The sequence below is a fragment of the Myxococcales bacterium genome, from assembly GCA_016712525.1.
Lineage (GTDB): Bacteria > Myxococcota_A > Polyangia > Polyangiales > Polyangiaceae > JAAFHV01.
Window position 1 is genome coordinate 1 of sequence record JADJQX010000008.1, and the last position, 115343, is coordinate 115343.

Sequence of the window (115343 nt, forward strand, 5' to 3'; positions counted from 1 at the left end):
AGCGTCTCGACGTAGGCGAGCGCGTCGGCGAAGCTGCTCCTCGGTGCGCGTCGTCACCTGCCGGACGCCGTGGCTGGCATCCAGAAGGTCAGCTTCACCTTCTTCGCCCACGGCCAGGGCGGCGCACCGCCACCTCGTAGAGGCTCATCTGCACGAGGTGTCGACCTCGTCGCGGGTGAAGAGCTGGTGGTTGGTCTTGTAGTCGATGACCTCGACGGTCTCGTCGTCGATCCAGTCGACGCGGTCGATGAAGCCCAGGACCTCCAAAGGGCCCGACCGGCAGCCGGAACTCCTTCTCGATGGCGAAGGACGTCGCGGTGGTCGACGACGCCCTGCTCGGCGATGAAGCGCCGGAGGATGGCGAGCCCTTCGGCGAAGACGTCCATGCCGGTGAGCTGCTCGGCGCCCCACGCCTCGCGGTAGAGCTCGATGGCACGCTCCTCGGAGAGCGGGCCCGTGCGCTCGTCGTCGACGACCTCCTTGATGAGGCGCTCGAGGACGGCGTGGATGGTCTTGCCGAAGCGGAGCGGCAGCCCTGGCTCGGCCTGCTGCTTATCGATGTAGTGCAGGCGGTACGAGAGCGGGCAGGTCTCGAACCTCGAGAGCCTGCTGTAACTGAGATGCTGGTTCTTGAATGGGGCGACGGTGGTCATGAGCGCTCCTCGAGGGGGCGCTCTCGGCGCTCAGGGTTGTTGGTCTTCGCGGTCTTCTCGAACGAGACGACGTGCGATCCGGGGAACACGCTCATGACGCGGGCGAGCGTCGCGGCGTGCTCGGGGGTGATCTCCTTGCGCTCGCGGCCCGTGTACGCGGGCACCAGCCACGTCCGCCAGGGTCTCCGAGTGCAGCAGCACCTCGACGCCGAAGCGCCTTGAAGCTCTCGATGTCCTCGGTGGTGAGCCACCGCAAGCTGATCGACGTCGACTGCGGGCTGCGCGTCGGCGTCGGGCTTCGGGCCGAGCGCCATCGGCGCAGGCGGCGTCGAGGCCTTCGCCGCGGGCTGCGCGACCTCGGGCAGCGGGTTGCCGAACAGGTCGCGCGCGACGGGCTTCGGTGCCGGCGCATGCTCGACGACGGGCGCAGCTGCGACGACGGGCAGCGTGCGCTTGTTCGGCCCGTTGTGCTTCTGCCACTCGGTGCAGACGAACTCGTCGGGCAAGGCGCACGTGCCGCCTTGCTGGAAGTGGATGCAGCGCTTGCCGTCCTCGCCCCGCGTGTACTTCTCGCAGGTGATGTTGGGCGGGCGCTCTGCGGCCGGTGTCGGCGGCGGCAGCTCCGGTCTGACGAGGTCCTTGATGGCCATGCGCTTCCTCGTCGGCGCCAAGGAGGGGCCGACAGGTGGGAAACGCGGTGCCGCTCAGCGAAACGGGACAGCCTTTTTGCGAGCACCGACGAATTCGCGCGCGCTGGGCTCGTGCAGGACGATGACGCGGCGGCGATCGTCGTCGGCGCCGAAGCGGGCGCGGCCGGAGCGAGAGACGAGGACGTCGCGGAAGTGCCGCCAGCCGAACGTGAGCAGGCTGCGCAGCTCGGCGGAAGACACCTCGAGCCGCTTGACCCGGTAGAGCGCGGGCCCGAGCGACGCGAGGTGCAGCGCAACGCGGTCGCCGTCCTGCCGCACGAAGTGCTGCCCTTCCTTCAGCGTGCCGTCGTCGAGGCTCAGGAGGACGTCGAGCACGAGCTGGGCGAGCTTGTTGCGGCGGTCCTCGGTGGTGCGCCGCTCGCGGTTCATCGAGCGCACAAGCCGCGACGAGGTGGTGGTCGAGATGAGCTGCGCCTGGACGAGGCGGGCGGCGAGGCGCTGGAACTCGAGGACCAGGGCCTCGCGCTCCTCGGGGCTCTGCAGCGGGCGCCACGCCTTCGCGTCATCGGGTATCGGCTGCTCGGTGCTCATGCCCGGGGAAAGCGGTCGCGCCCGACGAAAGCGGGACAGCTTTCGTGCAGAACGCCCCGGGACCGATGGACACGCCGAAGCTGTCCCAACGCGCGTCGCGAGGGGCATGTTTCTCCTGTGATGGCAGGCGGTTAGCCGCCCGCGGGACGGCGGACGGCGTCCGACGACAAGGTGCAACCTCGCCGCGCGAGATCTTCTGCGAAGGGCCGACCGCTCGAAGGCGCCCTCGAAGAAAAATCGAAGGCCGCAAAGGTAGACCTACCCCTCGGAGCGCTGTCCAGGAGAGAGAAGAGATACGTAAGTATTGAAGAAGAGAAGGGAAAGGACTGGACAGAACGGCGGGACGGGACCGTCCCCGTGCTGTCCATCAGTCCCGGCCTGAAGGGCTCGACCGCCGCAGACGCTAGCGACGCGCTGTGATGATCCGCCGGGAGGTGCGGAGGGGGGCCTCCGAGGTCGACCGAGCGCCACGCCGCCCGAGCGCCACGCCGCCCGAGCGCAGCGCCCGGGGGGATGGGGGGAGCCCATCCCGGAGTCGAGGCCCATTCCCACCCTCGATCCCCCCATCCCCTCGCCACCGATGGTCTCCCCGTGCTCGCGACCGAACCCGCGCGAGCCCGGGCAGAACAGCCCATGAAGACGACCCACCCTCACCAACGACTGCCGCTGCAAGGCCTGCGGCGCCCTGCTGGCCAAGCTCGATCGCGACGGCCTCACCATCCGGCGCGGCGACATGCAGGTCGTCGTCAGCGGCGACAGCACGGTCGCCGTCACCTGCTACCGCGATCGCTGCCGGACGCTGAACGTCCTGGCGTCGCGCAAGCCGACGCCGCCGACGCCCGCGAACGCGCGCTCTCGAGCGTGAGCGCCGCGTAGCCCGCGGCCTCGCCCTCACCACCAGTTCAACGGAGCGCATGACGCCCTAACCACGGCCCCAAGGAGCGCCTGACGCCCGCCGGAAAGGCGGCGCGTCATGCGCGCGAGCTGGGAGGCCCTGCACGCAGGCCTCGATCGTTCCGTTCGTACTCTTCAGGCAGAGCAGTCGTTCCAACAAGCCAAGGCCCAACACCCGGTGCTCGCCGGGTTCGACGACGCGGAGAAGGTCGTCGACCACCTCGTGAACGCGCGCGGCGACGGCGAAGCAAAGGATCGCCTCCTCGCCACGCTCGTCGCGATGGTGCAGCAGCGCGAGCACCACGACGTTGCGAGCGGGCTGCTGTGGCTCGGGCTGTGGCCCGGCCTCACCGGCGTCTACGGGCGTCGCGTTCGCCACTTCAACGGTGAGCCCGACGAGCTCGTCGCGGAGATCGCGCGCGCGTTCACCGAGCTGGTGGAACGCCTCGACCTCACGACGGTTCATCGCGTCGCGGCCACGCTGGTGCGCAGCACCGAGCGCGACGTGATGTACCGACGCAAGCGCACGTGGCTGCCGGCGAGCGATGGGCTGCGCGTCGATCACGAGGAGATGTCCACCTCGAACGACGCGGACGAGGACGACGGCATCGCGAGCTGGTTCGACAAGGCCTCGCTCAAGCGCTGGGCCGAGACCCAACACGGCTCCGCGCTCGGCCTCACGCCGGGACTCTCGTTCGACGAGGACGTCGCCGTGCTGCGCGCGTGGCTCGAGCCCGTGGTCGGCGAAGACGCGGAGCTGCTCATCGCCGTGCTGGTCCTGGACGAGTCGCGACGTGAGGTCGGTGAGCGCTTGGGGCTCGCCACCGACAGCGGGCGCAAGCGCGTCCAGCGCGCCGTAGCCCGCCTGAAGAAGCACCTCGCGAGATCGCTGTCCCGTTTCGCGCAAGCGGACCGCTTTTCCCACCCACAGGCCCCCTGAACCGCACGGAGGACGCACCGAGATGACCCGCGAACCGATCCCCATCCTCAACCTGCCCGGCGACGAGGACTTCATCCGCCTGCCGGGCCTCTTCCGACGCTGGGAACTGAACGACGTCGTCGAGCTCGGCGCGGACTTCCACCTCGAAGACGCCGGCGAGGCCGCCGACGGCACGCAGCTCATCGCCGTGTACCGGCGCGAGCGACGCAGCACCCGCAACACGACCACCGACAGCAGCAGCACCACCAACAACCCCAACAAGAAGGAGCAGTGACCAATGGCGAACAGCATGTGGCAGCAGACCGAAGAGATGGCGAAGAAGCACGACCAGGGCGGCTCGCTCTGGCTCAAGCTCGCGGGCGATGGCGACAAGGCCGTCGTCGTCTTCCTGGGTGAGCCGCACCCGCGCGAGGTGGCCTTCGTCGACGGCAAGTACGTCGAGGTCGACGAGAAGATGAAGGCCGCTGGCACGAAGGCCTCGCTGCGCGTCGCGCTGAACGTCGCCCTCTACGACTCGAAGGAGGTGAAGGTCCTCGAGCAGGGCGTGATGTTCTTCAAGGACCTCGTCCGCGTCCGCGAGAAGTACGGCCTCGAGAAGTGGGCCTTCGAGATCCAGCGCCACGGCGCCGCGAAGGACCCGAAGACCACGTACTCGATCCTCCCGGAGCACCAGCTCTCGGTCGAGCAGCAGAAGGCCTTCCAGGCGCTCCCGCAGCACGACCTCGCGAAGCTCTACTCCGGCGAGGGGGACAGCGGCGGCGCGAAGGGTGGCCAGTCGCTCGACAGCTACGACAAGAAGAGCGACGCGAAGGGCGACGGCACCGTGGCCCCCAACGTCGCGCAGGGGCTCGTCACTGCGCTCAAGGCGCTGCCGCGCGAGGCGACGGACAAGTTCCTCGCGAAGTTCGGCGTCCAGCGCATCAAGGACCTGCCGACGTCGCAGGTGGAGAAGGCGCGCGCGTTCGTCGAGCAGCTCCAGACGGAGAGCGCCGCGCCCGCCGCCGCCGAGACCGAGGTCGATCCCTTCGCCTGAGCGAGCCGCGAGGAGCCACCGATGAATGACTACCTCTCCGAGGTCTTCGGGGACGGCGGGCTCTTCGCCTCGCGGTTCCCCGGCTACGAGATGCGCGAGGGCCAGGTGGCGCTCGCCCGCATGGTCGACGAGGCCATGCGCGGCGGGCGTCACGCCCTCGGCGAAGGGCCGTGCGGAACCGGCAAGTCGGTCGCGTACGCGGTGCCGGCCGTTCACCACGCGCACCACGAGAAGAAGCGTGTCGTCATCGCGACCGCGAACATCGCGCTGCAGGAGCAGCTCGTCAGGAAGGACCTGCCGATGCTCGCGAGCGTGCTGCCGTGGCCGTTCACGTTCGCGCTCCTCAAGGGGCGCAACAACTACGTCTGTCTCGACCGCATGGCCGAGAGCGAAGCGCGCGGCGAGCTGCGTGGGCTCTACTTCGACGACCAGCAACGACAGGTCGACGAGGTGCTCGCGTGGGCCGAGGCGACGAAGACGGGTGACGTCTCCGAGCTGGCGTTCATCCCGCACGCTCAGGTCTGGTCGAAGTTCTCGGTCGGTTCCGAGGAGTGCAAGGGCGACGGCTGCCCGTTCCGGGACGACTGCTACGCCGAGCGCGCGAAGGCCACGGCGCAGGGCGCGGACATCGTCGTCACGAACTACCACATGCTCTTCGCGCACCTCGCCGTGCGCCAGGCGACCGGGCAAGACCTCGTGCTGCCCGCGTTCGACCTGCTCGTGCTCGACGAGGCGCACGAGGCAGCGGAGATCGCCCGCGAGTTCTTCGGCTTCACGCTGTCGGAGCACACCTTCGGGCGGCTCGCGTCGGCTGCGGCCGACCTCGGGAACAAACAGCTCGCCGGCGAGCTTCGCCAAGAGGCGCAGCGCCTGTTCGCGGCGCTCGCCGACTTCGCCCGCTCACCCCGGCACAAGAAGCGGCTCAAGGCGCCGGCCTTCGCCAACGACGCTGCCCTCCAGCGCGCCCTTGGCAAGCTCGTGGCGCTCGCTAAAGCCCGCGCCGAGGACGAGCTCGCGGACAAGAAGGAGCGCGCCACCGCGCGCAACCTGGCCAAGAACGCGACGACAGCCGCCGCGCGCCTCTCCGAGGGGCTCGCGCAATCGAACCCCGCCTGCGTGTACTGGCTCGACGTCGACAACAAGGGGCGCACCAAGCTCCGGTCGAAGCCCATCGACGTGAGCGATCTGTTGCGCGCGGAGCTGTTCGCTCGCTGCCCGTCGGTGTCGCTCGTGAGCGCGACGCTCACCACCTCGGGCACCTTCGACTTCGTCCGCCGCGAGCTCGGCGTGCCCGAGGGCGCGCTCGAGGTCGTCGCCGAGACGCCGTTCGACTTCGCGTCCCAGGCGCTCCTCGTCGTGCCCGAGCGGCTGCCCGATCCGCGCGACGCCGACTTCATCGACGAGGCCTCGCGCATCTTCCAGCACGTGGTCGACGCCTGCGACGGCCGCACGCTGGGCCTCTTCACGTCGTACCGGAACCTGAACGCCGTCTACGAGCGGCTCGATGGGCGGGAGCACCGCGTTCTGCGCCAGGGCGACCTTCCGCGCGCGGAGCTGACGCGCCTCTTCAAGGAGGACGTCGGCTCCATCCTCCTCGGGACCGAGAGCTTCTGGACCGGCATCGACGTCGCGGGCGAGGCGCTGACCGGGCTCGTTATCGACAAGCTGCCGTTCCCGCCGCCCGACGACCCGGTCATCGACGCCATCTGCGAGCGCGATCCGCGCGCGTTCGACAACTATCTGGTGCCGCTCGCCATCATCGCGCTGCGCCAGGGTGTGGGTCGCCTCATCCGCTGCAAGACGGACGTGGGCGTCGCCGTCATCCTCGACAAGCGCATCGCCGAGAAGGGCTACGGGAAGAAGTTCCTCAAGAGCCTGCCGCCGATGCTCACCACCCGGCGCGTCGAGAACATCACCCGCTTCCTCGAGGAGGCTGCCTATGCGCGCGCGAGTTGATGCGGCGCTGACGCTCGACGCCCGCGAGGTGCCGCCGAAGGTCGTCGAGCGCCTGTGCCGAATGCTGTCGTTCCCGAATCCCGCGTTCCTCGACCGCCTTCGCCTCGGGCTGAACCCCGGCGCCGAGCTCGAGACAGTGTGCTTCGTCGAGCAGCGCGCAGGCGAGCTGCGCCTCCCGCGCGGCGCCATCCACGTGCTCCGGCGCGCGGCCGCGCAGGACGGGCTCATCGTCGCCTGCGAGGACGCTCGCGTGCTGCCCGAAGCGACGCTCGACGTGCCCGCGCTCGGCCTCCGCGACTACCAGTCGGCGGCGGTCGAGAAGCTCGCGAAGGTCACGCAGGGCACGGTCGTCATCCCGTGCGGCGGCGGCAAGACGCGCGTGGGCATGGGGGCGATCGCCAAGCTGCGCACGCCGACGCTCATCCTCGTCCACACGCTGGACCTCGCCGAGCAGTGGCTCGGGGAGCTGAAGGACAAGCTCGGCCTCGAGGCCGGGCTGATCGGAGACGGAGAGGAGCACCCGGCGCCCGTGACCGTCGCGGTCATCCAGGCGTTGGTGCGCTGGGAGCCATCGAAGCTCGACGCCTTCCTCGGCGGCTTCGGCCTGCTCATCCTCGACGAGGCCCATCACGTTGCCGCGAGCACGTTCCACACGGTCGTCGATCGCTGCCCCGCGCGCTACCGCCTCGGGCTCACCGCGACGCCTGAGCGCGAAGATGGGCTGACCGCGCTGCTCGACCTGTTCATGGGCGCGCCGCTCGTCACCGTCACGCACGACGAGCTGGTCGCGGCGGGCGTCCTCACGGTGCCCGACATTCACAGCGTGGAGACGGACTTCACGTACCTCTACACCGGCGCCGAGGACTACGCGCCGATGCTCGCCGCCGTCGCGAGCGATCCCGCGCGCAACGCGCTCATCGTCGAGCACGTCGCTCGCGAAGCCCATGCCGGCCATGTCTGCCTCGTGCTCTCCGGCCGAATCGACCACTGCCACACGCTCGCCGAGGCCATCGAGGCCGAGGGCGTCTCGGCGGCGGTGCTCACCGGGGAGGTCAAGCGCGCGGTCCGCAAGGAGCTGCTCGATCGCGCCCGCGCCGGGGAGCTGGCGGTCATCGTCGCCACCAGCCTCGCCGACGAAGGCCTCGACCTGCCGCGCCTCTCCCGCGTGTTCCTCGCGTACCCCGGCCGCGCGCGCGGTCGCACCGTGCAGCGCCTCGGGCGCTTGATGCGCCCGCACGCTGAGAAGACCGACGCCGCCCTGTTCGACTTCGTCGACCGTAAGGTGCCGCTCCTGCGTCGCCACCACCTCGAGCGCCGGAAGCTCTACGCCGAGGTGCTGGGCGTGCCTGCGTCGAAGCTCGGCACGCGCAAGGGAGCCGCATGAGCGCGCTCGGCCCCGACGAGAGCACCATCCGAGCCACTTGGCGCTGGCTCGCCCACGGCGCACACGGCGTCTCGGAGGTGCGCGTCATCCGGCCCGCTGGCGGCATCATCGGCATCGGCTTCTTCGACGACGAGGAGGCCTTCGTTCGCGAGTGCGTGCGCACCAACGCCATCGGGAACGTCTACGTCGGCATCCAGCCGCGCCCACGCCGCCTCTTCGACGCCGCGCCGAACGTCGTACGCCCGCTCAAGACCGGCGCGGGCCGCAAGGACATCGAGGTCATCACCGCGACGGTCATCGATCTCGACCCGGTACGCCCCAAGGACACCGCCAGCACCGACGCCGAGCTGGCGCTGGCGATGGCCGCCGCGAACAACGCGATCGCATGGTGCGAGTCCGAGGGGCTCGTGCGCCCGCGCCTGATGATGAGTGGCAACGGCGCGCAGCTCTGGTTCGCGTTGCCGCCCACCGCGCTCGAAGGTGAGCGCCGCGAGCGGCTCCAGGCGGGGCTCAAGGCCTTCGAGACGAAGGTCCGCGAGCGCGCGCAGACCGACGCGGTCCACGTCGACTCCATCCACGACGTCGCCCGCATCATCAAGGTCATCGGCACGGTCAGCCACAAGGGCGACGGCCAAGGCGACCGCCCGCACCGCGTGAGCGCCGCGCTCTCCGGCTTCGACCGCGTCGAGGACGAGAGGCTCCTCGCGCGTCTCGACGTCGAACCCGAGCCCACGCTGCCCGTGGCGGCCCCGCGCGTGTCGCTGCCGGTCGTTGGCAACGTGCCCGCGCCGGGCACCATCAAGGCGAAGCGCACGCCCGAGGGCGAGTACGACTGGGAGCACCCGGTCGAGATGTGCGGTCCGGTGCAGCGCCTCTGGGACCACGGCGCGGAAGACCGCAGCGTCGCCATCTTCGACATGGTGCGCTTCTTCGCGCACAAGGGCCTCGGTCTCGACGAGCTCACCGAGCTGATCCTCGAGTGGGATCGCCGTGGCGAGAGGATGGGCAAGCTGCGCGGCCGCGACGGCGTGCGGTACATCGCGAAGGCCCACGAGAAGGTGCTCGCCACCGCGCGCGCCGACGGCTCCATCGCGCCGCCGTGCCACTCGCTCCAGAAGATCGGCTTCTGCAAGGTGAACGTCGAGCCCTCCGCTCGCTGCGACCTCTACGACGTCGTCTTCGACATCGAGAAGGCGATCGAAGCCGTGCCGGCCGACACGCCCGCGCGCGAGCTGGAGTACCGGCTCAAGCCCATCCTCGACGCCATCGCGCACCGCGACCCGTCGGTGCAGTCGAAGTACCTCGGCGCCGTCGAGAAGCGCTTCGGGCTCAAGGCCAAGGACCTCCGCAAGGCGGTCGCCAAAGCAGCCACCACGCCCGCGCGCGAGGACGGCGAGGGCACCGATCCCGAGAACAGCGACGAGGACATGGAGGGCGCGATCTTCGAGGACGCGTCCTGCTACTACTGCATGACCGCGCGCGGCGAGTCGAAGGTCATCTCGTCGTTCACCATCGAGCCGACGACGCGCGTGGAGACCGAGGAAGGAGAGCTCATCCTCGGCTACGCGAACACCGACCGGGGTGGGCGCGTCCCGAACCTGCGCTTCCCACTGTCGTCGTTCCACAGCAAGCGCGACCTCATTCGCCAGCTCCCGTCCGCCGACCTCCAGTGGACCGGCAGCGACAACAACGTCCAGGGACTCCTCCGTGTGCTCGCACGGCGGGACGTCCCTCGGCGCCCGGGTTCCAACATGCTCGGCGACTACAAGAAGGGCGAGCACCACGTCTGGCTCGGTCCCGCCGGCGCCATCGGGAAGGAAGGCTTCATGGAACCGGCACCCGTCCTGTACGTCCCGAGCGGTGGTTCGCTCGACAAGCGCATCTCGTACGTCGACTGCGACGAGGACACGTTCCTCGAGGTGGCCTCGACCGTCTTCAAGCATCTGCCGTTCGTGAACAAGCCCGAGGTCATCCTGCCCATCCTCGGCTGGTTCTTCGCGACGCCGGTGAAGCCGCGGTTCATGGAAAAGGTCGGAACGTTCCCGACGCTCTTCGTCTGGGGCACGCAGGGCTCGGGCAAGTCGAGCGTGTGCATCGACATCATGTGGCCGCTGTTCGGCGTTCGCGACGCGGAGCCCTACAGCGCGACCGAGACCGAGTTCGCGCTCCTGAAGCTGCTGTCGTCGTCGCGCTCGGTGCCGGTCTTCATTGACGAGTACAAGCCCTACGACATGCAGCGGCAGCGGCTCAACACGCTGCACCGCTACCTGCGCCGCCTCTACCGGGGCGAGGTCGAGGAGCGCGGTCGCCCCGATCTCAAGGTCGTGAGCTACCAGCTCCAGGCGCCGGTCTGCGTCGCGGGCGAGACGCGGCCTACGGAGTCTGCGCTGCTCGAGCGCATCATCACGTCGAACCCCGACAAGACGACGCTCGCCGAGAAGCCCGGAGCACGCCAGGCGTACCGCGAGCTGCGCTCGGTGGACCTTCTGCTGTTCGCGCCCCGGTACATCCAGTTCTGCCTCGGGCGGGACTTCGCCGCCGACCTCGAGGTGGCGCGCGCTGTGGCCAAGGCGCTGCTCGATGGGCGCAAGGTGCCGGTGCGCGTCGTCGAGAACCTCACCGCCATGCTGCTCGGCATCCACCTCTTCGAGGAGTTCGCCAAGCACTGCGGCTGCGAGCTGGCCGACGACCTCGGCGTGGAGGCGGCCGTCAACGCGGTGCTCGACGACGTGCTCGAGACCGATCACGGCGTGAAGAACGCCCTCGATCACTTCCTCGAGATGCTGGGCGTGATGGCCGTGCAGGGGGACCTCAAGCACAAGGTCCACTACGTCTTCGACGAGGGGCGCCTCGCGCTCCACCTCGAGAGCGCGTACGACGCGTTCCGCGCCCACTGCAAGCGCATCGACTACGACGGCGAGATGGTCGACCTGAAGCAGCTCCGGCGCCTGGTCGCCGAGAGCAAGAAGCAGGGCGGCTTCGTCATCGCCGAGAGCGAGCGCGTCACCTTCGACAGCGGGCGTCGGCGGGCAGTGGTGATCGACTTCGAGAAGACCAAGGTCGTCACCGCCGACGACTTCCCGACGCCCGAGCCAGGAAGCGGCGGCGGGTTCCGCGAGAACTTCAAGGGGCGCTACGGCCACGACGACTCGTAGCCGCCGGGGTCTTGGCGTCCTCGACCTCGCCAGGAGCGCCGAGGCGGCGGCAGTCGCGGAGCAGGGTGGCGGCATTCTGCAGCCCCTCCTCCTGCTTCTTCGTCGGCTTGGTCTTGGTGCCGTCCTTCTTCGTGGTGGTCGTCGTGGCCACGAACGTGAGCTCGGCGAGCGAGGCGTCGAGCGTGATGTTCTCGGGCGGCACGCCGAGCCGGATGAGGCCCGTCCCGCGCTGCACGCGGATGAGCGCCTTCCGCTCCTCCTCGCCGAGCCCGTAGAGGTCGTACTTGCCGAGGTCGGCGCGCAGATCGTTCAGCGCCGGGTCCTTGTCGCTGCCGTCGCGCAGGCGCGACTTGTCGAGCCAGCCGTCGTCCTTGCCGTTCTTCCGCGCCGCCGCGAGGAGCAAGAAGCGCAAGAACTTCAGGTCGCTCTTGCGAAAGCCGCCGAAGTCCTGGCCGTTGATCTCGACGACGTGGCGCTCGCCCGGGCGCGTCGCGAGGCGCAGGTGGACGTAGTCGAGGTCGAGCATCGGCTCATCGAGGACGCGCGTGCGGTAGTCGGGCGTCAGCTCCTCGATGGCGCGCGGCAGCCCGATGCGCCCCGCGGCGTCGAGGTCGAGCTCGAAGGGGACGATCTTGTCGGCGGCGGTGAGCGACGTCGGCGGCCGCGTCGCGACCAGCACGACGAGGCCGTCGACGCCGAGATCGGCGCGCAGGCCGCGGCAGGTCTGCTCGAACCCGAGCTTGGGCGCGCGCAGCCACACGACGCCGATGTTCATCCCGCGCCGGTGCGTCATTCCCACGCCGAGGAACGGCTTGGGCACGGGCTTCGGCAGCGGCTGCAGGCGGTGGGTCGCGGCGATCTTGGCGAAGACGTCTTTCGCGCGGCAGCGCAGGGCCTCGACCTCGGAGCGCGGCACCATCGTCCACCCCGGCCAGCACGGCGGCTCCTCCGGGCACGCGACCGCCACGAGCCCCTCGGCGGCGCCGAGGTCGTAGTTCACGTTCGGGAAGCAGCCGTGCATGCAGCCGGGCGGCTCGTAGTCGTCGGCCTTGCCGTACTCGAGGACGCGCTCGCGCACGACGAGCGGCTCCGGCTGCCAGCCGGTGCGGAGCACCTCGTCGTAGCTCACGCGCGAGTCGTCACTGCGCCGCAGCTTCGAGAGCAGCAGCTTCCACGGGAGAACGTCGTCCGCTGGCATCGATGCCCCACTCCTTCAGGTAGCGACGGATGACGCGATCGCGCTCCGTGTCGTTGAGGTTCGAGTTGTTCGGGTTGAACAGGCTGACGGTGCGGTACTTCGAGCGGCCCTTGCCCTCGAAGACGAACTGCAGCCGCACGCCGTGGATCGCGTCGCTCGCGAGGTCGACGCCGTGCTCCCCCAGGAGCCCGCGCACACCGAGCACGGTGAAGCCCGGCTTCATCTCGACGGTCACGCGCTTCACGTCGCGGCTCGCGGGCTTGGCCACGACGCGCACGATGGACACGTCCTCGATCTTGTCGAAGCCGCGCACGGGGAAGTCGAAGTCATCGTCACGCAGCGGATCGAACGAGAACTTCGGGCTCTTGTTCGTGTCCTCGAAGTAGCTCGGGTCGCCGACGAAGACCTGCGCGAAGAGGTCGCGCAGCTTCTCGCGCTCGGCCACGCGCGGCGCCTTCACCAGCAGCGTGGAGGTCTCGAACTGGAACACGGCCGCGAGCCGCACGACGGGGCGCTGCCAGTCCGGCTCGACGACGCCCCTGTCGTTGAAGCGATCGAACGGGGCGACCTCGTCCTCATGGAAGATGAACAGCGCGAACTTCTCGTCGTTGGCGAAGTCCTCGACCTGGCAGCGCGCGCCGAACGCGGTCTCGCGGAAGTGGCTCGCCATCGCCGCCTTCATCGCCGTCTTGGCCTCAGCGGTCGGCTTGAGCGTCACCGGGTAGCGCCCGTGGAACTCGGTCAGGTGCTCCATCATGTCGAGGGCGTGGGCCTGGTGCGCCTCCAGGAAGCGCGCCTCGTCAGCGACGAAGAGACGCACCGCGAGGTCCTGCGCCGACCAGGCGCGGCTGTCCTCGACGAGCTGCGCGTGCCCGTTGGTCCAGACCTGCTGCGCCAGCCGCTCGAGGTACGGGCGCGCGTGTGGCCCGCACAGGTCGTTCACCGGCAGGAGCTTCGTCTCGATAGCGACGCGCTCGGCCTCGGGGAGCGCCTTCCACCCGCGATAGACCTGCTCGCCCACCGGCCCCTCGCCGTCCAGCGCGAGCTCCACGGCGGCCCACTCGAGGAGCACGTCGAGGGCGTCGGGGGTGAGGTGTCGGAAGAAGGACTTCGGGTTCCATTCGCGGTTTGCCATGCGTTCTCCAGTCTGTTTACCGTTGCCAAAACAGGGGACATCGAGAGCGAACGAAACCGCTCCCCACACTTCAGAAGAGGCGTCCTTGGGCGCCGTCGACCACGAGCTTCAGCGCCTCCAGGCGGATCTGCATCGCCTGGTTCGACACGTTGGTGAAGCCGCCCTTCGCGATGACTTCGGCGGCGAAGTCGCGCAGCTCGGCGATGCGCTCGCCGGCCTTCTTGCGGGCGACGAAGTTGTCGATGGCGAGCGGCTCGCCGGTCACCAGCTTCACCGCCGCGCGCACGTCGCTCGCCGGCATGAGCAGCAGCGCCGCGAACTTGTCCGCCTGGATCTCAGCGGAATCGCGCTGCCCGTCGCGGCAGACGATGGCGGCCGTCGCCTTGGCGCCGGGCTCGCGCGAGAACAGCGGGAACGTGACCTTGTCCATCTCGCGGAGCGGGCGGTGAAGCTGCCAGTGGCCGACCTCGTGGCCGAGGGTGAAGCAGTAGCGGCCTTCGTTTCCCTCGAGCGACGAGTCGATGACGACCAGCGCGTCGTCGAGCCACGTCGCACCAAGCACATCGGGCTTGCCGAGCTTCTTGCGCAGGTCCCCCATCTCGAGCGTGAGCCCGAGGACGCTCTCGGCGATCGCGTCGACGGGGATCGGCGGTCGCGGCGGCTCGCCCTTCGCCTTGGCGTACTGGCGCAGCAGCTCCTGAACGGCGCTCTCGATCTGCGCGTCGGAGCGGAAGGGGACCTTGAAGGTCATCAGCGCTTCCCCTTCTTCGGCTCGTTGGGCAGGAGCTTCATGAGGTCTTCCGCCGACAGCTTCCGCTCGCCGACGGTGCGCAGGAACTCCGGCATCCCCGAGTCGGCCTTGATGACGTTGAGCGACTCCTCGGACACGCGCCCGGCGAGCGTCATCAGCTCGTCGAAGCTGTCGGAGAGCTGGACGGCCATCTTGCGGATGACGTCCTCCGCGGGCGGCGCCTTCTCCTCCGAGGTCTCGATGCGCGACAGGTACGTGGGCGAGATGCCGACCTTCGTGGCAAACTCGCGGAGCCCAAGCTTCTGCTCGGTCCTCAGGCGACGAATGCGTTCTCCAAACCGTTCCTTCACGTTTCCTCGCTGAGCGCCCCCCGGAAGCGGGGCGCGATGTTCTGTTGCCTAAATACTAAACAGAGCCTCCTCGGTCAATGGGGAGGTGCAGGTCGGTGACGATCTCCTGTCCCGTTTCGGCGCGCGGGACCGCGTTTCCCACCTGTGGAAGCGACGATCCCGAAGACGCGGTCCGGCGCGGCCGCGGCCAACACCGTGAGCGCCGAGGTGCGCCGCGCCGAGGTCGAGCGTCGTCTCGACGAGGCGGCTGACGTCCTCGCCGAGACGCTCCTCGACATGTGGCGCAAGGAGCAGCGCAGCCGACGCGCTGCCGCGCACGGAGGTACGTCGTGACCTCTCTGCTCTCTCCGGCTCTCGCCTTGTCTTCTACCGGGGAAGAAGCCGTCATGCCGACGACGCGCGAGCACGGTGCGCGCGCGAACAACGGAGGCACGATGAACAACAAGGCGACCGCCAGAGCCCGCACCGCGATGCGCGAGCTCGACGACGTCCCGACTCAGCTCGCGGCGCTCGAAGCGATGACCGTCGGCCAGCTCGCCGAGAGGTGGCGCGAGCTCTACGGCGAGCCGACGCGGACGAGGAACAAGGACTACCTGAAGAAGCGCCTCGCCTGGCGCATCCAGGAACTCGCCGAGGGCGGGCTCTCGCAGGGCGCGCTCGCGCGCATCCACCAGCTCGGTGACCAGATGCCCGAGCGCTGGCGCATGCGTCAGAGCCAGGGCCACGCCGCGGGCGACGCGCCTGTGCCGTTGGCGGCGCTGCAGGTGGTGCAGGCGTTCGAGCCGCGCGATCCGCGCGTGCCACCCGTAGGCACCGTCCTGCGCCGGGTCTTCGAGGGGAAGGCCCACGAGGTGACGGTCTGCGCGGAGGGCTTCGAGTACGAAGGGCGGCGGTACAAATCGCTCTCGGCGATCGCCACCGAGATCGCCGGCACGCGCTGGAATGGGTTCCTCTTCTTCGGGCTCAAGAAGCGCGGCGAGTCGGGACGCGAGGAGTCCGCGGCATGAGCGAGTTCTTCCGCACGCAGATGGGCCACCGCTTCTACGAGTCGACGATGCCGTCGCTCGTGCGGGAGCTGGCGCGGCTCAACGCGAACCTCGAGCGGCTGCTCGCCGTCGTCGAGCGCGACGCCGCGAAGCCCGACGACGGCGAGCCTACGCCGGCTCCGTCGAAGGAGCCGCGATGAGCAAGCAGCGCCAGCGAGCGAGCGCGCCGGCGCCGGAGGCGAAGCGCTGCGCCATCTACACGCGCAAGTCGACGACGATGGGGCTCGAGCAGGAGTTCAACTCCCTCGACGCCCAGCGCGAGTCGTGCCTCGCGTACATCGAGCGGCAGCAGGGCTGGACGCTCGTCGACGAGCGCTACGACGACGGCGGCTTCACGGGCGCGAACATCGACCGCCCTGCGTTCACGCGCCTCATGGCGGACGTCGAGGCCGGCAAGGTCGACGTCATCGTCGTCTACAAGGTCGACCGCCTCTCGCGCTCGCTGCTCGACTTCGTGAAGGTCATGGAGCGCCTCAGTACCGCGGGCGCGTCCTTCGTCTCCATCACGCAGAACTTCTCGACGGCCGACGCGATGGGGCGGCTGACGATGAACATGTTGATGAGTTTCGCGGAATTTGAGCGCGAAATGATCAGCGAGCGCACGCGCGACAAGATCGCCGGTGCGCGCCGCAAGGGAAAGTGGACGGGCGGACCCGTGCCCTTCGGCTACTCGGCGAAGGACAAGAAGCTCATCGTGAACGACGCCGAGGCCCACATCGTGCGGGAGGCCTTCGCGCTGTTCCTCGCGCACCGCCAGATGGCCGTCGTCGCCCGCGAGCTGAACAAGCGCGGGCTCCTGCCGCGCTCTTCGAAGCGCGGCCGCAAGGGAGGCCCGCTCTGGAGCAAGGACGGCATCGCGCGCGTGCTGCGGAGCCCGCTCTACGCCGGACGCATGATGTATGGCGACGACCTGTTCGACGGCGAGCACCCTCCGCTCATCGACGACGTGACTTACCGCCAGGCGCAGCGGCTCCTCGGGGCGGCAGGCCGGGAGCTGCGCGTCACCGGCACGAACCCCGAGTACGTGCTCCGCGGGCTCCTCCGCTGCGGGGGCTGCGGCGAGGCGATGTGCCCGGCTTCGACCACGAAGCAGAGCGGGAAGACGTACAGATTTTACAGGTGCTCGACCCGCGACAAGTACGGCACGGACCGGTGCTCCGGGAGGCCGCTCCCCGCAGGCGCCCTCGAGGACTTCGTCGTGGATCGCATCATGGAAGCGACCGCCGACGGCACACTGGCCGAGCGCATTCAGACCAAGCTCTCGGCGCGCGTCGCGAAGGAGCGCGCGACGTTCGTCGAGGTGCGTAGAGCGCTGGCGGCGCAGATCGCCGAGGCCTCCGCCACCACCGCGAAGCTCACCGACGAGGTGGTGCGGCTCGAGGGCCGCGCACGCGAGCTCGTCGACGCGAAGCTCCGCGCCGAGGCTGCCCGGCTCGACGACGCCGAGCGCCGGCTGCGGGCGCTCGAGGACGATGCCCTCGACCTCGAGCTCGTCGAGAGCCAGCGTGAGTGGTTCGTCGGCGCGCTCCGCAACTTCGGGAGGGTCTGGGGCGGGATGACGCCCGAGAACCAGGGGCGCCTGCTGCGCGCGCTCGTCGCCAAGGTCAGCGTCGACGAGAAGACCGGGATGTGCCGCGTCGAGCTGGTGAACTTCGACGCCGTCGCGAGCGCGAAGGAGGCCGCGTGAGAGACACCGAGAGCAGCGAGGCGGGCACGAGGAAAAACACGGACGCCGAGGAGGACGCCTTCCGCATCATCGAGAAGCCGCTCTTCCGCCGCAAAAGCCGGAGCGTCACCCTCGCCGAGACGCCGGCGCCCGCGAAGCCCGAGCCCGTGCGCCGGCCCGCGAAGGTCGCCCAGCAGCTCGCCCTCGCGCACCACCTGCAGGCCGCCATCGACCGGGGCGCCATCGCCGACCGGGCCGACGTGGCGCGGAAGCTTGGGCTGACGCGAGCGCGGGTGACCCAGCTCCTCGACCTGTTGCTCCTGGCGCCCGATCTCCAAGCCGCCGTCCTGGCCCTCGAAGCCGTGGACGGCGCCGAGCCGATGGCCGAGCGCACCCTCCGGGCGGTGGCCCACGCCGGGACGTGGACCGAGCAGCGGGAGGCGTGGGCGACGGCCACCAGGTAACATCAGGCCCGGCGCTTTCGTCAGGGGCTCGTGTCAGATTCCGGGAGATCGGCTGATAGCTGTAGCGACATGACCAACCTCGCCCTCCAAGATCCCCTGAGAGACTTCGCCGCCGCGCTGCGGCTTCACGACGTCATTCCGCCCGCCGAGTTCGAGGCGGGTCTCGTTCACCTCGAAACAGAGGTCGAGCGCGTGGCCCTCGACGCGTACTCGGCCCAGCGCCGCGGCCTGGCGCTGTCGGAGGCAGCCAATGACTTCGTGAACTACCCGCAGCTCGCACGCCTGCACGCGGCTGTCGACGACATCCTCACCATGAGCCTGCCGCCCCAACTCGTCGCGTGGGTGCAGTCGCTGCTCTCGATGCCGGAGCCGCCAACATTCGACGGGATGCGCACGGCGATGGTGGCCGCCGCCGCGGACTCGCAGCACCCGCACCGGCAGGCTCTCGCGCGCTTCGCGTTGTTCGAGGGCGTCCGCCTGAACCTGGTCGTGATGGCGAGGTGGTTCCCGCACGAGACGCTCGGCGTCGGTCTCGAGATGGGCGACCTCGATCGGATCGCGGAGGCCCGCGTCGCTGAGTGGTTGGCCGAAGGCCCCGCGGCGCCCGCTGACGTGCGCCCGTTCCACCTCATCGTGTCCGCGGCCGTGCAGGCGCTCAGCGCTCATGCCGAGGAACTCCGAGCTGGTCTCGGCCATCTGCAGCGCGACTTCCTCGAGGCCGCCCAGCGCCGAGCCGCAGTCGAGGAAGTGCTGAGCGAGATGGACGTGCGCGACGCGCTCCTCATCAGGAACGAGATGGCGCCCGGTCTCGACGAGCAGCGCCTGACGGTCGAGCACCTGCAGGAGCGCCACGGTCTCGTCCTCGGGGACGTCTCGAGAAACGCGCTGGACCAGCGCATCAAGCGAGCGCGCGTGAAGTCGAGGGATGCTCTGCGTCGTCGGCGGGTGGCGCTCCTGGACCTGCTCCGCGAGTCCGCCGCGGTGGGAGGTGCACGATGAACCGCTGGGTTCCTGCGCAGCCCCTGCGCTGGGTCGGGGTCGCTGCACTCCTCCGCGGGCAGCCGCTGGGCTCGATCGTCCGCTTGCCTCCGGCGCGCGTAGAGCATCCGCGCGACGCCGGGATGGTGTTGGCCCTCGCTGTGCCGGTTGGCCAGCGAGCCGACTACCGGCTGGACGTCGGTGGCGGGCAGGACCTCGTCGTCTCCGAGTTCGCCCACGGCTTCGAAGCGCGCATCGAGGTCCGTCCTGCGCTGGCCGACTTCGAGAGGGCGCTGAGGGACGCGCCGGGAAGCTCGGTGGTCGGCATGATCGCGGCTGGTGCGCTCGTCGGCCTGGCCCTGGGGCGAAGCAAGGAAAGCGCACTTGCGGGCGCTACGATCGGCGGGCTCGCCGCCCTCGCGGGGGTCGGCGTGGCCAACGCGCAGACGGCGCCAGAGATCACCGAGGCGGCGACCCGGATGCTCGCAGCGATCAAGCCGCTTACCCCGGGGACCACGCCAAGCATGCAGGCGAAGCCGGCGAGGGCCGTTTCGGGGCGCCGCCGAGGTCCGTAGCACCTGAGCGGAAGACTCCTGAAACCTTCGCCAACGGCGTTGTCCTGGCGAAAGCCTTGCCGTATCCTGGCACGGCCAGATGCCTGCGCGAGGACAACCCATGCCCGAAGACATCCTCACGATCCGTGAGGTCGCGGACTACCTGAAGGTCACCGAGCGAACGCTGTACCGCTTGGTGCAGGACGGGAAGCTCCCAGCGTTCAAGGTCGGCAATTCCTGGCGGTTTCGGCGCGAGGATCTGGAGCGGTGGATCTCCGAGCAGTCGCGCGGAACAGACACGAACCGCGAGGACGACTGACTTGACTGCGCCATCTGCTGAACGGAGCCGAACCATGCTGGGACTGACACTACGCGAGGAATTCCAGGGCCGCCGCCTGAAGGGCACGGCCATCGAGCTCGCCAACGAGAACAACACCGGCGCGACGCAGATTGGCGCCGCAGAGTTCCTCGGCATCACGTACCCCACGGCCGACGTGGTCTCCGCGATGGAGGCGATCGGCCCTGGGCACGGGCAACCCGTCGTCCTCATCGGCGAGCGCGGCCAAGGTAAGTCGCACTTGCTCGCAGCTCTCTACCACGGCTTCAACAGCCCCGAGGTCACGACGGAGTGGCTCAAGGCCTGGGGCATCCGACTCGGCCATCCGAAGCTCGGCGAGATCAAGCTGCGCTCGAAGACGCTCGTCGTCAGCGAGAGCTTGCACCGCCAGAACTACAAGTTCCTCTGGGACCTACTGTTCGAGCGACACCCCCACGGCGCGTACATCAAGGGCAAATGGGAGGCGCAGGGAGACAAGCGCACCGATATCCCCGGCGACAAGCTCCTCGTCGAGCTGTTCAAGCACACGCCGACGGCGCTCGTCCTCGACGAGTTCCAGACCTGGTACGACGGCCTCACGAACACGAAGCAGTACCCGTGGAAGACGTGGGCGTTCAACTTCATCCAGCTCCTCTCCGAGATCGCCAAGGAGCACCCCGACCTTCTCGTGCTCGTCGTCTCGGTCCGCAACGGCGAGACCGAGGCGTACCAGCAGGTCCACCGCGTGAATCCGCGCCAGATCGACTTCAAGGGGCCGAACGCGCGTCGCGACCGGCTTCGTCTCCTCCTGCACCGTCTCTTCGACAACCGAATGAACGTGCAGCCGGCGCAGATCGAGTCAGCCATCGAGAAGCACGTCTCGGAGCACCTGCGCCTCGCTGACGTCGCGCCCGCCGAGCACCAGCGAGTTCGCTCCGACTTCGTCGAGGCTTGGCCGTTCGCGCCGCACCTGATGACGCTGCTCGAAGACCAGGTGCTCGTCGCGACGCAGGCACAGGAGACCCGTGACCTGATCCGCATCCTCGCCGACGTGTTCAAATCGCGGAACATCAGCTCGCCGATCATCACGGCGGCCGACTTCCGCCTCGACGACGACAAGAGCGGCATCGCTGCACTGCTCGACTCCGTGTCGAACCAGCACCACGCGAACCTGCGCGAGAAGGCGCAACGCAACTTGAGCGCCGTGCTCGACGCGGTGAAGGACCCGGCGCAGACCGTCCCGCACCTTGCCGACATCGTTGGCGCGCTGTGGCTACGCTCGTTGGCGATCAAGAACGCCGGCGCCGAGCCCGCCGAGCTGCACGTCGACATCACGCGGGCCAAGGCGGTCGACGACAATTTCTTCTCGGCCGAGCTGTCGACCATCGTCGAGAACAGCTTCAACATCCACCAGGAGGGTTCGCGCCTCGTCTTCCGCGAGGAGGAGAATCCGCAGGCGAAGCTCATCGCCAACGCGCGCAACGACAAGCTGTTCGGGGACACGCCCGACAAGCTCAACGACCGGCTCCAGCTCGCACGCGAGGTGCGCTACGTGCTCGGAGGCACCGAGAGCGTTGCCAAGGCCTTCCGCGTCGTGGTGCTCGGCGCCAACTGGACCGCCGATCCCTGGGCGGGCATCGACGAGGCAGACGTTCCGGCGCAGTGGGACGACCGCATCCCGCTGCTCGTCGTTCCCGAGCCGCCGGACAAGGTCGAAGCGCGCCTCGGCACGTGGCTCAAGGAGCGCTTGCAGACGCGCCGCAATGCCGTGCGCTTCCTGCTGGCGCGCGACGGCAGCGAGAACCTCTTCTACGACCGTGACCTTCTCGTGCTCGCGCGTGCGGTGCTGCTCGCGGACAAGTGGAAGGCGCAGAACCCCGAGTTCAAGAAGCTGCACCAGAAGTACGAGCGCGAGCTGCGCGACATCCTCAAGCGCCGCTTCGACCGCTTCGCCATCCTCGCGACCTGGAACTTCCAGAGCCCGGCGCAATGCACCTTCCACGTCGAGAGCCACAAGGAGGAAGGCGCGAAGATCCCCGAGAAAGTCGACGAGCTTGTCGCGAAGAACCTCTTCGTCTCGGAGGACTTCGACGCGCTCGTCCTCGCAGCAGCCCAGCAGAACGAGTCGGTCGGCAAGCTACTGCGCGAACTTCAAGAGCCGCGCCCCGGTGGAGAGGACTGCATCCCGTGGCTCGGCGAGACCCTGATGAAGGAGAAGCTCGTCAGGATCTGCGCACGGGGGGAGGTCGCCATCAACCTGCGCGGCATGGAGTATCTGCAGGTGCGCGCGGGCGAGAACGAGGAGACCGCGTGGAAGCGCATGCGCGGCAAGCTCGGGACGGGCAAGCACCTCGACGAGACCTACGCGCTCCTTCCGCAGGCCGTGCCGCACGCGGAGGGGGTGGTGCCGCCGCAGCCGCCTGTGGTCCCGCCGATCAACGGCGGTACCGGTCAGCTCCCGCTGAACCCTCAGCCCCCCATCACGGGCGGCGAAGCTGGCGGTGACGGCGCGCAGCCCCCGATCACGCCGCCGCCCGGAGGCAGCATCTTCGGCAACGGCCCGACGTCCACGCTGAAGCAACTGAGCACCGCAGGCGCGACCTCTGCGCTCAACCTTCTCGGCAAGGTCGAGAGCTGGGGCATCACCACGGGCACGCAGGTCCAGGACGTCCAGCTCAAGGTCGCGAACCTCACAGGCGCGCAGCTCAACGAGCTGCTCAAGAAGCTCCCCGACGGCATCACCTACGAGCTGACGCTGAACAAGGAGGAGAAGTGATGCCCTTGCCGCTGACGTTGCTGCGGCAGCTCCAGGCCGCCTCTCCCGACACCGCTTGGGCGAGCCTGTTCGCCCACGCGTGGACCACTTGCTCGGCGCCGCTCGTGCAGGAAAAGGCGTCGTCGGAGGTGACCAAGCGCGACGCCGAGCTCGGGGCGGCCGATCTCTTCCTCGCGACGGCGGGTTGGGACCTCTGGCGGTCCTATGAGACGGTGGTCCCCCGCACCGCCGACGCACTGGCGGCATGGTGGGCCGAACGTGGCGCCGGGCGCGCGGTCCTCATCCTCGACGCGCTGTCGCTGCGGGAGGTGCCCTGGCTGCTCAAGGGCGCCAAGGAGCGCGGCTACGCGGTCCACCAAGCCCGAGCGACGGGTGCCGAGCTTCCGGCCGACACGACGCCGTTCGCCGAGGCGCTCGGCTTCGCAAGCCGGAGCTCGCTCCAAAACAACCTCGGCGCCGGCAAGGGCCGCCTGACCGGGGCCACGACCGACTCGACGAACCTGCCGTGGGAAGACTGCGCGGCGCAGATCAACTCCACCCACGACTGGCTGCTCTGGCACGACTGGCTCGATGAGCGCGTCCACGAGCTGCGCTCGCCGGGACACGGTCTCGCGGCGCTGGCGAAGGAAGCCGCCGAGCAGCTCTCGAGCGACGCTTTCTGGACACTGGTCCACACGCTCACGACGGGGCGGCGCCTCGTCATCACCGCCGACCACGGCTACGCGGCGAGCGGACACTTCCCCGACACCGCCGATCCCGCGCAGTCCTCGTACCTGAAGGACCGCTTCGCCAGTGGCCGCTGGGCGAAGGTCGCCGACCTCGAGCAGCCCGCCCCTGGCGCGTGGGTGCCGCCGCTCGATCTGCCGCTGAAGACCGCCCACGCCGACGCGACGTTCGCGCTCGGTCGTCGCAAGTGGAAGAGCCAGGGCGGCTATCCAACTCTCACACACGGTGGCCTCTCGCTCCTCGAAGTGGCGGTGCCGTTCATCGAGCTTTCGCGCACGGGTGGAGCATAGACATGGCCAGAGCATCAAGCAGTGGACCGACGAAGGCCCAGCGCGTGGCGAAAGCGGTTGCCGACGCCGTCGGGGCGGGCAAGGCGGTGCAGCTCGAGACGGTCGACTTCAACGACCCGAACCGCCCGAAGACCTGCCTCGAGGTCGACTTCCCCATCCTCCCCGTGAACCAGGTCGCGACGATCGAGGGCAACGCGGGCAAACCCATCTACCAGATGTCGAAGTGGTGGGCGCGCCGCCGCTCGAGCGTCTTCCGCTCGCTCCTGCTCTCCGCATCGATGAAAGCGCCCGAGGACACGTCGCAAGCGGCAAAGGCCGTGTGGGACGTCTACTACGCCAACCATCAGAAGAAGCGCTCGTTCGCCAACCTCAAGGTCGCCGACATCTTCATGGGCGGCGGCACCACTGTCGTCGAGGGCAGCCGCCTCGGCATGCAGATGTTCGGCAACGACCTGAACCCCGTCGCCTGGTTCGTCGTGAAGACCGAGCTGGCCGACGTGAAGAAGGCCGAGGTCGAGGCGCTGCTCGCCGACATCGAGGCCGAAGTGAAGCCGCAGATCATGCCGTTCTACGCGTGCAACGGTCCGCACGGCGAGCGCGGGACGTGGACGCGCATCGCGGACGGCAAGGTCATGGGCGACGACTTCGATCCGTTGGCGCTCAAGCCCGAGGCGCGGAAGGCCTTCAAGTACGAGGGGCCCGAGATCATCTACGTGTTCTGGTCGAAGCACGGGCCGTGTCAGGTGACCGGCTGCGGCCATCGCACGCCCGTGATGTCCTCACCGGTGCTCGCAGTGAAGGAGCTGTCGATCAAGGTTTGGCCGCACAAGTGCCCGAAGTGCAAGACGTCGTTCGACATCGAGGAGTCGGAGGCCCGCATGGCTCCCGACGTGACGCTCGTCGTCGCAGACGGCGAGACGCCCTTCGCACCGATCAACGCTAAGACGGGCGCGGTCATCTGCCCGTCATGCGGCGAGAAGGAGCTGGTCAACGTAGGAGCGCGCAAGGGCAACAAGAAGAAGGTCTCGCTCTCGCTGCTCGTCCATCCCCAGTGGCTCACGGGCGAAGGCTCGAAGGATGCGCACGGCCAGCCCTACGGCGGAAGTGCAACGGACGATGCGGCGTGCTCAGGCCGCTGGTACGATTCGCGCGCCGAGAAGCTGCGCCTAGTGGAAGTGCGCGGGAAGCTGCCGGATGAGGTGACCTGCCCCGATACCGGGGTCACCTTCAGCACGTCCATTAGCAACATTCCGAAGAAGGCGGCCTACGCTTGCGGTTCCTGCGGCACCATTCAGGACATCCTCACGACAGTGAAGGCGTCGGGCAAGACCGGGCCCGTCGCGCCGTACGCGATCCAGGCGTACAGCCCGAAACGAGATCGCGATGGAGTCGCTTACGGCGGCAGGTACTTCCTCCCATTTGACGATGCTACCGGGCTCAATGCGGCGCATCGCGAATGGGAAGCGCGCAAGGAAGACGACCTGGCCGCGTACTGGCCGAGAGAGGCGCTCCCGTACGGCTTGGAAGCTGATTTCTGGTCTGTTCGTCACCACGGCTACACGCACTGGTGGACGATGTTTAATTCGCGCCAACTGCTCGTCCACGCTCTGCTCCTCAAGGCCATTCACCATGCCGGAGGTGCCAGGCATCGTTGGGAAGTGCGCGAGGCATTGCTGGCGGCGTTTCAGCAGTATCTCCGCAACCAGTGCATGTTCACTATCTGGAATCCCCAGCGCGACACGCTTGAACCGCACTTCAGCAAGAACAACTTCCGCCCCAAGGCGACGACTGTCGAGAACTGCGTTTTCCCCGTACTTGGGCGGGGCAACTGGCAAACGTGTGGCTCGTCGATTGTGGAGACGCTCGAGTGGTCGAATGCCCCATGGGAGATCGTGAGCAACGAGTACCTGTCGGAATCGAATCCGTCTCTCCGGGAGCTCGTATCTGGGAAGAGTGAGAAGGTCTATCCCGGCGACGGAGTTCTCGATGCCGTCGACATCCGCTGCGGGTCCGCGACGGAACTGGAGGGAGTCGGTGCAGCCACAATCGACCTTGTGATCACCGATCCTCCCTTCGGCGATCTCATCCAGTACTCCGAGCTGTCCGACTTCTTCTATGCGTGGCTCCGCCTCGTCCTTCGCGAACGCTACCCGGCACTGTTCTCCGCCGAGAGCACGCCCAAGACGTTGGAGGCCGTCTCCAACAAGGCCCGTCATCCCGACGACGCAGATGCATATTACAAGAGGCTCCTCACCGCGAGCTGGGCCGAGGCTCACCGCATATTGAAACCCGGTGGTCTGCTCGCGTTCACGTTCCACCACAGTGAAGACGCTCCGTGGGTTGCGGTGCTCGAGAGCCTATTCGACGCAGGGTTTTACCTGGAGGCCACCTATCCGACCCGCAGCGACGAGACGAAGGGCGACGGTGAGTTCGGGTCGCAGAAGATCGAGTACGACATTGTCCACGTCTGCCGAAAGCGAACCGAAGAACCGACGCCGGTGAGCTGGGCGAAGATGCGCCGGCAGGTACTTCAGGATGTTCGAAGCCTGAAACACATGCTCGAGCACCACCAGAAGGCCGGTCTCCCCGAGGCCGACCTGCAGGTCATCCGTCGTGGCAAGGCCCTCGAGTACTACTCGCGGCACTACGGCAAGGTGCTCGTCGACGACGGGCGCTCGATGACGGTGCTCGAGGCGCTCGTCGGCATCAATCAGCTCCTCGACGAAGAGACGGGCGGCATCAAGGACCCGCCGCCGGTCAACGCCGAGCCGTTCACGCGGCAGTTCCTTCGGCTGTTCGCCGGCGTAAAGGAGATCCCGCGCGATCAGATCCAGAAGTTCCTGCGCGGCACCGGCATCGCCCCGTCTGACTTCGAGGCGCGGGGCTGGTGCTCGGAGGACAAGAAGATCTACCAGCTCACGTCGCCGCTCGAAATCGCGCGCGCGTGGCAAGGCAGGCACCGTCGCGGCATGACGAGCGACTACGATCAGGCCGCGTTCCTCATCGGCGCGTGCTTCGAGAACAGCGGCATCAACGCGACCGACACGCTCGCGAACGACAACTTCAAGCCCCATCCGGCACTCGGCGCACTGCTCGAGTGGTTCTCGACGCGTGGCGCGACCTCGGAGATCCGCAACGCCTCGTCGCGCGCGCAGACCATCTTGCGCTCGTGGCGCGCCAAGCACGAGTCGCCCAAGCAGCAGCAGATGGCGCTCTTCTTCGAAGACCAGGGGGCGGCATGAGGGTCGAACGTTCACAGCGGTGGATGCGTCGCGGCTTCTCGCTTCTGTGGGAGCCCCGCATCTTGACTGAGGTCATCGCGCCGACCGCCGTGGTGTCGATCCGCGACTTCTTCGCGTTGCGGAAGGCGTGGCCCGATGACCTCCCGGGCTCCGAAGGCGACGCGCTCGTCGTCGCCGGCCTCGACGGCTGCCTCGACTCGCTCTCTGAGCAGGACGCGGTGTCGTGGCTGGAGACCGACCTGAAGGCGGCGGTGCTCAGCTTCCAGGAACACTACGAGGGAGGTGCCGCGCTCATCCTCTGGCTCGCGTCAGGCCGCACGCGTATCGGGATGGACCTCGCCGACGAAGAGTACTTCTGGAAGGTCGGCACTGGTCGTGACGGTGCGCGCCTCGCACTTGGCCGTTGCCTGTGGGGCGGCGCGGAAGCTGACGTCGCTCGCATCCTCGTGTCAGAGGAGAAGGACCCCGACTTCGACGGCGACGCCTACGTCGGCCTGCACCACCCGAGGATCTCGTAATGAGCGGACCCGTTGCGTTCACCCCCGGACAGCGCGTCAGCCACGCCGAGCACGGCGAGGGCGTCGTCGTCGACTCCGAGCGCAACGGCTACGTGCGAGCGTTCTTCGCGGGCGGCGAGCGCCTCGTCGCCATCACCGCGCTCCAGCCGTTCCTCTCGCGCACCGATCGCGTCATCAGCTCGGTCGCGGGTGGCGACGATCGGCGGCGCGAGGCGTGGCTCGAGTACGAGGCGCATGCGTTGCCCCTCATGGAGAGCGCGGCCGCGCTCACGGCCGCACCGATCGACCTGCTCCCGCATCAGGTTGTGCTGACCCACCGCATCGCGACGGCCTCGCCTCGCCGGTATCTGGTCGCTGACGAGGTCGGCCTCGGCAAAACGATCGAGGCGGCGCTTCTGCTCCGCGAGCTGGCGAGCCGAGGAGAGCTGAACCGCGCGCTGATGGTCGTTCCAGCGGGCCTCGTGAACAACTGGCACCGCGAGATGAACGAGGTCTTCCGCCTCGACTTCGAGGTATTCGGCAGCGAGGGCGACGTCACCGACCGCAAGTCCAACGCCTTTGCCAAGCACGACCGGCTCATCGCCAGCATCGACACGCTCAAGCGCCCGGCACGAATCAAGCGCCTGCTCGACGCGCCGCAGTGGGACCTCGTCGTATTCGACGAGGCGCACCACCTCACGGCCTTCCGCAACGGCAAGAAGGTCACGAAGACCGAGAACTACAAGCTCGCCGAGGCGCTGAAGGGCCACGCACGCGATCTCGTGCTCCTCTCGGCCACGCCGCACCAGGGCGATCACTTCCGTTTCTGGATGCTCGTGCAGCTCCTCAACCCGACGCTGTTCAAGAGCCCCGAGGACATGATCGACAACCGGCACCGCCTGAACTCGGTGGTGTTCCGGCGCACGAAGGCCGACGCATGTCGCCCCGACGGTTCGCCGCTCTTCGCGCGACGCTGGGTCCACACCGAGTCGTTCACGATGGAAGAGGAGGAGCGCACGTTCTACGCGGCGCTCAAGGAGTACCTCGAGGACGGCTTCGCGCTCGCCCAGCGACAGGGCAACCAGGGCCGCGCGCTCGGCTTCGTGATGACGATCTTCCAGAAGATCGCCGCGTCGAGCTTCGCCGCCGTTCGCCGCACACTTCGCCGCCGCATTCTCATGCTCACGCTCCACGAGGCCATCCTCAAGGACCAGGAGCTGGACATCGACGCGCGCGAGCGGCTCCTGACCGAAGCTCGTGAGCTGATCCACGACGAGTTCGAGGTCGCGCGCGACTCGGTGGGGCGCGGCCAAGTCGAAGCCATCCTCGCCGACCTTCGCGTGAAGCTCCTCAAGAAGCTCAACGAGGAGGAGCTGGAGCTGGCCTCCGACTCGACGGCGGGCGAGTACGCCGCAACGGGCGGCGAGGACATGGCCGTGATGGCGGTGAGCCTTGCGTTGCCCGAGGAGCGCCTGCGCATCCGCGAGCTGCTCCGCGTGTTCCCCGAGCGCCGCGAGACGAAGGTCGAGAAGCTGTTGCGGGGCCTCGGCGCCCTTTGGGAGCAGGACCCGACCGAGAAGGTCGTCATCTTCGCGACGTACCTCGGCACCGTCGACTTGCTCGGTCGGGAGATCGAGAAGGCGTACCCGGGCCAGGGCGTCGTCGTCCTGCGCGGTGGTGACCATGGGGCGAAGCTCGCCGCTGAGCGAAAATTCAAGAGGGCCGACGGTCCGCGCGTGATGGTCTGCACGGCGGCGGGACGCGAGGGCATCAACCTCCAGTTCGCGCGCATCCTCTTCAACTTCGACCTGCCGTGGAACCCGATGGACATGGAGCAGCGCATCGGGCGCATCCATCGCTACGGCCAGAAGCACACCGCGCAGGTCTACAACCTCGTCCTCTCCGACACGATCGAGGGCAAGATCTTTCTGCTGCTCGACGAGAAGTTGAAGGAGATCGCGAAGACCCTGGGCAAGGTGGACGAGCACGGCAACGTCGCCGAGGACCTCCGCAGTCAGGTGCTCGGCCAGCTCTCCGAGCGCCTCACGTACGACAAGCTCTATCGCGAGGCGCTCGGTGACCCGGAGCTGCGCCGCACGAAGGAGGAGCTCGAAGCCGCGCTCTCCAACGCCTCCGAGGCGCGGAAGGTGGTCTTCGAGCTGTTCCAGGACCTCGATGGCTTCTCCCTCGACGACTACAAGCCCTTCGCCAACGTGAGGCCGGGGCTCGAGCGCGTGCTGGAGTTCCTTCGCGCATCGCTCGCCGCCGATGGCCGCCGCGTCGATTCGCAGGACGATGGCATCTACGTCGTGAAGGACGCCGAGCAGAAGGTGGTGTGCCGCTTCACGCTCGACCGCGATGCTGCCCGCGCAAGGACGGACCTCGACCTCCTCGGTCTTGACCATCCGCTCGTGCAGGAGGCCATCAAGCGGTGGCAGTCCGTGTCGCCCGAGGGCATCGGCTTGGCCGTGTCGGGCTCCGAGGGCCCGGGCGTTCTGACCTGGTGGCTCGTTGAGACGCGCGGCCCGTCAGGCGAGCACCGCGCCACCGTGCTGCCTCTCGGCGTGAGCGATGATGGCAAGCGCAACTCCCGCCTCGAACGGCTCGGCGCGGGCCTCTTCACGCGCACGGGCCACGTCAACGGCACGACGGCGTCAGCGCGGAAGGCACTTCTCCACGAGAAGGTCGAGCCGATGCTCGAGCGCGAGCTGCAGCACCGGGAGATCGTTCCCGAGGGCGGCAGCTACGCCGCGAAGCTGATCGGCTGGGTTGAGGTGAGTGGGGCCGGCGGATGACATCGAGGGGCTCATGTTCCACCTGACCGCACGCGTTGCCTGGCACGACTCCCGGTGGAACGGCTCGGTCTGCCGCCAGCCGTCCTGCAACGCATTCTGCGCCGCGCTCGACCGTATCCGCGAGGAGCGCGACGACGCGCGCGAGGATGCGATCGCAGGCAAGCGTTGGAACACACTGGATCCCGACGAGCTGCCCGCCTGCAAGGCCGAATCCGGCGCGTTCATGAACGACGAGGAGTGGTCCAGGCGCTTCGTCCACCCGTACGCCGGCATCAAGAAGGCCGAGGACACGCACGGGCACCTGAAGCCGACGCTCGTGAAGATCCCGTCCTACGCCACGTTCGTCGTGCCGTTCGCATGGATGCTCAAGAGCGAGCAGGAAGCGATCGACGAGCGGCTGCCGACGCCGCTCCCGCTCGACGAGGAGGCCCCGTTCAACAGCCCTTGGGTCTTTGGGCGGGAGCGCCAGGAGGCGATCCTCAAGCTGTTCGCGAGTCGCCTCACGCCGGAGCGCTCGCTGGTCTTCTTCTACTGCAAGGAAGGCCAGCCCCTCGGCGACACCATCACGCGCCTCGTGATGGGCGTCGGGCGTATCGCGAACGTCGCGCAGCCGAAGGCCTACGACGTCTCGAAGAAGAAGCCCACGCACCTCATGTGGGACCTGCTCATCCGCCACACGATCCGCCCCGATGGCGAAGATGGCTTCCTGCTCCCGTACCACGACTACCTGGAGCCGACCGGCGACGCCGCCGAGGACACGCGACGTCAGCGGCTCCTTCACGAGATCGCCGTGCCCGCCGACCCGGCACACGTTCGCGTCTTCTCTTACGCCGCCGAGCTCGCGCCGGCCGACATCGCGCTTTCAACGTTGGTCCGCTGCCTCGAGTCGGTTCGGAAGATCCGCGAGCACGGCATCGCGAAGGGGCCGTGGGAGCGTCGCGAGGAGTGGCTCAACCAGCAGATCGCCCAAGCGTGGCAGGACCGCGGGCCGTTCCCCGGGCTCGGCCCCGTGCTCGAAGCGCTGGGGATGCGACTTGGGACGGCGCTCGCACTGGAGCTGCGCTCGTCGGGAATGATGAAGGCCGACGCTGACCCGTGGCCGACGGTGGACGCGATCCTTCGCGGGAAGCAGAAGCCCCCGCAGCCCGCCTACGCCGAGGACCTGAAGGCGATTCGAGAGACGTGGACGGACCTCCCCGATGAGCGCCGCGCGCTGCTCAAGCTGCTCTCGCGCTTCGCGTTCACCTCGCAGCAGGCGCTGCGGTGGTTCGACCCGAAGGAGCGCGCGAAGGGCACCGCCGCGAAGGTGACCGACGAGGAGATCCTCGCGAACCCGTACCGCATGAGCGAGGTGGACCTCGGCGACTGGAATGACTCGTCGGTGTCCGTCGGCACCATCGATCGCGGGTTGCTTCCCGATGCGACCATCGCCGCCAAGCACCCGGTCCCGACGCCGTCGAAGGTGGGCTCACCGAACGACGCACGCCGCCTGCGCGCTGCGCTGGTCGCGGTGCTGCGTGAAGCTTCGGAGAACGGTGACGCGCTCCTCAGCGTGCCCGAGGCGCTTCAGCGTGTGGGTTCGCTCGACCTCGCGCACCCGTGTGTCATCGGGTCGGACTGGCCGAGCACGAACCGCTCGACGCTCGCGGGCGTAGTCGAACTCATCGACATCCCCGTTGCGGAGGGCGCGCCGACGGCCGCGCTCCAGCTCACCGAGCTGAAAGGTCGAGAGGACCGGCTTCGCTCCGTGCTGGGGAAACGCGCCGCGAAGGCTGCGGCGCCCATCAAGGCCGACTGGCAGAAGCTGCTCGTCACGGCCATCTCCGAGGCGGGCGGCAAGTTCGACAAGACGAATGACATCCACCGGCAGGCCATCGAGGAACAAGCCGTCGCTCTCGAGCGGCTTCTCTCGCGGCGGCTCAGCGTCCTCGTCGGGCGCGCGGGCACGGGCAAGACGTCGGTCATGGGCGCGCTCATGCTCGCCGATGCGCTCACGAAGGACGGCATCTTGCTGCTTGCTCCGACGGGCAAGGCGCGCGTTCGTCTTGGCAAGGCGACGAACGCGGAGGCGATGACCGTCGCGCAGTTCCTTCACCGCCTCGGCAGGTACGACGGCTCTCGCCAGCGGCCGAAGTTCGAGGGCAAGGACAAGTACCGGAAGGAGAAGACCGTCGTCATCGATGAATGCTCGATGCTCACGATGGACGACCTGGTCGCCGTCCTCGAAGCGCTCGACCTTGCGCACGTTCAGCGCGTGATCCTCGTCGGCGATCCGAATCAGCTTCCGCCCATCGGCGTCGGGCGACCCTTCGCAGACCTCGTCTCGTACCTTGAGACGACCGATGCGAAGGGGGACGACGGATCGCTACTCGGCAACGCGCTCGCCCGGCTCTCCGTCGAGGTCCGCGCGGCGGCAGCGGCCTCCTCGACGACGTCAGACGCCCTCCGGCTCGCATCGTGGTTCACGCGCGAGCAGCAACCCGTCGACGCCGACCGCGTGCTGAGCGACCTCGAGCTTGGCGAGAAGTTCAACGACCTCGAGATCGCGCTTTGGAAGACGCCCGACGACCTGCGCGCGCAGCTCCTGTTGGCGTTCCAGCGGCACCTCGGGCTGAGCGGCCCCAGCGACGTCGCCGGTTTCGACAAGGCGCTTGGGCTGGACGACAAGGGCTGGGTCCCGTTCGACGCGCCCGAGGGCTCCGAGCGCTGGCAGATTCTGTCGCCGGTCCGCATGCATCCGCACGGCGTCCATGACCTCAATCGCTGGGTGCAGCGGCAGTTCCGCGCCAAGGAGCTGGAGGCGGCTGGGACGGCCTGGGGCGTGAGCCTCGGCGACGAGACCATCGTCGCAAAGGACAAGGTCATCCAGACCACGAACCAGCGACGCAAGGCGTACAACTGGGTCGAGCGCGCTGTGGAGGAGCACTACATCGCGAACGGCGAGGTCGCCTTGATGTCGAAGGTGAAGAACATGCTCAAGGGCGTGTTCGCCGGGCGACCGAACCTGACCTTCGACTACTGGCCCAACCAGTTTTCCGACGGCTACGCGCCCCTCGAGCTGGCATACGCGCTCACCGTCCACAAGTCGCAGGGCAGCGAGTTCAAGAAGGTCTTCGTCATTCTGCCGAAGAACTGCCGCCTGCTGTCTCGCGAGCTCGTCTACACCGCGCTCACGCGCTCCCGTGAGCAGCTCGTGCTCCTCATCGAGGGCGACGACGCGACAGTGCTCTTCGACCTCACGCGCCCAGAGCGCTCGGAGACCGCGCGCCGCAACACGAACGTCTTCCAGAGCGTCATCCGCGCCGCCGACGACTCCGTGCCCTTTGCTGAGCACCTGATCCACCGGACCGAGAAGGGGCATCTCGTGCGCAGCAAGTCGGAGCTGGTGATCGCGAACATGCTGTTCCAGCTTGGCATCCCCTACGAGTACGAGCGCGTGCTCGACGGGACGACCGCAGCGGGCCGCCTGCGCCCCGACTTCTCGTTCGTGACAGCGGATGGCGACCTGCTCGTCTGGGAGCACCTCGGCATGCTCAGCCGCCCCGACTACAAGCGGGGCTGGGAGTGGAAGCGCGCCTGGTACCAGAAGAACGGCTTCGCCGAGGGCAAGACGCTCTTCACGTCGACCGAGGAGGACGGCAAGGGCCTCGACTCGGTCGAGCTGAAGAAGACGGCGCTCGCGATCAAGGGGCTCATCGAATGACGGCGACGAGAGGAGAGGAAGCATGACGACCTTCTCCGCCGCGGACTCGGCGCTCGGGTACCTGTACCAGGTGCGCGTCGCGCTGCTCTGGTCTCTGCGCCGCGCGCGCGCCGGAGCCGAATTCATCGTGTCCCTCGAAACGCTCGACGACGTCACATTCGATGCTTTTCAGGCAAGTGGCCCCAAGGCTGATGAGCTTCTGCAGACGAAGCACCATCGCAAGAGTGAGGCTTCGCTGTCCGACGCGAGCGGCGATCTCTGGAAGTCGTTGCGCGTGTGGTTCGAGGGGCACGCCAACAACACGATCCCGTCCGGCACCGCGCTCTACCTGCTCACCACGGGGGCCGCGCCGAGGGACGGTGCAGCGTGGTTCCTGCGCAGCGATGGTGCCCGCGACGTTGAGAAGGCTCTCCAGAAGCTGGAGACGGTCACACAGACGTCGGATAGCCAATCCAACGCCCCTGCGTACCAGGCGTTCAGCGCGGTGTCGGGCGCGGCGCGGCGGGCGATCCTCGACAACGTCGTCGTGCTCGACCGGGCGCCCGGCATCCTCGCGATCGATGACGAGCTGAGGGAACAGGTCCATTTTTCCGCAGCGACGAAGCACCTCGATGCGTTTCTTCAGCGTCTCGAGGGCTGGTGGCTGAGACGGGTCATCAAGCAGCTTTCCGCCGTGCCGCAGCCCGCGGGCATCCTCAGCGATGAGATCGAAGCCGAGATGACCGAGCTGCGCGAGCAGTTCAAGCAGGACAACCTACCGATCGATGACGACCTCCTGCAGTTCACGCTCGACGACGAAACGCATGCTGCCCATGAGGGATATCAGTTCGTTCACCAGCTCAAGCTGATCGAGGCTACGAAGAAGCGGGTGGCGGCTGCGATCCGTGACTTCTACCGCGCGTTCGAGCAGCGCTCTCGATGGCTCCGAGAGGATCTCCTGCTCGTCGGCGACCTCTCTCGGTACGAGCGGAAGCTGGTGGAGGAGTGGGAGCTCGTCTTCGAAGGCGCGAAGAACGAGATCGAAGCGACTGCCGCCGAGGCCGCGAAGCGCAAGGCGGCGAGGTCGATCCTCGCGTGGGCTGAGAAGGCGACGATCCCGATCCGCCCGGGTGTGACGGAGCCCTTCGTGGTTCGTGGGTCGTTCCACATGCTCGCGGACGAGAAGCCGCCGCGCATCGGCTGGCACCCGGACTTTCATGATCGGCTCGCCGAGATCCTCAACCCGAGCGGAAGCGTTCCTCCAACGGACGCATCGGGAGGCGAAGCTGAATGACGTCCTGGGCCGAGCGCTCGATCGAGGAGCGGAACCTGCTCAACCCGGGCTTCTGCGCGATGCTCGTGTGGCAGGCCGCACAGGGCTACTCCTCGGAGCGACCCCTCCCGCTGTCCATCGAGCTCTCGTTCCTCGTGCTGCCGTTTGCGCTGCACAAGGAGACGAGGGAGAGCTTGCCGACCAACATCAGGACATCGCTGCCGACGTGGCTCGCGGAGCACCCGATCGTGCGGACGCGCCTGGGAGAGCGGGCGTCGACGCTGCGCGCGTTCACGAAGGAGTCGCTCATCTTCGGTGGCTCGCTTGGACTACTCGCGATCGCGCAAGACGGAGTGCGCGCGAACGCGAACATGAAGAAGCGCGTGAACGCCGCCCTCAAGGCGACGAGCGATGAAGTCCGCGATTGCGCCAAGCGCGCCGAGTTCGTCGGGAGATGGCTCGAGAAGGCAGGCGGGCCGGAAACCGTGATGGCGCTGCTGGGGGTTCGTCCATGAGCGTGCAGATCCTCGACATCGTCGTCTACAGCCACGATGGCGAGAAGCGCATGCTTTCGTTGAAGCCCGGCAAGGTCAACATCATCACGGGCGCGTCGCAGACCGGAAAGTCGGCGCTGAGCGACATCATCGACTACTGCTTCGGAAGCGGTGAGTGTCATGTCGCGCACGGACCTCTTCGCCTGCGCGTGGCCTGGTACGGGCTGCGCCTCCAGCTCGCGTCGGGAGAGGCCTTCGTCGCACGGCGTTGCCCGCCGCCGAGGGCACAGTCCAGCACCGACTACTTCATCGCCACAGGGCGTACGGTGAAGGTGCCAGAAGCGAGCGAACTGCGGGCGACGACGAATCTCGAGGGCGCGACGACGACGCTCACCTCGTGGGTCGGCATTCGCGACAATCTCCATGAGCCACCTACGGGCCAGAGGCGCGCCGCGCTTTCAGCGACCGTTCGGCACGCGGTTGCGCTCTGCCTCCAGCAGCAAGACGAGATCATCAGCAAGAAGCATCTGTTCCACGGAACGTCCGACAACTGGGCGGCGCAGGCGTTGAAGGACGCGCTCCCGTACTTTCTCGGAGCAGTCGACGACGACCACGTGAGGAAGCAAGGTGAGCTGCGTCGCCTGCGCGAGCAGCTTCGTGCCGTCGAACGTAGACTTGCGGAGATTGCCGCGCTGCGCGGCGACGGTGCGACCAAAGCCGACGCGCTCCTCGCACAGGCTCGTGACGCCGGACTGACGCAGGAGGTGACGCCGACGTGGGATGGCGCGGTCTCCGCGCTTCGAGCCGTGCTCAAGACGCCGCTCGCGAGCGTCGATGTGACGCTCCCTGACGGTATGGAGTTCTCGCGGCTCTCGACCGAGCGCGCGGAGCTGCTCCAGGCTCAACGGCGCATCCGCGCCGACATCGACTCGGCGCGTGCTTTCTCCAAGGACGAGAAGGGCTTCTCCCACGAGACTAAGGAGCAGAAGGCGCGGCTGGCGACGATCGGCATCTTCGAGGGAGGCGAGCCCGGGCACACGTGCCCGCTCTGCGCACAAGACCTCCCAACCGAGAATGCCCCGCCCGAGGTGGCCGCGCTGCAGGGAGCCCTGACGGACGTGGCGAGCCGGATGGAGTCGGTCGCCCGGGTCGAGCCGCACATTGAGAACGCCATCAGCGCGCTCGAGGTGCGCCTTCAGGAGGTGCAGCAGTCGCTGATGAGGAACCGGACGCAGATGGAGGCGGTCCGCTCGGCCAACACCGCGGTATCGGAGGCTCACGCAGACTCAGCCAAGAAGGCCCACGTCCTCGGGAGAGTCAGCCTGTATCTGGAGAGCATGCCCGACGTGCCCGACACGAAGGACCTCGAGGGGCAGGCGGAATCGATCCGCGCCAAGTGCAAGCAGCTCGAAGAGGAGCTGAGTGATGAGCGCGTTCAAGAGCAGCTCGCGTCGATCGCGTCGCTCCTCTCCGAGAAGCTGACGAAGTGGGCGCGCGAGCTCGGGCTGGAACACTCCGAGTACCCGATGCGCCTCGACCTCAAGAAGCTCACGCTGGTTGCCGACACCGTCGATGGCGCGATCCCGATGAGCCGCATCGGCAGCGGCGAGAACGGCGTCGGCTTCCACCTCATCGCGCACCTGGCTCTGCACCAGTGGTTCGTGCAGCGCTCGCGCCCGGTGCCGCACTTCATCTTCTTCGACCAGCCCTCGCAGGTGTACTTCCCGGCCGACAAGGACGTCGATGGCTCGATGGGGCTTGTGCCGGACGACGACCGGCACCGAGTGCAGCAGATGTTCCGACTGATCTTCGATGCGGTCCAGGCGGTCGCGCCCGGTCTGCAGGTGATCCTAATTGAGCACGCCGACCTGAACGAGGACTGGTACCGCGACGCCATCGTCGAACGCTGGCGCGGTGGCAAGAAGCTCGTGCCCGAGGATTGGAAGCGGGACGGCGAAGGGGCCGCCGAGTGAACGCCAGGGACCACGGCCCGGCGTTCAACAGTCCCGCGCCCGACGCGCACAACGCGCCCCAGTGCGCGCCGCAGCCCCCCGACCGCGCCCACGCCCCGGACCGCTGAGCTCGGCGCGCCACGCGCCAACGTGGGCGCCCGTTCCGCGCTCGCGCGGGACAGCGCCCCGATGATCAACAGTCCCACCCGCGCGGGACAGTTGATCGCCGGGTCACGGTCCCGGAAACCGAGGGTCGGCTGTTAACCGCGTCTCGGCTTCTCTCTCCCCACGGGACCGAGATGAGAGCGCGAACGCCGTCCCGAGCGCCCTCGACGCGCAGCTCTTCACGCGCGTCGTGCTCTCAGCGCGATCGCCGTCCCGGCGCACGCGACGGTCGCCGACGCGCAAACCCTCGGGGAATCAGGGGAGAAAAGACAACGGCCCCGGAGATCGCTCTCAGGGGCCGCTGTTAAAAGGTGCGGGGTCGCGTTTCCGCGACCCCGCATGAATGGCTCCGACTGCAGGACTCGAACCTGCGACCCGGCGGTTAACAGCCGCCTGCTCTACCAACTGAGCTAAGTCGGAAAACGGCGACTTACCTACAGCCCCCCGGGGGGCCGGTCAAGCACGAAGCGTCACGGGGTGCGGCGCGAGGTCTTCTTTTTCTTCCGCGCCCCGGTTTTCGTGGGGCCCGAGGGGGCGTGGGGCTCGCGGCCGAGCTCCTCCAGCTTGGCGACGAGCCAGGCGTGGGCGGGCCCGAAGGCTGGGCCTCGGCGGTACACGGCGGACATGGCGAGGGTCATGGAGTGTTTGCGGAACACCTGGGGCACGACCCGCACGAGGCGCCCCTTCCGCAGATCCTCTTCGATGAGCGGCTCGGGCAGGTTCCCCCACCCGAGGCCCGCGAGCATGAGAGCCCGCTTCGTGTGGAGATCACCCACGCGCCAGGTGCGCGGCGAGTGCACGCCCTGATCGGGCACCCCATCCTCCGAGCGCTCGGAGAGCACGATCTGCACGTGGTCCCGGAGCTCCTCGACGCTCGGCCCCTCCCCTCCCGGCCTCGGCCGCGCGAGCGGGTGCGACGGGGCCGCGCACGGCACGAGGCGGATCGTGAAGAGCGCCCGCCGCTCGAGCTTCGGCGTGAGACCGAGCGGCGACACGAGGCCGAGCGTGGCCTCGCCCGAGAGCACGCGCGACGTCACGGCCGAGAGCGCCTCCGTCGCCACACGGAGCTCGACCTCCGGGAACTCGGCCGCGAACGCCGCGCACGCGCGCACGAGGTGACCGAGCGGAAAGAGCGCGTCCACACACAACGACACGACCGCCTCCGTCCCCCGCGAGAACGACGCGGCCCGCTCCGCGAGCGCGCCCACCTCGGACAGCACCTTGTGCGCCGAGACCGCGAGCACGCGCGCCGCGTCGGTGGGCGTGGGGCGCTTCGTCCCCCGATCGAAGAGCTTTACCCCGAGGCCCTCCTCGAGCGTCGCGATGGTCTGGCTCACGGCAGACTGCACACGGCCGAGCTTGCGCGCCGCGGACGAGAAGCTCCCGTGCTCGATCACGGCGAGGAAGGTTCGAAGCTCGGCGATCGTCGGCTCGTGCATGTTCGATCCATCTCATGGACCGATGGTTCCCATCAACCGAATGCCGGTTGTGCGCATGGGTCCGACGAGGCATCCTCTCCGTCCGAAGGAGCCGTCCATGCCCAAGATCGCCGTCATCTACTACTCCGCCACCGGCACGAACCACACCATCGCTCAGGCCGTCGCCGAGGGCGCCACGGCCGCGGGCGCCGAGACCCGCGTGCGCCTCGTCGCCGAGACGGCCCCGGCCGCCGCGATCGACTCGAACCCGAAGTGGCGCGCCTTCGTCGACAAGACGGCGCAAGACCCGAGGGCCACGCTCGACGACCTCGACTGGGCCGACGGCGTCGTCTTCGGGTTCCCCACGCGCTTCGGCGGCATGGCCGCCCAGATGAAGGCCTTCCTCGACACGGCCGGCGGCCTCTGGTTCCAGGGCAAGCTCGCCGACAAGGTCTACGCGGCCTTCACGTCCGCGCAGAACGCCCACGGCGGCCAAGAGGCGGCGCTCCTCTCGTTCTACACGACCATCCACCACTTCGGCGGCATCATCGCGGCGCCCGGGTACACCGACAAGCTCGTGTTCGCCTCGGGCGGCAACCCCTACGGCGTCTCCGTGACCGCGAACGACACGGGCGCGACCGAGGCCGACATCGCCCACGCGAAGTACATGGGCCAGCGTGTCGCCACGATCGCGAAGAAGCTCCGCGGCTAATTCACCGGTCCTTTCCTTCGGTTCGAGAGCCACGCGGCACGTTGCCCGCGTGGCTCTTTTCGTGAGCGCAAAACTGCATGTACCCTCGCGCCCATGGCGACCAAGAAGCCCGCATCCAAGAAGCCCGCACCCAAGACGCCGAGCCCCGCGAAGCCGAAGAGCAAGGCGAAGGCCGCCGCGAAGGCCGCGCCCCGCAGCACCGCGCGCGCCGTGAACCTCGCGCCGCTCTCCCCGGCCGACGAGGAGAAGCTCCTCACCTACCCCTCGACGTACGACAAGCTCCCCGATCAGAGCGTGCCGCGCATCGTGAGCATGGCGCGCGAGGTGCTCTCGGCCGCGCGCCAGGCCATCGACACGCTCGAAGAGTCCACGCGCGTCGAGCGCAAGGACCTCGACAAGCTCGAGACCGACCTCGACTGGCTCCAGCGCGCCGAAGCCCAGTGGTCGAAGAGCCGCGACGCGCGCGTCGATCCGAAGGACGTGGCCGAGGGTGAGTCCCTCAAGGCCGACGCCCTCGCCGCGCTCGACTACTGGCTCGAGGGCGACGAGGACGTCGAGACCCGCGTCTCCAAGATCCGCGAAGGCACCGGCATCGCCGACCTCGCCGACGATCTCGAGAAGCTCGCCGCGCTCTTGGAGGAGCACACGTCCTCCCTCAAGAAGGCCGATCTCGTGACGAACGCCCCCGCGCGCATGCGCACCCTCGCCCAGCGCATGCTCGACTCGCTCACCGGAAAGAAGGCCGACGTCCGCGCGAAGACCCTGCTCTCCCTCCGGAACCGCGCCTTCTGGGCCCTCGGCGCGCGCCTCGACACCATCTGCTCCGCGGGCCGCTACGCCTTCCGCAAGGAGCCTCGCAAGGCCAAGCTCTTCGCCTCCGTCGCGACACGCAAGCGGGTCGCCAAGGGCGGGCGCGCCGCCAAAGAGCCCGTGAAGCTCGTCCCGACCGAGAAGACTTAGCACCCACGCTGACAAATCCGTAAGACGGACCGGGGGAGCGCCTTTCGCCGCCGCAAGGTGTGGGCAAAAGGCACTACCCTCGGGGCGTCGAATGCGCTCCTTCGCCCTTCCTTTTGGCCTCGCGCTCGCCCTCGTCACGCTCGCTCCTCGAGCCTTCGCGCAAGACGATCCCTCGGCTCCTTCGGCGCCCGCGGCCGACGCGGGCCCACCTCCTGCCGAGGGCGACGCCCAAGCCACAGCGCCCGCTGCGCCGCCCACGACCCCTGCCGCGGCGAAGGCCCCTGACGCCGCCCCCGAGCCCGTCGCGAAGGGCGCCCCTGCCGCAGAGCCTGCCCCGACGCCGTCCGAGCCGAAGAAGCCCTCGCGCGGCGTGAGGGATGCCGAGCGCAAGAAGAAGGGGCACGCGACGAACGCGCACGAGGACAAGGGCGCGTTCCACATCGGCTCCGGCCACCACGACGCCGAAGAAGAGGCCACGCACCCCGCGGTGCTCCCGGTGCTCGGCGGCTCGAGCGACATCGGCTTCATGTTCGGCCTCGCCGGCGCCGTGAGCCACGTCGCGCCCGGGTACCACCCGCACAAGTGGTTCGGCTCCGGGCTCTTCTCGCTCAGCGTGAGGGACGGCGAGATCGTGCAGCAGGCCGCGCGCCTCCGGCTCGACTTCCCGCACTTCATGGGCACCGAGTGGCGCGTCATGCCGGGAGTCACCTACGACCGCACGATCAACCGGCCGTACTTCGGCATCGGCAACATGGCGCCGCTCACCATCGATCCGGTGACGGGCGAGCTCCCAGGCGGGAACCTCTACAAGTACCCCACGAGGGATCTCCGCGTGCGCGTCTACGCCGAGCGCGAGCTCGACGGCCCATGGGAGATCATCACCGGCCTCCAGGTCCGCTACACGAACCCCGAGCCCTACCCGGGCAGCCAGCTCGAACGCGACGCCATCGGAGACCCCGCGCGCGGCATCGCGCCGCTCATCGGCGTGCACGAGCACACGGCCGTCATCCCGCAGCTCGGCATCATCTACGACACCCGCGACGACGAGGTCATGCCCAAAGAGGGCTCGCTCCACATGGCCGCCATGCGAATGTCGATGGCGTTCCCCACGTCGTCGCGCGTGCGGAGCTTCGCGTTCGACACGACGCTGCGAAAGTACTTCCACCTCGGCGGGCCGTTCATCTTCGCGGTGCGCCTCATCGGCGACTTCACCTTCGGGAACCCGGCGTATTACGACTACATCACCGGCGGGAGCTTCGGCACGTTCGACTTCTTGGGCGGCGCGCTCGGCGTGCGCGGCGTGCCCGCGGGCCGGTTCGGCGGCCTCGCCAAGGTCGCGGCCAACTCCGAGCTCAGGTTCATGTACCCGTGGACGAAGATCTTCGGCGCCAAGTTCCGCGCCGGGCACGCCGTGTTCTTCGACACGGGCCGCTCCTTCGTCGACTACGGCACGGCCGATCCGCGCGACGGCGAGCTCTGGCGCCTCCACTGGGGCGCCGGTGGCGCGCTCTACATCCAGCTCAACGAGGCCCTCTTCCGCGCCGAGCTCGCCTACTCCCCGGACGCGGCAGCCGTGAACCCGAGCTTCCCGTTCGGGTTCTACCTCATGGACGGCGTCATGTTCTGAAGGTGCACGCCCGCGGCGAGGCCCTCGCACGCCGCGGACGGTACACGTGGGCCTCGTGCACGGAGCAGCGCGGGCCATGGCGCGCCCGCCGCGCTCTCGATCGACCTCGGCGAAGCGTCACCCCACGACCTCGGCGGACCGGGGCGCGCCCGGTCCGGGCCAGCGTGCGCCCCCGAAGCGAGGCGGCGCGGCCATTGCCACCCGAACGCGCGTTCGCGCGACCCCGTCCCGAGGCATATCCATGGGAGCGGCGCGTCCGGGCCGGGGTGCCCCGCGTTCGGTCGCGCCCCGGATCCGTCCGGGCCGCCCGATTCCCCGTCCGAAGAGGCCTACGATCGGCCCGGTCGCGTCGGGCCCGTTCACGCTCACGGCGACGCCGAGTCCGGTCGCGCCGGGGATCCGTTCGGTCCACGTTTCCTCGAGTCCGGTCACTCATTTCTTGTCCGGTCATGACCGAAGCCGGCATCCGCGTGACCGGACGTGCCGGAAGGGCTGGCGGAGGGCGGCATGCCCCCTACCGGGCGGGCGAGCCCCCGCGAGCGGACGGGCGCGCGGCGTGAGCGCTCGGATCCGCGAGCTGAGCCAACACGGGCGAGGCGCGCACGGGCCAATCATCGTGTTGACCGATTTTCCAAGGGCGTTTCCCGGACGGTAGGGTGCCACCGCATGAAGGCTCGGTCCCTCTTCCTCGTCGTGCCCGCCCTGTGCGCGGGCGCGCTCTCCGCTCGGGCGGACGAGGCCTCGCCGCGCCCGGAGCCGCAAAAGGCCCCGGAGGTCGCGGAAGCGAGCGCCTCCGTGCCCACCATGACGCTCGCCGAGTGCCTCGCGTACGCCAAAGCTCACGCCCCCGAGGTGCGCCTGGCCGAAGCGAGGCTGCGCGCGCAGACCGCGCAGGCCGAGAGCACGGGCTCCGCCTGGTACCCGACGGTGGGCGTCACGGCGCAGCTCTTCGGCGCCACGGCGAACAACACCACGGGCTCGTACGTGGGCACGCGCAGCTTCGACTTGCCCCGCGTGGGCGGCACCCGGGCGAACGGCACCGACATGACGCCCTACGCGTCGACCATGGTGGCCGCGGGCGTAAACCAGACGGTGTTCGAGTTCGGCCGCATCGCCGCCCAGCGGGCCGCGCAGGACGCGCAGGTCCGCGCCGAGCGCGAGCGCCTCCGCCAAGACGCCCTCACCTCGGCGTTCGCGGTCGAGGAGGCGTACTGGGCGGTGCTCGTGTCGAAGGTGATCGTGCGCTCGGCCGAGGAGGCCCACACCCGCGCGAAGGCGATCCGTGACCAGGCCGAGGCGCAGGTGAAGGCCGGGCTCCGCGCGCAAGGCAACCTCGCCCGCGCCGAGGCCGACCTCGCGAGGATCGACGCGCAGCGCGCGCGCGCCGTGGGCAACGTGCGCGTCGCCGAGGGAGTGCTCGCGGCCACCATGGGGCACGACAAGCCGTTCGTCTCGGCCAAGGACGCGCCCCGGACCGACGCCGAGATGCCGAGCCTCACCGAGGCCATCGCGCGCGCCAAGACCCGCTCCCCACGCATCCTGCGCGTGCTCGCCGAGCTCTCGGCCGAGGAGAAGCGCACGAAGGCCATCGGCGCCGAGGTGCGGCCCACGGTGTACGCCACGGCGAGCGCGTCGCTGCGCGCGGGCGGGCAGATGTCGAACCAGAACACCGAGCTCGAGGGCAAGGGCTTCCTCCCGTACGTGCCGAACTGGGACGTGGGCCTCGTGCTCGCGTGGCCCATCTTCGACGGCACGGTGAGCGGCCGCGAGGACGCGCAGCGCGCCCGCGAGGAGCAGAAGCGCGAGGAGCTCCGCGCCACCGAGTACGCCAACGCAGCCGACATCCGGCGCGCGTACGTCGAGCTCGACACCACGCGGGCGCAGCTCGGATCGCTCGAGCGGGCCGTGACCGCGGCGCGCGCGAACTACGATCAAGCCGCGGCGCAGTTCGCGTCGGGGCTCGGAAACGCCGTCGACGTGGCGCAAGCCTCCCTCCTCGTGGTGGACGCCGAGTCCGGCCTCGCCGTCGCCACCTTCCAGCTTGCCCGAGCTCGCGCCCAGCTCGGGCGCCTTCTCGCCGAGGACTCCCGATGACCGACACGACCTCTCCTTCGCCCCCTCTCCCTTCCCCGTCGAAGCGCTCCGCGAGCGGGATCATCGTCGCCGCCACGCTCGGGGCCGTCGCGCTCGTCGCTGGCTTCGTCTACCGCGCGGAGCGCTCGGCCAACAAGACCACGCTCGCGCAGAGCGCGAAGCCCGTGAGCGCGATCGAGGCGGTCGCCGCCAAGTACCGCACCAAGCGGAGCTACGTGGCGACGGTCGAGCCGTGGGTCGAGGCCAAGCTCGGCCCGCAGCTCGTCTCGGCGTACGTCGACACGGTGCTCGTGCGGCCGGGCACGGTCGTGAAGAAGGGCGAGGTCTTGGCCACGCTCGACTGCAAGAGCGCGAGCGCCCAAGCCCAGACCGTGGCGATGCAGGCCCGAGCGCTCGACACCCGCCAAAAGGCCCTCGCCGACGAGGCGGCGCGCATGCAAGGGCTCGTGGGCAAGGGCTTCATCGCCGAGAACGAGGCCGCCCAGAAGGCCGCCCAGAGCGCCGCCGAAGAGTCCCAGCTCCTCGCGGCCAAGGCGAAGATGCTCGGCACGTCCCTCGAGGTGAACGACTGCGTCCTACGCGCGCCCTTCGAGGGAGAGGTCGCCACGCGGTACGTCGATCCGGGCGCCTTCGTGAAGCCCGGGAACCCCATCGTCTCGGTCGTCGACAGATCGACCGTGCGTATCGTCGCCGATGCGCCCGAGGTCGACTTCGGGGTGGTCGAGCCGAAGACCAAGGTCCTCGTGTCGCTCTTGTCGACCAAGGCGACGCTCGAGGCGGTCATCTCGCGGCGCTCTCCGTTCGCCGATCCGGGGACGCGCACCATCCGCTTCGAGCTCGACGTGCCCGACCCGCAGAAGTCGATGCCGGTGGGGACGACCGCGGAGCTCACGATCGACGTGGGAGAGCCCATGAGCGTGACCGAGATCCCGAGCACGGCGGCGAGCATCAAGGGAACGAAGGCCGCCGTGTTCGTGCTCGAGGGCGACGTGGCGAAGCTCATGAGCATCCCGATCAAAGGGGAGGGCGCCGGGAAGCTCTACCTCGCCCAAGATCTCAAGCCCGGGAGCCGGGTGGTGACCGAGGGCCGCGCGCTCTTGAACGACGGAGACAAGGTCACCGCCAAGCTCGTCCAGCCCTACGTGCCCACGGGCGAGTCGGGCGCGAAGCCGCCCCCGTCGCCCTCCCCTTCGGCCAGCACGACGGGGCACACGCCATGACCAGGCTCGCCCTCAAGAACCCCATTGCCATCCTGATGATCAGCCTCGCGATGCTGGTCTTCTCGGCGGTGGTGACGCCGCGCATGTCGGTCGACACGTTCCCAGAGCTGACGCCCCCGTCGCTCGTCATCGGCACGCTGGCGCCCGGGCTCGGCCCGAAGGACGTCGAGAAGACCCTCACGTGGCGCATCGAGAAGTACGTCGGGGCGACGCCGGGCGTCGATCACGTCGAGTCCATCTCGAAGAACAACATGAGCATCGTGTACGTGTGGCTGAAGTGGGGCACCGACCTCAACGCCGCGCAGACGCTCGTGCAGCAGCAGGTCACCTTCGCGATGGCCGCGGTGCCGAAGACGCTCGGCGTGGTGCCACCCTTCGTGCTCCAGTACGACCCCTCGAACGCTCCGGTCGTGCAGGTGGTCGTGACGGGCGGTGGTCTCTCGGGCGCGCAGCTCTACGACTACGCGTTCAACAACATCCAGCCGCTGCTCGAGGGCATCCCCGGCGTGGCGAGCGCGGCCCCGGGCGGTGGCCGGCAGCGCCAGATCAACGTGGTCGTCGACCCGGTCGCCGCGCAAGCCCGCGGTGTGACGGCCACCGAGATCTCCGCCGCGGTCGCACAGTCGAACGCGCTCCTCCCGTCAGGGGCCTTCCTCACTCCACGCTTCAACGCGAACGTGTACACGAACGCGGTCCCCGAGCGGGTGAAGACGATCGGCGACGCGACGGTCAAGATGAAGAACGGGCACCCTGTGTACATCCGTGACGTGGCCCGCGTGGAGGACGGCGCGAGCCCCGAGGCCCAGGCCGTCACGATGAACTCGAGCCCCGCCGTGCGCATCAGCGTCATGCGCGTCCCGGGCGGGAACACGCTCGAGATCGTGGAGGCCGTGCACAAGCAGGTCGAGAAGCTCAAGAAGGACCTGCCCCCGGGGATCGAGGTGACCACCTGCTTCGACCAATCGACCTTCGTGCGTACGAGCTACGAGGGGCTCAAGACGGAGATCCTTCGCGCCCTCGTCCTCATCGCCATCGTCATCTTGATCTTCCTCCAGAGCGTCCGCGGCACGCTCATCGTGAGCGTCGCGATCCCACTCTCGTTCGCGATCACGCTCCTCGTGCTCTACGCCACGGGGCAGACGCTGAACGCCTTCACGCTCGGCGGGCTCACGCTCGCCATGGGGCGCCTCATCGACGACGCGGTCGTCGTGCTCGAGTCGATCCACAAGGAGCAGACACGCGGGAAGGACCCGTTCCAGGCAGCCCTCGACGGCACGAACGCCGTGGCCTTGCCGGTGCTCGCGTCGACCTTGACGACGATGGCGGTGCTCCTCCCGGTGCTGCTCTTGGCGGGCCTCGCGAAGAAGCTCTTCGCGCCGCTCGCGCTGACCGTGGCCGTGGCCATGACGGCCTCGTACTTCGTGTCGGTGGCCGTCACGCCGGTCGCGTGCAGGCACTTTCTGGGGCACGGCGAGCCTCCGCGGTGGGCGAAGTTCCTCGAGTCCAAGATCCAAGGCCTCGCGAGCAGCTACGCGAACGCGCTCCGGGTCGCGCTCCCCAGTGGGCGATTCATCGTCGCGGGCTCGATCGTGCTCGTCGTGACGTCGGTCGTCGCTGCGATGCGGCTCCCGACCACGTTCTTCCCCGAGGTCGACGAGGGTATCGAGACCATCTACGTCCGCATGTCGCCGGGGACGCCCATCGAGGAAGGCAGCGCGAAGCTCGCGGCGATGAGCGAGGTGCTAAGGCAGAAGCTCCCGAAGGACTCGGTCCAGCTCGTCTTCACGAACCTTGGCACGCCGAACAACGCGCGCTCGGCCATCTCGAGCCCGAACGTGGGGCCTCACACGGGGTTCATCCAGATAGCCCTCGTCGACGCCGAGCACCGGAAGGTGTCCCAGCGTGAAATCGCCGACCTGTCGCGGAAGATCCTCACGGAGGAGTTCCCCGGCATCGAGACGCTCCAGGCGCCGGGCGGCCTCGTGGCCAAGGTCTTCCTCGGCGGTTACCCGGGCCCGCTCGTCCTCGAGGTCCGCGGCGACAACCTGCTCGAGCTCGAGGATCAAGCCAAGGCCATCGCCGAGGTGGCGCGCACGGTGCCCGGCATCGCCGACGTGAAGGTTTCCCTCGAGAACAACTTCCCCGAGGTGCGCGTCGAGACCACGCGCGAGCAGGCGAGCCTCGTCGGGCTCACGCCTCGCGCGGCCGCCCAGACGACGCTCGAGGCCACGCTCGGGAACATCAACTCGCCGGCGGTGTGGATCGATCCGAACAACGGGCAGTCGTACTACGTCGTCACGCAGTACGACGCGAAGAAGGTCGGCGATCCCGCGGCGCTCGCTCAGATCGCGGGCCGCGTGACGGAGGACGGAAAGGCCGTCCCCCTGGGGGTGTACGGCGGAGTGCGGCGAACCCTCGGCCCCATCGCCATCGAGCGGAACCAGCTCCAACGGGCCGCCCACGTGATCATGCAGACCGAGGGGCGTGACATCGGCACGGCGGCCGCCGAGCTCGAGAAGAAGCTCGGTGAGAACGAGCGCACCCGCGGCATCAAGGCCGACTTCGTGGGGCAGGTGCAGCTGATGCGCACCACGTTCGACGGCATCGGCGTCGCGATCGCGCTCGCCATCATGGTCGTGTTCGCGATCATGGCCTCGCAGTTCAAATCCGTGCGCCTGCCGCTCATCATGCTCTTCACCATCCCGGTCGCGCTCGTCGGAGTGGTCGTCGCGCTGCTCGCGGCGGGCCAAGGCCTCTCGATCGCCGCCCTCATGGGGGTGCTCATGGTCATCGGCATCAGCGTATCGAACGGCATCCTCTTGGTGGATGACGCGAACCGGCGCTACCTCGACGGCGCGGACAAGGTCGAGTCGGTCATCGAGGCGGCGAGGTCCCGCTTCGTCCCCATCGCGATGACGAGCCTCGCCACGATCGTAGGCCTCGTCCCCACCGCGCTCGGCCTGGAGGCCGGGACGGAGGCGAACCAACCCCTCGCCCTGGCCGTCGTCGGCGGCCTCACGTCGAGCACGGTGCTGTCCCTCTTCCTCGTTCCGGTGATGTTCCTGCGCATCGCCACCCGCCCGGTCGAAGCGGCCGGCCCGTCCCACCCGCACACCTCGGAAGCCCTCCCCGCATGAACGCCCCAGACTTCTCGCTCGTCGTCCCCACGTCCGCGCCGCGCGGTCGTTCTTCCCTCGCCCGAACGGCCACCCTGGTCGGCGCCGCGGCCGGCATCCTCGCGCTGGCGGGCAGCACGTCGTGCACCAGCGGGAAGGATCAGGCGTACGAGGCGAAGGCGAAGGTGGTCCGACACGTCGTCAACCGCAAGGACGCGAGCGGAGCACCGCTCGTCGTCGACGTCGAGCTCGACTTCCCGGGCTGCCCCGGCGAGGTGAAGAAGCTCATTCGGGGCGGCGGAGCGTTCGCCCCGTGCATCACCAAGGTCGCCCATGGCGCGGAGGTGAACGTCAAGCTCGTCTCGGCCATGAAGCGCAACGGGCGGCGGAGCTCCAGGGTCGTCCAGGTCGGAGAGTGTGTGCGTGAGCCTGACCCGACCGATTCGCGCTCCTACGACACCGTGCGCATGTGCGAGAAGGTCGAGACCGACGGTATCCCCGTAGGTTTTCGTTGCGACATCGAACCCTCGGAGAAGCTGCTCCAGGCGTGCCCCTGGCTCGCGAAGTAGGGGCAGACACCGCCGAATCGAGGCCGCGAGCCCCACCGCGGCCGCGGCGCGCCTTCCTCGGGGAGTGAATGACGGTTCAGTACCGGAACGCCGGTGCCGGCGCGGCACCCTTGTCCTCGCGCGCCGTAGGCCTGTATGGTCCCGGCATGGGTCGTCCCGCGCGCAAGAAGCGCCTCACCACGTTCTCGTTGATCTGCATCGGGCTCTCGGCGCTGCTCGGGCTGTTTCTGCTGTCGAAGCGGCTGGAGGCGCAGCCGAAGGGAAAGGCTCCCCCGCTCGCTGCCCCGCTGCCGGCCGCGCTGCCCTCGGCGCCGCCCAAGGCCACGGACGGAGCCGACGCCGGCGCCGCCGCTCCGGCGAAGAAAGAAGAGGCCGAGCCCGCCAAGGCCGACAAGGGCAAGGACGACAAAGACGAGCTTCCCGCCGAGGACGCGCTGAACAGCGCCACGGTGCAACCCAACGGGTCGCTCGTCCACACGAAGGGGCCCTTCAAGTCCCCGTTCGCGAACCCAGATTTCGGCAAGGCGGCCGAGGTCAAGGTGGGCCTCCAGATCTCCCAGATCATGTCGTACGACATCAAGGAGGGCACCTTCGACGCGACGTTCTACCTGTCGCTCACCAGCGCGACGCCGATGCCGGACCACCTGAACCTGGCGTATCCGAACGGGAAGATCGACAACGTCTACGTGATGGCCGACAGGCCTACCTTCAAGCTCTATCGAATCAACGGGACGTTCCGCTCGCCTCCCGACCTCCGCAAGTACCCGTTCGATAGCCAAGAGCTCACCATCCAAATCGAGGAGAACTCGAAGGGCGTCGACCAGCTCAAGCTGGTTCCCGACGAGCAGTACACCCGGTTCGGCGCGAACTTCGAGATCGCCGGGTGGGACCTCAAGTACCTCGAGGCGCGCTCGCTCTCGCGCGACATGCCGCCGCGGTTCGAGAACGACGACCTCTACTACGGCCGCTACATCTGCCGCATCGGGATCGCGCGCTTCGGCGCGAGCGCCATCTTCAGCGTGTACGTGCCTGCGCTCGTCATCGTCGTCATCGGCCTGCTCGCCATGTGGGTCACCCCGGACGAGATGGAGGTCCGCTCGAACGGCGGCGCGCCGATGCTCGCGGGCGCGGTGCTCTTCCACTTCTCGCTCATCCAGTCGATTCCGGCCACGGCCTACCTCACCAAGGCCGACAAGCTGATGGTCGGGGTGTACCTGTCGCTGCTCATGAACATGATCTCGACGTGGTTCTTCTTCGTGGTCGACGAGGAGAACCACGACAAGGTCTTCAAGATAGCGCGGGTGCTCGTCCCCGTTCTGACCCTCATCCTCATGATCTTCGTCATCGTCGTTTGAAGGAGGGAACCATGAAGACGCCGAACAAGCTGCTCCTCCTCGGATCGCTCGTGGCCGCAACATCGCTCTCTTCGCTGTCGTGCGGCGGCAAAGAGCAGGCCTTCGAGAGCAAGGTGAAGATCATTCGCACCTACGTGAACCGCCGCGACGCGAGCGGGACCCCGATCGTCAGCGACGTCGAGGTCCAGTACACGACGTGCCCGGGCGACGTCCGCAAGATCCTGCGCGGCGGCGGCTCCTTCGCCAAGTGCATCTCGGAGAAGAAGCCGGGCGAAGAGGTCCCTATCAGCATGAAACGCGCGCTGAAACGGAACGGCCGCTACAGCGCCCGCGTCGTGAACATCGGGGGCTGCGAGCGCACGCCCGACCCGACCGACTCGCGCTCGTACGACAGTTTCCGCGACTGCAAAGAGGTCAAGACCGACGGCATCCTGGTGGGCTTCCACTGCGACGTGGGCACGACCGACGAGCTCGCCAAGACGTGCCCGTGGTTCGCGCAGTAGGTCGCGCTCCGACGTGAGGCCCGAGGGCGCGCCGCAGGTGGTGCGCCCTTTCTCTTTTGTTTCGTGAGGGTCCGACGGGGTCCAACGGGTCCAACTCCAGGCGCCTGGAGTTGCAACTCCAGTGCCTGGAGTCGAGAAATGGCCGCCGCAAAGCGCGCCTCTCGAACGTCGCCTTCGCGCGGGAAAACAAGGCACTCCTCGCGATCGAGGCGGCGCGGAACGTCGAGGGGCCCGAGATGAACAAATCGTCGAAGGATCGAAAATCAAATCGCCCGCGGCCGGCAACGGCGAGGGCCAGCGCCGAGGGAGAGGCCGTCCCCTTACCCTTCGGAGAACCGCATCTGCACGGTCGCGTAGCGCGTGCGGGGCCCCATCGCGTCCTCCCACGTGTACCCGTAGCGGCCCACGTGGTGGAGCCTCACGCGGGTGTCGGCGAAGAGGCCGTGACCGGCGCTACGGGCGCGCTCGCAGAACGCGTAGTCCTCGGCGAGGTACCACGAGGGGCCACCGCCCTCGCCGTCGCGGACCATGGGCATGAAGTACGGGTGGAACGGGTCGCCCTCGCCCATGCGGCACTCGGGCAGCGTGGAGCCTAGGCGCACCGCATCGAAGACGTCGCGGCGCGTGCGAAAGAAGCCCATTCCCGCGTAGAGGATGGGCGCGAGCCCCCCGCCCTCGCCGAACACGAGCTCCTTCGTGCCCGGGTGCACGTGGCAGGCGAGCTCGGGCACGCCGCGCTTCGCGTAGATGCCGCAGACGAGGCTCGTGTCGGCCGCGAGGAGCCGCTCGACGTCGTCGGCCTCGAAGCCGATGTCCGAGTCGATCCAGAAGAGCTCTTCGAACCCGTCCCGAAGCGCGACGCTCGCGGCCGTGGAGCGCGCGACGTCGAGGGCGGCGGTGCTCGGGAAGGCGCGCACCGCGTAGCCCCTCCGCGCGAGATCGGTGAGGCCACGCTCGCACTCGGGCTCGATCGCGCGCCCCACCGGCACGAGGACCACGGTGCCGGCGACGCTCATCGGCAGAGGACGGCGCGCTCGATCGAGACGTAGCAACCGTTCTTGACCGTGACGCTGCCCGAGCCGCTCACGTTCTGCGGGGCCATGGGTACCGCGATCGTCGTCGAGCCGCTCGCGCTCCCGCGGATGTACGTGACCGAGCCGCAGTAGCGGTTGTCGGCCTTGGGATCCCCTTCGGGCGCGTAGCCGATCCGGCAGCCCTGGTAGTCGCCGCGGGAGGTGTTCATCTCCTCGACGCCGTTGCAGTCGTAGTCGTACGAGATGGTGCCGTTCACGCGCGTGTAGCCCGTGGCGAAGAACTCGGTCTGCCCCGGGCGGACGTTGCGGTCGGAGTCGTTGCAGTCGCCCCCTTTGGTGACCCGGCCCATCGGCACTTTCCCGGGGCACACGGCCTCGTCTTTCGCCCCGCCGAAGCCGTCGCCATCGCCGTCGACCCAGGTGGGCACGAGCGCTTCGCACCCGTTCGCGGCGTTGCCGTCGCAGTCGCCGTAGCCCTCGGCGCAGCGCTTCGAGCACGTGCCCCCGGAGCAGGTGGCGACGAGGTTCGGAGCGCCGACACACGGAGCGTTGCACGCGCCGCAGTGCGAGAGGCTCGTCGCGAGCGTCACGCACGAGCCTCCGCATTGGGCCTGGCCGGCAGGGCACGAGGCGACGCACGTGGGTGCGCCTCCGGGCACCACCGCGCAGAGGGGCAATGCGCCGCCGCACTCGCGGCGTGTGTCGCAGTCGGCCCCGCAGTTCTTCGGGTCGAGCAGATCGACCTCGCAGCCGTTCGCGCGGGCGCGGTCACAGTCGGCGCTGGCACCGGCGCACTTGAGGCCGCACGTCCCGTCTTGGCGGCAGATGGCCCCCGCGGCGTTCGCCGGGACCTCGCACGGCTCGCACCCGCTGCGGCAGCCCGTCTTCGGATCGAGCTCCGCGATGCACGCGCTCTGGCAAAGCTTCTCGCCCGAGGGGCACGTCTTGGCGGCGGCCTCGACGTTCGCGTCGGTCGCCGGGAGCGGCGCGGCGTCGATCGGAGGCTCGATGGGCCCTGCGTCGACGACCTCGGTGCCCCCTTGCAGGCCTTCGAGCGAGGCACACGCGAGCACGGCCACGGGGGCAGCGACTCCGAGAGCGGCGAGGAGGCGAGGATTTCCCACGATCTCTAGCGTGCTCCGTACACGAGGGGCTCGTCAACGCCTCGAGCCTCGCATTTGCGTCTCGAGGCTCGCATTGTCGTACCCTCCCGCACATACGCGGCGCGTCATCCCGCACCGAGCTCTTCCGTCCGCAGGGAGCGCGGGTCGGACGGGGCCGGCGACGGTGCGCGCGCCCGTGATAGCGTAGAAAGTATGGGTCTTCGCCCGCTCTCGCTCGCGGCCCTCCTCGTGGTGCTCACGGCCTCCGGAGCGTCGCTCGCCGACACCAAGGCCGAGTGCCTCGACGCGTCGGCGAAGGCGCAGCAGCTGAAGCTCGACGGAAAGCTTCGAGCCGCGCGCGACGCGTTCCTCCGGTGCAGCCGCGACGAGTGCCCGGCCGTCGTTCGTCAAGACTGCGACACGTGGCTCGGCGAGGTGACGGCCGGCTTGCCCACGGTGGTCGTCACGGCGCGCGACGACGCGGGCCACGACCTCTTCGACGTGAGCGTCTCGGTCGACGGCGAGGCCTTCGCCGAGCACCCCGACGGAAAATCGCGCGCGGTGGACCCGGGAGAACGAAGCTTCGTGTTCACCCGCGGCGACATCAAGAAGACCGTGCGGGTCGCCATTCGCCAAGGCGAGAAAGACCGCATCGTCGAGGCGATTTTCCCTGCGCCGAAGCCCGCCCCCGGCGCCGAGAAGCCCGAGACGAAGCCCGAGGAAAAGCCCGCACCACCCAAGCCGAGCGGCACACAGGAGAGCTCGGGGGGCACGCGTAGGGGCGTCGGCATCGGCCTCGTCTCGGTGGGTGCGATCGGCGTGGGCACGTCCATCGCGCTCTTCTTGGCCGCGAACGGGGAGGTGTTCGACCTCCGTGACACGTGCGGCGTCTCGCGGACCTGCACCGACGATCAACTCTCGTCCGTGACGACCCTGCGCACCATCGGGGGCATCGCCATGGGCGTCTCGGCCGCCGCGCTCGTGGCCGGCGCCGTCGTGCTCCTCACGTCGCCGAGCGCGCCTCGTACCTCCCAAGCCGGGCTCCGCGTCTTTGCCTCCCCCACCCCGGGCGGCGCGGCCGGCGGCTTCGTGTTTCGCTACTGACGGACGACGGACGTACGCGCCCACGCAGGGCCGTCTCGGACCTCGGCAGCGCCGCGCGGTCGGGGTACGCTCGCGCCATGTCGCAAGGTCCACCGAACGGTGCGGTCACGATCACGCTGGACGTCCAGTGGGGCGAGATGGATGCGCTCGGGCACGTGAACAATACACGCTATTTCGCCTGGTTCGAGTCGGCCCGCATCGCCCTCTTCGAGCGCGTCGGGGTCGTCACGCGAGGGCCCTCGACCGTCGGGCCCATCCTGGCGACCACCACGTGCGACTTCCTCGCTCCTGTGGTCTTCCCGGCAAGGCTCGTCGTCTCGGCGCGCGTCACGAAGGTAGGAGAGACGAGCCTCGGCATGGCGTACGACGTCACGTGTGCCACGACCGGCAAGGCCTACGCCCGTGGCTCCTCGGTCGCCGTGCTGATCGACCACACGACACACGAGAAGGTGCGCGTCCCCGAGGCCGTGCGCGCGGCGATCGCCGAGCTCGGCCCGACGTGACGGATCGGCCACTTTCCCGCTACTCCGGCGTACCCACGACCCACGTGACCCACGCGGGGCGGTAGGGCGCGCGGGTTCGCCCCACCGTGAACGTGTAGCCCGGCCTCGCCGCTCGCGAGGTGAGCTCGCGGAGCTCCTGGACCGAGTACGAACGCAGGCACGACGCGAAGCCATCCCAGCCGATGAGCGCCGGCAAGACCGGGAGCGCGTACGTGAGCGCGAGGGCCTCGAGCCTGCGCGGCTTCACGAACGGCATGAGGCCGAGCACCGCGAGCGGCACCCCTGCGGCGATGACCGCGCCTTGAAGGCTCCGCTCGACGAGCTCGAACACACAGAGGGGCTGGCGCTTCTCGGCCGCGTCGGTGAAGACCGCCTCGGCGACGGCGGGTGGGAGGTGATGGAGCGCGTTGAAGATCGTGCGCACGCCGGAGAGCGCCTCCGGGACCTCGGTGGCCGACACGGGCGCACGTTCCCCGCGAACGATGCCGGGTGCCTCGGCCTCCGCTTGGGAGAACGCCGCGTCGTTCGGGTAGAGGTCGGTCAGGGTGACACGCGGCGCGAGGCCACCTCGCACGAGACGGCGCGCGAGGCCGAGGACGGGGCCGCCACCTCCCGCGCAGAGATCGACGATGTTCGACGTAGCCCCCGCGCGCATGGCCGAGGCCACGATCGGGGCCGCCACGTCCGGCATGCCCACGACCTCGGACGCGACCCGAAGGAACCCGGTCATCGGATCGCGCAAGCGGGACGGGAACCAGTCGAAGTCTTCGAGCTCGGGGGCATCGATGCGCGGCACGCCTCGAGGCTACACGACCTCGGCCCTTCGAAACGACGAAGGCCGCGGAGAGCGGCCCTCGAACGAGACGGTGCGTGGACCCCTTAGGGCTACGCGCCGGCGCGGGCGCTCTGGATCACGCCCTTCTTCTTCACGGGGAGCCCCGCGCGCTCCTTCAGCTTGCGGTCGATGTACTCGGTGAGCGGCGCGGCCACGTAGATGCTCGAGTACGTGCCGGCGACGATGCCGACGACCATCGCGAACGCGAAGTCCTTGATGACGCCCGTGCCCCAGATGAAGAACCCGAGGACCGAGAGCATCGTCGCGCCCGAGGTGAGCAGGGTGCGGGAGAGCGTCTCGCTGGCCGAGAGGTTGATGATCTCGGCGAACGTCTTGCCGCGGTGTTTGCCGAGGTTCTCGCGGATACGGTCGTAGACGACGACGGTGTCGTTCATCGAATAGCCGACGATGGTGAGCACCGCCGCGACCGTGGACAGCGTGACCTCTTTCTTGAAGAGGATGAACACGCCGATGACGACGACCGCGTCGTGGAGGCACGCGATGACGACGCCGGGGGCGAAGCGGAGGTCGAAGCGGAACGCGAGGTAGACCATGATCGCGAGGATCGCGAGGGCCACCGAGTTCCGCGCGCTGTCGCGGAGCTGCTTTCCGGCCTTGGGGCCGACCCACTCCACGCGGAGCGCCTTCTCGGGGACGACCTCTTTGCCGAGGTGCTGCGAGAGGACGTCGAGGAGCTGATCGCCGCGCGACTGGAGCTGGAGCTCGACGCGGTGATCACGGGCGCTGATGACCTGGGGCGCCGCGCCCTTGCGGAGCACGACCGACGGGACCTTCGCGATCTGCTCGCTGATCTTCGCCATGTCGGGCTCGGCGTCGTAGCGGAGCGTGATCTTGTCGCCGCCTTGGCTGAACTTCACCTCGGTGGCGCGAGCGTTCACGGGGCACGCCTTCTCGTCGCCGCCGGGGGCGCTGCCGTCGTTCGAGAAGCACAAGGCCTTGCGGACCTCGTCCTTCATGGTGTCGGTGACGGCGGTCACCTCTTGCACGCGAATGAGGTAGTGGCGATCGGGCGCGCTGCCCGAAGCGACCTTGACGACGTCCGGGTCGGAGAACTGACCACCTTTGGTCACCGCCTCGCGGATCTGGCCCTGCTCGACCGTCTTCAGGAAGGCGACCTCGATCTCGGTGCCGCCGCGGAAGTCGGTACCGTAGTTCGGCCCCGGGTAGATCATGAGCACGATCGACCCGACCATCAGCACGACGCTGAGGGGGATCCAGAAGCGCCACGCGAGGCGCATGAAGTCGAACGTTCGACCTGGCTTGAAGAACTCCATCTTAGAACTCCGCGCCCACGCTGATCTTGTTGGTCTTGCCGCGGGCCCACCAGTCGAACACGACGCGCGTGCAGAAGACGCCGGTGAAGAAGCTGCAAATCATGCCGATGATGAGGGTGATCGCGAAGCCCTTCACGGGACCCGTTCCGAACTGCGCGAGGATGAGGCCCGTGATGAACACCGTCACGTGGCCGTCGACGATCGACGAGAAGGCCTTGTCGTACCCGGCCTCGATCGCCGCGCGCACGCTGCGCCCGGCGCGGAGCTCCTCGCGGATGCGCTCGTTGATGAGCACGTTCGCGTCGACGGCCATACCGATCGAGAGCGCGAGGCCCGCGATGCCCGGCAGCGACATGGTGCCGCTGAACGAGGCCAAGATCGCCATCTGCAACACGAGGTTGAAGAGCACCGCCGCGTCGGCGATGAGGCCGGCCTTGCGGTAGTAGACGATCATGAACACGAGCACGAGGAGCGAGCCCACGAGCGCGCCCGTGGCTCCCTTGTTGATCGCGTCCTCGCCGAGGGTCGGGCCGATGCGCGAGTCGTTCGACTTGGCGATCGGGGCCGGGAGCGCGCCGGACCGGAGCACGAGCTCGAGCTTCTTCGCGTCGGCGAGCTGGCGCTCGGGGTCGCCCGAGCCGAGCGTGATGCTGGCGCGGCCGCCGCCGATCTTGCCCTTGATGACCGGGGTCGAGTTGACCTTGTCGTCGAGGATGATGGCGAACCTGCGCTGCACGTTGGCGCCCGTCACCTCTTCGAAGCGATCGGCGCCCGCCGGCGAGAACGTGATGGCGACGTAGTACCCGCCGAAGGTCGACTGGGTGTCACGCGCGACCATGGCGTCGGTGATGTAGTCGCCCGTGAGCTCGGCGCGGTTGTGGAGGTACACCGTGCGCCAGCCCTCGTCCTCGGTCTTGCCGGTGTCCGGGTCGTAGCGCGTGATGGGCTCGTAGCTGACGGTGTGGTCGTCAGGAACGTTGAGCGTGCGGACCCAGGCCTTGAGGCGCTCGAGGCACTGGTTCATGGTCTCGCTGTCGCGCTTCATCATGAGCGCGAAGCGGTTCGTGACACGCTTGCCGGGGCCCGCGGGGGCCGGCTCTTCGCGGATCGAGAGGTTCTCGCCCACGGGGAGGGCGTCGTCCTTCATGCGGCCGAAGAAGTCGGCCTCGTCGTCGAGGAGCTTGAACTCGAGGCGAGCGGTCTCGCTCACGGTCTTCTTGATTTCTTCGAACGAGGCGTCGTCGCTGCCGGGGACCTCGATGATGATGTCCTCGTCACGCGTGGTGACGCTCGCCTCGCGGAGGCCCATGCCGTCGACGCGGCGGTTCACGGTCTCTTTGGCTTGGGCGACCGCGCGGTCGCGGATGCGCGACTCTTCTTCGGGGCGGATCTTGAAGCTTACCTTCGCGCCGTCCTTCGCCATCGAGAGCTCCGTGAGGAACTTCTTCGTGAAGCGCTCGTCGATCTTCGACGTGTCCGCCGCGTCCTTGAACTCGAGACGGAGGGCGTTCGTGTCGACGAGCGAGATCTTCACCTTGTCGACGAGCTTCGCCACCTCTTCGCGGGTGACGCGCCCCTCGCCGGTGTGGAAACCGAACGCGGTCGCGAGGTCTTGCCGCATGTCGTCGGCGAAGCGGTCGCGTTTGTCGCGGATGGCCTCCTCGACCTCGACGGTATAGACGAGGCGCATACCTCCTTGGAGGTCGAGCCCCTTCACGATGCCGAACTTGATGTGGTCGCGGACGTAGGCCGGGATCTTCACGCGCGGGGCCTTGGGGGGCTCGCCCGAGGCGCTCGCCGGGATCGAGAGCGTCTCGATCGTGGGCAGGAGCACGATCACGGCGCCGATGGCGACCGTGAAGATGAAGCCCGCCTTGAACCGCCAGCCGGCGTCCATCACGGGGAGCAACATGAAGAGCGCCCATACGGCGATGAGCCCGGAGCCGAACACGGCCCAGAACGCGTCTTCGCGAAAGAAGAAGTAGCCCGCGAGCACCGAGCCGAGGGCGAGGAGGAGGGCGTTGCGTTTCTGGGGGTTCATGAGGTGACGTCGGCTTCCGCGGTCATGCGTGGGAGGGTCCTCTCGGCGAAGCTCACTTCTTGTCGCCCGCGCCGGCCTTCGCTTCTTTGAGGTCCTTCAGGTCTTTGTCTTTCGCGTCGTCGGACTTCTGCGGCTCGGCGGCCTCGAGCGGGCCGAGGGTGCTCGCGAGCACACGAACCGTGGTCCCCGGGGCGATCTTCACCTTGGCGATGCGGTCGTCCATCTCGACGAGCTCGCCGATGAGGCCCGACTGGCTCACCACTTGGTCGCCCTTCTTGAGCTTCTGCCGGGCCTCTTGCTCCTTCTTCTGGCGCCTCGACATGAGGAAGAAGAACGGGATCATGATGAGGAACGGCAGGAACATCATGATGGGGTTGCCCTGCTGCTGCCCTCCACCCGGGCCGGCCGGCGCGCCCTGCGGCTCGGCCACACCGGGCGTTCCGGCCTTCGGGGCGACCTGCTGGAGCGAAGAGAGCGAGGAGAGAGTGTTGAGGCCCATCGTGACGATTTCCTTGTGTTTCTAAGCACTTAGCGAGCCCGTGAGGGCCCGGTCGGAGCGGCGGTCCTGCGCCGTGCGCGAGGCTTTTGCCCGAAAAGCGCGGGACAGAGGGGCCGGGATTAGCCCCAAGTGCCCGCAACGTCAACCAGGGGGCGCGCGGAAAGCGAGGGCTCGCGGCTTCAGGGCATCCGCGCGGTGCGGACGAGGCCCGCGGGCGAGCGCGAGTAGAGCGCCGTGCACGAGGCGTTCGGCACGACGCCGGGCCTGTCCCCGAGGTCGACGAACGTCGTAAAGGGACAGGTGCGGTTCGGCCGGAACGCGGCCTTCGCGACCTTTCGGGCCTCGTCGTAGAAGAAGAGGGTGCGGCCATCGGCCGACATGCCCGTGGGCCGAGGGGCCTCGGCGCCACCTGGCGACATGTTCAGGAGCTCGGCCTGCGGGATGACGGGCACCTGGCGGTAGACCGCGCCGTCCTTGGCGATTTCGGTGAAGGCGAGCTGCCCCACCGACGCCGTGGTCCACGCGAGGAAGAAGCCGCCACCCTCCAGCATCACCGGCGATCGGTAAAGCTGGTCCTCGCCACCAAACTGAAAGCCCGGTCGCCCGGGCACGCCGAAGGGGTCCGTGGGTCGTACGCGGGAGGCGAGGCGCGCGTCCCCCCCGAACGTCGCCAAGAGCTCGAGCCCGTCCTTCGAGAGCGACACGCCGGTCGTGTCGACCGCGAAGCCGAACGCGCGTCCTGCTCCGAACGCCTCCGAGGTCGATGCTCGATCCGCGACGACGAGCGCCGCAGGCCCGGCGTCTTGAGCCTCGTAGTAGGCGACGTGGAGCTCGTCGGCGCTGATGCTGGCGAAGGCCCCCGCAAGCGGCACGACGACCGGGGCCGCCCACACCGCCGCCTTGTCACAGAGCGGAGGGGACGTCTCGGCGCACGGATCACGCTCCGCCGTCGCGTCGCTCGCGTCGGCTGCGTCCACGAGGGGGATGGCGGTGTCGGGGATGGACGCCTCGCTGACGGCCCCGTCGACGGACGGCACGACCGGAGCATCCTCCGAGCAGGCGCCCGAGGCGACCGCGGCGACACCGACCACGAGGAGTGTGAGGGTCCCCGAGGCGGCCCACTTTCGAGCGCGGACCGTGAAGATGGACATGAACGGGTCCTACTCCGAGGCCTCGCACTCGTAGCGCTGCGTCCATGTGTAGAGTGCAGGCGTCAGGAGACCGCCCGTCGCCGGGGTGAAGTCGGCGCTGATGCGGAGCACGCTTTTCGACGTGCGCGGAGGGATCACGTTGGGCGCGGTGTTCGCGTCGATCATCACGCCGCCCATCGGGGTGTCGGGCGTCGCACCTTGTGCAAGATGCACGTTGTACGACGTGGCCGCGCCGACCAACGCGACCGAGTCGGCCGTCTGCGCGCGGAAGAGGATCGACGAGTCGCTCGGCGTGTCGACGTCGGCGATGAACTGCCGCCAGCGCACGCGGGTTCCGACCGGGCAGGAGGCCACGAAGTCACGCACGAACGTGGCCGCGGAGTAGAGCGGCGCAGGAGCCGGCGGGGGCGCCCCGACACACGCCGACACGTCGAAGAACATGTACTCGAGAGCCTTCTCGCTCGCCGTGAGGGCGTTCGCGAGCTTGCATTCGCTCGGGAACGTGGCCCCTCCGCTGTTGCGCCGGTAGTCGACCGGGGCCACGTGCGACGAGAGATAGACGACGCGCCCTTCGGGGTTCGCCGAGCCGACGGGCGTGTCGAACGTCACGTGGTGGATGTAGTTGTAGAACGCGAACCCGAACGGGTTGTAGTTCCTCAGCCACGTGTTCCCGTTCGGGAGAATCGAGAGCGAGCGGCGACGGCCTTCTTCGAAGTACACCCGGTTCGCGCCGTTCAAGCCTCCGTTGGCGGCGAGCCAGTCGTAGAACGCCTGCGCGCGCGGCGGCGCGGTGTCCACGTTCGCCTCTTGGGAGCCGACTCCGCTTCCGGAGTTGTTGAACATGTTGTCGAGCGGATCGGTCTTGTAGACGGCCGTGTTCGGATAGATGTTCCGGGCGCCGCCGCCATCCCCCTCGTGCCAGACCACCCAGTCGGAGAGGTGGGTCGCGAAGATTCGGCCCCCTTTGTCGGCGAAGACCTTCGTGCGATCGACCTCCGCATTGTTCGGGTAGAACGCGGGATTGTTCGACTTTTTGCCGCCCTCGCATGGGAGGACCAGCATCGCGTGTTTGTCGATCTCGGCCTGGCTGTTGAGGAGCCCGGCGCGCTTCTCGGGCACCGGACCGAAGTGCGGTGCGCCTCCCGCGAGCTGCGGCCCGCAGTCGCCCGAGTTGTTCGCCAAACAGCCCTGGTACATGTGGACGCGCCCGTTCTGGCTCGGGTGCGTGAACTCGGCCACGTCGACGCCGATCTTGGCGATGAAACACTCGAGGGTGTCGGCGTCGCCCGTGACGACGGCCATTTGAGGGATGTTGCCCTCGGCCTTGTTCTTCGGGAGGCGAACGTGCCCGAGGTTCTGCGTCATGCAGTTCGCCGTGAGCGGGATGACCTTCCGCCACCGGCCCGTCTGGACGACGATGTTGAAGGGGGTCGTGTTCGGGTAGCCGGGCGGGATGTTCAGCGTGAAGCTCCCGTCGAGCCCGGACTGCACGCGGTTGTCGGGCACACCTCCACCAGAGCCACCCGTGAGGATCGTGGAGCACGAGTCCTGCGCGACGCCCTCGGGCAGCGCCGAGAGCGGCCCCTCCTGGAGGAACACGTACACGTTCGGGAGCGGCAGGTTATCGCCCGGATCGTAGATTTGCCCCTTGATGACCGTGTTGCACGTCGACGCGGCGGCGAGCGTCACGCCACCGTCCGTAACCGAAAAGCCCGAGCCCGCGTCGAGCCCCGTGGCCGTGTCGACGTAGTTCGAGCACGACGGGTCGCACGGATCGGCGCACGACGTAGACCCTCCGAGCGCGAGCGGCCCGACGCTCGCGAACACGTGGCCGGCCGACGCGGTCGAGCGTGGCCCCATGTCGCAGCCCCCCCACACACCGTTCGTGCACGCGCGACGCCCCGTTTGGCAGACGAGACCTCCGGCCTTCGTCGGCACCTTCTGCGCACACTCGACGGTCTGGCCTTCGCTCGCGCAGGCGCACCCTTGCTGAGGCGCGCGGCAGGTGGTCGGGGTGACGCCCGGTGTGCCTATGGCGTTGGGCGTCGTGTTGTTGCTCGAGCACGCCGCGAGGAGCGCCGTGACGAGACTGCCCGTAGTGAGGAGCGCGATGGCTTTTCGGGAGAGCACCACGCCGACATCATGGCACGGTCTTTTGGCCGCGGCACCGATTTCGCTGAAAATGGTGCGAGGCTGTATGGACGAAAGTTGACCTTTTTGCGTACTCGGTCGACGTGCGCCACCTCACTCGTTGGCGACGCAGTCGTAGAGCTGACGCCACTGGTCGAGCCTCGGCGAGCCGCCCGCGCCCACGTTGTAGGTCATGTAGACACGGAGCCAGCGCTTCGACGTGGTGAGCCCCTCGTCGCGGAGGCGGAGCGACACGGGCACGGGGTTGAGGGCGCCGTCGACCTCGTTCACCCATGCCGGGGTGGCCGACACGGGGCTGTTCGTCGGCGTCGCCGAGCCGGCGTTCACGCTCACCGGGGCAGGATCGGGGTTCGCCGGGAGCGCGGCCTGGGTGTCGGCCGTAGCCGCTCGGAACGCGATCGAGCTCGCCGCGGGCACCGATGCGCGCCACTGGAAGAGCTGCCACTTCGGGGTGAAGCCCTGAGCGCACGTGGCCTGGAAATCGCGGACGAAGGTCTGCGACGTGGGGAGCGTGCACACCGAGCGTGCGCGATCGAACCCCTGGAGCGTGAGCGTGTAGTTGCTGCCCGTCGTGTTGCGCTCGGCCTGGAACACCGCGATCTCGTAGGTGGTCCCGACGACGAGCCCGATCGACGCGGCCACGGCAGGGCTGAGCGTGACGGTGCCCGCTGCCGCGGGGTGGACGCCGCCGATGTCGACGACGAGACGGCCATTGATGAACACGAAGACGTCGTCGTCGCCGTTGAAATCGAGCTTCTCGCCCCCCGCGAACGTGAAGGGCACACGCACCTCGCTCGTGAAGTGGAAGTTCTTCCCGGTCGCCGCGTAGTTGCCGTACCCAAGCCCGTTGATGGGGAAGAAGTTGTTCGACGAGAACCGGTACTCGCCACCCGGCTGACGGGTGAGCGTGAGGGTGTCGAGGATGCGAATGTTGTTGCCCGTCGGGCGGTACCAGTCGTCGAACGTCGTGGCGCTCGTCACGGTGCCCTGGCTCGAGGCGAACACGGGGAAACCATCGGCGGCGAGCGTCGAGGCCACGATGCCGGGCTTCACGCCGAAGCCGCTCGTGGGCTGCACGTCGGGGTGCGTGCCCTTGAGGTCACGGTAGATGACGGGGACGGTCACGCTCGGCGCGAGGCCCGACGACACCGTGTTGCACGTCGCGCCGGCCTCGACCGTGCACGTGGCCGAGCAGCCGTCGCCGCTCACCGAGTTGCCGTCGTCGCACGCCTCGCTCGGGAACTTGATGCCGTCACCGCACACGGCGACGCACGCACCTCCTCCCTTCGGGCAGCTCACCTCTTTTTGGCAGGTCGGAGAGCAGCCGTCGAACGGCACGAGGTTCCCGTCGTCGCAGCGCTCGGCGCCCTCGATGGTTCCGTTTCCGCACGTGGCCGGAATGCAGGGCGAGCCCGGCGTCGGGCACTGGAACCCGACCTCGAGGAGGCACGTGGCGCCGCAGCCGTCGCCGGCCGTCGTGTTGCCGTCGTCGCACTCCTCTCCGCCTTGGAGCGCTCCGTCGCCGCACACAGCGACGCCCGTGGACACGAGCCCGCCACCCGAGAGGCCGAACCCCGGCCCCGCGTCGACGCCCGTGGGCGTGTCGACCATGACCTGGCAGCTCGGATCGCAGAGGTTCAGGCCTCCGTCGATCGTCGCGCAGCCGACCGGGGTGCCGAGCGCGCTGAACCTTAGCCCCGAGCCCGGGCCGAGCACCGGTCGCGATTTGACGGACACCGTGCCCGACGGGCGACACGCGCCGAAGACGCCGCCCTCGCACGTGAGCTTGCCCTCGGCGCAGTAGATGAAATTCTCTTCGCCCTTGATCTCGTACCCGCACGCCGCCTCGGCTCCCGCCGCGCAAGGGCAGCCCGCCGCCGGCGTGGCGCACGACGTCCCCGCGCCGGGTCCGCCGCCGCTTGCCCCCCCCGACGAAGGCGACGAGCCCCCCTGTCCGCATGCGACGGCGAGGGCGACGATTCCCGCGACCGAAAAGAAGACCCCTAGCGGTCGCGCGGCTTGGAAAAATGTCATGCTACCGTTGAGTGAAGCACGCCGCATACCGGCACGCCATCACGCGGAAACCACGAGGGATTTCATGGCCCACGACTGCGCAAGAAGGTCAACGTCCGGCAAAAAGGTGCGACTCGTCGCCCTCTTGCTTGCGGGCGCCGGGTGGGTCGCCGCGTGCTCGAGCCCGGGCACGGCGACGCCAATTTCGTCGACGGGTCAGCCACCTCCCACACCGGGGACAGGGTCCACGACGCCCACCCCCACCGACGCGAGCACCGACAGCAGCGTAGACGCCGCCGACGCGGCCGATGGGGCCCCTCCGTGCCTCGGCGACCGGCCTGCGCAGACCGCGGAGACGCCCTGCCCGCCCGGCGCGTGCGAGGCGAGCTGCCAGCGCGTGCGGCCTCGGTACAAGGGCCAGGTCGCCGACGCCGTCGCCGCGTGCCTCGCGAACGAGCGCGCGTGCAACGCGGACACGAACGTCGTTTTGTGCGTGGACCGCGCGTTCGCGCGCGCGTGCCCGACCGCCGAGGCGAAGACCCTGTGCGCCCAGCTCGTGCCTGCGTGCGATCCGAACGCCGGAGGAGTGGGCAGCATCATCGACCTCGAGGGGTGCGAGTCGCTCTTCCGCGGCCTCTCCGCCGCAGGGCGAGACGAGCTCGGGACCTGCATCCGCGCGAAAATCACGGCCGGGACGTGCGCACGCGAAGTGGGCGCCTGCGCCGACGCGATCCGACGCTGAGCGGCCGACGCGAGGGCATCGAGGAGGAGTGAGGCGCCCGAGGTGCGGCGAAGAGGGGGCTACGGCGTCGCGTCTTTGGCGCAGCGGAAGCCGACGTTGGGCCCCGCTTCGATGACCGAGCCCCAGTCCCGTGTGCTCGCGCGCGCGCGGCTCGGGGAGGTCTGGAAACCGCCGCCGCGGAGCGTGTGGCTCGCTCCGGAGCGAGGGGCCAGGTCGCCGAGGTGCTCGGAGTACCAGTCTTGGGTCCACTCCTCGACGTTCCCGGACAGATCGAGCACCCCGTAGACGCTCGCGTTCGCGGGCACGCTCCGCACACGCCAGGGCCGCGCGAAGCAGCCGCGCCCGGAGTTGTCTCGAATGAGCGTGTTCGCGAGCTTGCAGTCCGGTAGGCGATTTCCCCACGGGTACACGTAGCCGGAGGGCCCCCGCGCCGAGAGCTCCCACTCCACCTCCGACGGGAGCCGCTTGCCCACGGAGCGGCAGTACGCTTCGGCGTCCTCCCAACGAACGCACGAGACGGGGAGCTCTCCGTCTTGGGCGTCGTACGTGCATTGTGCGCTCGTCACACGAGGCCGCTCGCAATGTTTGCTCGCGACACATGCGCGGTACGCCGCGACGGAGACCTCGGTCTTGTCGATCCAGAAGGGCCCCGAGGTCGTCGTGCGTTGGGGTTTCTCGTTGGGTGGCGCTTTGCCGAACGCCGTCCCCATCACGAAGCGCCCGCCGGGGACGCGGACCATCCCGTCCTTCTCGGGCACCTTGATGCGAACGACACCGTGCGCCTTGGGCTTCGCCGGGCCGCTCGCAGGGTCGTGCTCGGGCTCCTCCGCGTCGGCCGAGGGTGGCTCGGACGGCGGCTCGACGAGGGCCCCACGCGCGGACGGCAGGGCGAACGTGGCGGCCATGAGACCGACCGACGACGCGACCACGAGGGCTGTGCGACCAAACCGATGCATTCTACATCTTCGGGCTCGACGGGAGGGGCTCGAGCCCACGCGGACGCGGCCCGGGATCGGGCGGCGGGCGAACCGGAGGTGGAGAGGCCTTGATCGAGGGCTTCACGTACGCGGCCGCCGCGGGCGCACGAGGCCCCGCGAACTTCACGCACACCCCCGCCGCGTGCGCGCGGCTGTAGCCGAGGTCGATCGTGGTCTTGGTGATGGCGTCGCAGCCGAGCTCGGCGCCCCGGTCGGCCAAGGCCTGCGCCACGTCCTCCGGGTTCGCCATGGAGCCTGCCCCGAACGCTTGCACGAGCCCGAGCTCCTCGACCGGACGCCCGACGTCTTGGCCCTCGAGGTAGAGCTCGACGCGACCCTCCGCGGATGGGCTTTGGGGACGCTTCAACATGGCCGAATGCGCCTCGACCGAGCCGCACCCGGAGAGGAGCAGGAGGGCCACGACGGACGCCGGGCGGAGCAGGGACGTCATAGCTGCTTCTCCGACGTGTCGGCCGGGGGCGGAGGTTCGGCCGGAGGAGGAGCGGGCGGCTCGGCCTTCGGGGGCGCGGCGGGGGCGGGCACCACCTGCGGGGCGGCGGGCGCCTCGACCCGGTCCGTGTAGGCGTGCCCGAGCATGCTCACCACGACGATCTCGTCGTTCGTCGTGTACATGCGCTGCCCCGCGCACTGCACTCGCGTCCCGCAGGGGTAGTAGTACGTCTCGAGGTGGGTCCGAGTCACGAGCTCGAACCGGGCGCGCACCGTGTCAATTTTTGCAATGTTTCCGCCAATTTGCGCGACCTTCTGCACGAACACGGGGAGCAGCGTGCCCACGGTCGATTCGCTCTGCGAAGCCGACACCTCCACGACGCCGAGGTCGACCGCTCCCGGCGGGACGGCGTTGGTGGCGTAGATGGAGACGGGCCCCGAGTACGAGGGCTGCCTCGGCCCCGTGGCGACGGCGCTCCCCCGCACGGTGGAGCAGCCTTCGAGGAGCGCGAGCGCGGCCGCACCGACGACGGGCGCGAACCGAGCGAGCGCGAGCGATCTACGTTCTTGCATGACGGGCCCCCTCATCTTGGGCCCTCGCGCCCTCGCCAGCAAGGGCCTCGGACGCGCCGAACCCCGCGAAAAGCCTGCGCGAGAGCCCTTCCGCAGCGGTCCGTCAGAGCAGGTTGGCCGCGAGCTCCGCGAGCTCGCTGCGCTCACCCTTCGAGAGGACGATGTGGCCCGCGACCTTCTCGCCCTTGAACTTGTCGGCCGCGATCGTGAGCCCGTTCGACGCGCTGTCGACGTAGGGGTTGTCGATCTGGCCCGGGTCCCCGGTGAGGACGATCTTCGTGCCGTCGCCCGAGCGCGTGATGATCGTCTTCACCTCGTGAGGCGTGAGGTTCTGGGCCTCGTCGACGATGATGAACTGCTGCGGGAGCGAGCGACCGCGGATGTAGGTGAGCGGCTCGACCTGGAGCTGACCGCTCTCGAGCATCTCCGCGTAGGCCCGCGAGCCCTTCTTCTGCCCGTGGGAGAAGAGAAACTCGAGGTTGTCGAAGATGGGCTGCATCCAGGGGTTCAGCTTCTCGTCGACGTCGCCGGGGAGGAAGCCGATGTCGCGGCCGAGGGGCATGACGGGGCGAGACACGAGGATGCGCGTGTAGATGCCGTCCTCGATGGTGCGCTTCAGGCCCGCCGCGATGGCGAGCAGCGTCTTCCCGGTGCCGGCCTTGCCGACGAGCGTGACGAGGCGAATGGACTCGTCGAGCAAGAGATCGAGCGCGAGGCTCTGCTCTTTGTTTCGAGGGCGCACGCCCATGACCCCCTCGCGCGGGACGCGGAGGGCGATGACGCCGCCCTTTTGGGCGTCGTAGCGGCCGATCGCCGTGTGCGACGCGTTCTCGGCGTCCCGGAGGAGGATGCACGAGTTCGGGAGGAGGGACTCGCGGGAGGCGAGCTCGAGGAAACCTTCCTGGAAGAACGCGTCGACGTGGCCCGAAGGCACCGTGAGCTCCTGCACGCCCGTGTCGAGCTTCTCGGCCTCGACGCGCTGGTTCTCGTACGTCTCGCTCACCATCCCGAGCGCGTCGGCGCGGATGCGGAGGTTCGTGTCCATGGTCACGAACACGGTGGGCCGCCCCTGGTCCTCTTCGCGGACGTCGAACGCGGTCTGCAAGATCGCCGCGTCCATCGCGTCCGTGTCGATCGCCGAGGCGAGGCTCGGGCGCTTCTGGGGCACCGCCACGCGGAGCGAGCCGCCGCTCTTCAGGGTGACGCCCTTCGACAGCGAGCCTTGCTCACGGAGCCCGTCGAGGATGCGCGCGATTTGGCGCGCGTTCCTGCCGCGCTCGGAGCCCTCGCGCTTGAACTGATCGAGCTCCTCGATCGCGTAGATCGGAATGATGACGTTGTTGTCCTCGAACCGGAAGACCGACTGCGGGTCGTGGAGGAGGATGTTCGTGTCGAGGACGTAGTTCTTCTTCATGGGGGTTTCGAGGCGCAAGGTACCGAGCCTAAATCAGCGAGAGCGAAGCTCGACCAAAATCGGTGAGCCCAGGCTCGCTCGCGTGGCGTCGTGCCGCCACGCGTGACGAGCTCGACGAGTCGAGCATACGTAAGCCGAACCGGCGCGAGAACCCGGAAAGTGGCCCCCGAACGAGCACCGTGCGCGCCTCACGCACGCGCAGCGCACGTTCTTCGGTCGACTTATCCTTGCTCACTCGGCACGCCGGAGCGCGCCCACATGTGCCTCGTGGGCCTACGAAACGGCCTTTTCCGGGGGGCGCGGCTCGTGCGAGGGTGCGCGCCATGAGCCGTGAGCCGACCACCTACTGGGACTACATCAAAGTCGAGGAGCTCCTCTCGCTCCAGACGGGCGTCGCACCGAGCGAGGCCGAGCTCACGAACGACGAGGTGCTCTTCGTCGTGGTCCACCAGATCGACGAGCTCTGGATGAAGCTCGCGCTACGCGAGCTCGTCACGGTGCGTGATCTCTTCGCGCGCCCCAAGGTGCCCGAGCAGTCGCTGTCGACGGCCGTGCGCGGCATCCGGCGCATGGACCTCCTCTTCCGCAAAATGGCCGATCACTTCGCGCTGATGGAGACCATGACCACACGCGACTACCTCGGCTTCCGCGACAAGCTCTCGCCGGCGAGCGGCTTCCAGTCGGCGCAGCTCCGCGAGATCGAGCTCCTCCTCGGTCTCGGCGACGCCGAGCGCATCCCGCTCGGTTCGGAGAAGTCGTACATGCAGGCGCTGCTCGGGCCGAAGGGCGCCCCCTCTCCTGCCTCGAAGCGCGTCGAGGCGCGCCTCTCGGACCTGCCGACGCTCCGCGACGCCGTGCACGCGTGGCTCTGCCGCACGCCCATCCAAGGCAGCACCCCCGACGACCCGCACGACGCCGAGAACGTGCGCGCCTTCGTCGAGTCGTATTTGCTCTCCCACGCGCGGGCGACCGAGACCGCCAAGGCCCTCGCCAAGACGACCGCCCTCACCCCCGACGACGAGGCGCGCCTCGACGCGCGCTACGAGCGAGAGAAGGCCGACACCCGCGCCTACCTCTTCGCGGAGGACGTGACCCGCGAGGAAGAACGCCCCCGCGCGACGAGGCTCCGGGCGGCCCTCGTCTTCATCGAGAGCTACCGCGAGCTCCCCCTGCTCGCGTGGCCGCGCGAGGTGGTCGACGCGCTCGTCGCGTTCGAACAAGGCTTCGTCGTGTTCCGTCAACGGCACGCGCGGATGGTCGAGCGCATGATCGGGAGGCGCACGGGCACGGGCGGCTCTGCGGGCGTCGACTACCTCGACCAGACGGCACTCAAGTACCGGATCTTTCGAGACATTTGGGCTGTCCGAACGATCCTCGTCCGCGAGGGCGAGCTGCCTCCGCTGGAGCGCCCGGGGTACTACGGCTTCGCGGGCGATAGCTGACGTCGGCGGGGCGGGTCCCCCTCGTCGGCTGAGCTGCGGCATCGACGTCGCGAGGCACGAAGGGGCTTGTGGGCCCGGTGCGCGGAGACGATCATCCGAGCCGTGCACCTCAGCCTCTTCGACATGTTCACGATCGGCATCGGGCCCTCCAGCAGCCACACGGTGGGCCCCATGCGGGCGGCGAGGAGGTTCGTGGAGAGCCTCGATCGCGAGGGGCTCGTCGGGCGCGTCTCGCACGTGAAAGCCGAGCTCTTCGGCTCGCTCGGGCACACCGGGAAGGGCCACGGCAGCGACGTGGCCGTCATGCTCGGCCTCGAAGGGGAGCGCCCCGAAGCGCTCGACCCGGACACGGTCCCGGCGCGCATCGAGGCCATCCGCGCGACCAAAGAGGTGAAGCTCCTCGGCTTCGCGCCCGTGCGCTTCGACCCGGGGAGCGAGCTCGTGGAGCGGGGCGGCCAGAGCCTCGTCTTCCATCGGCGCCAGAGCCTCCCGGCGCACCCGAACGGCATGCGCTTCACGGCCGATCTCTCGGACGGCGAGCCCTTCGTGCGGATCTACTACTCCGTCGGCGGCGGGTTCGTCGTGAACGACGGCGAGGTCGAGCCCACGCTCGGCGAGCGGAAGCCCCCGCCCTACCCGTTCACGAGCGGGCAGGATCTGCTCACGATCACGGAGGATCACGGGCTCTCGATCAGCACCGTGGTGCTCGAGAACGAGAAGGTGTTGAGGCCCGAGGCCGAGGTGCGCGAGGGCCTCGCGAAGATCGCCGCGGCGATGCAGGCGTGCGTGAAACGAGGCTGCGAGCGCGAGGGCATCCTCCCCGGGGGCCTCAAGGTACGGAGGCGCGCCGCGGCGCTCCATCGGCGGCTCACGTGCGACACCCGCACGACCGATCCGCTGCTCGCCATGGACTGGGTGAACCTCTGGGCGCTCGCTGTGAACGAGGAGAACGCCGCAGGAGGTCGCGTGGTCACGGCGCCCACGAACGGCGCCGCGGGCATCCTCCCGGCCGTGCTCCACTACTATCTCCGCTTCGTGCCGAACGCGAACGACGACGGCGTCGCGCGCTACCTCCTCACGTGCGCCGCGATCGGGATGCTCTACAAGCGCAACGCCTCGATCTCCGGGGCCGAGGTCGGCTGCCAGGGCGAGGTGGGCGTCGCGTGCAGCATGGCCGCCGCCGGCCTCGCCGAGGTCATGGGGGGCACCCCCGAGCAGGTCGAGAACGCGGCCGAGATCGGCATGGAGCACAACCTCGGGCTCACGTGCGATCCGGTCGGCGGCCTCGTGCAGGTGCCGTGCATCGAGCGGAACGCCATGGCGTCGGTGAAGGCGATCAACGCCGCGCGGCTCGCGCTCTCGGGCGACGGAAAGCACAAAATCTCCCTCGACAAGGTCATCGCGACCATGCGCCAAACCGGCGCCGACATGATGACGAAGTACAAGGAGACCGCCCGCGGCGGCCTCGCCGTGAACATCATCGAGTGCTGAGGGGGACCTCCCGTCCTTCGGGCCGAGGAGCGCCCGATCACAAAAAGGCACCGAGAGCCATTTGACACTCAGTGCCACAATGCTATCCCGAGCGCGTGGGGCGATGGGCCCTGCACGGAGGACCGCATGCGCATCCCGACCCAAGGCCGAACGAAGTCCGAAATTCTCGCCGATCTCGAGGCCGCCCGCGTGGGCGACTTCCCCTTCCGGGACGGGAAGCTCTTCGCCTACACGTTCGAGGGCGACGCCGAGACGACCGAGCTCGGGAAGCTCGCGTTCATGGAGTACCTGACCGAAAACGGGCTCGATCCCACGACCTTCCCGAGCCTCCGGCGCTTCGAGAACGACCTCGTCGACATGGCGCGCCGCCACCTCGGCGGGGACGAGGCCGTGGTCGGCAACTTCACGAGCGGCGGCACCGAGTCGATCCTGCTCGCCGTGAAGACCGCGCGGGACCACGCGCGCGCACACAAGCCGCACGTGACCGAGCCCTCGATGCTCGTCCCGGAGACGGCCCACGCCGCGTTCCACAAGGCCGCCGCGTACTTCGGCGTGCGCCTCGTGCAGACCCGCGTCTCGCCGGAGACCTTCCGCGCCGACCCCTCGGACATGCGCGAGAAGCTCGACGACACGACCATCCTCGTCGTCGCGTCGGCGTGCTCGTACGCCCACGGCGTGGTCGACCCGGTGCGCGAAATCGCCGCGCTCGCCGCGGAGCGAGGCGTTTTGTGCCACGTCGACGGCTGCATGGGCGGCTTCCTCCTGCCCTACATGGCCCGCCTCGGCGAGCCCGTCCCCGACTTCGACTTCCGCGTGCCCGGGGTCACGAGCATGTCGATGGACTTCCACAAGTACGGGCTCTGCCCGAAGGGGGCCTCGGTGGTGCTCTACAAGAACGAGGCGCTCCGCCGGCACCAGGTGTTCGTGTGCGCCGAGTGGACGGGCTACACGATGTTCAACCCCACCATCCAGAGCTCCAAATCGGGAGGGCCCCTCGCGGCGGCCTGGTCGGTGCTGCAGCTCCAAGGCGAGAACGGCTACCTCGAGGTGGCCCGCGCCCTCCTCGCCGCCCGGAAGAAGGTCGAAGCGGCCGTCGAGGACGACCCGCACCTACGCATGATGGGCAAGCCCGAGATGAGCCTCGTGGCCTTCACCTCGGACACCGTGTGCGTCTTCGAGCTGACCGACGCCATGAAGGCTCGCGGCTTCGGCCTCCAGGCGCAGCTCGGCTACGGAGCGTCGAAGGCCAACGTGCACCTCACCATCAACCCGGGAAATACCCGCGTCATCGACGACCTCGTCGTGGCCCTCCACGAAGAGACGGCGCGCCTCGCGCGAGGCGGGAGCCGCCCCGGCCCGAACGACGAGCTTCGGCAGATGGCCGCCCACATCACCGAGGCGCTCGCGAACGACCGTTCGGGGGACGTCGCCGCCCACGTCATCGGCCAGGCCGACACGGGCTCGGGCAAGATGGCCGACGTGAGCCGCCTGCTCGATCTGCTCGGGCCGAGGGAGCGCGAGAAGCTCCTTGTCGCCTTCGTCGGGAAGATGTTCACTCCGAAGCCCGAATGAAGGAACGAGACACGACCTCGGGGCTCCGCGAGAAGAAGAAGCGCGAGGCGGCCGCGACCATCGTCTCGGTCGCGAAGAGGCTCTTCGCGAAGCGGGGCTTCGACGCCGTCACGGTCGACGAGATCGCCCGCGAGGCGAACGTGTCGCGGCGGACGTTTTTCCGCTACTTCCCCACGAAGGAGGACGTCTTCTTCGTAAGGAGGAGGGCCCAGCTCGAGGCGCTCGAGGCCGCGCTGCTCGACACACCCAAAGGGGAAGATGCGATCGCCACCGTGCGCCGCGCGCTGCTGTCGGTCGCGTCCATGCACATCCAGCAGAAGAAGGACGTGCTCGTCGACAACGCCCTCGTGGCGAAGACGCCCTCTCTCCTCGCCAAGGACCTCGAGTGGGACCGAAAGGCCACGACGCTCATCGCCGACGCGCTCGCACGCGGGAGCGATCGCGCTCGCGCACGCCTCGTCGCGGGGGCCATCGTCGGCGCCATCCGCGTGGTCGTCGAGGAGTGGGTCGAGAGCGGCGGGGAGAGGGACCTCTTGGCCGACGGAGGCGCCGCGCTCGACCTATTCTCCGCCGTGATGGCCCCCCTCCCCGCGGCGCCCGCGCCCAAGAAGCCGCGGGCGCGCTGAGCATTTTCACCCGGATCTTATTTCTCCGAATTTCACCCGGGTAATATTGCCGACGGTGAAGGAGTCGGGTACATCGGGGTCATTCCACGGAGGATCCCCGATGCCCACGACCGATCTCACCCCACAGCCGACCTTCTCGGCCTTCTGCGGAGGCGCGCTGCTCGCTCGGGGGCCCCTCGAGCCGACCGTGCTCGCCGTGAAGGCTCACGTCGACAGGCACCCCGGCGCCACCGTCCTCGTGTTCGACGACACGACCGGCGCTCAGATCGACTTCGTCCTCGAGGGCACCATCGACGAGGTGCGCGAGGCGCTCACGCGGCACCCCCTCGTCGGCGGGGACGGCAAGAAGGGGCCGGGGCGCCCCAAGCTCGGCGTCGTCGCGAGGGAGGTTACGCTGCTCCCCCGGCACTGGGAGTGGCTCGAGGCCCGCCAAGGAGGCATCTCGGTGGCCCTGCGGCGCCTCGTGGAAGAGGCGATGAAGGATCCGAGGCGCGCGGACGAGGAGCGAGAGCGGCGTGGCATCGAAGCGGCGAGCCGCGTGATGTGGGCGCTCGCGGGGGACCTCCCGGGCCACGAAGAGGCGTCACGGGCCCTCTTCGCCAAGGACGGTGGACGGCTCGATCGGCTGACGAAATCCTGGCCGCGGGACGTCCGTGGTCACGTGCTCTGGCTCTTCGCGCGCGCGACCGCCCACGGCCTCGTCGCGAAGGACGACGCGCCGTCGGCCGTCGAGGAGTGACGCAGACGGCGCGCTACTCTTTTCGCGGGTCTTTCACGGCGGGGATGCCGTGCGGCGGTGACATCGCGCGCGCCGGGTCCATTCCCGAGGCGACGCGCATGCCGAAGAGGCGGAGCTCCCGGGCCGCGTCGACGTGGTGCGGGTCCACGTCGACCGCCTCTCTCAGCGTGCGGAGCGCCGACGCGAGCTGCCCCTCTTTGCGCTCGAAGAGGGCCATCCGGTAGAGCGCCTCTCCGGAGCGGGGCGAGAGCTCGCAGCCGCGGCGGAGCGCGCTCCTCGCCTCTTCGCGCGACTGGAGATCCTCGCGGGTCATGCCGACGCAGTAGCCGTACATGGTCTCGAGCTCGGCGTCCTTCCCGGGGGTGAGAGACCGGAGCTCGACCACGAGCGCCAACGCGGCGCGGAGCTCGCCGCGCCGGAGGAGCCCGCGCGCCTTGAGCCTCGCGAGGGTGGGATCCGCGGCCACGTCGGCCCGCGGTCCGCGCTCGGTCTCTCGAGGCGCGACGCGTTTTCCGGGGTCGTCGGCCTCGCGCCTCACGTCGCGGACGGCGGCCGGTGGCGGCTCGACCTTTTCACGCACCCCCGACACGGGGAACGCGACCGAGGGGGGCCGGAGCGGGCTCGGCGCGCGGAACTTCATGGAGGCGTGACGGAGGGCCTCGTTCTCCGGAGAGACCGTGGCGATGCGGGCTCGGCGCAGGAGCAAGAGCGTGTAGACCACACGCGTTCGGAGCAGACCCTCGCGCGTGGCGCGGCGCGGTGGCAGCACGGCAGGGCACGAGAGCTCCTTCGCGACGCGCTCTTCGTCCTCGGACATCTCGAGGTCGGCGAGCGCCTCGACGAGGCCGAAGGTCGGCGCGCCCTCGACGTACCCGGCGAGCACGAGCGGCCGCTCGCCCACACGGTCGAGCGCGTCGTTGGCGCGCCCGGCTTGCGCATCGAACGTGTCTCGTAGGCCTCTCACCACGGCTCGCCCGACGGACACCGACACGTCGGCGCGCCCGAACGACGCGAGGTGATCCGTGTGCTCGTAGAACGCGAAGCGCGTGGCCGCCGGGAGGGCGAAGAGCGACACCAGCTTTCGCGTGTAGTGCTCGGCGAGCCCGATCGCCAAGACCTCGGCGGTCAGCGCCTTGTGCGCGAGCAGGATCTCGCCGAGGAGCGCGCCCTTGCCCGCCGCGAGCTCGCGCAAGGCACGATCGAGCGCGTCGGGCTCGACCAGCCCGAGCTCGTAGAGGGCCGTCCCGAGCGGCGATGGAACGCGTGTGCGGGCCCGGACGACCTTCCCGTCACGGAAGGTGACGCTGGCGTCCTCGACGCCCGTCGGCGACGTCAGCGTGAGCGTGCCGGAGAGGCCTCTGTCGTCGATGTACGCGAGCAGCTCGGCGACGGGGCGGGCGTCGAGGAAACCTTCGGCCGTCGGGAACGCGCGGGCGGCGGGGGCGGGCTTCACGTGGACAAGCCTACCGTGAACGGCGCGACGCGCGAGCCGCAGCCCTCCCATTTGTCGCACCCTCGACCACGTCTCCACCGAAATGGGCACCCCCGGCCCGTGGCCCTCGAACCCTACGAAAATACGAGATCGATGGCGCGAAAACCCCGGTATGGTGGCGCCGTGCACGTACTCGTCGTGGAAGACGACCCGAAGCTCGCCGATTTCCTCGCCCGCGTCCTCGGAGACGAGGGTCACACGACCGTCGTCGCCGCGACGGGCAAGGCCGCTCTCGAGCGCGGGCCGCGCGAGCCGTTCGACGCCATCGTGCTCGACTGGATGTTGCCCGACCTCGAGGGGCCGGCGGTGGCCGAGCGCCTCCGCGCTGCCGAGGTGGGGTGCCCCATCCTCATGTTGACGGCCCGCGGGGAGACGGCCGACAAGGTCGCGGGGCTCCGCTCCGGCGCCGACGACTACCTGGTCAAACCCTTCGAGGTCGACGAGCTGCTCGCCCGCCTCGACGCCCTCGCGCGGCGCGGCAAGGCCGGGGTGGCGCTCCACGTGGGCGATCTGGCGCTCGACCGGCTCTCGCGGCGCGCCACGCTCGGCGGAGCCGCCCTCGATCTCACGGCCAAAGAGTTCGCCCTGCTCGTGCGCCTCGCGCTCGACGCGGAGAAGCCGGTCGAGCGCGCGAAGCTCCTCCTCGACGTGTGGCAGCTCAAGTTCGACCCGGGCTCGGGTGTGCTCGACGTGCACGTGAGCCGCGTCCGCGACAAGCTCGGGGAGCGCTCGTGGATGATCGAGACCGTGCGCGGCACGGGCTACCGTCTGCGCGCCGAGAAGGCCTGAGCGCGCGGGGCGGCGGTGCAGTTCCGGCGTCGCATCGTGCTCTCTACCGTGGCCGTCACGGCGGTCGCGCTCGGCGTGGCGTTCTTCGCGATCTCGAAAGAGTTCACGGAGCTCCAGGAGAGTCGGCTCGACGGCGAGCTCGTCGACGTGGCGAAGGTCGAGGCCAAAGAGGCGCCACTCTTCGGTTTTTCGTTCAACGAAGGCCCCGGGCCGCCCACGAACGACGTGGGCCCGCTGACGAAGCACGGCGTCATCTACGGCGACGACGACGCGCCGATGTCGGCCACCGCCCCGTTCGACAAGCTCCCGCCTTCGCGGGCCACGCTCTCGCACCCGAACGAACGCTGCTTCGATTTCGAGCACGGCGGCCACCACTACCGCGGCGTGCTCGTCGGTATCCCGGGCCACCCCAAGAAGACGGTGCTGCTCGCCGCGCTCCGCGAGGACCTCGACGCCGACGAGCGCTTCCTCCGTGATGCCATGGCGTTCGCCTTCGTGGTGGCGCTCGCGTGGGCCGGGGTCATCGCGAGCTTCGTCGTGCGGAGGTTCACGCGCGAGCACCAGCGCATCGCCGAGGTGGCGAACCGCGTGACCAAGGGAGACCTCTCGGCGCGGGTCGCGGCGCGCTCGGGCGACCCCGACGTGCTGAACCTCGCAAGGGACGTGGACGAGATGATCGACACCATCTCCGCGCTCATGACCTCGCAGCGAAGGTTCCTGGCGCACGCGGCCCACGAGCTCCGCTCGCCGATCACCAAAATCTACGGAGAGCTCCAGCTCGCCGTGCGCAAAGACCGCGAGGCCCCGGAGCTGAAGAAGGCGATCCTCGAGGCGCTCGAGTCGACGCGCGCCCTCAAGAACCTCACGGACGACCTCCTCTCGCTCGCCAAGGTCACGGCGGGGGACACCTCGAACGAAGAGTGCATGCTCGGCTCCGTGGTCGACAACGCCGTCGCCCTGTCGCGGCCCCTCGCCGAGGAGCGCAAGGTCACCTTCGCGTGCGAGGGGCTCGACGTCCGCCTCTCGGGGCGACCGAACGACCTCTCCCGCCTCTTTCGGAACCTCCTCGAGAACGCCGCCTCCCACTCCCCGGAGGGCGGCCTGGTGCGCGTCTTCGGCGAGGTCGACGAGCGCGCGGGCCAGGTCACCGTGGTCGTCGAGGACGAGGGCGAGGGTGTGCCCGAAGAGGACCGCGAGCGCATCTTCGAGCCATTTTTTCGGAGCGCGCAGTCGAAGTCGCGGCTCGCGGGGGGCTCGGGCCTCGGCCTCGGGATCGCGCGCGAGATCGCCCTCGCCCACGAGGGCACCCTCACGCTCGGCCGAGGGGAGCTCGGGGCGCGCTTCGTCGTGACCCTCCCCGTCTCCCGCGGCACGACCTCGAGCGCCCCACCTTCGGCCTGATCGTCCGGGCAGGCGCGTTTTCGCGGTGTCCGGTCTCGCCACGCGGGCCACCGTCGTGTATCTCGGGCGCGCCATGATTCGCCTCGACTCGGTCGGTCGCCAGCACGGACAACAGATTCTCTTCACCGACGCCTCGGCCGCCGTGAACCGCGGTGAGAAGGTGGGCCTCGTCGGCCCGAACGGCTCGGGAAAGACCACGATTTTCCGCATGATCCTGAAGGAGGAGACGCCCGACACCGGCAGCGTCACCGTCGATCGCGGGACCACGATCGGCTACTTCAGCCAGGACGTGGGCGAGATGTCGGGGCACACCGTCGTGGCCATGGCCATGGCCGGCGCGGGCCAGGTGGCCGACGTGGCCCAAGAGCTCCGCGAGCTCGAGGCGGCGTTCGGAGACCCGGACAAGGCCGACCAGATGGACGAGCTCGTGAACCGCTACGGCGAGGCCCAGGCGCGCTTCGAGGAGCTCGGCGGCTACGCGCTCGAGGGCAAGGCGCGCGAGGTGCTCGCGGGGCTCGGCTTCTCGCAAGAGGTCATGGACGGGGACGTGGAGAAGCTCTCGGGCGGCTGGAAAATGCGGGTCGCGCTCGCGCGAGTCCTCCTCATGCGGCCGGACGTGCTCCTCCTCGACGAGCCGACCAACCACCTCGACCTCGAGTCGATCCTCTGGCTCGAGGGCTACCTCAAGGGCTTCGAGGGCGCGCTGGTCATGACCTCCCACGATCGCGAGTTCATGAACCGCATCGTGCAGAAGATCCTCGAGATCGACGGCGGCGAGCTCACGACCTACTCGGGAAATTACGACTTTTACGTCAAACAGCGCGCCATCGCCGATCGCAACGCCGAGGCCCAGTACGAGCGCCAGCAGGCCATGCTCGCCAAAGAAGAGGCCTTCATCGCGCGGTTCAAGGCCCGCGCGAGCCACGCGGCGCAGGTGCAGTCCCGCGTGAAGAAGCTCGAGAAGATCGAGAAGGTCGAGCCGCCGAAGCGCCGGCGCAAGCTCACGTTCGACTTCCCGAAGCCCCCGCGCTCGGGCGAGGACGTGGTCGGCCTCGAGGGCATCAAGAAGGTGTTCGGCTCCCGCACCATCTACGACCACTTCTCGATGCTGATCCGAAGGCGCGAGCGTTGGTGCGTGATGGGCGTCAACGGCGCCGGCAAGAGCACGCTGCTCAAGCTCGTCGTGGGCGCGCTCTCGCCCGACGAGGGCAAGGTGTCGGTCGGCCCGAGCACGAAGGTCGGGTACTTCTCGCAGCACGCGATGGACGTGCTCTCCCCCACGGACACGGTGTGGGACACCCTCGTCCACGCGTTCCCGAAGGCCTCGCAGGGCTCGCTCCGCACGCTCGCGGGCGTGTTCGGCTTCTCGGGCGACGACGTGGAAAAGCCGATCCGGGTGCTCTCGGGCGGCGAGAAGGCGCGCGTCGTCTTGGCCAAGATGCTCTTCGATCCGCCGAACTTCCTCGTGCTCGACGAGCCGACCAACCACCTCGACATGGACACGAAGGAGATGATGATCGAGACCCTCAAGGACTTCGAGGGGACGATGCTCTTCGTGTCGCACGATCGCCACTTCTTGGCCGAGCTCTCGAACCGCGTGCTCGAGCTCTCGGGGAGCGACGCGCGCTTCTATGGTGGAGGCTACTCCGAGTACGTGACCGAGAGCGGCCACGAGGCCCCCGAGCGCCTCGCACCCTCGCCCTAGCCGGACCTCACGGCCCGAGGAGCCTCACCGCGGCCCACGCGAGCACGGCCGTGAGCACCCCGTGCACGACGAGCGCTGCCGCGGCGGCGCTCTCTTCGACGGGCCCCTCGTCGCGGGCGCGGGTCGTCCCGACGATGTGGGCCGCGGCCCCGAGCGACAGACCAAAAACATAACGATTCCGAACACCTATACGCTGAAGCAGCGCGGGCCCCACGAGGGCCCCGAAGACGCCGACCACGATCACGACCACGGCGGTGAGGGACGGATCTCCTCCGAGGCGCTCGGCGACCGGCGCGGCGATGGCCGTCGTGGCCGACTTGGGCGCGAGCGACGCACACACGACCGCGTCCGCGCCGAGCGCGCGCGCGAGCCCGACCACGGAGGCCGCGCCGACGAGGGCCCCGGACACGAGCGAGAGCCCTACGGTGCGCGCGCGCTTCGCCAAATCGGGCAGGCCACAGGAGAGCCCGAGGCCGAGCGCGACGACGGAGGGACCGACGAGGAGGCCCAACGGGCGCGTGGCTTCACGGTACGCGCTCGGCTCGATCTTCGCGGCGACGAGCACCACGCCGAGCACCGGGATCCCGAAGAGGAGCGGGTTTTGCCACACGCGCCCGGTCCGGAGCTGGACGTGACGCAAGAGCTCGTAGACGACCAACGTCAACAGAAAGAGCCCCATCGAGAGCGCGACGTCGGTCATCGACGCTCGACCGCCTCTCCCACCTTCGCGACCACGACGAGCACGGCGAGCGTGCTCACGACGGACGCCACGACGATCGGCGCGGCCATGCCCGCGAGGCCACGCATCTTCCACACGACGAGCACGGCCTGGGGCAAGAGAAAGAGCGCCATGCGCCCCGTGAGGAACGTGCAGGCCTCGTCGACCCACGCCTTCTTCACGAGCCCCAAGCGGAGCGCCGCGACGAACGCGACGAGCCCGAGGATGGCGCCGGGCAGAGGCAGCCCGAGCAAGGTCGCCGAGAGCTCGCCCGCGCCATAGAACGCGAGCACGACGAGGAGGCCGCGGACCATGCGTCCCCGTACCATGACGAGCGGCCGAACCGCACGATTCCGGCGATTTTTGCGCGCTCTCGGCCGATCCGCCATGGCGCCGGGTTTGGTATGTTCGTCGGCGAAGGAAGGCACCCACGATGACCGACATCGGCTTCACCGAGCTACTCCCCACCGGCCCCGACACGACGCCGTACCGCAAGCTCACGAGCGACCACGTGTCGACGTTCGAGGCCAAGGGCAAGACGTTCCTCGAGGTCGATCCCGCGGGGCTCACCTTGCTGACGCGCGAGGCCATGCGCGACATCGCCCACCTCCTCCGCCCCGGGCACCTGAAGCAGCTCGCCGGCATCCTGGACGACCCGGAGGCCTCCTCGAACGACAAGTTCGTGGCGCTCGACCTCTTGAAGAACGCCAACATCGCGGCGGGAGGTGTGCTCCCGATGTGCCAAGACACGGGCACGGCCATCGTGATGGGCAAGAAGGGCCAGCTCGTCTACACGGGCGGCGGCGACGAGCGGGCCATCGCGCAGGGCATCCACGAGACGTACCACACGGCGAACCTCCGCTACTCGCAGCTCGCCCCGCTCGACATGTACGCCGAGAAGAACACGGGCACGAACCTGCCCGCACAGATCGAGATCTTCGCGACCGACGGCGACGCCTACAAGTTCCTCTTCATGGCGAAGGGGGGCGGCTCGGCCAACAAGAGCTACCTCTTCCAAGAGACGAAGGCCCTCTTGAACCCGAAGAGCCTGCTCGCGTTCGTCGAGGCCAAGGTCCGCGGCCTCGGCACGGCCGCATGCCCGCCTTACCACCTCGCGGTCGTCGTCGGCGGCACGAGCGCCGAGCACACGCTGAAGACGGCGAAGCTCGCCTCGGCCCGCTACCTCGACACCCTCCCCACCTCGGGCAGCGCCACGGGGCACGGCTTCCGGGACGTCGAGCTCGAGAAGCAAATCCTCGAAATTACTCGCAAAACGGGCATCGGGGCGCAGTTCGGCGGCAAGTACTTCTGCCACGACGTGCGGGTCGTTCGTCTGCCTCGGCACGGCGCCTCGTGCCCGGTCGCGATCGCCGTCTCGTGCTCCGCCGATCGCCAGGCCCTCGGCAAGATCACGAAGGATGGCATCTTCCTCGAGGAGCTCGAGCACGATCCGGCGAAGTACCTCCCCGAGACGACGCACGACGACCTCGGCGGCGACTGCGTGAAGATCGATCTTCGTCGCCCCATGAGCGAGATCCGCGCGGAGCTCTCGCGCTACCCCGTGAAGACGCGCCTCTCGCTCTCGGGGCCGCTCGTCGTCGCGCGCGACATCGCGCACGCCAAGATCAAAGAGCGCCTCGACCGCGGCGAGGGCATGCCCGACTACATGAAAGACTTCATGGTCTACTACGCGGGCCCCGCCAAGACGCCGGAGGGCTACGCGTCGGGCTCGTTCGGCCCCACGACCGCCGGCCGCATGGACGCCTACGTCGAGGAGCTCCAGGCCGCGGGCGGGAGCTTCGTCATGCTCGCCAAGGGCAACCGCAGCAAGGCCGTGACCGACGCGTGCAAGAAGCACGGCGGGTTCTACCTCGGCTCGATCGGGGGCCCTGCCGCCCGCCTCGCCCAAGACTGCATCAAGAAGGTCGAGGTGCTCGAGTACCCCGAGCTCGGCATGGAAGCGGTGTGGAAGATCGAGGTGGTCGATTTTCCGGCGTTCATCGTCGTCGACGACAAGGGGAACGACTTCTTCGCCGGCATCGAGGGCAAGAGCTTGCCCATCGCGAAGTAGCAGCGCGCGCCATCGAGCGCGAAAGACCGCGCACCACCGCGTGGCTCCGCTAGCAGCCTGTTGATTTTCGGACCGAGGCCGTTCGACGACCGCGCCCGACTCGCCGAGGCGCGATCCGAGGAGCGCCCGGAGCCTACTTTTGTAGGTGAGGACGACCCTTGGAAGTCCCCGACGGGGGACGCACCGCAGGATCGCAACGAAGGCGGTCGGGATGCGGCGGCGAGCGGCCGATGCGAGAAAATCAACGGGCTGCTAAGCTTCGGCGGATGTACGTGGTGGCGCTCGTTCGCCTTGGCTCGGCCCCCGCGGACGAGGCCAAGCACCTCTCCCGAGAGCTGGGGCTCGCGCCGTACGAGGCGACCCAGCTCTTGCTGCGCGGCACCCCCACCATCACCTTGCGCACGAACGATCGCCGCGAGGCCGAGCTCCACCTCGGGAACCTCTCGCGGCGGGGCCACGAGGCCGTGGGCTTCGACGCGAGCGCCGTCGTCCCCTCGTCCGAGATGGGCGAGGTCCGCACCTTCGCCTTCCGGCCCGACGCGCTCTCGGTCGAGGTGCGCGGGCGCGCCGAGATGGCCGTCCCGTACGAGGATTTCCTATGTTTCGTGCGCGCCGTGCACCGCGTGACCGAGCGCCACACCGAGGTCAAGGCCGAGCGCGTGATCGACTTTCGCAAGATCGCGCTCACCGGCGGCCTCATGATGTCGAAGACCCTCGAGAAGGAGCAGACGACGCGGGTCGAGGAGCGCGAGCACGTGCTCTACGTCTTTCGCCGCACGGCGCAGCCGCTCCTCTTGGGCGCGCAGCGGGCGAAGTACACGGGGCTCGGCGAAGAGCTCCGGCCTACCCAGCTCGCGAACTTCGAGCGCACGATCGAGCTTCTGCGCAGCCACGCGCCCTTCGCCCCGTACGACGCGAGGCTCGTCACGCTGCGCACCCCGCAGAGCCACCTCTCGGTGTCGGCGCGAGGCCAGGAGACCGTGAGCTCCGCCGGGGGTGTGGACGTGCTCGCCCACGTCGTCGCGATGGCGCTCTCGCGCTCGGGCGAGAACCCGTACCGCGACGCGCGTTGACGGTCAGAAGCCGGTGATCGACCGCACCTGGGGGACGAGCATCTGGGCGATGCGCTCGTGCACGCCCACGCTCGGGTGGTAGTCGCACGCGGTGAGCTCGCTCTGCGGCTCCGCCGGCAAGTCGATGTAGTGTACACGCGCATCCCCCGCGGACGTGCGCGAGGCGACGGCCTGCATGACGGCGGCGGTCTGGTCGGTGCGGGCGTTGTAGCGGGCCGGGGCCATGTCGGTCTGGGTGGGACCCACCATCGCGAACACGTAGGCCTGCGGGGCGTTCTGGCGCACCTTGGCGAGCAGCGACACGTACGCCGCGCGGAAGGCCGGGAGGCTCGGAGGGTCGAAGACTTGCGCCTTCTCTTGGAGGAAGTCGTTCGCGCCGATCATGACGAACACCGCGTCGGGCACGAGCTTACGAGCGTCCCAGAGGCTCGTGGGATCGTCCGGCAGGGCGCGGGCGTAGAGCTCCGGGAAGAGCGTCGAGCTCGCGCGCACGTAGTTCTTCGTGAGGCCCTTGCCCTGGTAGGCCACGACCGACAGCTCGGCGCCGAAGGCCTCGGCGACACGCGACGCGAACGACATGTGGAGGTTCTGCGTGCTCGCCGTGTAGCTGCAGCGGGGCCCGGTCCCCTCGATGCCGTACGCGTTCGTGAGCGAGTCTCCCAAGAACTCGAACGTGCGCGCGCGCGGCGCGGGCGGGGGGAGCAGAGCCCCTTCGCCGACGGTGACGCCGAGGAGCTGCGTCGACCCCGAGAGCGCCTCCGTGCGCCGGAAGAGCTCGATCGTGTGCTCCTTCGCGGGGAGCCCGTCGGCGAGCGGGTAGGTGCCACGCCCGGCCTGGAGGGCGAGCTTCTGCGCGCGCCACACGCCGTCGATCGCCACGTCCCACTCGCTCGGGCCGCCGGTGCCCGGGGTCTCGTCGAGCGTCACCGCGGCTTTGGTTCCTCGGAAGCGAAAGCGAATGGACGAGCCGGGCCAACCGGCGCGCGGCCCCTTCGCGTCGCGCGTGTCCCATCGACCGAAGGTCCCGACGGCACCCGCGGGCGCCGCGTCGCGGTCGGCCCCAGCGTCGGCCGGGGGGGGAGCGGAGGCGTCCTTCGTGGGGGCCGAGACCGACGCCGACGGAGCCGGCGGGGTCGCACCAGGCTCGACCGGCACGGGGGCCTCGGGGCCTTGAACCTCGCCAGGCTCGGCGCCCGAACAGGCCGCGACGGCCCACATGGAAGCTACCGTAACTGCTGCGGAAAGTGCGAGTCGTGCGGCGCGCCTTGGCATGAAGCGCAGAGCATACGACATGGTGGGACCATGCGCACGTTCACCCCCCCATTTTTTCTTAGGGGGCCAAGAAATCGGCGGTCCCTAGCCCGCACGTGCCCGTGCCCGAACGTCATCGGGGCTCCCCTCCCCTCCCCTCCCTCCTCTCGCCCGTGCCCGTGCCCGTGCCCGTGCCCGTGCCCGATCTCCTCTCCTCTCGTCCGTCCCCGTCCCCGTGCCCGAACCTCCTCTCGCCCGTGCCCGTGCCCGTGCCCGCTCTACTCTCGTCCGTACACGTCCCCGTGCCCGAACGTCACCGGGGCTCCCCTCCTCTCGCCCGTGCCCGTGCCCGTGCCCGTGCCCGTGCCCGATCTCCTCGCCTCTCGTCCGTCCCCGTCCCCGTGCCCGATCTCCTCTCGCCCTTACCCGTGCCCGAGGTGTGGCCAGATGTCCGGTGTGGAGGGCACGCCGTGCACCACCGCCTCGCGCGTTTGCCAGGCTCCGGGCACGGGCACGGGCACGGGCACGGGCACGGGCACGCGGACACGAGCGCTCCCGGCACGGGCACGCGGACACTAGAGCTCCCGGCACGGGCACGCGGACACTAGAGCTCCCGGCACGGGCACGCGGACACTAGAGCTCCCGGCACGGGCAAGCTCCCGGCACGGGCACGGGCGCGCGGAGATGAGAGAGACGGCAGCCCGCTACGGTTTGCGCTCGGCGCGCGTGCCCATGAGGGCCTTGCGGCGCTTCTCTTCGCGGTAGTCGTACTTGCGCTTGGAGGGCCCGGGGGCGTTCTTCGCCACGATGGGCTCGGGGAAGAAGTCCTTCGCCTCGACCTCGGGCGCGGGGACGTTGCCGGCGTCGGCCGGCGGGTGCCACACCGGCGCGCCCTCCGCGTCTTTGCAGCAGCGGAACGACCAGAAGTAGTACCACTCCTCGGGCATGTGGTTGTGGCTCGCGGGCCGGCACTGGTTCCTGACGTGGCCCCACGCGCCGCCCTTCAGCGCGGCCCAGCGCGATTTCTCGATGGGCTTCTCGTCGCTGATGCCCCACTCGTCGAAGTTGCCCGTTTGGTCGTACACGCCGAAGCCGCTCTTGCACCCGGGCATCGAGCCGGAAGGCACGCTCTGATCGAGGCGCGAGAGCTCGGCGTGCCGCACCTCCGGATCCTTCGACGAGAAGAGGAAGCCTCCGCCCTTCTTCTCGGGGTTGATGTAGAGGCTGTCGATGTTGCAGATGTCGTGATCGCGCTTCCACCCGTAGGGGAACGGCGTGTGCTCGGGGCCCTCGCACGCGGCGGTCCACTCGCTCCCCCAGCAGAGGCGCTTGCCCTTCGATTTGCACGACGCCTGCGCCTCGTACCAGGTCGCGTTCCACGCGGGGTGCGCGCCCTTCTGGTTCGGGTACTCGTACGGATCGATGCAGAACTGCCGGCGCTCGGTCGCGGTCAGGCACTTCTGTTTGCCCTTCGCGTACTCGTGGCAAATCTTGAGGTGGTTCGGGTTGTCGGTCTCGACCTCGAGGCACTCGCGCTCGACCTTGGGGCAGAACTCGGTGTCGACGTACACCATGTCGGCCGGGCAAGGACCGCCCGCGGCCTTGGCCGTGTCCTGCGCGGCGTCGGGAGAGGCGGCGTCGGATGCGGCCGCGAGGGAGGCGTCGGGGCGCTCGGCCTCGGCGTCGGGGCCCTCCATGGCCGAGTGGCACGAGGTGGAGAGCAGCCACGAGCCACCCACGAGCGCGGACAGCACGACGGCGAAGGGGCGGGCCACGAAGCTCATAGTGACGCGCAGTCTCTCAGAGGCCCCCCAAAAGGGAAAAATACCCGCGACGATGCGCCGATCGAAGCGTGCGCCGCTCCTCCGGACGGCCCTCGGGGGCTGCTTTTCCTCGGCCGGGCCCGGTGACGACGCGCGACCTCGTGTAGGCTCGGCGTGTGCCGCGCACGAGGCCCGGGCCGACCGATCCGACCGACGCCGAGGCCGTCTTGGCCCGGGCGAACGCCGTGGTGCGCGTGCTCTCCGCGGCGTCCCCCGTGAACGCGCGCGCCGAGCGACATCGGCTCGCCGAGGCCCTCGCGCGTGGGGAGCGCGCCGTACCTCGGTGGGAGTACCACCCTCCGCCCGAAGGGCTCGACCTCGTCACGCGGAGCCTCGAGACGGTGCTCGCGCACCTCGACACGTCGACGCCGCTCGGGGGGCTCTACCAGGCACGCGCCGAAGAGCTCCGGGTCGAGATCGACATGATCACCCGCGTGGGGACGCGTGCGTTCGCCGATGCCGCCCGGGCGAGGTACGGGACGGGAGACGATCCGGGGCTCGCCTTCGCGATCGACGGGCTCTCGTCGGGCCTCCTCGAAGAAGAGGACGACGAGCCGCGCGAGTGGCTCTCGGACGGCCTCGAGCGAGGATCGCTCGTCTCGCGTCTCCGCGAGGAGATCGGGCGCCACAAGGTGCCGTTCGTGGTGCGGACCTCGCCGGGGCTCACCGCCCTCGCGGCCACCGGCGAGCGGCACGTGATCGTGGCCGAGGGCCGCAAGGTGTCGCGCGACGACATCGAGCGCACCGTGGTGCACGAGATCCACGGCCACGTGCTCCCACGGGCGCGCGCCGCACGCGAATCGCTCGCGATTTTCCGGTTCGGCTCCGCGAAGGGCACGTGCGACCAAGAGGGGTACGCCCTCGTCCACGAGGAGCGCGCGGGGTTCCTCCGCGGCCGAAGGCTCCGCGAGCTCTCTCTGCGCAGGCTCGCGATCCACCTCGCCGAAGGCTCGGCCCCGTTCGACACGTGCGCGCGCGCCCTCATCGACACCCACGGGGTCGCTCCCGAGGACGCCGCGCGCCTCTCGGAGCGCGCCTACCGGGGCGGCACGGGCGATGGGCCGGGCCTCGTGCGCGACCGCCCCTACCTCGAGAGCTGGCTCCGGTTGAGGGCCGCGTTCGACGACCCACGCGAGGGCCCGAAGCTCGAGGGCATCGTGTCGCGGGGCCAGATTTCTCTCGACGCCGCCCGGATCCTCATGAGCGCCGGAGCCACGCCGGGCCACAAAAATATCACATAAAACCGGGCACTTGGGAGGTACCGGGGGCGAGCTTCAGAGCTCGGGGTAACACGTATACTGGGACTCTTTCGGCGCCCCGAACCGCGCGACGCGTGTGCACGTGTACCCCTTGCGGCAAGTCGGCGCGTTGGGGTTGCACACGGCGAGGCAGATGCCCGTCGAGCGAAAGTCGGCGCAGTAGCCTTCGCCTTTGCCCGCGACCACGGGGCAATCGGACGTGCACTGCGTGGTGCACATGCCACCCGGGTACTCGGTCGCGCAGATGGCCTCGGAGGCGGGCAGCGCGCACTGCCGAGCGTTCTGGCACGCTTCGCCGATGCCTCCGCCCTCGGGCGTGGGCTCGAAGGGCCCCGCGTACTCGTACGCGAGCGTGTATTTTTGCCAGAGGTTCCACACGAGCCAGATCCCGCCGGGCTCGTCCTTCGCCTCGCGTGGGAGCACGTGGTAGAGGGCCGCCGTGGCCGCGTTGGCGGGCGTGACACGCGCCCCGTCGACGGTGAACGCCGTGCGGTTCGGGCCGAACCCCGAGGGGGCCGCGCCGCTCACCTTCACGGCCTCGAGCGCCTCACGAAGGCGGAGGGCGACGCAGTCGACCTGTTTGTCGAAGCCGGCGCTCCGCGGATCGCACTGCCCCTTCGCCTCGCACCCGCATTGGAAGGCGTACTCGACCCTCGCCGGATCCTCCGGGTACACGGTCAGGCTCACGAGCCCCGCGCGCACCTGCGCGAGCACGAGGAGCACGATGGGGTTGATGCGGTAGTTTCGCGCCGCCGTGACGAGCGCGTCCGACGCGCGGAGGCCGTTCGACTGGTAGGTGCCGAGGAAGCTGCGTTTCCCGTAGGGGTTCCGCTCCAGGTACTTCTGCACGAGCGCCGGCGTGGCCTGGCCGACGTCGACGAGGCTCGCGTCGTCGATGACGTTGTTGCGATCGTAGGTGGCGGGCGGGCCGTTCTCCCCGGGCGCGTAGGGCTCGAGATCGGTCGGGTCGAGGAAGGTGCTCGTCTCGCTCGACGCGCAGCCGGGCGCCGTCGCGGCGAGCGCGAGGGCGACGAGGGCACCGAGCGGGAGGCGACGTACGAACGGGTTCATCGTGGGGCGCCGGAGGCAGAGACGGGGGCGAAGTGGGCCGAGGCCCATCCACCGAGCTTAGCCCGTCCGAGGCCGCTCCGGCAGCCCCTCGTCACTTGACGGTCACGGGCACGTGCTTCCACGCGATCCCGCCGCGGTTGTCGTGGAGGATGGCGAAGAGCGTCCCGAGGCCGGGCGCGACGGGCGCCGTGAGCTTCGCGCCGCTCTCCGGTACACGGCCGGACGCGATGTCGTAGATGAGGCGCGCGCCCTCGATCTCGCCGTGCGTGAGGTAGTAGTCGACCCAAATCTGCTCGCGGGCCTCGCTGCCGTCGGCGGCCTTCACGCCTTCTTGGATCTGCCAGCTCGACTCGGGCACGACCGCGTCGATCTTGAGCTCGGGGCAGTCCGCGCGCTTCGAGAGCGTGCACCGGTCGATGGTGATACCGGCGGCCGGATCGACGGGCTTTCCGTCGAGCGTGAGGCCCTCTAGCACCGGGTTTTCGTTCGATTTTTTGTCGTACACGTACACCCGATGGATGCCGATGACGTACTCGGACGCCGGCAGGGGCTTTCCGTCCTCGTCGGCGCACGCGAGCGGCACCTGCTGGCGGGTGACGATGTCCGGGCGCTTGAACACGACGCGCCCCGCGCACGCGACGGTGAACACGATGGTGAGGCCGTAGGGCTCGTCGGGGCTCTCGCGGCGGGCGATGACGGCCGAGTCCGGTACCTTGTACGAAAAGCGTGTACCCTGCACGAGCACGGGGGTGAGGTCGGTCCCGTCCGGGACGTCGGCGAGGAGCGTGCCCCCTTGCCCGCCACCTGCTCCACCTCCCCCGGCGTCGCGCGACGGCACGCCGCCGTCCGGAGACGCGAGCACGCCCGGGAGGAAGCAGCCGAAGTACTGGTCGGCGGGCGGATTCAGGCACACGAACGGCAAGAAGTAGTGCCGCATCGGGCGCGTGGGGTTCGCGCGGCCGTCGTACGCGAGCACCTCCAGCGAGACCGTGTCGCCGGGCTTCGCGTAGGGTTTGTCGGCGCGGGCCGCCAGGAGGCGCACCGAGTCGACCTTGCTCTTCGGGTCGAAGCCGGCGCCACCACACGCCGCTCCGAGCGCCGCGATCGTGGCCCCCGCGGCAGCCAGCGCGAGGCCCCGGGCGACCGTTCGACGTAGCTTCGTGCTCATAGCTCACCTCGCAGGCCCAAGCTCGGCAAGATGGGGAGGCTGTTCGTCTGCGTGCTCAACGTGGAGTTGTAGTTGTACGTCACACCCTCGGAGTTCGCCTGGTTGTAGACGTTGAGGATGTCGACGTAGAAGCCGATTTTCCCGCCGTTCCTGAGGAACCAGGTCTTGTCGAGGCGGACGTCGAGCTGGTGAAAGAGCGGGTTCCGCTCGCTGTTCGGCGGATACGACTGGAGCGGCAGGTAGGCGCCCACGTTCAAGTCGAAGAAGCCGTACTGGAGCGGCGTGCGCATGCTGCCCGAGATGAGACGGTAGCGCGCGCCGATCTCCCACCCGTCGCCGAGGCGGTAGCTGCCGAGCGCCGTGAGGATGTGCGTTTGGTCGAAGGGGAAGATGCGCTCCTCCTCGTTGGGTCCGTCTTTTCGCACGCTCCGAGACAGCGTGTACGCGAGGAAGCCGAAGAAGCGGTCGTCCGGTTTGTAGCGGACGAGGGTCTCGGCGCCGATCGCGCGCCCCGTGCCCACGTTGCCGACGCGCGGCACGACGAGGTTGTCGAGGTCGCGGTAGAAGCCCTCGACCGACACCTCGATCTGCTTCGTCACCTCGCGCTCGACGCCGACCGAGTAGTGCACGGCGCGGTTCGACGAGAGCCCGGGGATGCCGAACACCCGCGCCGTGTCCTGCGGCTGGGGGGGCTGCCGGAAGACGCCGAGGCCGCCCTTCAGCGTCGTGCGCGGGGAGGTGGTCACGTCCTGCCGAGCGACGACGCGCGGTGACACGTCCCACTTCTGGGTGGCCTTCGTGTAGTCGACACGCAAGCCCGTCACGATGCGCCCGCCCTTCCACGGCGTGATCTCGACCTCGTCGTAGAGGCCCGGGACGTAGGTCGAGTCGGACTCGGTCAAGACGAGCGGCGGGCGACCGCCGAAGGGCGCGCCGGGCGGCTCACCGGGCCGCGGGATCGGCGGGAGGCGCAGGTCGATCGTGTAGGGCGTGTAGAGCCAGTCGAGGCCAAAGTTCGTCTTCACGCCCTGGCCGAGCTTCTGGGTCACCTCGGTGCGGAGCATGATGGGCATGCTGTCGAGGGTGAAGTAGTTGTCGCCCACCTGGAACGCGATGGCATCTTTGCCGACGGCCGCGGTGACCTTGAGCTGCGTGTCGTTCGAGATGCGGTTCTCGTAGCGGCCTTGGAACCGGTAGAACGCCGTCCCGAACGAGATGTTGCCGCCGAGCCCGGGGTTCGAGGCGTTGACGCCCTTGACGAGCACCTCGAGGCGGTCGTCCGACCCGAAGAAGGCGAAGCGGAAGCTCTGGTTTTTGCCGAGGTCCTTCTGGAGGATGGCTTGGTAGTCGTAATAGACGGGGGCCGTGGACACCCCCGCGCCGGCCGCCTCGAGCACGGGCTTCAACCAGAGGTCGACGTAGCTCCGGCGCCCGCCGAGGGCGAAGGTCCAGCCCGTGTCGAAGATGGGCCCCTCGGCGACGAACCGCGCGTCGATGAGATCGACCTGCGCCATGCCGTGGAACTTCTTCTTCGGGTTCCGCAGGCCCACGTCGACGATGCCGCCCACCACGCGGCCGTACTGCGCCGAGAAATTACCCGGGTAAAAATCGATCTTCTCGAGCATCTCCGTGGGGATGACGCTGGAGAGGCCGCCGAAGTGGTAGACGAGCGGGACGAGCGTGCCGTCGACGAAGACGTTCGTCTCGTTGGGGGCCGAGCCGCGCACGATGAGGAGGCCGGCGAGCCCGGGTGGGCGCGCGACGCCGGGGAAGTTCTGGATGGCGCGGAGCGCGTCGCCGTTCGTGCCCGGGATGCGGGACAGCTCGCGCTGCGTGAAGGTGCGCTTCGTGACCTCGCGCGGGGGTTTTTGCCCGCGGACGGAGACCTCTTCGATGGGGCCCGTGACCGTGCCGGGCGGGAGCTCCGGGGCCTTCAGCGCGGGCCGATCGAGGCGGAGCGTGAGCGACACCTCTTCGCCGGGCTCGATGGTCTCTTCGGCCTTCGTGGGGAGGAAGCCCTCGGCGTCGATGGAGACCTTGTACGTGCCGGCCGGCGCGTCGGGCAGGGTGAAGGTGCCGTCGGCCGCGGTGGTGAGCGTGCGCGTCTCGCCGTTCGGCAGGGTCACGACCACCGGGACGTTCGCGAGGGACGTGTCGCGCGCCGACGAGGCGACTTTGCCGACGAGGCGGCCGGCCGGAGGCACGAACGTGTACGAGTGCTTGATCTTCGCGGGGATGGGCTTTCCGTCGCGCTTCGCCGGCGTAAGCTCCAGTGTCTTTGCGGCCGCGACGGCGGCCTCGTCGAACCCTTTGCCTTGGGGCGCCTCGACCGTGGCCTTCGTGACCTTGCCCTCGGCGTCGAGCTCGAGGATGAGCACCACCGTCACGGGCTCGCGGACGTGGGCCTCGAGCGCCTCGCGTGGGTACACGGCGCCAGGGTCCTTCACGACCTTCGGCATCTCGATGCGCGGCGGCGCGGGCGGCGGCGGGGGCGCGGTGTCGTCGGGCTTCGGAGGCGTGGTGAGCCCTCCCTGGCGACCTGCGGTCTGCGCGTGGGCCGTGCCAGGGCTCTCGGCGAGCGCGGCGACCAGCACGGACGCACACGTAAAAAGTGCCTGTCTTTTCGCGCTCATGAGCGCCCCGACGGTACCAAAGGCCGCGCCTGTCCCGCAACCCCGGGCGACATGGGCTCGGCCGCGGACGCCCGCGGGTTCGCGCGACGGTCCCGAGAGGGGGCACACGGTCGCGCCCGCGATGGGGGTTCGTGCCGAAATGTCCGGCGCTTTCAGCGGAGTGGGCATGACGGCGGGGCTCCCTTCCCGATGCCGGAGCCACGCTCGGGGTTGCGGCGACCGTTTCGCCCCCCTCGCGCCGCGCTCTTGGGCTAAACGGCTCGCGTGACGTCTCGGGTGATAGCCAAGCTCCGAGGGGGGCTGCGGCTCCTCGCGCGGCACGACGACCTCGTGTACGCCGTGTGGGCCGCGTTCTTCACGCTCGCGTCGGCGCGGCTCTTCTACGGGTACATGCTGAAGCAGACGGGCGGCGAGTGGAGCGCGCCCCTCGACGACGTCTTCATCCACTTCGACTACGCGCGCTCGACGGCCCTGGGACACCCCTTCGAGTGGACCGTCGGCAACGGGTACTCGTCCGGCAACACCAGCCTCTCGTACCCCTTCGTGCTCGCCTTCGGGTACCTCGTCGGCTTCCGCGGGGAGCACCTCATGGTGTTCGCCGCCTACGTGGCGTGCGTGTGCGTCTTCGCCCTCCTGCTCGTCACACGGCGGCTCTTCGTCGAGGGCCCCAAGGACACGACCGGCAAGCTCGGCTCCTACCTCCTCCCACCCGTCCTTTTGTCGGTCGGCGCGCTCGATTGGTCCCTCTGGAGCGGCATGGAGGTGTCGCTCTATCTCGGGGTGTGGTCGGTCGCGCTCCTCGCGTATTTGCGCGCCGAAAAGGCGGCTACGGGCGAGCCGAGCACACATGAGCTCCGGCGGTCGACGTGGCTCCTCGGGCTCGCGTGCGGGGCGCTCTTCGTCACGCGCCCCGAGGCCGTCGGCACGTGCGCCGTGTTCGGGACCGCGCTCGCCGTACGCTACGTCAAGCGGCCGAAGGTCGCGGTCGGTGTGTTGCTCCGCGTGGGGCTCCCGGCGCTCCTTCTGCTCGTCCTGCAGTCGCTCGCGAACCGCGCGCTCACCGGCGAGACGTCGGCGAACGGCGCGATCGTGAAGCTCGCGCTCAACAACCCCTTCATGACCCCCGAGGAGAAGCTCGGCGACTACCGCTTCAACCTCGGCTACGCGGCGTTCCGGAACATCGAGTACCACTTCTCCGGACCGCTCGCGCCCGATGGCCTCCTCCGCGGCCTCTTCACGGACGAGACCCTCCAGAAGCCCTGGGCGAAGGCCATCGTGGGGGAGGTCGGGTGGGGCGTCGGCATCGTGTTCCTCGCGCTCGTCCCGCTCGCCTTCCGGAGGACCCGGCACACGGCGGTGCTCCTCTGGACGCAGGTCGCGCTCTGGATCGGGCTCGTCGCCATGAACGGGCAAGTGCGGTGGCAGAACGAGCGCTACACCATGCCGGCCGTGGCGTGGGTGCTCGTGCTCGCCGCGCTCGGCGCCAAGGAGCTGCTCTTTTCACGGGCGGGGGCGCGGGCGTCCACGTCGAAGAGCGAGCGCTCGGCGCCGAGCGTCGTGTGGGCCACCCTCGGGACCGTGCTCGTCGTCCAGATCGTCGGCGTGGTCACGCGACCACCCGGGCAGATGCCCGACATCCGCGTGCCTTGGGGCATCGCGATCGCCATCGGCGTCGCCGTGGGCCTCGCGCTCCGCGTCCGCCCCTTCCGCGTCGTTTTGGGCGCGATCCTGCTCTTCTCGGGGCACCAGCACCTCGAGACGAAGATGCGTGACCAGAAGTGGTTCTTCGGCCGAGCGTGCCGCAACATCCGCGATCAACACCTCGTGCTCGGCCGGTGGCTCGCGCCTCAGCAGGTGAACCGCGTGCTCGTCGGCGACGCGGGCGCCATCCTCTACGCGAGCGACAAACCCGGGCTCGACATCATCGGCCTCGGTGGGTACCACGATCTGCCCTTCGCGCGCGCGGGTGTGCACGGCATGCCCGCGACCATCGAGCTCATGGAGCGCGTGCCGCCCTCCGAGCGCCCCGAGCTGCTCGCCATCTTCCCCACATGGTGGGGGAGCTTCCCCACGTGGTTCGGCCCGGAGGTCGTGCGGCGCTTCCCCGTCGAAGGGAACGTCATCTGCGGCGGGTACGAGCACGTGGTCTACCGGGCCGACTGGCACGTGCTCGGCACGGGCGCCATGCCGAGGAGCTTCCCGAAGGGCGTAGAGCTCCGCGACGAATGCGACGTCGGGGACCTCGTGAGCGAGAAGCGCCACGACTACGCCTTCAGCCGCCCCCAAAACGGCTGGACCGACATGAAGATCCTCCCCGATCCGTGGGACGAGCGCCGCGACATGTTCGACGGCGGCCGCCGCATCGGCGGGGGCAAGAGCGAGCGATTCACCCTGAAAAACGCCATCTTGGGGCGCGAGGGGAAGATCCTCCTCCGCACGGCCCCCGACGGAAAATCACGCATCCTCGTGCGCGTGAACGGCGTCCAGATCGCGGACGAGACGTTCCACCCGGGCAACGAGTGGGTCGAGCGTGTCATCGACGTCCCCAAAGAGGTCGTCACCCGCGACAAGCTCGACGTCGTGATCGACTCGGCCGGCCCCGGCGACTTCGTCGACTACCACGTGTACTTTGCACAATAGCCCGGCGCTCAGGGCGTGAACGGGCGCACGAAGGCGAACGCCGCGAGGCACATCTCGTCGAGCGTGCCCTCGCCGAGGCGCACCTCGACCGGATCACGTTTGCCCTGCTCGGCGAGAGCGGCCTTGAGGCGCAGGTTGTCCATCGAGTTGTCGTAGGTGCAGCGCACCTGGATCGTGTCGCCGGGGGAGATGAGCGGGAGCTTCTCGATGGGCGCGTCGATCTCGTAGCCGCGCTGCCAGTCGAAGTCCCACCGGGGCTCGTGGAGCAGGCACTCGGAGGCGGGCTCGCCGCCCTCGGGCTTCGCGCGAGTGATCGTGACCTTCTCGTCGACGCCGACGATGTGCATGTGCGCGCCGACGTTCAAGATGCGCATGGGCACGATCGTGCGCCCGTTGAACTGCGCGGGCATCGTGAACGTCATGGTCTCGGTGTGTTTCTTCGCGAGCGGCGGGATCACGAAGTCGACGCCCGAGGCCGGATCGGCCGGCCCCGGCATGAGCCCGATGCCCTGCACGACGGGGTTTCGGAAGTTGCCGAGCAGCCGCGGGACGACCACGTACTTCGGGGGCGCGTCGGTCGTCGTCATCTGGAAGGTCGTGGCGTCGGGCTCGGGCGTCGCGTTCGCGTGCGGGTGGTAGTGCACCTGCATGACGATCTTGCTGCCCGGCTCGAGCGGCAGCGCGACGCCGGCCGGGTACGTCGAAGGGACGCCACCCGGGGCCCACGCGGCGATGAGGCTCGCGCTCTCGACGTTCGGTCCGCCCGGGCAGTCGTACTCGGTCGCGCCCCCGGGCGTCTTCGCGTCCTTCGGGATCACGAAGGCGAGCGCGTGGTGCACGATGGTTTTGTTCTTCGGCACGAAGTGCGTGCCCGTCACGTACGTCGTGGCCGCGATCGCGGGGTCCATCACGAAGCAGCGCAGCACGTCGTTCGTCTTCCCGGTCGCCGAGAACGTCGTCGGGGGGACGAGCTCGCGCGCCCCCGCGAGCTTCCCGCCCGCCGAGACCCGCGGCGGTGGTGCGTCCTTGGCGTCTCCCTCGGGAGCGCCGGCCTTTCGCCAGGCCTCGAGCGTCGCGAGCTCGGCGTCCGAGAGGCGGAGATCGTCCTTCCAAGGGAGCCGCGGCTTGCACTCGTCGGTGTCGAGGGCGCCCCACGGCGGCATCTCGCGCGACTTGGTCTTCTCGACGACGAGCTCGGCGAGATCCTTCGTGTCGGCGTAGGTGACGAGCGAGAACGGCGCGATGCCGCCCTGCGAGTGGCACTCCTGGCACTTCTGCTGAAGGATCGGGGCCACGTCTTTGTGGAAGGTGACCTGCGGGGCCACGGCCACGCCTCCGTCGGCCCCGACCGGCTCACCGCCGCCTCCGGACGTGCCGCACGCGCCTACCGCCGCGACCGCGAGAACGAGCCCGAAGACGACCTGAGCCCCACGAAGAGAATGCCGCATGCTCTCATCGTAGCAACCCTCGCGCCACGCTCACGCGCTATGATTCTTCAACCACTTCGGGCACTTACCGCATACCCCAGCCTGGACGTCCCCGCGTCCGGTGGACGGAGCACGGTCCGTCAGCGCCCGCCCGTGCCCGTCTGTTGGTTGAATTGCTGGCAGCGATCCATGCATGCCGGATCGTCGACGCACTGGGTTGAGCAGTCGTTCATGCGATCGCGCCGCTGGCACTTGGGATCCCGCTCGCACTTCTGAGGATCCTTTGCGGCGGCCCGCTCGACGTGACCGCACCCGAACGAGAGGGCCAGCACGAGAGAGGAGCCGGCGAGCACGACGGTTCGGCGCATCACGGGGCCTTCCCTGGGGGTGGGCTCGTCTTGTCGAGCGAGGGGCGCTCGCGGAAGCACTTGTCGAGGCCCGGCTCGAGGCCCTTCATGTCCGGGGGGAGGCGCGGCTTGCCCATGACCGGCGCGCCGAGGCGCGACCACGCCATGCCCTGCTCGCCGACCGAGAGCCACACGAAGAGCGCGCGGCCCTTGATGTTCTCGAACGGGACGCCACCGCCCTGGCCGCCGAACCACATGCGCGAGTCGTGGCTGTTGTTGCGGTTGTCGCCCATGACGTAGACCTCGCCGGGCTTCACGATGTACGGGCCTTGGTAGTCGTTGAGGCCGCCGGCGTAGCGGTCGTAAAGGGTGAGGTAGGCCTCGTCGCCCAAGAACTCCACGAAGAGATCGCCCTCGTGTTTGCTCGGGATGGGCTCGCCCTCGGTGTACGTGTAGAGGCCCACGAAGCAGCTCGGCACCTCCCACCCGTTGAGGATGGGGTGCCCGCCACGCGCCTCGAGCTTGTCGCCCGGGAGCGCGATGACGCGCTTGATGAAGTCTTGCTCGGGGTGCTCGGGGAACGCGAACACCATGACGTCCCCGCGGTCCGGCGGCATGCTCGCGAAGAGGCGCGTCCGCGTGTACGGGATGGCGGGCCCGTACGTGAACTTGTTCACGAAGATGTGATCCCCGACCTGCAGCGTGGGGATCATCGAGCCGCTCGGGATCTTGAAGGCCTCGACCACGAACGCGCGCAGGCACAGGGCGACCGCGATCGCGACGAAGATGCTCTCGAGGTACTCGCGCACCTCGCTCTTGCGGAACCGGCCGAGGCGCACCTCGACCTCGCCGTCGGCGCGGAGCAGCGCATCGACGAACACACGCTCTTGGAAGGGCGCGTCGTGCATGGCCCCGTCGAGCTCGTCGAGGCTCTCGCGCAGGCGCGCGCGCTCCTTCGAGGACAGCTCTTTGGTGAGGGCCGTGCGGTTCTCCTCGAGGATGGCCTCGGCCTCGTCGAGCAGGGTGCGGGCGCGCTCGAACGCGCTCCTCAGGTTCTCCGAGACGCCGGCCGGGAGGGGCGTGTACGCGTGCCGCGCGAGCGGGAGACGATGCCGCGCCATCCAGAACGCGAGCTCGAAGAGCGTGAGCGACGCGATGCCCACGGGAACGGGCTGCTCCCGCACGAAGGCGCGGAGGGCCGAGAGGCCTCCCTCGAGGACCTCGCCGCTCGAGGGCGTCGCCGCCCACACGAGCACACATGCGAGGACGAACGGCGCCAGGACGAACCAGGCCGCCCAGTACACGGTGCGGAGCCCACGACGCATGGGCGGGAGGCGCTCGCGCGCGGCCTCGTCACGGGCTTTTTTCCGGCGCTTCGCCTTGGCGGCCGCGGGCTCTCCGTCGACGTGCGCCGCCTCGGGGGCGCCCTCTCCGCCGGCCTCGGCAGGGCTCGCGGCGACCTCGGCGGGCTCGGCATCGGTCGCATCGGTCGCGTCGGTCGCGTCGGTGGCCGCGCTCGCGTCGGTGGCCGCGCTCGCCTCGCCGTTCGGAGGTGGTTCGGACACCACGGCCGAGGGCCCCTCGCTCGAGGGCTCGCCGGGCACGGAATCGTCGACAGGTTCGTTGGTGGATTTCACGGGGCTTCGCCGACCGAGATCGCGTAGCTCACCACCGCGGCGCGGTCGTCGAGCACGTTTTGAGGCGGGTTCACTACGCCAGCGGTCGGCGTGTTGTCGACAATCACGTAGTACTGGCCTTTCGGGAGCACGAAGCCCCGCTGGTACTCTTGGCCCTGGCGGATCACGTCGGCGATGCCCGGGTTCTGCGCGAGGGGGCCCGCCGAGGGGTAGTCGAGGTAGAGCCGGAGCGACGCTTCGCCCTCGAACCTCGGGACGACGAACATGTCGAGCTGGGGGGCGCCCTCGACCTGGGCCCGCACGAAGAGGGCCTGGCCGTCCCCCGTGATCTCGAACGGGCCGAGGAAGTCACGCTGGTTCTGGTGCACCTCGGTGCGCGTGTTCTCGAGCACCAGGCGATCTTGGCCGTGCATGTTGAACGCGCGGAAGGGCGTCTTCCCGAGCTCGACGATCCCGAGGGACACCTCGTCGTTGCCCTCTTCGTCGTGGATGACCGTGAAGCCCTCGGCGAGCTTCTGGGACACGAGCTGGCGACCGAACGTCTCCCCGACGGGCGCGAGCGTGTTCAAGAAGCTCGCGGTCTGGCTCTCGATCTTGCCGAGCGTGAAGTTCGACGAGCGCACCTGGCGCGGCCGAAAATACGCGTAGATGTCGCACTTTTGCTCGGCGACGAGGAAGTCTTGGTTGTACTGGACCGCGCCCTGCATCTTGAAGGTGATCTTCTTCGAGACGTTGGTGTACGCGTACCCCTCGCCCTGGAAGTCGACGAAGAGGTCGCCGTTGTCCATCTCGCGCTCGGCGCACGAGCGCGGGTAGAAGCGGCCGATGACGGGGGTGTCGTCGGAGAGCTTGAGCGGCGCGCTGCGCGAGGTCATCTGCTTGCAGAATTCGCCCATGCCGGCCTTCAGCATGGACCTCCGCATGGTCCGCGAGGACGGGTCGTTGAGTGTGCCTTTGAAGCTGCACACACCGCATGAGCTGCAGCCCGCGGAGGGGATGGCGAGGAGGGCGAGGAGGACGAGGGTTCGGCGCACGGCGGGCTTCTCGGGGCGCTCGGATCGCGTGGCCGCTGTGGCCTCCGGAGCGCAAAGTTGGCCAAAGTAGGGGGTGGCGTGGGAGACGGCAGCATAGCGCTACTTCGCCCGCGGCGATCGTTGTACTGTTCTTGCCCATGGTCCACACGGGGAATGCGGGAAAGGTCGCGGTCTTGGGGGGTGGGGCGTGGGGTACGGCGCTCGCCCGTGTCCTCGCCGACAAGGGGGACGAGGTCGCCCTCTATTGCCGCGCGCCCGAGCTCGCGATGCAGATCAACGCGACGCGCTCGAACCCGAAGTACCTGCCGACGGCGCACCTGCCCGAGACGCTCACCGCCTCGCACGACCTCCGCGCCTGCCTCGACGGCGCCACCATGGTCGTCTTCGTCGCCCCGAGCCACGCCACGCGCGAGCTCGCGCGCCTCGCCGCCCCGAGCCTCCCGACCGACGTGCCCATCGTGAGCGCCACGAAGGGCATCGAGAACGAGTCGCTCATGTTCGTCGACGAGATCCTCGAGGCCGAGCTCTCCCCCGCGCACGCGAAGAACCTCGCCTTCCTCAGCGGCCCCTCGTTCGCGAAGGAGCTCGCGGCGGAGCTGCCCACGGGCGTCGTCATCGCCTCCAAGAACGACCGCGTCCGCGAGACCGTGATGCGAAGGTTCCACACCTCCTACATGCGCACCTACGGCAGCCGGGACATCGTCGGCGTCGAGTGTGGCGGCGCCCTCAAGAACGTGGTCGCCATCGCCTCGGGCACGGCCGAGGGCCTCGGCTTCGGCCACAACACGCGCGCGATGCTCATCACGCGTGGCCTCTCGGAGGTCGTGCGCCTCGCCATGGCGCGCGGCGGTGAGCCCCTCACCCTCGCGGGCCTCGCCGGCATGGGCGACCTCGTCTTGACGTGCACGGGAGAGCTCTCGCGCAACAAAACCGTCGGCGTCGAGCTCGGCCGTGGCCGCAAGCTGCCGGAGATCTTGGCGAGCCTCGGGCACGTGGCCGAGGGCGTGAAGACCACCAAGAGCGCCTTCGATCTCGCCAAGAAGCTGGGCATCGAGATGCCCATCGTGCGAGAGACCTACGCCGTCCTCTACGAGGACAAACCCGCGGCCCAGGCCGTCCGCGATTTGATGTCCCGCGAGCTCGGCGACGAGTTCGACACATGACCTTTCCGCGCCCGAGACGAGGAACCTTCATGAAGCACGCTTTCTTTAGCCGGTTCGCGCCCGCCCTGCTCACCGCCCTCGCGGCCACCGCCGTGCTCGGCGAGACGTCGGCGCGCGCGCAGCAGCCCTACCCGCAGCCTTATCCGCAACAACAGCCCTACCCGCAGCAGCCCTACCCCCAGCAGCAGCCCTACCCCCAGCAGCCCTACCCGCAGCAACCGTACCCGCAACAGCAGCCGTATCCGCAGCAGCCCTACCCGCAGCAGCAGCCGTATCCCCAACCGTATCCGCAGCAGCCCTACCCGCAGCAGCCGTACCCGCAGCAGCCTCCGCCGCCGCCCCCGCGGAACGCTCAGCGAAGCGACGGGGAGTTCGGCTTCCTCATCGGGACGAGCGCCGCGTACGGCGTGGGCACCGGCGTCGCCATCGACCTGCTCGCGAAGACCACCGATCCGGGCATCGCCGTCATCGCGCCGATCACGCTCGGCCTCGCGGTGCCGGGCGCCATGTTCGCGGTCGACTACTACGCGCCGTTCCACCGGGGCGTGCCGGCCAGCATCTCGGCGGGGCTCCTCCTCGGCGCCGTCGAGGGCGTCGCGATCAGCGGCACGCAGTGGCAGCTCACGGCCGGCGATCGCGGCGAACGTTGGAGCGTCGGGGCCTACGGCGCGCTCACGTTCCTCGGGGCCACCGGCGGCGGTATCGGCGGCTACTTCTTCGGCGAGTTCGCCCGCCCCGACCCGCGCACGCTCCTCTTCGTGTCGAGCGGCGGCGCGTGGGGTGCCCTCACCGGCGCGGCCTTGGGCCTCGGCGCAGGCACGGGAGACTTCCCGAAGGCCGCCGATCCGGCCGCGGTGCTCGGGCTCCTCCTCTACAACGGAGGCATCGCCGGTACGGGCGCCCTCTCCTTCTTCTGGACGCCCTCGTACACGAGCATGAAGGCCATGTGGGCCGGCTACGCCCTCGGCGCGCTCGCGGGCTGCCTCGTGTACCCGTTCTACATCGGGAGCGACTCCGACCCGCGCCACGGCCTCATCGCCAACGCCCTCGGCGGCCTCGCCGGCATCGGTGTGGGTGCGGCGCTCACCTTCCGCTCGCGCGATCCGGACCAGGTGAGCACCTGGAAGCCCCCGTTCCAAGTCGGCCTCGCGCCGAGCCCGAACGGCGGCGCCACGCTCTCGGCCTACGGGCAGTGGTGATCGAACGGGTGCGCTTCGGCGCACCCACGTCAGCGGTCATGATGGCCTAAAGCGGCGGTGCGTCTCAGCGCACCATGAGCACGACCGAATAGCCGACCGCGGGAGTTCGACCGGGGTTCGCGTACGCGTGGCGCTGGTCGCCTCGGAACGCGACCACGTCCCCCTCGCGGAGGCGGTACGTCTCGCCGGTCACCACGAGCTCCATCTCGCCCTTCTCGCACATCAGGTACTCGCGGGTGCCCTCGAGGTGCGGCACCCCGGCCATGCGCGCGCCCGGGGGCAGCCCGAACCGGTCGATTTCGACGCCCGGGAGCGGCTCCGGGAGGAGCTTCCTGACCTCGGCGTCCCCCCGGCGCTTGAGGACGAGCTCCTCGCGCGGGAAGTAGGCGGCCGCCCCACGGGGCTGCGCGACGAGCTCTTCGATCGAGACGTGGAACGCCCGCGCGACCGCGTCGAGCACGGCCAACGTCGGGTTCGCCGCGCCCGACTCGAGGTGCGCCCAGGTCGCGCGGGGTACGCCCGCGCGCTTCGCGAGCTCGGCCTGGGTGAGCCCCGCTTTTTCACGCAGCGCACGGACGTTCTCGGCCAGACGCTCGGGGAGCGGGAGATCGCGCTTCACGCCGAGGATTTCCAACGAACGAGCACGCGTGTCAATCGCTTGGAGCGCTTTGGAGCGCCGGAGCGCTTGGAGCCCGGGGCGATCGATTCGATCCTCGCGCGGCAGGCACGCCGCCCACGCCCCCCATGATCCCGGCCATCATCCCGAGATTTCCCGCCCTTTCGGCCGTGTCATGGAACCGTCAGGGTGGCACCGGCGTTGCACTCCTCGACAGCCGAGAGCCTCGACGATGCACTCCCCCATGCCTTCCACGAACGTCCGTAGCCTCCCTCCGCACCGCGCGCCGCACCCGAAGACCCTCGTTTCGCCCGGGTTTCCGCACGCGGTCCGCCACCCCGAGCCCTCCGTCGAGCTCGTCGAGAGCGGGTCGGTCGCGCGCGGGCTCTCGCGTGCAGGCACCATGATCTCCCGGATCCGACGCGCCGTGCGGGGCGCCTACGCGGAGGCCCCTCCGTCGTTCCACGAGGCCGTCGTGTGCTTCACCACGATCGCCATCACGACGTTCTTCTTGACCCTCGTGCTGGCGCACTGAGCGGCACGTTGGGTACGGAAAGGTCGGCCAAGGGGTAGCCGCGCGGGCCCGGTTTCCCTACCCTCCGCGCCGATGGCGAAGGACAAGGCCGTCTCTCCCGAGCTTCTCACGGCGAAGCTCCCCCGGAACTTCTCGCTCGGCACCGCCGAGTCGATCCGCGCGCTCACGATCGGGGTGCCGTCGTACGCCGCGCGCAAGCGCCGCATCGAGGACCTGCTCGAGGACCTCACCGAGCACCTCCGCGAGGCCCTCTCGAAGCTCGGTCCCGCCTCGCTCGCCTCGCCCGCCTCGCGGCACGACGCCGCCCTCGCGCTCGCGGCGACGCTCGATCTCTCGAAGGTGAACGCCCTCGTCGAGGCCCACAACCGGTACTACCCCATCGAGGCGAACCTGCCCGTCGACCCGAGGACGGGCGCGTACCTCGTCAAACGCGGCACGCCCTTCGAGCCCGAGCCCGCCGTCACACCCGCGAGGCTCGTCGCCCTCCTCGACGGCGAACCGGACGAATGATCACGCCCACCCCACGCGAGCCCCGCCGCACCTGCGCGGGCTGCGAGCGCCCCGAGTCCGTGTGCATCTGCGCCCACCTCGTGCGCCGGTCTCCCACGACCCGCGTGGTCATCGTGCAGCACCCCCGCGAGGAGCGCACCGCCATCGGCACCGCGGCCATCACGCACGCGTGCCTCGAGGGGAGCGCGCTCTTCGTCGGGATCGCGGTCGACGAGGACGCCGCCGTCACGGCCTGCCTCGAGGATCCGGCGCGGCCCGCCGTGCTGCTCTACCCGGGTGAAGGAGCGCTCCCCCTCGAGGCGCTCGCGGGCTCTCCGCGTACTCTCGTCGTGCTCGACGGCACGTGGCCTCAGTCGAAGACCCTCCTCAAACGAAACCCGCGCCTCGCCTCCCTGCCCCGCGTCGCGTTCACCCCCGACAAGCCCAGCGAGTACCGCATCCGACGCGAGCCGAGGCCCGCGTACGTCTCGACGATCGAGTCGGTCGCGCACGCCCTCCGCGTGCTCGAACGTGACGCCACCTACGACGGCCTGCTCGCGCCGTTCCGCGCCATGGTCGATCACCAGCTCGCCCGCGAGGCCGACGGGCGAAACCCTAGAAAAAAGCGCGCGCGGAGCCTCGGCCCACGCGCCCCCCGGTTCTTCCCCGAGCTCGTCGCCGACGCGTCCGAGGGGAGGTGCGTGTGCGTCGTGGCCGAGGCGAACGCGTGGCCGTACAAGGCCAAGAAGGGCGCCGTGCACCCGCCGGACGAGCTCGTGCAGCTCGTCGCCGTGAGGCCCATGACCGGAGAGCGCCTCGATCTCGTGGTGAGGCCGCGCGGCCCCCTCGCGTCCGGCACCGTAGGGCACACCCGGCTCTCGGCCGAGGAGCTCTCCGCGGGGCTCGACCTCGACGTGGCCCGCGAGGCCGCGGCGCGCTTCTTTCGCCCGACCGATCACCTCGTCACGTGGGGCCACTACGCCACGAACCTCGCCGTGCGCGAAGGCCTCGTCGCCGAAGGCCACCGCATCACGTGCCTGCGCGCGGCCGCGAAGCGCCTCCGGAACGGGAAAATCGGCGCCGTCGAGGACCTCGTCGCCCACGAGAAGCTCGACCCGGGCCCCGCGCTCGGCCGAGGACGCGCCGGCACCCGCCTCGCGTGCACCGTGGCCGCGCTCGCCTTCACGGTGGGGAAGAGGGAGCCGTAGAGAGGCGGCAAGACACGGCCGCAGGCGATCGAAACCACTCGAATCCCCTAGGGTTTCCCTCCCGGGGCGACCCGGCTTTCGAACGAGGAAGATCGGGCGCGGCGCCGACGTACGATGAGGGGCCTTGAAGCTCCTCTCCCTCCGCCGCACGCTCCCGTCGCTCCTCGTCGCCCTCGCGCTCGGGTGCGGCAGCCCGCCCTGCCAAGACGCGAACGAGTGCCCCGGCGAGGGCGGCGATCCGGGCGGGCGCGACGACGCGGGCGCCTCGAGCGACGGCGGCAGCACCACCACGAACGACGCGGGCGGCTCCTCGAACGACGGCGGCGGCACCACCACGAACGACGGCGGCGGCTCCCTCGACGGCGGCTCCTCGAACGACGGCGGCGGCGCCTCCGATGGCGGTGACTCGGACGGCGGCGGCGCGCTCGACGGCGGTGACTCGGACGGCGGCGGCGCCTCCGATGGCGGCACGTCCGATGGTGGCGGCGCGTCCGATGGCGGCACGTCCGACGGCGGCGCGTCCGACGGCGGCTCCGACGGTGGCTCCGATGGCGGCGGCGTGCTCCCCGGCGGGTGCATCTCGGGCGCGACCGGCACCTACGCCGCGCGCTTCCGCTGGGCCGGAAATGGGCCGAGCTCGCGCGCGTACGTGCAGTACGACCTCAACAACTTCCCCGACGCGTCTCGCTGGAAGGCCGGCGCGTACAGCCGCGGCGCCGTCGGATACCAGCCCGTGTTCACCGACACGTTCCTCGGCGTGGGCGGCCTCGAGATGGGCGGCACGGTGTTCATGGACGTCGAGCTGTCGACGGCGCGCATCTCGACCATCCGCAAGGTGAGCCTCGCCATCCTCGGCCGCAGCTTCAACACCACCGCGGGCGGCTCGTTCTCGTGGCAGTCGTTCGACGGCACGGGCGCGACCCCGAGCGGCTTCGTCTCGAACGTCGCGCCGTACCGCTGGTACGTGGCCGACGCGACCGCCGCGTTCCGCCCCGGCAACCCCGGCGTCCTCCTCCGCATCTCCCCCGGCGGCCCCTCGGGCACGCTCATCGTGAGCCGCGTGGAGATCTGCATCGACGGGCAGTGAGGGGGAGTGGGAGGAGGGGGAGGTGCCCCCACCGCCGGGTGCTCGGCCTAACGGCCTGCGCGCCCGACACCTCCCCCAAAATCCGTTCTCGGCTTTGCTTCTCCACGTCACGTCGCGTTCACTCGCTTGCGCAAAGCCTGCGAGCGGATAGGGGGAGGTGAAGAGCCCGCGACCCTCGTGGCTCGCTCGAGGGGGCCGTGCGCGTCACGAGCTCTGCGTCTCCCCCGTGGCGAGCGGAGCTCGACACTTGGGGGAGACCGCAGGCGCGCAGGCCGGTAGGCCGAGCACCTGCGAGTGGGGGCACCTTTCCATGCGAGCACCTGCGAGTGGGGGCACCTTCGCGCGGAGAGCACCTGCGAGTGGGGGCACCTTCGCTTGGAGAGCACCACGCCCTCCGGGCCGACGAGAGCGCCGGCTGCGTGCTGTGGCGCACACGCCGCGCCAGCGGCAGCTCGGTGCGTCGCGAGTCGGATCTTCGCCGCTGTCACGGCGTCTGCGCCGGTGGGCACGAAGCCGGCGCTCTCGCCGACCCGGAGGTCCATATGAGGTTTCTCTTTCCGTCACTTCGTCACGAGCGCAACTTCCTTACGCCCTGCGCGCAGCACTCGCGGCGTCACCCCACCGCGTCGGAGCGCATCCTGTGGGACGCGCTGCGGGGGCGGCGTCTCGGCGTCAAATTCCGGCGCCAAGTCGTCCTCGGCGCTACCATCGTCGACTTCTTCGCCCCCGAGCCGCGGCTCGTCGTCGAGGTCGACGGCACTTCCCACGTCGGCCGCGAGTGGCGCGACCGAGAGCGAGACGCGTACCTCGCGCGGTACGGGGTGCAGGTGCTGCGGGTCAAGGCGTGGCACGTCGAGCGTGCGCTGCCCGCGGTGCTCGTGCGCATTCGCGAGGCCCTCGGGTGAGGGGAGAGCCACGCGGTGGTGCTCACCTCAGCGGCGCGGGCCGCGCCACCCGTACCGTATTTCGTCCTGCCACACGTGCTCCCCCGTGGGTGCTTGGTCCCCATGCGCCAGCGTCGTGCTCCGGACGGCCTCTGCGATCCACGGAGCCCAAAGGTCGCCCCCCGGACCGAGGCCGCAGACGACCGCGCGGCCGCCCGCACCGCCCGCGCGCAGCACGATGGCGTCCCGAGGGGCGGCTCGCAGGTCACTCGGCAGCGCGGGGCAGCGAAGCGAGGCGGCGTTCGTCGCGGCCTGCGCGTAGAGCGCGCGGAACACCGCGACGCTCGTCACCCCCTCCGCGACGTCGTCGCCGCGGTCGCTCGCGGGCTCGGTGGGCTCCACGCGCTCGCGGCGCGAGACGGTCACGCGCACCGTCCCCGCCGCACACGTGAGGATACGCGCCTCCTCCACGGCATCGGCGAGCGTGCGCCGAAGCTCGATCGTCCGAGTGCGGTCGCACGTCTCGGGCGCGGACGACGCTTCGATCTCCTGCGCGGAGCTCGGGTGGTGCGCCCCGCCCGACGCCGCCTCACGCGACGGCGGCAGCGCACACCCGACCCCCGCGACGAGCCCGACCACGAGGAAGAAGCGGAGCGCCTTCATGAAGGGACGGTGGCACGCGAGCCTCGCCCCGTCGAGCCGCCCGTTGGCCTACCCAGCGCGCGGGAAGCGACCGTCAGCCCTCGCCGCCTCCGGTGGGCTCGCCGCCCTCGCCGCCCTCACCGCTCTCGCCCCCCTCTTCGCCGCCGCCACCCCCACCGCCGCGGTTCTTGCCGCGCTCTTCGGACTTGGTCAGCGTCGCGAGGATCGTCGTCACGTCCTCCGGGGAGAGCTTCGCCATGGGGATGGCGCGGCGGAACACGTCGACCGCGCGGATCCACGCGTTGCGCGCTTGGATGCCGTCGGACTTCGTCGTGCCGTCGGCTTTGACCTCCATGAGCCGCGTGCGCTCCTTGTCGGACTCGCCGAGCGCGCGCGCCACCTTCTTCCAGCGGCCCACGATCTCGGGGAGGGAGCCTTCGGGCGTGGTGATGGTGGCCATCGTCTTCTTGTGGGCGTCGCTGAGGCGCTCGTCGACCATGGCCGCGTTGCCGGCCTCGGCCGAGTAGGAGAGCTGCGTCGTCGACGCGCCGTCGGGGAAGAGCGCGAGCGACGTCGCTCGGTACGCCGCGCGCCGCTTGTCGCTCTTGGCGAGGAGCGCGAGGGCCTCCAAGAGGAGGATGCTGCCGCGCACGTGGCGATCGTGATCCCGGTCGAGCTCGGTGTTCGTCTGCGTGAGCTCTTTGATGCGCGCGGCGTGCGGGCTCTCCGCGACGACCTGCGACGCGAGCAGCCCTTCGTGGGCCTCACGCACGAACATGAGCAGCGGGACGAGCCCCTTCGCCCGCGAGATCACCTTGCCCTCGGGCGAGCCGGCGTCGAGCCAAGCGCCCGAGACGTCGACCATCTCGGGGGTCGTCAAATCGATCAATGCCATCGCACGGTCCTTTCTCCACGGGCGGACCGCCACCGCGACGCTCCCCCCAGGCGAAGACGCTATGATCTAAGTCAGGGGCGACGCAAGACGATCCCTAGGTCGTCCGAACCGCCTGAAGACGAGCGCTTGCCGGAACGAAACGGTCCTCGCGAGGACGCGACCCGTCGCCTGGCACTCGAGGCGCCGCCGCGGAGGCCACACCCCAGATTTCGGCTAAAACAGCCGGTCCCGACCGGCTTCGGCGCCCGTTGACGGGCTCAAGAGGCGGTCCCGACCGGCTTCCGGGCCCGTTGACGGGCTCAAGAGGCGGTGCCGACCGGCTTTCGCGCCCGTTGACGGGCTCAAGAGGCGGTCCGGACCGGCTTCCGGGCCCGTTGACGGGCCGAAGAGGCGGTCCGGACCGGCTTCGGCGCCCGTTGACGGGCCGAAGAGGCGGTCTCGACCGGGCTTCCGTGCCCATGGACGCACCCCGAGGTTCGAGCTCCCCGCGCGAGAAGCGCTTGCGGCTCCATGCTCTCCGGAAATCGACTCCCTCCACGTCGATTCTTGGCAACGCCCCCGTGCCCCGCGCCGACCTCCACCACGAAAGGCAGGTCGTCCGGCCAGCGAGGCTCCTGACCATCGCCCCGCGTCGTCGGGCGTCTCCCACGGCCCACTGCTACCCTTCCGAGGTCTCGTCATGCGCAGCCGCCCCTCCACCGCCATCGGTCTCCTCGCCTTCGCGGGGCTCAGTCTCTTGCAGGTACAGTCCGCGCTCGCGCAGTCTCCCTCGGAGGGGTTCTCGCAAGTGGCACCGGTATGCCCCGTATCGCAGCGGGGGCTCAGCAAAGACGACCTCGCCATTCCGTTCGAGCCGCCCCCCTTCGCCGAGGTGCCGAAGGCAATACCTCCACCCCCCGTGCCCGTCTTTCCAAGCACGATGTTCGGCTACAAGGTCACGCGACACCGCACGGCACCGTTTCGCGTGTCGGCGCTCGAGTCCGAGCGCGGCGCAGGGCTTCGGCTGCCCGAGCTCTCTCCCGCAGGCGCGCGGACGTTTGCGGCCCAGCTCGGCGGGATTCTGGGTTTTGCGCCGATGCCTCCGCTGAAGCTCGAGAAACACACCCACGCGCCTGCGAGCGAAGATGGCACGACCCCGCCGATACGTACGTTCGTGTTCGATCAGGCCTTCGGCGCCGGCACCATGACCGACGGCCCGGGCGTCGAGATCGAGGTCAACGAGCGCACGCGAGCCGTCATCAGCCTCACTTCGTCGCTCATCTCGGAGTCCGACGCCCACAAGCACCTTCCGTTGTTCTCCGCCTCGGACGCCGAGCGCGCGCTCCTCGAGCTTCGACCGAACCTCGTCGTGGGCTTTCGATCTCCCTTCACGAAGACGCATCTCCGCCTCTTCGCCCAAGCCGACGGCACGCTCAGCGTCGTCTGGGCCGTCCCCGCGCGCCACACGAGCTGCGAACCGGGGCACGCCCCGGACTCGCGCCACCCCTACCTCGCCGCCATCGACGCGAACAACCTCGCGCTCCTGGGGTATTTCGATTGGAATCTATTTCACGAGGGAGTCGTCGCCCACGGCGGCGAGTCCTGCTTCGATCCGGTCGTCGAGCACCTCCCCCTCCAATGACCTCCGGAGCGACCGCCACCCGCCGACCCCCGTTCGTGCTCCTCGTGCTCCTCGTCGTCGGCTACGCCCCGTCGGCCGGCGCGCGGCGGCGAGATCCGATGTTCAAGGAGTACGCGCCCGTGTGCGAGGTTTCCCTGCGAGGGATAAGCCACGCCGAACGCGCCGCCGCGTTGAAAGCCTCCCAGGAGCCTCCGCCTGCGCCGGCCCCCAAGAGCACGCCGGATCCGGTCTTCCCGCCGACGCTATTGGGGTATCGGGTGGAGCGGCAATTCGACCCGCCGTATCGCGTCGAGGCGCTCTGGTCCACGACCTCGGGCACGCTCCGGGTCCCCGAGCTGTCGCCACGCGGCGCGCGCGCCTTCGTCGAGAAGCTCGGTGTCGTTCTCGGCTTCTCGCCGATGCCGGCACTGAAGCTCGTCTCCCACTACCGTCTCCCCGAGGGGCCGGGCGACGGCATGCCCCCGACACGCACGTTCGTGTTCGATCAGGTCTTCGCCGCGGGGGAAATGGCGGACGGCCCCGGGCTCACGGTGACGGTCCATGAGCGGACCCAGGTCGTCATCGGGCTCGCCTCCTCCCTCATCACGGAGACCCCCGCGTACAAACACAAGCCTCTCTACCAAGCCTCGGACGCCGAGCGTGCGCTCGTGGAGCTCCGCCCGAACCTCGTCATCGGCTTCGCCAGTCCGGCCTTCAAGACCCAGCTCCGCACCTTCGTCCAATCCGACGGCACCCCCAGCGTCGTCTGGGCCGTCCCCGCGCGCCACACGAGCTGCGAGCCTGGGCCCGACGTGGTCCCGCGCCACCCCTACCTCGCCGCCATCGACGCGAACAACCTCGCGCTCTTGGGGTATTTCGATTGGAACACGTTCGGCGCCGGGATCGCCGCCCACGGCGCCGCGTCGTGCTTCGACCCGGTCGTCGAGCACCTCCCGCTCCAGTGACCACCTGGCATGGGTGACGTTCGACTCCGTCGACGCGGCGTGGAGCGGAGCGGAGCCCTCACGCATGCGGTGACGCCATGCCGCGCGTGGTCACGTCTCGGCCGCAGCTCACCGCGTGCACCGTGAACGCTCCGCCTGGCCGCTCGGAGGCCGAGCGCAGCCACGGAACGGAATCGACTCCTCCCACGTCGAATCTTGGCAACGACCGCCCACGCCGCGCCGACACCTCCCACGGACGGCGGGCTCGGCTTGTCGCGGGCCACGCTTCACCTCGTGCGAGGACCACCTTCCACCAGGCCGGCCCCTCCGTCCGCTTTCGTTTCGAGCCGGTCGACGTCGAACGAGCCGCCCCGTACGGGCGGACCTCCTTGAAGGCGATCGGGTGCGGGCACCTCGGATCGACGTGTGGGGTCACCGAGATGCTTGCATCGTGTACCTACCGTGTTACGACGTTGTGGGTGCCAGCGTGCCTGTGGAAGGGCGCGCCGGCACGAAAATCGAGGTGAGAAAGCATGCATCCCAATGGCCTTCTCACTCGGGCGCCTCGGAGCGCGCCCTGTCTCTCTCGTTCGCGCGTCGCGCGCGCCCTGCTCGCGTGAGCCACGCCTCGTTTGCAAGGGGCGTGCGTCGTGAGGCGCTCACCTACGAGGTTCCTCGTCGTCCCCGGTGTCCTCGCGGCAGCCGTCGCCGGGCTCTCCGGGGGCTGCGGTCAAGCCACCCCGAGCACCGAAGGGGATAGCGGCGCCGTGGGGGTCGTTCGTCAGGCCGCAGAGCACGACGCGGACGGGTGCGAGCTCGGGCTGCCGAGCGACTCCCTCAGCGACTACTACCGCAAATGCACCGACGCGATCGGCGTCGCCGTGCCCGATTTCGACTGCGACGACGGCACCCTTGTGCCCGAGACGCACCTCAGCGCCGCGCCGTACCCATACGCGACCTGCGATCACCCGAACGTGCTGAACGGGCAGTGCGACCCCGGCAGCCGCTTTCAGGTGCTCGTCCAGACGGACGACGTCTCCATCGTGGCCCACTGCCGCAAGAAGGGCGGCTCGACCGGATACGGGGACATCGCCGTCATTCAGTACAACCGCCAAAACGGCGCGACGTGCTTCTACCAGAGCCGGCTCGGCACCGGTACGTCGGCGAACATGGGCCCCTTCGTCCCCCACCCGTCCGATGCGTCCGAGAACAGCCCCTGGCAGACGCCGCGCGCCACGGCCGGCATCAAGTGCGTCGGCTGCCACGACAACGGCCCGTTCGTGCGGTCGCCCTACCTCGCCCAGCTCCGGGGCGAGGAACGAAATCGCCTTCCCGGCACCAACCCCGGCGCCGGCCCATGGGACCAGCGCTTCACCTGGAACCGCGCGCTCCCGTACCGTTTCGTCGGGAACGACTTTCAATCGTGGAAGGCCTTCTCCGTCACGGTGCCCTCCGCCGCCGAGGGCAGCCAGTGCCTGTCGTGCCACCGCATGGGCATCGGCAAGGCCGACGGCACCATGCTCGCCTCCGGCACGGCTTTTCGATTCGGGCAACTCGCGACGGCCGCAAGTCAGCCAATGAAGAACCCTCACTCGGCGGACTCTCCCATCTGGATGCTGCCTGGCCAGGTGACGTATTCCCCGGCAACCGAGGCCCAAGCGAACGCCCTCGCCAAGTGCGCCCGCGCGATCCAGAAGGGCGAGGCGCTCCCGGGCTGCAACGCCGAGCAGATCGCACAAGGCACGACCTGCCGCGCCGCCCCCGTGCGAGGGGTGGTCAACGGTGCCACCAGGGGAGACGTCGTCGACCGGCGGACCGAGAGCGACGGACCCATCTCGATGGCGTGCGAGGGCGACAAGAACTGCACGGGCATGTGCGGGTGGACGGCCGTGCACGGCCCCTTCTGGCAATCGGAGGACAACGTCCCCCTCACCTCGAGCAAATTCGTAGGGACCGGCCTCCAGCTCTACGTCGATGGTGGCCGCATGCGCTGGCGCTTCGTCGCCGCCCCTCGTGCGGGCGAGAAGACGGGCTCGCCGGGCGGCGCGTACGAGTGCATCAACATGAACGAGCTCGTGAGCCCACCGCCCTCGTCCGACTGCACCGTCTTCCACTTCGACGTCACCGACCCCGACGGCAGCCGCGACGCCGACGAGACGCGCATCGACCTCCCCTCGGTCGACGTCCTCACCGGGTTCATCGGCAACGTGGCGCAGCGGCGCGAGGCCGTCCACGGCGGCGACGACCTCTTGCGTGTCCTCCTCGAGAACGGCACGAACACCCTCGCGCAGCGGCACTCCGATCCGCCCTACCCCTTGAAACGCGGCCCCCTCAAGGGCGAGGCCATGGCCTACACGTGCGACGGCTGGACGCCGAGCTACCTCGTGAGGGACGCCCACACCACCTCGGACGTGGAGCTCGTCCCGGCGGGCACGGCCGCGAACGCCCGCTGCTTCGTCACGGGCATCTCGGGGGCCTGGTCGTCCACACGAGACGACGGCCGTGAGCAGCCCTTCGCCGAGATCTACTCCAGCGCCGGCGCGCTCCGGCTGAGGGTCAAGCCCAGCGAGCGCGAAGCGGCCGACACTGTCACGGCGTGGGCATCTTGCCTAGAACTGCGAGCCAACCGATGAAGAACCTCCTCCCATTTCTCTGCTTTGTTAGCCTCTCCCTCCCCGCGTGCGGAAAGCTCGCGACCGAGCCCGACGCGCCCGACGCGGCCCCCCAGGTGCCGGTCGTGCCTTTGCCCGGCCAACACGAGATTCGATTTCCCAAGGAGGTCGTCCTCGGCGGCGTCGCCTACGAGAACCGCTTCATCGCCTTCTCCATCCACCCAACGGAGCTCTCCGCTTCCCCCCCCCTGGGCAAAGACTCCGACCCCTGGGTCATGCTCATCTCCAACCTCGAGGATACGTCCGTGTGCCTCGAGGGAAGAATGTCGAGCAAAGGACTCGAGCGCCTCGCGAGCCGTGGTTTCGCGCGCATTCGCGCGATCGACCTCGAGCTCTCTCCCGATGAAAGGGACGGGAGCCCCAGCAACCAGTCCGAGTCGCTCATGTGCTTCGGCGTCCGGACCGAAGGCGGCCGCTGGGAATGGCGAACGAACCACGTGGAGCTCGTCTACGACACCGCGACCAAACGCCTCCGCGGTCACTTCGAGCTCGTTCCACCCATTCGCGCCGACGCCGTCAAGCTACTTGCAGGCTCCGCTCCTCGCCTCTTCGAGCACCCCGTCGACCGCGTGACCTACGAGGTCGTCGAGTAGTTGCGCTTCCCGGGAAAGGCGCGGAGCCCTCCGTCCGCGCCCCACCGACCCGTTCGGATTCGTGAGCCAACCGATGAAGAGCCTCCTCCCTTTTCTCTGCCTCCTCCTCCCCGCGTGCGGAAAGCTCGCGACCGAGCCCGACGCGCCCGACGCGGCCCCCCAGGTGCCCGTCGTCCCCGTGCCCGGCCAGCACGAGATTCGATTGCCCAAGGAGGTCGTCCTCGGCGGCGCACCCTACGCGAACCGATTCATCGCCTTCACCGTCCATCCAACGGACCTCTCCGCCTCCCCCCCGCTGGGCAAAGACTCCGACCCCTGGGTCACGCTCATCGCGAACGTCCC

93 protein-coding genes, 1 tRNA gene and 2 pseudogenes (1 of these 96 running past the window's edge) are annotated in these 115343 nt (G+C 69.2%); 59 read left to right on the plus strand and 37 right to left on the minus strand.

Annotation, left to right across the window (positions count from 1 at the left end):
• The 3 genes and pseudogenes from IPK71_29525 to IPK71_29535 all read right to left on the minus strand — a co-directional run bounded on the left by IPK71_29525 (position 1) and on the right by IPK71_29535 (position 1894).
• Positions 1-653: pseudogene (locus IPK71_29525) on the minus strand (PD-(D/E)XK nuclease family protein).
• A pseudogene (locus IPK71_29530) lies at positions 650-1303 on the minus strand (hypothetical protein). The pseudogenes IPK71_29525 and IPK71_29530 overlap by 4 nt, the downstream one beginning before the upstream one ends.
• 54 nt (positions 1304-1357) lie before the next feature.
• Positions 1358-1894, minus strand: coding sequence for a hypothetical protein (locus tag IPK71_29535; protein ID MBK8217889.1), 537 nt, complete (start codon positions 1892-1894; stop codon positions 1358-1360).
• Positions 1895-2867: 973 nt separating this feature from the next.
• On the opposite strand from IPK71_29535, the gene IPK71_29540 reads away from it, so the two are divergent.
• Genes IPK71_29540 through IPK71_29565 form a run of 6 tightly spaced genes read left to right on the plus strand, consistent with a single transcriptional unit; the run spans position 2868 to position 11256 of the window.
• Positions 2868-3728: a hypothetical protein gene (locus tag IPK71_29540; GenBank protein MBK8217890.1), complete on the plus strand. Its 861-nt coding sequence runs from the start codon at positions 2868-2870 to the stop codon at positions 3726-3728.
• Positions 3729-3750: 22 nt separating this feature from the next.
• Complete coding sequence (locus IPK71_29545) at positions 3751-4002, plus strand: hypothetical protein (GenBank protein MBK8217891.1); 252 nt, start codon at positions 3751-3753, stop codon at positions 4000-4002.
• A gap of 3 nt (positions 4003-4005) precedes the next feature.
• Positions 4006-4761, plus strand: coding sequence for a hypothetical protein (locus IPK71_29550; protein ID MBK8217892.1), 756 nt, complete (start codon positions 4006-4008; stop codon positions 4759-4761).
• 21 nt (positions 4762-4782) lie between these two features.
• Positions 4783-6717, plus strand: coding sequence for an ATP-dependent DNA helicase (locus IPK71_29555; protein MBK8217893.1), 1935 nt, complete (start codon positions 4783-4785; stop codon positions 6715-6717).
• On the plus strand, positions 6701-8101 hold the full coding sequence (locus IPK71_29560; protein ID MBK8217894.1) for a DEAD/DEAH box helicase: 1401 nt from the start codon (positions 6701-6703) through the stop codon (positions 8099-8101). Before IPK71_29555 ends, IPK71_29560 begins: the two co-directional genes overlap by 17 nt.
• Positions 8098-11256, plus strand: coding sequence for a hypothetical protein (locus IPK71_29565; GenBank protein MBK8217895.1), 3159 nt, complete (start codon positions 8098-8100; stop codon positions 11254-11256). Before IPK71_29560 ends, IPK71_29565 begins: the two co-directional genes overlap by 4 nt.
• Here IPK71_29565 and IPK71_29570 read toward each other — a convergent pair.
• The 4 genes from IPK71_29570 to IPK71_29585 form a co-directional block, all read right to left on the minus strand.
• Entirely contained in the window at positions 11225-12454 is a 1230-nt protein-coding gene (locus tag IPK71_29570; GenBank protein MBK8217896.1) for a hypothetical protein, read from the minus strand. The two genes, IPK71_29565 and IPK71_29570, sit on opposite strands and share 32 nt — an antisense overlap.
• Complete coding sequence (locus tag IPK71_29575; protein ID MBK8217897.1) at positions 12396-13589, minus strand: hypothetical protein; 1194 nt, start codon at positions 13587-13589, stop codon at positions 12396-12398. Before IPK71_29575 ends, IPK71_29570 begins: the two co-directional genes overlap by 59 nt.
• 70 nt (positions 13590-13659) lie before the next feature.
• A complete protein-coding gene (locus IPK71_29580) occupies positions 13660-14340 on the minus strand; it encodes an ImmA/IrrE family metallo-endopeptidase (protein ID MBK8217898.1) in 681 nt (226 codons plus the stop codon).
• Positions 14340-14690 (minus strand): helix-turn-helix transcriptional regulator, encoded by a 351-nt coding sequence (locus IPK71_29585; GenBank protein MBK8217899.1) that lies wholly within the window; start codon positions 14688-14690, stop codon positions 14340-14342. The genes IPK71_29580 and IPK71_29585 overlap by 1 nt, the downstream gene beginning before the upstream one ends.
• A gap of 144 nt (positions 14691-14834) precedes the next feature.
• On the opposite strand from IPK71_29585, the gene IPK71_29590 reads away from it, so the two are divergent.
• From IPK71_29590 to IPK71_29670, 17 genes are all read left to right on the plus strand, one after another.
• Positions 14835-15023, plus strand: a complete 189-nt coding sequence (locus IPK71_29590) for a hypothetical protein (GenBank protein ID MBK8217900.1) — start codon at positions 14835-14837, stop codon at positions 15021-15023.
• A gap of 101 nt (positions 15024-15124) precedes the next feature.
• Positions 15125-15697: a DUF2924 domain-containing protein gene (locus IPK71_29595; protein MBK8217901.1), complete on the plus strand. Its 573-nt coding sequence runs from the start codon at positions 15125-15127 to the stop codon at positions 15695-15697.
• Positions 15694-15876 (plus strand): hypothetical protein, encoded by a 183-nt coding sequence (locus tag IPK71_29600; protein MBK8217902.1) that lies wholly within the window; start codon positions 15694-15696, stop codon positions 15874-15876. The genes IPK71_29595 and IPK71_29600 overlap by 4 nt, the downstream gene beginning before the upstream one ends.
• Positions 15873-17423, plus strand: a complete 1551-nt coding sequence (locus IPK71_29605; protein ID MBK8217903.1) for a recombinase family protein — start codon at positions 15873-15875, stop codon at positions 17421-17423. The genes IPK71_29600 and IPK71_29605 overlap by 4 nt, the downstream gene beginning before the upstream one ends.
• A 146-nt stretch (positions 17424-17569) precedes the next feature.
• Entirely contained in the window at positions 17570-17866 is a 297-nt protein-coding gene (locus IPK71_29610) for a hypothetical protein (protein ID MBK8217904.1), read from the plus strand.
• A gap of 69 nt (positions 17867-17935) precedes the next feature.
• The gene (locus IPK71_29615) at positions 17936-18865 is read left to right on the plus strand and encodes a hypothetical protein (GenBank protein ID MBK8217905.1); all 930 of its coding nucleotides are present in this window, start codon (positions 17936-17938) and stop codon (positions 18863-18865) included.
• Entirely contained in the window at positions 18862-19419 is a 558-nt protein-coding gene (locus IPK71_29620) for a hypothetical protein (GenBank protein MBK8217906.1), read from the plus strand. The genes IPK71_29615 and IPK71_29620 overlap by 4 nt, the downstream gene beginning before the upstream one ends.
• Before the next feature lie 100 nt (positions 19420-19519).
• Positions 19520-19717 (plus strand): helix-turn-helix domain-containing protein, encoded by a 198-nt coding sequence (locus tag IPK71_29625; protein MBK8217907.1) that lies wholly within the window; start codon positions 19520-19522, stop codon positions 19715-19717.
• Between the two features lie 34 nt (positions 19718-19751).
• Positions 19752-22490: a DUF499 domain-containing protein gene (locus IPK71_29630; GenBank protein ID MBK8217908.1), complete on the plus strand. Its 2739-nt coding sequence runs from the start codon at positions 19752-19754 to the stop codon at positions 22488-22490.
• The gene (locus IPK71_29635; protein ID MBK8217909.1) at positions 22490-23506 is read left to right on the plus strand and encodes a hypothetical protein; all 1017 of its coding nucleotides are present in this window, start codon (positions 22490-22492) and stop codon (positions 23504-23506) included. Before IPK71_29630 ends, IPK71_29635 begins: the two co-directional genes overlap by 1 nt.
• 2 nt (positions 23507-23508) lie before the next feature.
• Positions 23509-26748, plus strand: coding sequence for a DUF1156 domain-containing protein (locus IPK71_29640; GenBank protein ID MBK8217910.1), 3240 nt, complete (start codon positions 23509-23511; stop codon positions 26746-26748).
• A gap of 62 nt (positions 26749-26810) precedes the next feature.
• A complete protein-coding gene (locus IPK71_29645) occupies positions 26811-27266 on the plus strand; it encodes a hypothetical protein (protein MBK8217911.1) in 456 nt (151 codons plus the stop codon).
• Complete coding sequence (locus IPK71_29650) at positions 27266-30040, plus strand: DEAD/DEAH box helicase family protein (GenBank protein ID MBK8217912.1); 2775 nt, start codon at positions 27266-27268, stop codon at positions 30038-30040. The genes IPK71_29645 and IPK71_29650 overlap by 1 nt, the downstream gene beginning before the upstream one ends.
• 13 nt (positions 30041-30053) lie before the next feature.
• Complete coding sequence (locus IPK71_29655; protein ID MBK8217913.1) at positions 30054-33743, plus strand: AAA family ATPase; 3690 nt, start codon at positions 30054-30056, stop codon at positions 33741-33743.
• A 22-nt stretch (positions 33744-33765) separates the two neighbouring features.
• A complete protein-coding gene (locus tag IPK71_29660; protein ID MBK8217914.1) occupies positions 33766-35016 on the plus strand; it encodes a hypothetical protein in 1251 nt (416 codons plus the stop codon).
• Positions 35013-35510 carry a hypothetical protein gene (locus tag IPK71_29665; GenBank protein MBK8217915.1) on the plus strand — a complete coding sequence of 166 codons (498 nt, stop codon included), beginning with the start codon at positions 35013-35015 and terminating at the stop codon, positions 35508-35510. The genes IPK71_29660 and IPK71_29665 overlap by 4 nt, the downstream gene beginning before the upstream one ends.
• Positions 35507-37462: a DUF3732 domain-containing protein gene (locus IPK71_29670; GenBank protein ID MBK8217916.1), complete on the plus strand. Its 1956-nt coding sequence runs from the start codon at positions 35507-35509 to the stop codon at positions 37460-37462. Before IPK71_29665 ends, IPK71_29670 begins: the two co-directional genes overlap by 4 nt.
• A gap of 488 nt (positions 37463-37950) precedes the next feature.
• Here IPK71_29670 and IPK71_29675 read toward each other — a convergent pair.
• Positions 37951-38026, minus strand: a tRNA-Asn gene (locus tag IPK71_29675).
• A gap of 50 nt (positions 38027-38076) precedes the next feature.
• Positions 38077-39045 (minus strand): LysR family transcriptional regulator, encoded by a 969-nt coding sequence (locus IPK71_29680; protein ID MBK8217917.1) that lies wholly within the window; start codon positions 39043-39045, stop codon positions 38077-38079.
• A gap of 97 nt (positions 39046-39142) precedes the next feature.
• Here IPK71_29680 and wrbA point away from each other — a divergent pair, with 97 nt between their 5' ends.
• From wrbA to IPK71_29725, 9 genes are all read left to right on the plus strand, one after another.
• A complete protein-coding gene (gene wrbA / locus IPK71_29685) occupies positions 39143-39736 on the plus strand; it encodes an NAD(P)H:quinone oxidoreductase (GenBank protein MBK8217918.1) in 594 nt (197 codons plus the stop codon).
• A 93-nt stretch (positions 39737-39829) separates the two neighbouring features.
• A complete protein-coding gene (locus IPK71_29690) occupies positions 39830-40696 on the plus strand; it encodes a hypothetical protein (protein MBK8217919.1) in 867 nt (288 codons plus the stop codon).
• Between the two features lie 91 nt (positions 40697-40787).
• On the plus strand, positions 40788-42323 hold the full coding sequence (locus tag IPK71_29695) for a BamA/TamA family outer membrane protein (GenBank protein ID MBK8217920.1): 1536 nt from the start codon (positions 40788-40790) through the stop codon (positions 42321-42323).
• Positions 42324-42989: 666 nt separating this feature from the next.
• A complete protein-coding gene (locus IPK71_29700; protein MBK8217921.1) occupies positions 42990-44417 on the plus strand; it encodes a TolC family protein in 1428 nt (475 codons plus the stop codon).
• Positions 44414-45637: an efflux RND transporter periplasmic adaptor subunit gene (locus IPK71_29705; GenBank protein ID MBK8217922.1), complete on the plus strand. Its 1224-nt coding sequence runs from the start codon at positions 44414-44416 to the stop codon at positions 45635-45637. Before IPK71_29700 ends, IPK71_29705 begins: the two co-directional genes overlap by 4 nt.
• A complete protein-coding gene (locus IPK71_29710; protein ID MBK8217923.1) occupies positions 45634-48774 on the plus strand; it encodes an efflux RND transporter permease subunit in 3141 nt (1046 codons plus the stop codon). Before IPK71_29705 ends, IPK71_29710 begins: the two co-directional genes overlap by 4 nt.
• A complete protein-coding gene (locus IPK71_29715) occupies positions 48771-49322 on the plus strand; it encodes a hypothetical protein (GenBank protein MBK8217924.1) in 552 nt (183 codons plus the stop codon). The genes IPK71_29710 and IPK71_29715 overlap by 4 nt, the downstream gene beginning before the upstream one ends.
• Before the next feature lie 146 nt (positions 49323-49468).
• Positions 49469-50677: a hypothetical protein gene (locus tag IPK71_29720; GenBank protein MBK8217925.1), complete on the plus strand. Its 1209-nt coding sequence runs from the start codon at positions 49469-49471 to the stop codon at positions 50675-50677.
• An 11-nt stretch (positions 50678-50688) separates the two neighbouring features.
• Positions 50689-51180, plus strand: coding sequence for a hypothetical protein (locus tag IPK71_29725; protein ID MBK8217926.1), 492 nt, complete (start codon positions 50689-50691; stop codon positions 51178-51180).
• A gap of 320 nt (positions 51181-51500) precedes the next feature.
• Here the strand turns inward: IPK71_29725 and IPK71_29730 are convergent, their stop codons facing one another.
• Complete coding sequence (locus tag IPK71_29730) at positions 51501-52196, minus strand: hypothetical protein (protein MBK8217927.1); 696 nt, start codon at positions 52194-52196, stop codon at positions 51501-51503.
• A complete protein-coding gene (locus IPK71_29735; protein MBK8217928.1) occupies positions 52193-53338 on the minus strand; it encodes a hypothetical protein in 1146 nt (381 codons plus the stop codon). The genes IPK71_29730 and IPK71_29735 overlap by 4 nt, the downstream gene beginning before the upstream one ends.
• 192 nt (positions 53339-53530) lie before the next feature.
• On the opposite strand from IPK71_29735, the gene IPK71_29740 reads away from it, so the two are divergent.
• Positions 53531-54421, plus strand: coding sequence for a hypothetical protein (locus IPK71_29740; GenBank protein ID MBK8217929.1), 891 nt, complete (start codon positions 53531-53533; stop codon positions 54419-54421).
• Between the two features lie 77 nt (positions 54422-54498).
• The gene (locus IPK71_29745) at positions 54499-54924 is read left to right on the plus strand and encodes an acyl-CoA thioesterase (protein MBK8217930.1); all 426 of its coding nucleotides are present in this window, start codon (positions 54499-54501) and stop codon (positions 54922-54924) included.
• Between the two features lie 19 nt (positions 54925-54943).
• Here the strand turns inward: IPK71_29745 and IPK71_29750 are convergent, their stop codons facing one another.
• The 7 genes from IPK71_29750 to IPK71_29780 all read right to left on the minus strand — a co-directional run bounded on the left by IPK71_29750 (position 54944) and on the right by IPK71_29780 (position 64930).
• Positions 54944-55720 carry a hypothetical protein gene (locus IPK71_29750; protein MBK8217931.1) on the minus strand — a complete coding sequence of 259 codons (777 nt, stop codon included), beginning with the start codon at positions 55718-55720 and terminating at the stop codon, positions 54944-54946.
• Positions 55721-55809: 89 nt separating this feature from the next.
• A complete protein-coding gene (gene secF, locus IPK71_29755; protein MBK8217932.1) occupies positions 55810-57054 on the minus strand; it encodes a protein translocase subunit SecF in 1245 nt (414 codons plus the stop codon).
• 1 nt (position 57055) lies between these two features.
• Entirely contained in the window at positions 57056-59095 is a 2040-nt protein-coding gene (gene secD / locus IPK71_29760; protein ID MBK8217933.1) for a protein translocase subunit SecD, read from the minus strand.
• A gap of 52 nt (positions 59096-59147) precedes the next feature.
• Entirely contained in the window at positions 59148-59594 is a 447-nt protein-coding gene (gene yajC / locus IPK71_29765) for a preprotein translocase subunit YajC (GenBank protein ID MBK8217934.1), read from the minus strand.
• A gap of 179 nt (positions 59595-59773) precedes the next feature.
• Positions 59774-60745, minus strand: a complete 972-nt coding sequence (locus tag IPK71_29770; GenBank protein MBK8217935.1) for a hypothetical protein — start codon at positions 60743-60745, stop codon at positions 59774-59776.
• Between the two features lie 9 nt (positions 60746-60754).
• Positions 60755-62878 carry a hypothetical protein gene (locus IPK71_29775; GenBank protein ID MBK8217936.1) on the minus strand — a complete coding sequence of 708 codons (2124 nt, stop codon included), beginning with the start codon at positions 62876-62878 and terminating at the stop codon, positions 60755-60757.
• Between the two features lie 111 nt (positions 62879-62989).
• Positions 62990-64930, minus strand: a complete 1941-nt coding sequence (locus IPK71_29780) for a fibro-slime domain-containing protein (GenBank protein MBK8217937.1) — start codon at positions 64928-64930, stop codon at positions 62990-62992.
• Between the two features lie 106 nt (positions 64931-65036).
• Here IPK71_29780 and IPK71_29785 point away from each other — a divergent pair, with 106 nt between their 5' ends.
• Complete coding sequence (locus IPK71_29785) at positions 65037-65651, plus strand: hypothetical protein (protein ID MBK8217938.1); 615 nt, start codon at positions 65037-65039, stop codon at positions 65649-65651.
• A 59-nt stretch (positions 65652-65710) separates the two neighbouring features.
• Here IPK71_29785 and IPK71_29790 read toward each other — a convergent pair whose 3' ends face one another.
• From IPK71_29790 to IPK71_29805, 4 genes are all read right to left on the minus strand, one after another.
• The gene (locus tag IPK71_29790) at positions 65711-66607 is read right to left on the minus strand and encodes an SUMF1/EgtB/PvdO family nonheme iron enzyme (protein ID MBK8217939.1); all 897 of its coding nucleotides are present in this window, start codon (positions 66605-66607) and stop codon (positions 65711-65713) included.
• A 1-nt stretch (position 66608) separates the two neighbouring features.
• Positions 66609-67079 (minus strand): hypothetical protein, encoded by a 471-nt coding sequence (locus tag IPK71_29795; protein MBK8217940.1) that lies wholly within the window; start codon positions 67077-67079, stop codon positions 66609-66611.
• Positions 67076-67651: a hypothetical protein gene (locus IPK71_29800; GenBank protein ID MBK8217941.1), complete on the minus strand. Its 576-nt coding sequence runs from the start codon at positions 67649-67651 to the stop codon at positions 67076-67078. The genes IPK71_29795 and IPK71_29800 overlap by 4 nt, the downstream gene beginning before the upstream one ends.
• 103 nt (positions 67652-67754) lie before the next feature.
• The gene (locus tag IPK71_29805; protein ID MBK8217942.1) at positions 67755-69065 is read right to left on the minus strand and encodes a PhoH family protein; all 1311 of its coding nucleotides are present in this window, start codon (positions 69063-69065) and stop codon (positions 67755-67757) included.
• 323 nt (positions 69066-69388) lie between these two features.
• On the opposite strand from IPK71_29805, the gene IPK71_29810 reads away from it, so the two are divergent.
• The 5 genes from IPK71_29810 (at position 69389) to IPK71_29830 (ending at position 74935) form a co-directional block, all read left to right on the plus strand.
• Positions 69389-70507, plus strand: a complete 1119-nt coding sequence (locus IPK71_29810) for a tryptophan 2,3-dioxygenase (protein MBK8217943.1) — start codon at positions 69389-69391, stop codon at positions 70505-70507.
• Positions 70508-70630: 123 nt separating this feature from the next.
• Positions 70631-71998: an L-serine ammonia-lyase gene (locus tag IPK71_29815; protein MBK8217944.1), complete on the plus strand. Its 1368-nt coding sequence runs from the start codon at positions 70631-70633 to the stop codon at positions 71996-71998.
• A 126-nt stretch (positions 71999-72124) separates the two neighbouring features.
• The gene (locus IPK71_29820; GenBank protein MBK8217945.1) at positions 72125-73570 is read left to right on the plus strand and encodes an aspartate aminotransferase family protein; all 1446 of its coding nucleotides are present in this window, start codon (positions 72125-72127) and stop codon (positions 73568-73570) included.
• Complete coding sequence (locus tag IPK71_29825) at positions 73567-74196, plus strand: TetR family transcriptional regulator (protein ID MBK8217946.1); 630 nt, start codon at positions 73567-73569, stop codon at positions 74194-74196. The genes IPK71_29820 and IPK71_29825 overlap by 4 nt, the downstream gene beginning before the upstream one ends.
• Positions 74197-74296: 100 nt before the next feature.
• Positions 74297-74935 (plus strand): DUF2239 family protein, encoded by a 639-nt coding sequence (locus tag IPK71_29830; GenBank protein ID MBK8217947.1) that lies wholly within the window; start codon positions 74297-74299, stop codon positions 74933-74935.
• A gap of 13 nt (positions 74936-74948) precedes the next feature.
• On the opposite strand, the gene IPK71_29835 is transcribed toward IPK71_29830, so the two are convergent.
• On the minus strand, positions 74949-76388 hold the full coding sequence (locus IPK71_29835; protein MBK8217948.1) for a DUF4388 domain-containing protein: 1440 nt from the start codon (positions 76386-76388) through the stop codon (positions 74949-74951).
• Positions 76389-76550: 162 nt separating this feature from the next.
• Between IPK71_29835 and IPK71_29840 the strand changes: the two genes are divergently transcribed.
• From IPK71_29840 to IPK71_29850, 3 genes are all read left to right on the plus strand, one after another.
• Positions 76551-77216 (plus strand): response regulator transcription factor, encoded by a 666-nt coding sequence (locus IPK71_29840; protein ID MBK8217949.1) that lies wholly within the window; start codon positions 76551-76553, stop codon positions 77214-77216.
• A 15-nt stretch (positions 77217-77231) separates the two neighbouring features.
• On the plus strand, positions 77232-78617 hold the full coding sequence (locus IPK71_29845; GenBank protein ID MBK8217950.1) for a HAMP domain-containing histidine kinase: 1386 nt from the start codon (positions 77232-77234) through the stop codon (positions 78615-78617).
• A gap of 73 nt (positions 78618-78690) precedes the next feature.
• On the plus strand, positions 78691-80322 hold the full coding sequence (locus tag IPK71_29850) for an ABC-F family ATP-binding cassette domain-containing protein (GenBank protein ID MBK8217951.1): 1632 nt from the start codon (positions 78691-78693) through the stop codon (positions 80320-80322).
• Between the two features lie 7 nt (positions 80323-80329).
• On the opposite strand, the gene IPK71_29855 is transcribed toward IPK71_29850, so the two are convergent.
• The gene (locus IPK71_29855; GenBank protein ID MBK8217952.1) at positions 80330-81022 is read right to left on the minus strand and encodes an LrgB family protein; all 693 of its coding nucleotides are present in this window, start codon (positions 81020-81022) and stop codon (positions 80330-80332) included.
• Positions 81019-81354: a CidA/LrgA family protein gene (locus tag IPK71_29860; protein ID MBK8217953.1), complete on the minus strand. Its 336-nt coding sequence runs from the start codon at positions 81352-81354 to the stop codon at positions 81019-81021. The genes IPK71_29855 and IPK71_29860 overlap by 4 nt, the downstream gene beginning before the upstream one ends.
• A gap of 119 nt (positions 81355-81473) precedes the next feature.
• Between IPK71_29860 and IPK71_29865 the strand changes: the two genes are divergently transcribed.
• Both IPK71_29865 and IPK71_29870 read left to right on the plus strand, forming a co-directional pair.
• Positions 81474-83111 (plus strand): fumarate hydratase, encoded by a 1638-nt coding sequence (locus IPK71_29865; protein MBK8217954.1) that lies wholly within the window; start codon positions 81474-81476, stop codon positions 83109-83111.
• A gap of 266 nt (positions 83112-83377) precedes the next feature.
• On the plus strand, positions 83378-84184 hold the full coding sequence (locus IPK71_29870; protein MBK8217955.1) for a hypothetical protein: 807 nt from the start codon (positions 83378-83380) through the stop codon (positions 84182-84184).
• A 3-nt stretch (positions 84185-84187) separates the two neighbouring features.
• Here IPK71_29870 and IPK71_29875 read toward each other — a convergent pair whose 3' ends face one another.
• Both IPK71_29875 and IPK71_29880 read right to left on the minus strand, forming a co-directional pair.
• Complete coding sequence (locus tag IPK71_29875; protein ID MBK8217956.1) at positions 84188-85402, minus strand: hypothetical protein; 1215 nt, start codon at positions 85400-85402, stop codon at positions 84188-84190.
• Between the two features lie 737 nt (positions 85403-86139).
• Positions 86140-87219, minus strand: coding sequence for an SUMF1/EgtB/PvdO family nonheme iron enzyme (locus IPK71_29880; GenBank protein MBK8217957.1), 1080 nt, complete (start codon positions 87217-87219; stop codon positions 86140-86142).
• Positions 87220-87374: 155 nt separating this feature from the next.
• On the opposite strand from IPK71_29880, the gene IPK71_29885 reads away from it, so the two are divergent.
• The gene (locus IPK71_29885; GenBank protein ID MBK8217958.1) at positions 87375-88499 is read left to right on the plus strand and encodes a DUF1704 domain-containing protein; all 1125 of its coding nucleotides are present in this window, start codon (positions 87375-87377) and stop codon (positions 88497-88499) included.
• 33 nt (positions 88500-88532) lie between these two features.
• Here the strand turns inward: IPK71_29885 and IPK71_29890 are convergent, their stop codons facing one another.
• The 3 genes from IPK71_29890 to IPK71_29900 all read right to left on the minus strand — a co-directional run bounded on the left by IPK71_29890 (position 88533) and on the right by IPK71_29900 (position 93389).
• A complete protein-coding gene (locus IPK71_29890; protein MBK8217959.1) occupies positions 88533-89588 on the minus strand; it encodes a hypothetical protein in 1056 nt (351 codons plus the stop codon).
• 91 nt (positions 89589-89679) lie between these two features.
• The gene (locus IPK71_29895; GenBank protein MBK8217960.1) at positions 89680-90756 is read right to left on the minus strand and encodes a hypothetical protein; all 1077 of its coding nucleotides are present in this window, start codon (positions 90754-90756) and stop codon (positions 89680-89682) included.
• Positions 90753-93389: a TonB family protein gene (locus tag IPK71_29900; GenBank protein MBK8217961.1), complete on the minus strand. Its 2637-nt coding sequence runs from the start codon at positions 93387-93389 to the stop codon at positions 90753-90755. Before IPK71_29900 ends, IPK71_29895 begins: the two co-directional genes overlap by 4 nt.
• 264 nt (positions 93390-93653) lie before the next feature.
• Here IPK71_29900 and IPK71_29905 point away from each other — a divergent pair, with 264 nt between their 5' ends.
• On the plus strand, positions 93654-96029 hold the full coding sequence (locus tag IPK71_29905) for a hypothetical protein (GenBank protein ID MBK8217962.1): 2376 nt from the start codon (positions 93654-93656) through the stop codon (positions 96027-96029).
• An 8-nt stretch (positions 96030-96037) separates the two neighbouring features.
• Here the strand turns inward: IPK71_29905 and IPK71_29910 are convergent, their stop codons facing one another.
• From IPK71_29910 to IPK71_29925, 4 genes are all read right to left on the minus strand, one after another.
• Complete coding sequence (locus IPK71_29910) at positions 96038-97477, minus strand: hypothetical protein (GenBank protein ID MBK8217963.1); 1440 nt, start codon at positions 97475-97477, stop codon at positions 96038-96040.
• 119 nt (positions 97478-97596) lie between these two features.
• Complete coding sequence (locus tag IPK71_29915) at positions 97597-97824, minus strand: hypothetical protein (protein MBK8217964.1); 228 nt, start codon at positions 97822-97824, stop codon at positions 97597-97599.
• Complete coding sequence (gene lepB / locus IPK71_29920; GenBank protein ID MBK8217965.1) at positions 97824-99407, minus strand: signal peptidase I; 1584 nt, start codon at positions 99405-99407, stop codon at positions 97824-97826. The genes IPK71_29915 and lepB overlap by 1 nt, the downstream gene beginning before the upstream one ends.
• 29 nt (positions 99408-99436) lie before the next feature.
• On the minus strand, positions 99437-100474 hold the full coding sequence (locus tag IPK71_29925) for a hypothetical protein (GenBank protein MBK8217966.1): 1038 nt from the start codon (positions 100472-100474) through the stop codon (positions 99437-99439).
• 137 nt (positions 100475-100611) lie between these two features.
• Here IPK71_29925 and IPK71_29930 point away from each other — a divergent pair, with 137 nt between their 5' ends.
• Positions 100612-101637 (plus strand): NAD(P)-dependent glycerol-3-phosphate dehydrogenase, encoded by a 1026-nt coding sequence (locus tag IPK71_29930; GenBank protein MBK8217967.1) that lies wholly within the window; start codon positions 100612-100614, stop codon positions 101635-101637.
• Between the two features lie 29 nt (positions 101638-101666).
• A complete protein-coding gene (locus IPK71_29935) occupies positions 101667-102836 on the plus strand; it encodes a hypothetical protein (GenBank protein MBK8217968.1) in 1170 nt (389 codons plus the stop codon).
• A gap of 64 nt (positions 102837-102900) precedes the next feature.
• On the opposite strand, the gene IPK71_29940 is transcribed toward IPK71_29935, so the two are convergent.
• Complete coding sequence (locus IPK71_29940; GenBank protein ID MBK8217969.1) at positions 102901-103455, minus strand: helix-turn-helix transcriptional regulator; 555 nt, start codon at positions 103453-103455, stop codon at positions 102901-102903.
• Between the two features lie 241 nt (positions 103456-103696).
• Between IPK71_29940 and IPK71_29945 the strand changes: the two genes are divergently transcribed.
• The 5 genes from IPK71_29945 to IPK71_29965 all read left to right on the plus strand — a co-directional run bounded on the left by IPK71_29945 (position 103697) and on the right by IPK71_29965 (position 107676).
• Positions 103697-103987: a hypothetical protein gene (locus tag IPK71_29945; protein MBK8217970.1), complete on the plus strand. Its 291-nt coding sequence runs from the start codon at positions 103697-103699 to the stop codon at positions 103985-103987.
• A gap of 72 nt (positions 103988-104059) precedes the next feature.
• Entirely contained in the window at positions 104060-104497 is a 438-nt protein-coding gene (locus IPK71_29950) for a hypothetical protein (protein ID MBK8217971.1), read from the plus strand.
• Complete coding sequence (locus IPK71_29955) at positions 104494-105684, plus strand: DTW domain-containing protein (protein ID MBK8217972.1); 1191 nt, start codon at positions 104494-104496, stop codon at positions 105682-105684. The genes IPK71_29950 and IPK71_29955 overlap by 4 nt, the downstream gene beginning before the upstream one ends.
• A 124-nt stretch (positions 105685-105808) precedes the next feature.
• On the plus strand, positions 105809-106771 hold the full coding sequence (locus tag IPK71_29960; protein MBK8217973.1) for a hypothetical protein: 963 nt from the start codon (positions 105809-105811) through the stop codon (positions 106769-106771).
• 542 nt (positions 106772-107313) lie between these two features.
• Positions 107314-107676 carry a DUF559 domain-containing protein gene (locus IPK71_29965; GenBank protein ID MBK8217974.1) on the plus strand — a complete coding sequence of 121 codons (363 nt, stop codon included), beginning with the start codon at positions 107314-107316 and terminating at the stop codon, positions 107674-107676.
• 27 nt (positions 107677-107703) lie between these two features.
• Here IPK71_29965 and IPK71_29970 read toward each other — a convergent pair whose 3' ends face one another.
• Positions 107704-108318: a hypothetical protein gene (locus IPK71_29970; GenBank protein ID MBK8217975.1), complete on the minus strand. Its 615-nt coding sequence runs from the start codon at positions 108316-108318 to the stop codon at positions 107704-107706.
• A 73-nt stretch (positions 108319-108391) separates the two neighbouring features.
• On the minus strand, positions 108392-109192 hold the full coding sequence (locus tag IPK71_29975) for a hypothetical protein (GenBank protein ID MBK8217976.1): 801 nt from the start codon (positions 109190-109192) through the stop codon (positions 108392-108394).
• A gap of 679 nt (positions 109193-109871) precedes the next feature.
• On the opposite strand from IPK71_29975, the gene IPK71_29980 reads away from it, so the two are divergent.
• The 5 genes from IPK71_29980 to IPK71_30000 all read left to right on the plus strand — a co-directional run.
• Positions 109872-110813, plus strand: a complete 942-nt coding sequence (locus IPK71_29980) for a hypothetical protein (protein MBK8217977.1) — start codon at positions 109872-109874, stop codon at positions 110811-110813.
• Positions 110810-111757 carry a hypothetical protein gene (locus tag IPK71_29985; protein MBK8217978.1) on the plus strand — a complete coding sequence of 316 codons (948 nt, stop codon included), beginning with the start codon at positions 110810-110812 and terminating at the stop codon, positions 111755-111757. The genes IPK71_29980 and IPK71_29985 overlap by 4 nt, the downstream gene beginning before the upstream one ends.
• Before the next feature lie 629 nt (positions 111758-112386).
• Positions 112387-114369: a hypothetical protein gene (locus IPK71_29990; protein ID MBK8217979.1), complete on the plus strand. Its 1983-nt coding sequence runs from the start codon at positions 112387-112389 to the stop codon at positions 114367-114369.
• Complete coding sequence (locus IPK71_29995) at positions 114366-115001, plus strand: hypothetical protein (protein ID MBK8217980.1); 636 nt, start codon at positions 114366-114368, stop codon at positions 114999-115001. Before IPK71_29990 ends, IPK71_29995 begins: the two co-directional genes overlap by 4 nt.
• Before the next feature lie 73 nt (positions 115002-115074).
• Positions 115075-115343: the 5' portion of a hypothetical protein gene (locus tag IPK71_30000; protein MBK8217981.1), read on the plus strand. It continues 361 nt past the right edge of the window; the window shows 269 of its 630 coding nt (coding positions 1-269); it begins with the start codon at positions 115075-115077; the stop codon falls past the right edge of the window.

Excerpts from the sequence above, each read along its gene's own strand:
- IPK71_29985 (MBK8217978.1), top strand. The coding sequence starts at position 110,810 with ATGACCTCCGGAGCGACCGCCACCCGCCGACCCCCGTTCGTGCTCCTC.
- IPK71_29950 (MBK8217971.1), top strand. The coding sequence starts at position 104,060 with ATGGCGAAGGACAAGGCCGTCTCTCCCGAGCTTCTCACGGCGAAGCTC.
- IPK71_29745 (MBK8217930.1), top strand. The coding sequence starts at position 54,499 with ATGTCGCAAGGTCCACCGAACGGTGCGGTCACGATCACGCTGGACGTC.
- IPK71_29780 (MBK8217937.1), bottom strand. The coding sequence starts at position 64,930 with ATGACATTTTTCCAAGCCGCGCGACCGCTAGGGGTCTTCTTTTCGGTC.
- IPK71_29565 (MBK8217895.1), top strand. The coding sequence starts at position 8,098 with ATGAGCGCGCTCGGCCCCGACGAGAGCACCATCCGAGCCACTTGGCGC.
- IPK71_29640 (MBK8217910.1), top strand. The coding sequence starts at position 23,509 with ATGGCCAGAGCATCAAGCAGTGGACCGACGAAGGCCCAGCGCGTGGCG.
- IPK71_29900 (MBK8217961.1), bottom strand. The coding sequence starts at position 93,389 with ATGAGCGCGAAAAGACAGGCACTTTTTACGTGTGCGTCCGTGCTGGTC.
- IPK71_29705 (MBK8217922.1), top strand. The coding sequence starts at position 44,414 with ATGACCGACACGACCTCTCCTTCGCCCCCTCTCCCTTCCCCGTCGAAG.
- IPK71_29600 (MBK8217902.1), top strand. The coding sequence starts at position 15,694 with ATGAGCGAGTTCTTCCGCACGCAGATGGGCCACCGCTTCTACGAGTCG.
- IPK71_29730 (MBK8217927.1), bottom strand. The coding sequence starts at position 52,196 with ATGAGCGTCGCCGGCACCGTGGTCCTCGTGCCGGTGGGGCGCGCGATC.
- IPK71_29535 (MBK8217889.1), bottom strand. The coding sequence starts at position 1,894 with ATGAGCACCGAGCAGCCGATACCCGATGACGCGAAGGCGTGGCGCCCG.
- IPK71_29700 (MBK8217921.1), top strand. The coding sequence starts at position 42,990 with ATGAAGGCTCGGTCCCTCTTCCTCGTCGTGCCCGCCCTGTGCGCGGGC.
- IPK71_29665 (MBK8217915.1), top strand. The coding sequence starts at position 35,013 with ATGACGTCCTGGGCCGAGCGCTCGATCGAGGAGCGGAACCTGCTCAAC.
- IPK71_29980 (MBK8217977.1), top strand. The coding sequence starts at position 109,872 with ATGCGCAGCCGCCCCTCCACCGCCATCGGTCTCCTCGCCTTCGCGGGG.
- IPK71_29890 (MBK8217959.1), bottom strand. The coding sequence starts at position 89,588 with ATGAACCCGTTCGTACGTCGCCTCCCGCTCGGTGCCCTCGTCGCCCTC.
- IPK71_29655 (MBK8217913.1), top strand. The coding sequence starts at position 30,054 with ATGTTCCACCTGACCGCACGCGTTGCCTGGCACGACTCCCGGTGGAAC.
- IPK71_29550 (MBK8217892.1), top strand. The coding sequence starts at position 4,006 with ATGGCGAACAGCATGTGGCAGCAGACCGAAGAGATGGCGAAGAAGCAC.
- IPK71_29805 (MBK8217942.1), bottom strand. The coding sequence starts at position 69,065 with ATGAAGAAGAACTACGTCCTCGACACGAACATCCTCCTCCACGACCCG.
- wrbA (MBK8217918.1), top strand. The coding sequence starts at position 39,143 with ATGCCCAAGATCGCCGTCATCTACTACTCCGCCACCGGCACGAACCAC.
- IPK71_29575 (MBK8217897.1), bottom strand. The coding sequence starts at position 13,589 with ATGGCAAACCGCGAATGGAACCCGAAGTCCTTCTTCCGACACCTCACC.
- IPK71_29850 (MBK8217951.1), top strand. The coding sequence starts at position 78,691 with ATGATTCGCCTCGACTCGGTCGGTCGCCAGCACGGACAACAGATTCTC.
- IPK71_29870 (MBK8217955.1), top strand. The coding sequence starts at position 83,378 with ATGTACGTGGTGGCGCTCGTTCGCCTTGGCTCGGCCCCCGCGGACGAG.
- IPK71_29540 (MBK8217890.1), top strand. The coding sequence starts at position 2,868 with ATGCGCGCGAGCTGGGAGGCCCTGCACGCAGGCCTCGATCGTTCCGTT.
- IPK71_29680 (MBK8217917.1), bottom strand. The coding sequence starts at position 39,045 with ATGCACGAGCCGACGATCGCCGAGCTTCGAACCTTCCTCGCCGTGATC.
- IPK71_29915 (MBK8217964.1), bottom strand. The coding sequence starts at position 97,824 with ATGCGCCGAACCGTCGTGCTCGCCGGCTCCTCTCTCGTGCTGGCCCTC.
- secD (MBK8217933.1), bottom strand. The coding sequence starts at position 59,095 with ATGAACCCCCAGAAACGCAACGCCCTCCTCCTCGCCCTCGGCTCGGTG.
- IPK71_29695 (MBK8217920.1), top strand. The coding sequence starts at position 40,788 with ATGCGCTCCTTCGCCCTTCCTTTTGGCCTCGCGCTCGCCCTCGTCACG.
- IPK71_29865 (MBK8217954.1), top strand. The coding sequence starts at position 81,474 with ATGACCGACATCGGCTTCACCGAGCTACTCCCCACCGGCCCCGACACG.
- IPK71_29545 (MBK8217891.1), top strand. The coding sequence starts at position 3,751 with ATGACCCGCGAACCGATCCCCATCCTCAACCTGCCCGGCGACGAGGAC.
- IPK71_29815 (MBK8217944.1), top strand. The coding sequence starts at position 70,631 with ATGTTCACGATCGGCATCGGGCCCTCCAGCAGCCACACGGTGGGCCCC.
- IPK71_29995 (MBK8217980.1), top strand. The coding sequence starts at position 114,366 with ATGAAGAACCTCCTCCCATTTCTCTGCTTTGTTAGCCTCTCCCTCCCC.
- IPK71_29875 (MBK8217956.1), bottom strand. The coding sequence starts at position 85,402 with ATGTGGGCCGTCGCGGCCTGTTCGGGCGCCGAGCCTGGCGAGGTTCAA.
- IPK71_29690 (MBK8217919.1), top strand. The coding sequence starts at position 39,830 with ATGGCGACCAAGAAGCCCGCATCCAAGAAGCCCGCACCCAAGACGCCG.
- IPK71_29880 (MBK8217957.1), bottom strand. The coding sequence starts at position 87,219 with ATGAGCTTCGTGGCCCGCCCCTTCGCCGTCGTGCTGTCCGCGCTCGTG.
- IPK71_29930 (MBK8217967.1), top strand. The coding sequence starts at position 100,612 with ATGGTCCACACGGGGAATGCGGGAAAGGTCGCGGTCTTGGGGGGTGGG.
- IPK71_29800 (MBK8217941.1), bottom strand. The coding sequence starts at position 67,651 with ATGCAAGAACGTAGATCGCTCGCGCTCGCTCGGTTCGCGCCCGTCGTC.
- IPK71_29895 (MBK8217960.1), bottom strand. The coding sequence starts at position 90,756 with ATGAGCACGAAGCTACGTCGAACGGTCGCCCGGGGCCTCGCGCTGGCT.
- IPK71_29970 (MBK8217975.1), bottom strand. The coding sequence starts at position 108,318 with ATGAAGGCGCTCCGCTTCTTCCTCGTGGTCGGGCTCGTCGCGGGGGTC.
- IPK71_29595 (MBK8217901.1), top strand. The coding sequence starts at position 15,125 with ATGAACAACAAGGCGACCGCCAGAGCCCGCACCGCGATGCGCGAGCTC.
- IPK71_29615 (MBK8217905.1), top strand. The coding sequence starts at position 17,936 with ATGACCAACCTCGCCCTCCAAGATCCCCTGAGAGACTTCGCCGCCGCG.
- IPK71_29605 (MBK8217903.1), top strand. The coding sequence starts at position 15,873 with ATGAGCAAGCAGCGCCAGCGAGCGAGCGCGCCGGCGCCGGAGGCGAAG.
- IPK71_29630 (MBK8217908.1), top strand. The coding sequence starts at position 19,752 with ATGCTGGGACTGACACTACGCGAGGAATTCCAGGGCCGCCGCCTGAAG.
- IPK71_29740 (MBK8217929.1), top strand. The coding sequence starts at position 53,531 with ATGGGTCTTCGCCCGCTCTCGCTCGCGGCCCTCCTCGTGGTGCTCACG.
- IPK71_29910 (MBK8217963.1), bottom strand. The coding sequence starts at position 97,477 with ATGCGGCATTCTCTTCGTGGGGCTCAGGTCGTCTTCGGGCTCGTTCTC.
- IPK71_29625 (MBK8217907.1), top strand. The coding sequence starts at position 19,520 with ATGCCCGAAGACATCCTCACGATCCGTGAGGTCGCGGACTACCTGAAG.
- IPK71_29725 (MBK8217926.1), top strand. The coding sequence starts at position 50,689 with ATGAAGACGCCGAACAAGCTGCTCCTCCTCGGATCGCTCGTGGCCGCA.
- IPK71_29650 (MBK8217912.1), top strand. The coding sequence starts at position 27,266 with ATGAGCGGACCCGTTGCGTTCACCCCCGGACAGCGCGTCAGCCACGCC.
- IPK71_29555 (MBK8217893.1), top strand. The coding sequence starts at position 4,783 with ATGAATGACTACCTCTCCGAGGTCTTCGGGGACGGCGGGCTCTTCGCC.
- IPK71_29660 (MBK8217914.1), top strand. The coding sequence starts at position 33,766 with ATGACGACCTTCTCCGCCGCGGACTCGGCGCTCGGGTACCTGTACCAG.
- IPK71_29720 (MBK8217925.1), top strand. The coding sequence starts at position 49,469 with ATGGGTCGTCCCGCGCGCAAGAAGCGCCTCACCACGTTCTCGTTGATC.
- IPK71_29620 (MBK8217906.1), top strand. The coding sequence starts at position 18,862 with ATGAACCGCTGGGTTCCTGCGCAGCCCCTGCGCTGGGTCGGGGTCGCT.
- IPK71_29975 (MBK8217976.1), bottom strand. The coding sequence starts at position 109,192 with ATGGCATTGATCGATTTGACGACCCCCGAGATGGTCGACGTCTCGGGC.
- IPK71_29580 (MBK8217898.1), bottom strand. The coding sequence starts at position 14,340 with ATGACCTTCAAGGTCCCCTTCCGCTCCGACGCGCAGATCGAGAGCGCC.
- IPK71_29560 (MBK8217894.1), top strand. The coding sequence starts at position 6,701 with ATGCGCGCGCGAGTTGATGCGGCGCTGACGCTCGACGCCCGCGAGGTG.
- IPK71_29635 (MBK8217909.1), top strand. The coding sequence starts at position 22,490 with ATGCCCTTGCCGCTGACGTTGCTGCGGCAGCTCCAGGCCGCCTCTCCC.
- IPK71_29830 (MBK8217947.1), top strand. The coding sequence starts at position 74,297 with ATGCCCACGACCGATCTCACCCCACAGCCGACCTTCTCGGCCTTCTGC.
- yajC (MBK8217934.1), bottom strand. The coding sequence starts at position 59,594 with ATGGGCCTCAACACTCTCTCCTCGCTCTCTTCGCTCCAGCAGGTCGCC.
- IPK71_29860 (MBK8217953.1), bottom strand. The coding sequence starts at position 81,354 with ATGGTCCGCGGCCTCCTCGTCGTGCTCGCGTTCTATGGCGCGGGCGAG.
- IPK71_29855 (MBK8217952.1), bottom strand. The coding sequence starts at position 81,022 with ATGACCGACGTCGCGCTCTCGATGGGGCTCTTTCTGTTGACGTTGGTC.
- IPK71_29945 (MBK8217970.1), top strand. The coding sequence starts at position 103,697 with ATGCCTTCCACGAACGTCCGTAGCCTCCCTCCGCACCGCGCGCCGCAC.
- IPK71_29570 (MBK8217896.1), bottom strand. The coding sequence starts at position 12,454 with ATGCCAGCGGACGACGTTCTCCCGTGGAAGCTGCTGCTCTCGAAGCTG.
- IPK71_29770 (MBK8217935.1), bottom strand. The coding sequence starts at position 60,745 with ATGTCCATCTTCACGGTCCGCGCTCGAAAGTGGGCCGCCTCGGGGACC.
- IPK71_29795 (MBK8217940.1), bottom strand. The coding sequence starts at position 67,079 with ATGACGTCCCTGCTCCGCCCGGCGTCCGTCGTGGCCCTCCTGCTCCTC.
- IPK71_29965 (MBK8217974.1), top strand. The coding sequence starts at position 107,314 with ATGAGGTTTCTCTTTCCGTCACTTCGTCACGAGCGCAACTTCCTTACG.
- IPK71_29955 (MBK8217972.1), top strand. The coding sequence starts at position 104,494 with ATGATCACGCCCACCCCACGCGAGCCCCGCCGCACCTGCGCGGGCTGC.
- IPK71_29790 (MBK8217939.1), bottom strand. The coding sequence starts at position 66,607 with ATGCATCGGTTTGGTCGCACAGCCCTCGTGGTCGCGTCGTCGGTCGGT.
- IPK71_29710 (MBK8217923.1), top strand. The coding sequence starts at position 45,634 with ATGACCAGGCTCGCCCTCAAGAACCCCATTGCCATCCTGATGATCAGC.
- IPK71_29810 (MBK8217943.1), top strand. The coding sequence starts at position 69,389 with ATGAGCCGTGAGCCGACCACCTACTGGGACTACATCAAAGTCGAGGAG.
- IPK71_29820 (MBK8217945.1), top strand. The coding sequence starts at position 72,125 with ATGCGCATCCCGACCCAAGGCCGAACGAAGTCCGAAATTCTCGCCGAT.
- IPK71_29825 (MBK8217946.1), top strand. The coding sequence starts at position 73,567 with ATGAAGGAACGAGACACGACCTCGGGGCTCCGCGAGAAGAAGAAGCGC.
- IPK71_29715 (MBK8217924.1), top strand. The coding sequence starts at position 48,771 with ATGAACGCCCCAGACTTCTCGCTCGTCGTCCCCACGTCCGCGCCGCGC.
- secF (MBK8217932.1), bottom strand. The coding sequence starts at position 57,054 with ATGGAGTTCTTCAAGCCAGGTCGAACGTTCGACTTCATGCGCCTCGCG.
- IPK71_29935 (MBK8217968.1), top strand. The coding sequence starts at position 101,667 with ATGAAGCACGCTTTCTTTAGCCGGTTCGCGCCCGCCCTGCTCACCGCC.
- IPK71_29670 (MBK8217916.1), top strand. The coding sequence starts at position 35,507 with ATGAGCGTGCAGATCCTCGACATCGTCGTCTACAGCCACGATGGCGAG.